Annotated in this window: 114 protein-coding genes and 3 tRNA genes (1 of these 117 running past the window's edge); 47 read left to right on the forward strand and 70 right to left on the reverse strand. The window is 34.8% G+C overall.

Annotation, left to right across the window (positions count from 1 at the left end):
* The coding region (locus tag BKH43_RS08460; RefSeq protein WP_172402292.1) for a hypothetical protein at nt 1-1,259 on the forward strand (1,259 nt) is incomplete at its 5' end.
* A 425-nt stretch (nt 1,260-1,684) separates the two neighbouring features.
* On the opposite strand, the gene BKH43_RS02240 is transcribed toward BKH43_RS08460, so the two are convergent.
* The 4 genes from BKH43_RS02240 to BKH43_RS02255 all read right to left on the reverse strand — a co-directional run bounded on the left by BKH43_RS02240 (nt 1,685) and on the right by BKH43_RS02255 (nt 8,055).
* Entirely contained in the window at nt 1,685-4,153 is a 2,469-nt protein-coding gene (locus BKH43_RS02240) for a molybdopterin guanine dinucleotide-containing S/N-oxide reductase (protein WP_095228111.1), read from the reverse strand.
* A 132-nt stretch (nt 4,154-4,285) separates the two neighbouring features.
* Nucleotides 4,286-4,882: a hypothetical protein gene (locus BKH43_RS02245; protein WP_095228113.1), complete on the reverse strand. Its 597-nt coding sequence runs from the start codon at nt 4,880-4,882 to the stop codon at nt 4,286-4,288.
* Nucleotides 4,883-5,198: 316 nt separating this feature from the next.
* Nucleotides 5,199-6,215 (reverse strand): protein-methionine-sulfoxide reductase catalytic subunit MsrP, encoded by a 1,017-nt coding sequence (gene msrP, locus BKH43_RS02250; protein WP_095228115.1) that lies wholly within the window; start codon nt 6,213-6,215, stop codon nt 5,199-5,201.
* A gap of 208 nt (nt 6,216-6,423) precedes the next feature.
* On the reverse strand, nt 6,424-8,055 hold the full coding sequence (locus BKH43_RS02255) for a hypothetical protein (protein ID WP_172402293.1): 1,632 nt from the start codon (nt 8,053-8,055) through the stop codon (nt 6,424-6,426).
* Between the two features lie 110 nt (nt 8,056-8,165).
* On the opposite strand from BKH43_RS02255, the gene prfB reads away from it, so the two are divergent.
* The 8 genes from prfB to BKH43_RS02295 all read left to right on the forward strand — a co-directional run bounded on the left by prfB (nt 8,166) and on the right by BKH43_RS02295 (nt 16,507).
* Entirely contained in the window at nt 8,166-9,266 is a 1,101-nt protein-coding gene (gene prfB, locus BKH43_RS02260) for a peptide chain release factor 2 (protein ID WP_095228119.1), read from the forward strand.
* Between the two features lie 63 nt (nt 9,267-9,329).
* The gene (purF, locus tag BKH43_RS02265) at nt 9,330-10,763 is read left to right on the forward strand and encodes an amidophosphoribosyltransferase (RefSeq protein WP_253248024.1); all 1,434 of its coding nucleotides are present in this window, start codon (nt 9,330-9,332) and stop codon (nt 10,761-10,763) included.
* Between the two features lie 65 nt (nt 10,764-10,828).
* On the forward strand, nt 10,829-11,902 hold the full coding sequence (pyrD, locus tag BKH43_RS02270) for a dihydroorotate dehydrogenase (quinone) (protein ID WP_095228121.1): 1,074 nt from the start codon (nt 10,829-10,831) through the stop codon (nt 11,900-11,902).
* Nucleotides 11,903-11,928: 26 nt separating this feature from the next.
* Nucleotides 11,929-13,269: a pitrilysin family protein gene (locus BKH43_RS02275; protein ID WP_095228125.1), complete on the forward strand. Its 1,341-nt coding sequence runs from the start codon at nt 11,929-11,931 to the stop codon at nt 13,267-13,269.
* On the forward strand, nt 13,266-14,150 hold the full coding sequence (gene dapA, locus BKH43_RS02280; RefSeq protein WP_095228127.1) for a 4-hydroxy-tetrahydrodipicolinate synthase: 885 nt from the start codon (nt 13,266-13,268) through the stop codon (nt 14,148-14,150). Before BKH43_RS02275 ends, dapA begins: the two co-directional genes overlap by 4 nt.
* The gene (locus tag BKH43_RS02285) at nt 14,147-14,944 is read left to right on the forward strand and encodes an enoyl-ACP reductase (RefSeq protein WP_095228129.1); all 798 of its coding nucleotides are present in this window, start codon (nt 14,147-14,149) and stop codon (nt 14,942-14,944) included. The genes dapA and BKH43_RS02285 overlap by 4 nt, the downstream gene beginning before the upstream one ends.
* Nucleotides 14,922-16,145, forward strand: a complete 1,224-nt coding sequence (locus BKH43_RS02290; RefSeq protein ID WP_095228132.1) for a hypothetical protein — start codon at nt 14,922-14,924, stop codon at nt 16,143-16,145. The genes BKH43_RS02285 and BKH43_RS02290 overlap by 23 nt, the downstream gene beginning before the upstream one ends.
* 83 nt (nt 16,146-16,228) lie before the next feature.
* Nucleotides 16,229-16,507 carry a hypothetical protein gene (locus BKH43_RS02295; protein WP_095228134.1) on the forward strand — a complete coding sequence of 93 codons (279 nt, stop codon included), beginning with the start codon at nt 16,229-16,231 and terminating at the stop codon, nt 16,505-16,507.
* Nucleotides 16,508-16,550: 43 nt separating this feature from the next.
* On the opposite strand, the gene tilS is transcribed toward BKH43_RS02295, so the two are convergent.
* The 10 genes from tilS to BKH43_RS02340 form a co-directional block, all read right to left on the reverse strand.
* Nucleotides 16,551-17,552: a tRNA lysidine(34) synthetase TilS gene (tilS, locus tag BKH43_RS02300; protein ID WP_095228136.1), complete on the reverse strand. Its 1,002-nt coding sequence runs from the start codon at nt 17,550-17,552 to the stop codon at nt 16,551-16,553.
* A complete protein-coding gene (locus BKH43_RS02305) occupies nt 17,546-18,931 on the reverse strand; it encodes an MATE family efflux transporter (protein WP_095228138.1) in 1,386 nt (461 codons plus the stop codon). The genes tilS and BKH43_RS02305 overlap by 7 nt, the downstream gene beginning before the upstream one ends.
* 37 nt (nt 18,932-18,968) lie before the next feature.
* Nucleotides 18,969-19,697 (reverse strand): CDP-diacylglycerol--serine O-phosphatidyltransferase, encoded by a 729-nt coding sequence (gene pssA / locus BKH43_RS02310; RefSeq protein WP_095228140.1) that lies wholly within the window; start codon nt 19,695-19,697, stop codon nt 18,969-18,971.
* Nucleotides 19,666-20,313, reverse strand: a complete 648-nt coding sequence (locus BKH43_RS02315) for a hypothetical protein (RefSeq protein ID WP_095228143.1) — start codon at nt 20,311-20,313, stop codon at nt 19,666-19,668. Before BKH43_RS02315 ends, pssA begins: the two co-directional genes overlap by 32 nt.
* Nucleotides 20,314-20,476: 163 nt before the next feature.
* Nucleotides 20,477-22,378, reverse strand: a complete 1,902-nt coding sequence (ftsH, locus tag BKH43_RS02320; protein WP_095228145.1) for an ATP-dependent zinc metalloprotease FtsH — start codon at nt 22,376-22,378, stop codon at nt 20,477-20,479.
* Between the two features lie 33 nt (nt 22,379-22,411).
* Complete coding sequence (gene prmA / locus BKH43_RS02325; RefSeq protein WP_095228147.1) at nt 22,412-23,224, reverse strand: 50S ribosomal protein L11 methyltransferase; 813 nt, start codon at nt 23,222-23,224, stop codon at nt 22,412-22,414.
* Between the two features lie 15 nt (nt 23,225-23,239).
* Nucleotides 23,240-24,178 carry a hypothetical protein gene (locus tag BKH43_RS02330; RefSeq protein WP_095228149.1) on the reverse strand — a complete coding sequence of 313 codons (939 nt, stop codon included), beginning with the start codon at nt 24,176-24,178 and terminating at the stop codon, nt 23,240-23,242.
* Nucleotides 24,179-24,233: 55 nt separating this feature from the next.
* The gene (locus BKH43_RS08465) at nt 24,234-24,410 is read right to left on the reverse strand and encodes a hypothetical protein (RefSeq protein WP_172402294.1); all 177 of its coding nucleotides are present in this window, start codon (nt 24,408-24,410) and stop codon (nt 24,234-24,236) included.
* A gap of 122 nt (nt 24,411-24,532) precedes the next feature.
* Nucleotides 24,533-24,739 (reverse strand): tautomerase family protein, encoded by a 207-nt coding sequence (locus BKH43_RS02335; protein WP_095228151.1) that lies wholly within the window; start codon nt 24,737-24,739, stop codon nt 24,533-24,535.
* Nucleotides 24,740-24,755: 16 nt separating this feature from the next.
* On the reverse strand, nt 24,756-26,270 hold the full coding sequence (locus BKH43_RS02340) for a hypothetical protein (protein WP_095228153.1): 1,515 nt from the start codon (nt 26,268-26,270) through the stop codon (nt 24,756-24,758).
* A gap of 395 nt (nt 26,271-26,665) precedes the next feature.
* On the opposite strand from BKH43_RS02340, the gene BKH43_RS02345 reads away from it, so the two are divergent.
* Nucleotides 26,666-27,673: an NADPH dehydrogenase gene (locus BKH43_RS02345; RefSeq protein WP_253248025.1), complete on the forward strand. Its 1,008-nt coding sequence runs from the start codon at nt 26,666-26,668 to the stop codon at nt 27,671-27,673.
* 5 nt (nt 27,674-27,678) lie between these two features.
* Entirely contained in the window at nt 27,679-28,305 is a 627-nt protein-coding gene (locus BKH43_RS02350; RefSeq protein ID WP_095228157.1) for an acyltransferase, read from the forward strand.
* A 17-nt stretch (nt 28,306-28,322) separates the two neighbouring features.
* Here BKH43_RS02350 and BKH43_RS02355 read toward each other — a convergent pair whose 3' ends face one another.
* The 3 genes from BKH43_RS02355 to BKH43_RS02365 all read right to left on the reverse strand — a co-directional run bounded on the left by BKH43_RS02355 (nt 28,323) and on the right by BKH43_RS02365 (nt 31,969).
* Nucleotides 28,323-29,192 carry an MqnA/MqnD/SBP family protein gene (locus tag BKH43_RS02355; RefSeq protein ID WP_095228158.1) on the reverse strand — a complete coding sequence of 290 codons (870 nt, stop codon included), beginning with the start codon at nt 29,190-29,192 and terminating at the stop codon, nt 28,323-28,325.
* 935 nt (nt 29,193-30,127) lie between these two features.
* A complete protein-coding gene (locus tag BKH43_RS02360) occupies nt 30,128-31,597 on the reverse strand; it encodes an NAD(P)H-hydrate dehydratase (protein ID WP_095228160.1) in 1,470 nt (489 codons plus the stop codon).
* Complete coding sequence (locus tag BKH43_RS02365) at nt 31,598-31,969, reverse strand: methionine-R-sulfoxide reductase (protein ID WP_095228162.1); 372 nt, start codon at nt 31,967-31,969, stop codon at nt 31,598-31,600. It abuts the gene before it with no gap.
* 70 nt (nt 31,970-32,039) lie between these two features.
* Between BKH43_RS02365 and BKH43_RS02370 the strand changes: the two genes are divergently transcribed.
* Nucleotides 32,040-32,116: transfer RNA gene (locus BKH43_RS02370), tRNA-Ile, on the forward strand.
* A gap of 30 nt (nt 32,117-32,146) precedes the next feature.
* Here BKH43_RS02370 and BKH43_RS02375 read toward each other — a convergent pair.
* From BKH43_RS02375 to BKH43_RS02395, 5 genes are read right to left on the reverse strand one after another with little or no spacing between them, the layout of a single operon-like run.
* Nucleotides 32,147-33,124 carry a YhjD/YihY/BrkB family envelope integrity protein gene (locus BKH43_RS02375; protein ID WP_095228164.1) on the reverse strand — a complete coding sequence of 326 codons (978 nt, stop codon included), beginning with the start codon at nt 33,122-33,124 and terminating at the stop codon, nt 32,147-32,149.
* A gap of 1 nt (nt 33,125) precedes the next feature.
* Nucleotides 33,126-33,647: a phosphatase PAP2 family protein gene (locus BKH43_RS02380; RefSeq protein WP_095228167.1), complete on the reverse strand. Its 522-nt coding sequence runs from the start codon at nt 33,645-33,647 to the stop codon at nt 33,126-33,128.
* The gene (locus BKH43_RS02385; RefSeq protein WP_095228170.1) at nt 33,644-35,734 is read right to left on the reverse strand and encodes a polyribonucleotide nucleotidyltransferase; all 2,091 of its coding nucleotides are present in this window, start codon (nt 35,732-35,734) and stop codon (nt 33,644-33,646) included. The genes BKH43_RS02380 and BKH43_RS02385 overlap by 4 nt, the downstream gene beginning before the upstream one ends.
* Nucleotides 35,735-35,748: 14 nt before the next feature.
* The gene (locus BKH43_RS02390) at nt 35,749-37,194 is read right to left on the reverse strand and encodes a bifunctional indole-3-glycerol phosphate synthase/phosphoribosylanthranilate isomerase (protein WP_095228172.1); all 1,446 of its coding nucleotides are present in this window, start codon (nt 37,192-37,194) and stop codon (nt 35,749-35,751) included.
* The gene (locus BKH43_RS02395) at nt 37,191-38,150 is read right to left on the reverse strand and encodes a hypothetical protein (protein ID WP_095228174.1); all 960 of its coding nucleotides are present in this window, start codon (nt 38,148-38,150) and stop codon (nt 37,191-37,193) included. The genes BKH43_RS02390 and BKH43_RS02395 overlap by 4 nt, the downstream gene beginning before the upstream one ends.
* A 138-nt stretch (nt 38,151-38,288) precedes the next feature.
* On the opposite strand from BKH43_RS02395, the gene BKH43_RS02400 reads away from it, so the two are divergent.
* The gene (locus tag BKH43_RS02400; protein ID WP_095228176.1) at nt 38,289-39,674 is read left to right on the forward strand and encodes an outer membrane family protein; all 1,386 of its coding nucleotides are present in this window, start codon (nt 38,289-38,291) and stop codon (nt 39,672-39,674) included.
* Nucleotides 39,675-40,022: 348 nt separating this feature from the next.
* On the opposite strand, the gene BKH43_RS02405 is transcribed toward BKH43_RS02400, so the two are convergent.
* The 6 genes from BKH43_RS02405 to ruvB form a co-directional block, all read right to left on the reverse strand.
* Nucleotides 40,023-40,352, reverse strand: a complete 330-nt coding sequence (locus tag BKH43_RS02405; RefSeq protein WP_095228479.1) for an AtpZ/AtpI family protein — start codon at nt 40,350-40,352, stop codon at nt 40,023-40,025.
* Nucleotides 40,353-40,408: 56 nt separating this feature from the next.
* A complete protein-coding gene (hemL, locus tag BKH43_RS02410) occupies nt 40,409-41,698 on the reverse strand; it encodes a glutamate-1-semialdehyde 2,1-aminomutase (protein ID WP_095228481.1) in 1,290 nt (429 codons plus the stop codon).
* Nucleotides 41,699-41,724: 26 nt separating this feature from the next.
* The gene (locus BKH43_RS02415; RefSeq protein WP_172402295.1) at nt 41,725-42,672 is read right to left on the reverse strand and encodes a D-2-hydroxyacid dehydrogenase; all 948 of its coding nucleotides are present in this window, start codon (nt 42,670-42,672) and stop codon (nt 41,725-41,727) included.
* 157 nt (nt 42,673-42,829) lie between these two features.
* A complete protein-coding gene (locus BKH43_RS02420; RefSeq protein ID WP_095228178.1) occupies nt 42,830-44,269 on the reverse strand; it encodes an amino acid permease in 1,440 nt (479 codons plus the stop codon).
* Nucleotides 44,270-44,352: 83 nt separating this feature from the next.
* Nucleotides 44,353-45,804 carry an amino acid permease gene (locus tag BKH43_RS02425; protein ID WP_253248026.1) on the reverse strand — a complete coding sequence of 484 codons (1,452 nt, stop codon included), beginning with the start codon at nt 45,802-45,804 and terminating at the stop codon, nt 44,353-44,355.
* Between the two features lie 97 nt (nt 45,805-45,901).
* Nucleotides 45,902-46,957, reverse strand: a complete 1,056-nt coding sequence (ruvB, locus tag BKH43_RS02430; protein WP_095228180.1) for a Holliday junction branch migration DNA helicase RuvB — start codon at nt 46,955-46,957, stop codon at nt 45,902-45,904.
* A 106-nt stretch (nt 46,958-47,063) separates the two neighbouring features.
* Between ruvB and BKH43_RS02435 the strand changes: the two genes are divergently transcribed.
* Both BKH43_RS02435 and BKH43_RS02440 read left to right on the forward strand, forming a co-directional pair.
* Nucleotides 47,064-47,154, forward strand: a tRNA-Ser gene (locus BKH43_RS02435).
* A 179-nt stretch (nt 47,155-47,333) separates the two neighbouring features.
* The gene (locus tag BKH43_RS02440) at nt 47,334-47,921 is read left to right on the forward strand and encodes a phage tail tape measure protein (RefSeq protein ID WP_275542196.1); all 588 of its coding nucleotides are present in this window, start codon (nt 47,334-47,336) and stop codon (nt 47,919-47,921) included.
* Between the two features lie 6 nt (nt 47,922-47,927).
* Here BKH43_RS02440 and BKH43_RS02445 read toward each other — a convergent pair whose 3' ends face one another.
* Nucleotides 47,928-48,245, reverse strand: coding sequence for a hypothetical protein (locus BKH43_RS02445; protein WP_095228184.1), 318 nt, complete (start codon nt 48,243-48,245; stop codon nt 47,928-47,930).
* A 362-nt stretch (nt 48,246-48,607) separates the two neighbouring features.
* On the opposite strand from BKH43_RS02445, the gene BKH43_RS02455 reads away from it, so the two are divergent.
* The 4 genes from BKH43_RS02455 to BKH43_RS02470 all read left to right on the forward strand — a co-directional run bounded on the left by BKH43_RS02455 (nt 48,608) and on the right by BKH43_RS02470 (nt 49,744).
* Nucleotides 48,608-48,838: a hypothetical protein gene (locus BKH43_RS02455; RefSeq protein WP_095228188.1), complete on the forward strand. Its 231-nt coding sequence runs from the start codon at nt 48,608-48,610 to the stop codon at nt 48,836-48,838.
* A complete protein-coding gene (locus BKH43_RS02460; RefSeq protein ID WP_095228190.1) occupies nt 48,810-49,088 on the forward strand; it encodes a type II toxin-antitoxin system RelE/ParE family toxin in 279 nt (92 codons plus the stop codon). Before BKH43_RS02455 ends, BKH43_RS02460 begins: the two co-directional genes overlap by 29 nt.
* Before the next feature lie 172 nt (nt 49,089-49,260).
* The gene (locus BKH43_RS02465) at nt 49,261-49,494 is read left to right on the forward strand and encodes a hypothetical protein (protein WP_095228192.1); all 234 of its coding nucleotides are present in this window, start codon (nt 49,261-49,263) and stop codon (nt 49,492-49,494) included.
* Nucleotides 49,466-49,744, forward strand: coding sequence for a type II toxin-antitoxin system RelE/ParE family toxin (locus BKH43_RS02470; protein WP_172402296.1), 279 nt, complete (start codon nt 49,466-49,468; stop codon nt 49,742-49,744). The genes BKH43_RS02465 and BKH43_RS02470 overlap by 29 nt, the downstream gene beginning before the upstream one ends.
* A gap of 129 nt (nt 49,745-49,873) precedes the next feature.
* Here the strand turns inward: BKH43_RS02470 and BKH43_RS02475 are convergent, their stop codons facing one another.
* A complete protein-coding gene (locus tag BKH43_RS02475; protein WP_095228197.1) occupies nt 49,874-50,209 on the reverse strand; it encodes a hypothetical protein in 336 nt (111 codons plus the stop codon).
* A 12-nt stretch (nt 50,210-50,221) separates the two neighbouring features.
* Nucleotides 50,222-51,535 (reverse strand): sulfite oxidase, encoded by a 1,314-nt coding sequence (locus BKH43_RS02480; protein ID WP_095228199.1) that lies wholly within the window; start codon nt 51,533-51,535, stop codon nt 50,222-50,224.
* A 319-nt stretch (nt 51,536-51,854) separates the two neighbouring features.
* Between BKH43_RS02480 and BKH43_RS02485 the strand changes: the two genes are divergently transcribed.
* From BKH43_RS02485 to BKH43_RS02520, 8 genes are all read left to right on the forward strand, one after another.
* Nucleotides 51,855-52,397, forward strand: a complete 543-nt coding sequence (locus BKH43_RS02485) for a site-specific integrase (RefSeq protein ID WP_095228201.1) — start codon at nt 51,855-51,857, stop codon at nt 52,395-52,397.
* A 325-nt stretch (nt 52,398-52,722) separates the two neighbouring features.
* Complete coding sequence (tagD, locus tag BKH43_RS02490) at nt 52,723-53,142, forward strand: glycerol-3-phosphate cytidylyltransferase (protein ID WP_095228203.1); 420 nt, start codon at nt 52,723-52,725, stop codon at nt 53,140-53,142.
* Complete coding sequence (locus BKH43_RS02495) at nt 53,130-54,638, forward strand: sugar phosphate nucleotidyltransferase (RefSeq protein ID WP_095228205.1); 1,509 nt, start codon at nt 53,130-53,132, stop codon at nt 54,636-54,638. The genes tagD and BKH43_RS02495 overlap by 13 nt, the downstream gene beginning before the upstream one ends.
* A complete protein-coding gene (locus BKH43_RS02500; protein WP_095228207.1) occupies nt 54,635-56,032 on the forward strand; it encodes a KpsF/GutQ family sugar-phosphate isomerase in 1,398 nt (465 codons plus the stop codon). Before BKH43_RS02495 ends, BKH43_RS02500 begins: the two co-directional genes overlap by 4 nt.
* A gap of 13 nt (nt 56,033-56,045) precedes the next feature.
* On the forward strand, nt 56,046-57,263 hold the full coding sequence (locus BKH43_RS02505) for a hypothetical protein (protein WP_095228209.1): 1,218 nt from the start codon (nt 56,046-56,048) through the stop codon (nt 57,261-57,263).
* Nucleotides 57,251-58,369, forward strand: a complete 1,119-nt coding sequence (locus BKH43_RS02510; protein ID WP_095228211.1) for a hypothetical protein — start codon at nt 57,251-57,253, stop codon at nt 58,367-58,369. The genes BKH43_RS02505 and BKH43_RS02510 overlap by 13 nt, the downstream gene beginning before the upstream one ends.
* Complete coding sequence (locus BKH43_RS02515; protein WP_172402297.1) at nt 58,362-59,345, forward strand: LicD family protein; 984 nt, start codon at nt 58,362-58,364, stop codon at nt 59,343-59,345. Before BKH43_RS02510 ends, BKH43_RS02515 begins: the two co-directional genes overlap by 8 nt.
* Nucleotides 59,342-60,451, forward strand: coding sequence for a hypothetical protein (locus BKH43_RS02520; RefSeq protein WP_095228215.1), 1,110 nt, complete (start codon nt 59,342-59,344; stop codon nt 60,449-60,451). The genes BKH43_RS02515 and BKH43_RS02520 overlap by 4 nt, the downstream gene beginning before the upstream one ends.
* Nucleotides 60,452-61,585: 1,134 nt before the next feature.
* On the opposite strand, the gene serA is transcribed toward BKH43_RS02520, so the two are convergent.
* The 3 genes from serA to BKH43_RS02535 are packed head-to-tail and all read right to left on the reverse strand — an operon-like array spanning nt 61,586 to nt 65,415.
* Entirely contained in the window at nt 61,586-63,196 is a 1,611-nt protein-coding gene (gene serA / locus BKH43_RS02525) for a phosphoglycerate dehydrogenase (RefSeq protein WP_095228217.1), read from the reverse strand.
* Between the two features lie 22 nt (nt 63,197-63,218).
* Nucleotides 63,219-63,728: a hypothetical protein gene (locus BKH43_RS02530; protein ID WP_095228219.1), complete on the reverse strand. Its 510-nt coding sequence runs from the start codon at nt 63,726-63,728 to the stop codon at nt 63,219-63,221.
* A gap of 4 nt (nt 63,729-63,732) precedes the next feature.
* Nucleotides 63,733-65,415, reverse strand: a complete 1,683-nt coding sequence (locus tag BKH43_RS02535) for a 30S ribosomal protein S1 (protein WP_095228221.1) — start codon at nt 65,413-65,415, stop codon at nt 63,733-63,735.
* Nucleotides 65,416-65,581: 166 nt separating this feature from the next.
* Between BKH43_RS02535 and plsY the strand changes: the two genes are divergently transcribed.
* Nucleotides 65,582-66,313 (forward strand): glycerol-3-phosphate 1-O-acyltransferase PlsY, encoded by a 732-nt coding sequence (gene plsY, locus BKH43_RS02540; RefSeq protein WP_095228223.1) that lies wholly within the window; start codon nt 65,582-65,584, stop codon nt 66,311-66,313.
* A 144-nt stretch (nt 66,314-66,457) separates the two neighbouring features.
* Here the strand turns inward: plsY and BKH43_RS02545 are convergent, their stop codons facing one another.
* Genes BKH43_RS02545 through BKH43_RS02565 form a run of 5 tightly spaced genes read right to left on the reverse strand, consistent with a single transcriptional unit; the run spans nt 66,458 to nt 70,342 of the window.
* Nucleotides 66,458-66,895, reverse strand: coding sequence for a hypothetical protein (locus BKH43_RS02545; protein WP_095228225.1), 438 nt, complete (start codon nt 66,893-66,895; stop codon nt 66,458-66,460).
* Nucleotides 66,896-67,570 (reverse strand): hypothetical protein, encoded by a 675-nt coding sequence (locus tag BKH43_RS02550; protein ID WP_095228227.1) that lies wholly within the window; start codon nt 67,568-67,570, stop codon nt 66,896-66,898. It lies immediately after the preceding gene.
* A 36-nt stretch (nt 67,571-67,606) separates the two neighbouring features.
* Nucleotides 67,607-68,383, reverse strand: a complete 777-nt coding sequence (locus BKH43_RS02555; protein ID WP_095228229.1) for an MlaD family protein — start codon at nt 68,381-68,383, stop codon at nt 67,607-67,609.
* A 25-nt stretch (nt 68,384-68,408) separates the two neighbouring features.
* Nucleotides 68,409-69,173: an ATP-binding cassette domain-containing protein gene (locus BKH43_RS02560; RefSeq protein ID WP_095228231.1), complete on the reverse strand. Its 765-nt coding sequence runs from the start codon at nt 69,171-69,173 to the stop codon at nt 68,409-68,411.
* 29 nt (nt 69,174-69,202) lie between these two features.
* Nucleotides 69,203-70,342, reverse strand: coding sequence for an ABC transporter permease (locus BKH43_RS02565; protein WP_095228233.1), 1,140 nt, complete (start codon nt 70,340-70,342; stop codon nt 69,203-69,205).
* Between the two features lie 78 nt (nt 70,343-70,420).
* Here BKH43_RS02565 and yejB point away from each other — a divergent pair, with 78 nt between their 5' ends.
* On the forward strand, nt 70,421-71,470 hold the full coding sequence (yejB, locus tag BKH43_RS02570; RefSeq protein ID WP_095228235.1) for a microcin C ABC transporter permease YejB: 1,050 nt from the start codon (nt 70,421-70,423) through the stop codon (nt 71,468-71,470).
* Between the two features lie 95 nt (nt 71,471-71,565).
* Nucleotides 71,566-72,588, forward strand: a complete 1,023-nt coding sequence (locus tag BKH43_RS02575) for an ABC transporter permease (protein ID WP_095228487.1) — start codon at nt 71,566-71,568, stop codon at nt 72,586-72,588.
* Nucleotides 72,589-73,218: 630 nt separating this feature from the next.
* Here the strand turns inward: BKH43_RS02575 and BKH43_RS02580 are convergent.
* Together BKH43_RS02580 and flgH are read right to left on the reverse strand one after the other, a co-directional pair.
* The gene (locus tag BKH43_RS02580; protein ID WP_095228237.1) at nt 73,219-74,757 is read right to left on the reverse strand and encodes a flagellin A; all 1,539 of its coding nucleotides are present in this window, start codon (nt 74,755-74,757) and stop codon (nt 73,219-73,221) included.
* Between the two features lie 120 nt (nt 74,758-74,877).
* A complete protein-coding gene (gene flgH / locus BKH43_RS02585) occupies nt 74,878-75,585 on the reverse strand; it encodes a flagellar basal body L-ring protein FlgH (RefSeq protein WP_095228239.1) in 708 nt (235 codons plus the stop codon).
* Between the two features lie 59 nt (nt 75,586-75,644).
* Between flgH and BKH43_RS02590 the strand changes: the two genes are divergently transcribed.
* A complete protein-coding gene (locus BKH43_RS02590; RefSeq protein WP_095228241.1) occupies nt 75,645-76,085 on the forward strand; it encodes a GatB/YqeY domain-containing protein in 441 nt (146 codons plus the stop codon).
* A 106-nt stretch (nt 76,086-76,191) separates the two neighbouring features.
* Here the strand turns inward: BKH43_RS02590 and BKH43_RS02595 are convergent, their stop codons facing one another.
* The 6 genes from BKH43_RS02595 to BKH43_RS02620 all read right to left on the reverse strand — a co-directional run bounded on the left by BKH43_RS02595 (nt 76,192) and on the right by BKH43_RS02620 (nt 80,362).
* A complete protein-coding gene (locus BKH43_RS02595) occupies nt 76,192-76,440 on the reverse strand; it encodes a hypothetical protein (RefSeq protein WP_095228243.1) in 249 nt (82 codons plus the stop codon).
* A 40-nt stretch (nt 76,441-76,480) separates the two neighbouring features.
* The gene (fliS, locus tag BKH43_RS02600; protein WP_095228245.1) at nt 76,481-76,861 is read right to left on the reverse strand and encodes a flagellar export chaperone FliS; all 381 of its coding nucleotides are present in this window, start codon (nt 76,859-76,861) and stop codon (nt 76,481-76,483) included.
* A gap of 9 nt (nt 76,862-76,870) precedes the next feature.
* Entirely contained in the window at nt 76,871-78,922 is a 2,052-nt protein-coding gene (gene fliD, locus BKH43_RS02605; RefSeq protein ID WP_095228247.1) for a flagellar filament capping protein FliD, read from the reverse strand.
* A 39-nt stretch (nt 78,923-78,961) separates the two neighbouring features.
* Entirely contained in the window at nt 78,962-79,336 is a 375-nt protein-coding gene (locus BKH43_RS02610; protein WP_095228249.1) for a FlaG family protein, read from the reverse strand.
* A gap of 220 nt (nt 79,337-79,556) precedes the next feature.
* On the reverse strand, nt 79,557-80,153 hold the full coding sequence (locus tag BKH43_RS02615) for a toxin-antitoxin system YwqK family antitoxin (protein WP_095228251.1): 597 nt from the start codon (nt 80,151-80,153) through the stop codon (nt 79,557-79,559).
* Nucleotides 80,150-80,362: a hypothetical protein gene (locus BKH43_RS02620; RefSeq protein WP_095228253.1), complete on the reverse strand. Its 213-nt coding sequence runs from the start codon at nt 80,360-80,362 to the stop codon at nt 80,150-80,152. The genes BKH43_RS02615 and BKH43_RS02620 overlap by 4 nt, the downstream gene beginning before the upstream one ends.
* 195 nt (nt 80,363-80,557) lie before the next feature.
* On the opposite strand from BKH43_RS02620, the gene thrC reads away from it, so the two are divergent.
* Together thrC and BKH43_RS02630 are read left to right on the forward strand one after the other, a co-directional pair.
* Nucleotides 80,558-82,015, forward strand: a complete 1,458-nt coding sequence (gene thrC, locus BKH43_RS02625) for a threonine synthase (RefSeq protein ID WP_095228255.1) — start codon at nt 80,558-80,560, stop codon at nt 82,013-82,015.
* A 164-nt stretch (nt 82,016-82,179) separates the two neighbouring features.
* Complete coding sequence (locus BKH43_RS02630; protein WP_095228259.1) at nt 82,180-82,641, forward strand: Fur family transcriptional regulator; 462 nt, start codon at nt 82,180-82,182, stop codon at nt 82,639-82,641.
* A gap of 19 nt (nt 82,642-82,660) precedes the next feature.
* On the opposite strand, the gene BKH43_RS02635 is transcribed toward BKH43_RS02630, so the two are convergent.
* The 9 genes from BKH43_RS02635 to BKH43_RS02675 all read right to left on the reverse strand — a co-directional run bounded on the left by BKH43_RS02635 (nt 82,661) and on the right by BKH43_RS02675 (nt 90,786).
* Nucleotides 82,661-82,737 (reverse strand) — tRNA-Arg (locus BKH43_RS02635).
* A 213-nt stretch (nt 82,738-82,950) separates the two neighbouring features.
* On the reverse strand, nt 82,951-83,925 hold the full coding sequence (hemB, locus tag BKH43_RS02640; protein ID WP_095228262.1) for a porphobilinogen synthase: 975 nt from the start codon (nt 83,923-83,925) through the stop codon (nt 82,951-82,953).
* Between the two features lie 153 nt (nt 83,926-84,078).
* Nucleotides 84,079-85,623 (reverse strand): flagellin B, encoded by a 1,545-nt coding sequence (locus tag BKH43_RS02645; RefSeq protein WP_095228264.1) that lies wholly within the window; start codon nt 85,621-85,623, stop codon nt 84,079-84,081.
* A 247-nt stretch (nt 85,624-85,870) separates the two neighbouring features.
* Nucleotides 85,871-86,170 (reverse strand): hypothetical protein, encoded by a 300-nt coding sequence (locus tag BKH43_RS02650; RefSeq protein WP_095228266.1) that lies wholly within the window; start codon nt 86,168-86,170, stop codon nt 85,871-85,873.
* On the reverse strand, nt 86,161-86,439 hold the full coding sequence (locus BKH43_RS02655; protein ID WP_095228268.1) for a hypothetical protein: 279 nt from the start codon (nt 86,437-86,439) through the stop codon (nt 86,161-86,163). The genes BKH43_RS02650 and BKH43_RS02655 overlap by 10 nt, the downstream gene beginning before the upstream one ends.
* Before the next feature lie 20 nt (nt 86,440-86,459).
* Nucleotides 86,460-87,542 (reverse strand): 3-isopropylmalate dehydrogenase, encoded by a 1,083-nt coding sequence (gene leuB / locus BKH43_RS02660; protein WP_095228270.1) that lies wholly within the window; start codon nt 87,540-87,542, stop codon nt 86,460-86,462.
* Between the two features lie 5 nt (nt 87,543-87,547).
* Entirely contained in the window at nt 87,548-88,048 is a 501-nt protein-coding gene (locus tag BKH43_RS02665; protein ID WP_095228272.1) for a 3-isopropylmalate dehydratase small subunit, read from the reverse strand.
* A gap of 159 nt (nt 88,049-88,207) precedes the next feature.
* Nucleotides 88,208-90,478: an AAA family ATPase gene (locus BKH43_RS02670; protein WP_095228274.1), complete on the reverse strand. Its 2,271-nt coding sequence runs from the start codon at nt 90,476-90,478 to the stop codon at nt 88,208-88,210.
* Nucleotides 90,475-90,786: an ATP-dependent Clp protease adaptor ClpS gene (locus BKH43_RS02675; RefSeq protein ID WP_095228276.1), complete on the reverse strand. Its 312-nt coding sequence runs from the start codon at nt 90,784-90,786 to the stop codon at nt 90,475-90,477. The genes BKH43_RS02670 and BKH43_RS02675 overlap by 4 nt, the downstream gene beginning before the upstream one ends.
* 247 nt (nt 90,787-91,033) lie before the next feature.
* Here BKH43_RS02675 and fliR point away from each other — a divergent pair, with 247 nt between their 5' ends.
* Genes fliR through BKH43_RS02695 form a run of 4 tightly spaced genes read left to right on the forward strand, consistent with a single transcriptional unit; the run spans nt 91,034 to nt 93,988 of the window.
* On the forward strand, nt 91,034-91,804 hold the full coding sequence (gene fliR / locus BKH43_RS02680; RefSeq protein WP_095228280.1) for a flagellar biosynthetic protein FliR: 771 nt from the start codon (nt 91,034-91,036) through the stop codon (nt 91,802-91,804).
* Between the two features lie 10 nt (nt 91,805-91,814).
* Nucleotides 91,815-92,165, forward strand: a complete 351-nt coding sequence (locus BKH43_RS02685; RefSeq protein ID WP_095228282.1) for a hypothetical protein — start codon at nt 91,815-91,817, stop codon at nt 92,163-92,165.
* A 15-nt stretch (nt 92,166-92,180) separates the two neighbouring features.
* Nucleotides 92,181-93,350, forward strand: coding sequence for a pyridoxal phosphate-dependent aminotransferase (locus BKH43_RS02690; RefSeq protein ID WP_095228284.1), 1,170 nt, complete (start codon nt 92,181-92,183; stop codon nt 93,348-93,350).
* A gap of 5 nt (nt 93,351-93,355) precedes the next feature.
* On the forward strand, nt 93,356-93,988 hold the full coding sequence (locus BKH43_RS02695; RefSeq protein ID WP_095228286.1) for an NAD(P)H-dependent oxidoreductase: 633 nt from the start codon (nt 93,356-93,358) through the stop codon (nt 93,986-93,988).
* Nucleotides 93,989-94,139: 151 nt separating this feature from the next.
* On the opposite strand, the gene BKH43_RS02700 is transcribed toward BKH43_RS02695, so the two are convergent.
* From BKH43_RS02700 to BKH43_RS02715, 4 genes are all read right to left on the reverse strand, one after another.
* Complete coding sequence (locus BKH43_RS02700) at nt 94,140-95,342, reverse strand: class I SAM-dependent methyltransferase (RefSeq protein ID WP_095228288.1); 1,203 nt, start codon at nt 95,340-95,342, stop codon at nt 94,140-94,142.
* Between the two features lie 95 nt (nt 95,343-95,437).
* On the reverse strand, nt 95,438-95,977 hold the full coding sequence (locus BKH43_RS02705; protein WP_095228290.1) for a DUF4149 domain-containing protein: 540 nt from the start codon (nt 95,975-95,977) through the stop codon (nt 95,438-95,440).
* A 29-nt stretch (nt 95,978-96,006) separates the two neighbouring features.
* Complete coding sequence (locus tag BKH43_RS02710) at nt 96,007-96,255, reverse strand: DUF493 domain-containing protein (protein WP_095228292.1); 249 nt, start codon at nt 96,253-96,255, stop codon at nt 96,007-96,009.
* Entirely contained in the window at nt 96,248-96,601 is a 354-nt protein-coding gene (locus tag BKH43_RS02715; RefSeq protein ID WP_253248027.1) for a cytochrome c, read from the reverse strand. Before BKH43_RS02715 ends, BKH43_RS02710 begins: the two co-directional genes overlap by 8 nt.
* A 59-nt stretch (nt 96,602-96,660) precedes the next feature.
* Between BKH43_RS02715 and folD the strand changes: the two genes are divergently transcribed.
* From folD to BKH43_RS02730, 3 genes are all read left to right on the forward strand, one after another.
* Nucleotides 96,661-97,533, forward strand: coding sequence for a bifunctional methylenetetrahydrofolate dehydrogenase/methenyltetrahydrofolate cyclohydrolase FolD (gene folD / locus BKH43_RS02720; protein ID WP_095228294.1), 873 nt, complete (start codon nt 96,661-96,663; stop codon nt 97,531-97,533).
* A 219-nt stretch (nt 97,534-97,752) separates the two neighbouring features.
* On the forward strand, nt 97,753-99,375 hold the full coding sequence (locus BKH43_RS02725) for a methyl-accepting chemotaxis protein (RefSeq protein WP_095228297.1): 1,623 nt from the start codon (nt 97,753-97,755) through the stop codon (nt 99,373-99,375).
* Nucleotides 99,376-99,506: 131 nt separating this feature from the next.
* Entirely contained in the window at nt 99,507-100,706 is a 1,200-nt protein-coding gene (locus tag BKH43_RS02730; RefSeq protein ID WP_095228299.1) for an aminotransferase class III-fold pyridoxal phosphate-dependent enzyme, read from the forward strand.
* Between the two features lie 96 nt (nt 100,707-100,802).
* Here the strand turns inward: BKH43_RS02730 and BKH43_RS02735 are convergent, their stop codons facing one another.
* On the reverse strand, nt 100,803-101,228 hold the full coding sequence (locus tag BKH43_RS02735; protein ID WP_095228301.1) for a Sua5 YciO YrdC YwlC family protein: 426 nt from the start codon (nt 101,226-101,228) through the stop codon (nt 100,803-100,805).
* Nucleotides 101,229-101,286: 58 nt separating this feature from the next.
* On the opposite strand from BKH43_RS02735, the gene BKH43_RS02740 reads away from it, so the two are divergent.
* Nucleotides 101,287-102,066, forward strand: coding sequence for a hypothetical protein (locus BKH43_RS02740; RefSeq protein WP_095228303.1), 780 nt, complete (start codon nt 101,287-101,289; stop codon nt 102,064-102,066).
* A complete protein-coding gene (locus BKH43_RS02745; protein ID WP_095228305.1) occupies nt 102,063-103,754 on the forward strand; it encodes an ABC transporter ATP-binding protein in 1,692 nt (563 codons plus the stop codon). The genes BKH43_RS02740 and BKH43_RS02745 overlap by 4 nt, the downstream gene beginning before the upstream one ends.
* Nucleotides 103,755-103,867: 113 nt before the next feature.
* Here the strand turns inward: BKH43_RS02745 and BKH43_RS02750 are convergent, their stop codons facing one another.
* A complete protein-coding gene (locus BKH43_RS02750; RefSeq protein WP_095228307.1) occupies nt 103,868-104,548 on the reverse strand; it encodes a response regulator transcription factor in 681 nt (226 codons plus the stop codon).
* 75 nt (nt 104,549-104,623) lie between these two features.
* Here BKH43_RS02750 and BKH43_RS02755 point away from each other — a divergent pair, with 75 nt between their 5' ends.
* The 3 genes from BKH43_RS02755 to BKH43_RS02765 all read left to right on the forward strand — a co-directional run bounded on the left by BKH43_RS02755 (nt 104,624) and on the right by BKH43_RS02765 (nt 108,709).
* Nucleotides 104,624-105,631, forward strand: a complete 1,008-nt coding sequence (locus BKH43_RS02755; RefSeq protein ID WP_253248028.1) for an ATP-binding cassette domain-containing protein — start codon at nt 104,624-104,626, stop codon at nt 105,629-105,631.
* A gap of 209 nt (nt 105,632-105,840) precedes the next feature.
* Entirely contained in the window at nt 105,841-108,411 is a 2,571-nt protein-coding gene (locus tag BKH43_RS02760) for an AAA family ATPase (RefSeq protein ID WP_095228309.1), read from the forward strand.
* 52 nt (nt 108,412-108,463) lie between these two features.
* The gene (locus BKH43_RS02765) at nt 108,464-108,709 is read left to right on the forward strand and encodes a S4 domain-containing protein (protein ID WP_095228311.1); all 246 of its coding nucleotides are present in this window, start codon (nt 108,464-108,466) and stop codon (nt 108,707-108,709) included.
* Between the two features lie 54 nt (nt 108,710-108,763).
* Here BKH43_RS02765 and BKH43_RS02770 read toward each other — a convergent pair whose 3' ends face one another.
* Entirely contained in the window at nt 108,764-109,051 is a 288-nt protein-coding gene (locus BKH43_RS02770; protein WP_095228313.1) for an ATP-dependent Clp protease adaptor ClpS, read from the reverse strand.
* 68 nt (nt 109,052-109,119) lie between these two features.
* Here BKH43_RS02770 and BKH43_RS02775 point away from each other — a divergent pair, with 68 nt between their 5' ends.
* Nucleotides 109,120-109,767 (forward strand): dethiobiotin synthase, encoded by a 648-nt coding sequence (locus BKH43_RS02775; protein WP_095228315.1) that lies wholly within the window; start codon nt 109,120-109,122, stop codon nt 109,765-109,767.
* Nucleotides 109,768-110,032: 265 nt separating this feature from the next.
* A complete protein-coding gene (gene truD, locus BKH43_RS02780) occupies nt 110,033-111,163 on the forward strand; it encodes a tRNA pseudouridine(13) synthase TruD (RefSeq protein ID WP_095228317.1) in 1,131 nt (376 codons plus the stop codon).
* 184 nt (nt 111,164-111,347) lie between these two features.
* On the opposite strand, the gene infA is transcribed toward truD, so the two are convergent.
* The 7 genes in view from infA to rplF are tightly spaced (at most 25 nt apart) and all read right to left on the reverse strand, a layout consistent with a single transcriptional unit that may run on beyond the window.
* Entirely contained in the window at nt 111,348-111,587 is a 240-nt protein-coding gene (gene infA / locus BKH43_RS02785) for a translation initiation factor IF-1 (protein ID WP_095228319.1), read from the reverse strand.
* Nucleotides 111,588-111,605: 18 nt separating this feature from the next.
* Nucleotides 111,606-112,358 carry a type I methionyl aminopeptidase gene (gene map, locus BKH43_RS02790; RefSeq protein WP_095228321.1) on the reverse strand — a complete coding sequence of 251 codons (753 nt, stop codon included), beginning with the start codon at nt 112,356-112,358 and terminating at the stop codon, nt 111,606-111,608.
* Nucleotides 112,359-112,360: 2 nt separating this feature from the next.
* Nucleotides 112,361-113,620, reverse strand: coding sequence for a preprotein translocase subunit SecY (gene secY / locus BKH43_RS02795; RefSeq protein WP_095228323.1), 1,260 nt, complete (start codon nt 113,618-113,620; stop codon nt 112,361-112,363).
* A complete protein-coding gene (gene rplO, locus BKH43_RS02800; protein ID WP_095228325.1) occupies nt 113,620-114,018 on the reverse strand; it encodes a 50S ribosomal protein L15 in 399 nt (132 codons plus the stop codon). The genes secY and rplO overlap by 1 nt, the downstream gene beginning before the upstream one ends.
* A 10-nt stretch (nt 114,019-114,028) precedes the next feature.
* Entirely contained in the window at nt 114,029-114,469 is a 441-nt protein-coding gene (rpsE, locus tag BKH43_RS02805; protein ID WP_095228327.1) for a 30S ribosomal protein S5, read from the reverse strand.
* Nucleotides 114,470-114,478: 9 nt separating this feature from the next.
* Entirely contained in the window at nt 114,479-114,835 is a 357-nt protein-coding gene (gene rplR / locus BKH43_RS02810) for a 50S ribosomal protein L18 (protein WP_095228329.1), read from the reverse strand.
* A gap of 25 nt (nt 114,836-114,860) precedes the next feature.
* Nucleotides 114,861-115,343 carry the 3' portion of a 50S ribosomal protein L6 gene (gene rplF, locus BKH43_RS02815; RefSeq protein WP_095228331.1) on the reverse strand. Its footprint extends 54 nt past the window's final position, so 483 of the gene's 537 nt are visible here — the last part of the coding sequence; the start codon falls outside the window, past its right edge; it ends in the stop codon at nt 114,861-114,863.

Below are 115,343 nucleotides of genomic sequence, written 5' to 3' on the forward strand. Positions count from 1 at the left end.
CTATAAGTGCTACTACAGTAGGAAGTACAACTAGTACTAATACTACTTTAGATTCTAATAGCAGTTTAGAAGAGTTAAATGCCGCCCTTGTGAAAGCACAGGCTTTAGCAGATAAATATAATGAAGATTTAAAAACAGCAAAAGCTGACTACAATAATGCAGTTAGTGCATTTGGCACTGCAGCTAGCAATCTAAGTACTGCTGGGCAAAATGAAACTAAGGCTATCTTAGATATAAACTCTGCAAATGGTCAAGTAAATAATGCAAACTCAAATATTTCTCAATATAGCTCTCTTGTTGATTTAGATAATAAAGCTATAGCGAGTATAACAAGTCAGATAAACACTACTAATAGTGGAATAACTAGTAATCAAAACACAATTAAAAATACAGATTTAAACTCCTTGCAAAGCACTGCACAAGCAAAACAAGCAGCACTTGCTCAGGCTCAAAGTGCACTAGATGCAGAAACGCCTACTTATAATAGCAAGCTAGCAGCTGCATCTAAGTGGCAACAGCAAGCTGACTTCTATGGTAATAATGGAAGTGTTGGGAATGATCCAAATGATGCAGGCGCAATGATCGCTCAAAACTCAAATACTATAGCTAATAGAGATTTTGGTAATGAACAAACAATACACGCAAACTTACAAAATGCAGTTAAAGCAGCAAATCAAAATGTTCAAAATGCAGAATCTGCCCTCTCTGCAGCACAAGCACAAGTAGCAAAGGCACAAGCTGATATAACTAATCTAACACAAACTCTTAATACTCAACAAAATACTTTAAAAACTCAAAATTCAAATTTACAACAACATAACACTAGCTTAGCAACAGCTAAAAGTAACTTACAAGCAGCTAATGAAGCACTAGCTAAGGCAACTGCTGCTAAAGCTGCAGCCTTACAGCAACAAACAGACGCTACTAATGCTATGAATCAAGCCCAAAAGGATGAGACTGATGCAACCAATAGACAAAAGCTTGCTAATACTAATTTAGCCAATGCTAATAATTTGATCAACTATATACAAAGCTTAATCAATAACCGTAGGATAGTAGCTGCTAAGGAAGCACAAGACAGAGAAACAAGGCTTAAAAACACTCCTATCATCTTGCCTACTGCTAAGGTTGGTTTAATAGCATTTTTTGGAAAACATCAAGCCTTATCACTAGAGTATCAATACTACTTTAGAAATACAGTTCAAGGCATAGCAAGTAGTGATATCACACTTGATTATGCTTACTACTTTGGTAACTAAGAGATAGATATAAAATATTTGGGTTTGGGTGGGTGGGATAAAAGTTTTAAAAGAACTAAAAGTAGCCATTTGTATGTTAAGGCTTACTTTTAAACTCTTAAAACTCTTTGCTTTTTTTAAGATCGCCTGGCTAGTAACTCTTTAAGTCTTTATTAGTGACAAAGACTTTAAGGCTACTAGCCTTTTTTATTTATTAACAACTTATAAATTCTTAATAACACACCATCAAATATATACAAAACATGTAAGTGGTAATGAGATAAATAAGGTTATAGAGTTATGGCAAGATTAATATATAAGTGAGAAGTTATGATGTACAGCAAGGGTAAAAAGTTTAAGCCCTAGTTTCTAAGATAAGGGCTTAGGTAGAAAAAAGATACAGAATCTTTTTAAGATTCTGTATCTAAAGGCTTAAAATAAAGATGTTAGATTTTCATCTTTTTAGGTTGTTTAAACACATCTACTGGGCTAGCTTTGCCTTTGTATTTTTCAATATTTACTAGGGCGGTGTTAGCACAGTTTGCATTAGCTAGTTTTGAAGTTGGTATATCAAGAGTTAGGATGTTTGGACAGCCATTTTTGCAAAGTGAGCCAATTTTCCCCGGTTTTACTGGGTCATACCAAACACCTTCACTTAGTCTAACTACTTTTCTAGAGATATCTTTAGTTACATAAGCACCTGCTAGTACTTCACCTCTTGCGTTAAATACTCTTACTAAGTCACCGTTTTTGATACCTTTTTCTTTAGCATCTTCTTCATTTATCCATATAGGTTCGCGTCCTGCTATAGCATAAACATCTCTTAACTTAGTTTGAGATAGCTGAGAGTGAAGTCTATAGCCACTGTGAGGACTTACCATGTGAAACTCTGCAGGTTTGTTTTTCATACCTAGCCACTCAGCTGGCTCAAACCATGAAGGATAAGGGCGGCAGTCATCGTATTTAAAGCTAGCGATTTTTTCAGAGTAGATTTCTATCTTACCACTTGGTGTTCCTAGTGGATTTAAGATAGGATCTTCTATAAAGTTAGCGTACCTTACAAACTCTTCGCCTTCTTGAGATTCTTCAAACTGTACAGGCTTATTTTTCTCCCAAAACTCTTTAAACTCTGGCATAGGGATGTGTTGAGCCTTAGCTTGTTTTAAAGCGCCATTGTAAAACTCTTCTATCCAACCAAACTCATCTTTGCCATTACCAGTGAACTCATCATAAACGCCAAACTCTTTAGCTAGTGAGCTAAATACATCATAGTCATCTACGCTTTCAAACTGTCTTTTTACAAGGGCTTTCATAGGAGTTATCATGATATTTGAAAAGTCCCCTACCATAGAGATGTCATTTCTTTCATACTCTGTAGTAACTGGCATAACTATATCTGCATATCTTGCAGTTGGGGTCCAGTAGGCTTCATTAACAACTACAGTATGAGGCTTTCTCCAAGCTTTCAAGTTGTTGTTAGTGTTTTGGTGATGAACTATAGGATTCCCCCCTACCCAGTAAATCATATCTATATCTGGATAAGTTACTTTGTGACCATTAGCATCAATAGTCTTGCCCGGGTTTAAAAGAGCATCGGCAATACGCGCTACTGGGAAGGCTACTTTTGCTGAGTGGCCTGCTGTATTCATACCGCCAATAACTGCTGACTTTCTAGTAGGAACACCAGAGTTTGCATAGTGGTAAGCTAGACCAAAGCCTCCACCTGGAAGACCGATTTGCCCTATCATAGAAGCTAGAGTTACCAGCATCCAGTGAGGTTGCTCACCGTGATGTGCTCTCTGCATAGACCAACCACTCATAAGCATAGTTCTATTTTCATAGAAAGTTTTAGCTAGATCTTTTATAACATCTACTTTTATACCTGAGATCTTAGATGCCCAAGCAGCATCTTTTACTACGCCATCAGTTTTACCTAACATGTAAGGTAAAAACTTATCAAAGCCTTCAGTATAGTTAGCTATAAAGTCTTTGTTGTACTTACCTGTTGTATACATAGTGTGCATGATACCAAGCATCAAAGGAACATCTGAGTGAGGAACTGGTGCTATCCACTCTGCATCTAGCAGCTTACAAGTTTCATTTCTAACTGGGTCTATGAAGATTATCTTTTTACCACTATTTTTAAGTTGTGCTAAGAAGTCTGCACCTAAGCCATCACTTACTGCAAAAGAGATTCTAAGAGTTAAAAGCGGGTTAGATCCCCATATAACTACTACTTTAGAATCACTTAAAACTAAAGGCCATACAGTTTGTTGCTCATAAACTTCTATGCTTCCTACAACATAAGGCATGATAACTTGAGATGCTCCAGTTGAGTAGTCTCCTGTTATACCGGAAAAACCACCAGTCATCCCTAGGAATCTTTGAAGTAAAGCCCTGCAACTATGGACGTTACCACTGCTTTTCCAGCCATAACTTCCAGCAAAGATCCCTTCACTTCCTTTTTCTTTTCTAGTGCGTCTTATAGCATCAGCTATTAGCTTGATAGCTTTGTCATAGCTTACTCTAACCCACTCATCTCCGCCTCTAAGCTCAGGCTTTGGTGAGAGAGGATTTTCAAGATAAGATTTTCTTACCATAGGGTATCTAACTCTTGATTCTGTATAAACCATGTCTCCTATGTATTTTTGCATAGGGTTTTCCATCTTTCTTTCAACGCCAGATTCAGACTTAACTATCTTTCCGTCTTTAATGGTAACTTTTAACACGCCCCAGTGAGCACCTGTTATAACTTCACCATTTTGGACTAGCTCGCTAGTGAACTTTTTGCCTGCTACATTTGCCATCTTTTCTTTAGCACTTAAAGTGCCTCCAAAAAGACCTTGAGCCATAGGCACCATGGCAAATAATGCGCTTGCTTTTAAGACCGTACGTCTGCTGATTTTTTCTGTCATTGTTTCTCCTGTTGTTGAATTTAATAGATGTTGTGAATGCTTAAGGCTATCTTTCTTAAAAGATAGAGCCTTAAGATTGAAAACTTGCTTTATGTATGTCTTTTGATTGTAGTTTTGCTTTATGCGCTTAACTTATTTTGTGTTAGTTCCTGGCATATCGCTAGCATTTTTTTGAAGGTATTGAACTAAAAGGTATTTGTCTTCTTTTGGGATACCAGTTCTTGGGAACATAGAATCTACAACACCTGGCCATTGATTAGCATTAAACTCTTTTGTAGCGTGTAAGCCGTGGCAAATTGAGCAGTTTTCACCATAAAGTGCTTTTGCTTTAGAGTATAAAGACTGAACATCTTTAGAGAAGTTGCCACTATCAGTGTAAAGTTGAACTTCTACTTTATACCATTTTTTACCGCTTTCTTTATCATTAATCTCTTTTACTTTTTTAACTTGGATATTTGCACTTTTTGCAAGACCAGCAACTAAGATTCTTCTATTGATTGCATAATAGATAGCATTATCTACACCCTCTTGAGAGTAACCTTCTATCTGTATAAGGTCTTTTTTACCTTCTTGCTTTATCATCTTAACTGCTGAAGTTGGGAGTAATCTACCAACTACTTTGTCGCTTCCTTTTTGATAAAGAGACTTAACTGTTGTAGGATACATAACATTATCCGCCGCAAACATCAGGCCTACTAAAGCTAAAAACACTAGGACTATTTTCTTCATTCCATCATTCCTTAAATTAAAGATATGCGTTAATTATAATGGCTTTTAGCTATAAAAGTATTCTAATAGTTAATTTTTCTACACAATTTTTAATTTTTATTCAAATTCAGTTAAATATTTTTTACCAATAAAAACATTTTTTATCTACATACGTATCGTAATAGGCAAAAACCACTCTTTTGGTAAAAAATTTAGGTAAACATATAACTTACCTAAATTGGCAAAAATGTATATGATTAGCTTTCTAGGGTTTGATAAAAACCCTAGTATCTAGGATAACTTAGTGGGAGAAGAAAAAAAATATTAAAAGAAAAAGCTAAAAGTTTTTAGTTAAATCCATGCCTTTATACATCATGGCAACTTCTTCACCATAACCATTAAACATCTTAGTAGGTATGCGCTCATTAAAGAAGCTATCACCTATATAATTTTCAGTAGCTTGAGACCATCTAGGATGTGGCACATTTGGATTAACATTAGCATAGAATCCATACTCATCACTAGCTAAACTAACCCACATAGTACTAGGAAGTTTATCTACAAAAGAGATTCTAACTATGCTTTTTATAGACTTAAAGCCATACTTCCAAGGCACTATCAATCTTAATGGAGCACCATTTTGAGGCAAGAGAGCTTTACCATAAAGTCCTATAGCCATTAAAGTTAAGTCATTATAAGCTTCATCTAGTCTTAAGCCTTCAGTATAAGGAAACTTTATCCCACCAGCTATACCTGGGGACTTTACAGCTGGCATATCAGGGTCTACTATAGTTTCAAAGTGAACATACTTTGCACTACTTAAAGGCTTAACTACAGCTAGCAAGTCTTTAAGTCTAAAACCCATATAAGGCAGGTTCATACTCCATGCTTCAACACATCTAAAGTGATAGTTTCTTTCAACTAAAGGCATCTTAGCAACTATGGTTTCTAGGCTAAGTTTTACTGGCTTTTCTACTAAGCCATCTATAACAACACTCCAAGGATCAAGTTTAGCTTTACTAAAAACTTCTTTAGCAGCAGCACTTGAAGAAGGATCTTCTTTTTGCACTCCAAACTCATAGTAGTTATTATAAGTTTCAGCCTTTCTTTCAGGGGTTAAGGAAGGTGGAGTTAGTGCTGAGACTGGGAAGTGTGGGTCTTTTGAATATATAAACTTTCTTTTTATAAAGTCGCTTTTTTCAGCAGTAGATGCTGCATATAAGGAGCTAGTTAGTGGTACTAGCAAACCACCAACTGCTAAGGCTTTCATTATGCTTTCTCGTCTCTCATAGTTTTCTATACTTGTTAGATCGCTATCTTTAATATCATAGCTTTTTGGTCTTTTTATCAACATAACTTATCCTTTCCCTATAAATGTGAAATGCAGTCATTCTAAAGCAAAAGTAACTATGATGGTAAATAAAATATAAAAAGTAAAATTAATCTTGTATATACCTAAACTTTAATAGAATCTAGTGTTATAAAATGTAAACATAAATCATAAAAGTTAACTTTTACTTTATTAAATACTTTTTACATAAGCAAAAGCACCTAGCCTATGCTCATATATCTTTAAAACTTATGAAACTTATAGCATAAGGAAGTATAGAGATTCTGCCTGCTTTTAAAGGGCTGCCTTTTAGCTCTAGAAGCTTGTCATCTTTAAGTCCTAAAGGCACACCATTAAGGCTAACTTGACCATTTTGCATAGTTTTATAAGGGTCATTTGAGTGATAAGGACTAGGGGCTAGGACATAAATCTCACCAGCTTTTTTAAAATCAAAAGTATGAATCCTTTCAGTTGGGTTTATAATCATCATCACCCTGCCTTGTGTAGTGCCTTTAAGACTATGAGCATAGATTCTAAGGCTAGGCTCTTTTATATCTACTTCATAAACTTTTTCTCCCATAAGCTTTTGCCAAAGAAGGGCAGCATAGTAGTTTGGACGTGGCTCATAAGTCTCATAGTCAAGCAGTCCATACTCACTAGCACACAAAGTATTATGCATAACTACCTTTACTCCAGCCTTTGCTAGGCTTCCTAGTTGATTTAAGAATCTAAAAGTATCATAAAAAGTACTAGCCCATGGATTCCCACCACAAGCACTATCAGCTGTCTCTGTGACCCAAAGAGGGGCTTTTGGCATAAACTCATCCCTAAGCTTGCTATAAAATCTAGCCACATGCTCACTCTTATCTAGCCAAGTAAAACTTAAGGCGTCTTTTAAAGACGTGCCTCCTTCTTTACCCTCTCCTACACAACGCATCGAAGCTGCACCATAGTAGTGATAAGAAAAAGCATCAAACTTAGGATTTGGCTTAGCACTTAATAAATCTTTGCTACTAAGCTCACTCATATTAGCAGGAAGTGCGCCACCCTCACCCACACAGCCTGGCCCTAAAGTTATCATCCTAGGAAGATTAGCTTTAACAAACTTAGTAAATACTGCTATATCATTAGCAAAAGATTGTGCATTATAGCCCTTAGGAGCGCCACTTACGCTTAATAAATTAGGCTCGTTAAAAAACTCAGCTGCTGCTATCTTACCACCTAGCTTTTTAGTGTAGTTTGCTATCTTGATAGCTTCTTTAGGCGTCCAGATTCCATCTTTATCCCTAGTACCAGAGCTTATAGCAAAAGAAGTAACTAGCTTAGAGTTAGTTGCTTTAATAAAGTCTATAACTCCTTTCCACTCCTTTCTTGTTAGAACGTTTTCAAAACCTTTTGGAGGGCTTTTTAGTTTAGGTTTATCATCATCTTGAAAATAGATTGTATTAGCCCAGGTTCCACTAACTCTTACGTAAGTTTTCCCTAGGCTACTAGCTAGCATGCGCAACTTTTCATTTTGCAAATCTAGGGGCTTTAAGGCCTTATAAAGATTAGAGTTATCATGACTTAAGTTTGTGCTTGTGATCTTAGAATCTAGATCTTTATAAGGTGCCCAAAACTTCCCGCCAACTATCTCTACCATCTCTATGTTATAAGAAAGATATCTTTTATCCACACTTGTTAGATACTTAAAAGTTGCAGGATCTATGCTAAAAGCTTTTTTAGAATCCCAACCCTTAAAACTTTCTTCTAAAGTATTATCACTAGCTAAAAGAGAGCTTCCTAAAAAAGTCTTTGCTAAAGGGGCAAAGGCTAGCAGGGTAGAAGCCTTTAAAACACCTCGTCTATTAATCTTTTCTTTCATGCTTACTCCTTTTAAAAGACATAATTTATAAAGCCCATTGTAAAAACACATTCACTAACTTTAGTAAAATAAGCCAAAACTTACAAGGCAACTTTAAAGGATGTAAAAAAATGGATTCTTATGAATACGGCGAGCTTTTAAAAGGGTTAAGCACTAAATGTGCAAATATAGAAAAGATAGTAAACCCAACAAACCTAAAAAAAAGACTAGAGGAAATAGAATCTAGATCAAGCAAGGAAGACTTTTGGGAAGATGCTACCCTTGCTTCAAAACTTTTAAAAGAAAAACAAAGACTAAGTCTTTTGCTAAATGCTTATAATCTTGCTACTACTAATTTACAAGATGCAAGTGAGCTTTATGAGTTATCCTTAAGCAGTGAAGATAATGATACTTTAGAGCTTTTATATATAGATAGTGAGAATCTTACTAACACCATAAAAGACTTAGAGATAAAAGTTATGCTTAGTGATGAACTAGATTCTATGAATGCCATCTTTACCATACAGCCTGGAGCTGGCGGGACTGAAAGCATGGACTGGTGTTTGATGCTTTATAGGATGTATGTAAGATGGGCGCAGCGTCGTGGATTTAAGCTAGAGCTTTTAGACTATCAAGAAGGCGAAGAAGCCGGTCTTAAAGGAGCAAGTTTTATCATAAGAGGGGAGAACGCTTATGGCTATGCCAAAGTAGAATCTGGCGTGCATAGACTAGTTAGGATATCTCCTTTTGATTCTAATGCTAAGCGTCACACTTCCTTTGCAAGTGTGCAAGTAAGCCCTGAGCTAGATGATAATATAGATATAGAGATCTTAGATAAAGATATAAGGATAGATACTTATAGGGCAAGTGGTGCAGGTGGTCAGCATGTTAATAAAACTGAGTCTGCTATAAGGATAACCCACCTTAAAACTGGCATAGTAGTGCAGTGTCAAAATGACAGATCTCAGCACAAAAACAAAGCCACTGCCTTAAAAATGCTAACTTCAAAACTCTACGCACTAGAAAAGCAAAAAAACGTTGATAGAGCTAATAGTAATGATAAAAGCGAGATGGGCTTTGGCTATCAAATAAGAAGCTATGTCTTAGCACCCTATCAGCAAGTAAAAGATGTAAGAAGCAATCTTGCTTACTCTAACACCCAGGCCATACTTGATGGAGAAATAGATTCTATAATCGAAGGCGTTTTAGTAAGTCTTAATCAAGCCAAATAATAGTAAGTAAAGTAAATCATGTTAGAATTAAGCGCCTAAAACTCCACTTAAAAAGACCTTATAATGAGAGATAATTTAAACGATATGGACACTTTGAAAGAAAAGTGTGCCGTAACTGGGATCTATAACTCAAACCATGCTGCTAACCTTGCTTACTACACACTTTTTGCCATGCAACATAGAGGTCAAGAAGCAAGTGGTATAAGTGTAAGTAACGGTCATGATATAGCAACTTTTAAAGATAGCGGTTTAGTGACTGAAGTTTTTAAAAAAGATACCTTAAAAGCCCTAACTGGTTTTAGTGCCATAGGACATAATCGCTACTCAACAGCAGGAGATAACTCTCTTGCAGATTCCCAACCTCTTTTTGCAAGATATAACTTAGGTGAGTTTTCCATAGCCCATAATGGCAATATAACTAATGCCTTAGAACTTAGAGAGATGCTAACTCGTGAGGGCGCTATCTTTCAAAGTCAGCTAGATACTGAAGTCATACTCCACCTTATAGCAAGAAGCAAGCAAGATAACCTAACAGCTAGAATCATGGAAGCTATAAAGATGCTTAAAGGTGCATTTGCTTTAGTGTTTATAAGTCGCTCTAAAATGTTTGCTTTGCGAGATAGATTTGGTCTTAGGCCACTTTCACTAGCCCAGCTTGATAATGAAGATGGGACAAAAGGCTACGTAGTAGCTAGTGAGACTTGTGCTTTTGATCTAATAAATGCAAAGTTTATAAGAGATGTAAAACCTGGAGAGCTTTTAATCTTTGAAAGAAATAAGATGGAAGCAATACACGAGGCTAGATTTGTAAGTACTATGTTTGATGAAAGCACTCCAAGTAAGCCTTGCATCTTTGAATATGTCTACTTTTCAAGACCTGATAGTTTAGTGTTTGGAAGAAGCGTTTATGAGGTACGAAAGGCTTTAGGAAGAGAGCTTGCAAGAGAGCATAAGATAGAGGCTGATATGGTAGTGCCTGTGCCAGATAGCGGTATAGCAGCTGCCCTAGGCTATAGTATAGAATCTAAGATTCCTTTTGAGTTAGGTTTGATTAGAAACCACTATGTAGGCAGGACTTTTATAGAGCCAACTCAGTCCTTGCGTGAACTTAAAGTAAGACTAAAACTAAACCCTATAAAAGAAATCATAAAAGATAAAAAAGTGATAGTTATAGATGACTCTTTAGTTCGTGGGACTACTTCAAAAGCTATAGTTAGACTTTTAAGAAATGCTGGAGCTAAAGAAGTACATCTTTTAATAGCTGCTCCTCAAACTATAAGTCCATGCTACTACGGCGTAGATACGCCTAATAAAGAAGAACTAATCTGTGCTAATAAAAGCTTAGAAGAAGTAAAAGAATACCTTCACGCTGATAGCCTAGGCTTTTTAAGCTTAGAGGGTATGGAAGAAGCACTTAGCGGTATTAAAGAAGCTAAACCTAGTGAGTGCAAGAGTGAGTTTTGCAAAGCCTGCTTTGATGGAATCTATATAGAGTAAAAGATTACTATAATGATACTTACTATGATAGAATCTAAGGGTAAGAAAATTAAACAAGGCTATATGTGAGTTTTTATAAAAAGATCAGACCATATATATTTAAACTAGACCCAGAACGCGCTCACACATTAGTGGAAAAAACGCTAGCTGGTGTTAGCTACGCTCCCTTGATAGAAAATATGCTCGCTTCAAGTTTTTGTAAGTACCATGCTAATCTTGATAATGAAATACTAGGTATGAGATTTTATAATCCCATAGGACTAGCACCAGGCTTTGATAAAAACGCTACCATGGTTAGAGGTCTAGCAGCGCTAGGATTTTCTCACCTAGAGCTTGGAACCATCACTCATAACCCACAAGATGGAAACCCAAAACCTAGACTTTTTAGACATGTAGAATCTAACTCCTTACAAAATGCCATGGGTTTTAATAACATAGGCACAAGAGCAGTTATAAGAAACTTACAAAAAGTATATCCCTTTTGTATACCACTAGGCATAAACTTAGGAAAGAACAAAAACATAGCCCTTGCAGATGCGCTAACTGCTTATGAGCTAGCACTAAAAGCTACAAAAGACTATGGAGACTACTTTATTTTTAATGTCTCTTCACCTAATACTGTAGGCTTAAGAAACTTACAAGATGTAAATTTTGTAAATGAGCTTTTTGATATGGCAAAAAGTATCACTACTAAGCCAACTTTTTTAAAAATAGCTCCTGATATGGACTTAGATTCCATGCTTGAAGTTTGCAAAAGTGCTTTAAATGCCTCAGCAAGCGGACTAATAGCTACTAATACAACTATAGACTACTCACTAGTTTCTAGTCCAAAACTAAAAGATGGAGAGCCTTTTGGGGGCCTAAGTGGCAAGATTTTAAAAACTAAAAGTAATGAAGTTTTAAAAGAGTTAGGCAAAGCCTTTTTTAAAGAAGGTATCATAGTCTCAGTAGGTGGGATAAGCACTGCTAGTGATATTTTAGAAAGACTTAAAAATGGCGCATCATTAGTTCAGATTCTAACTAGTATAATATATGAAGGTCCTGGAGTGATGAAAAGACTAAATGGTGAGCTTTCTAAGCTTTTAAGCGAAGAAGGCTTTTCTAATATAAAAGATGTTATTGGGATTAATGTAAGATGAGATTTGTAATTATGATAGGAGTTTTAATGAGTGCTCTAAGTGCGGCAGTAAGCCTACCTTACCAGGTAGAAACACTACAATCAAATGGACTAAATATAGTCGTAGTGCCTTTAAGAAATGGCTCTAATGTCATAGAAACTGATGTTATCTATAATGTGGGCTCAGGTGATGAGACTATGGGTAAAAGTGGTATAGCCCACATGATAGAGCATATGAACTTTAAGTCTAGCAAGCATCTAAAAGCTGGTGAGTTTGACTCTATAGTAAAACGTATGGGTGGGGTTGATAACGCCTCTACTGGTTTTGACTACACACGCTACTTTATAAAGTCAACTTCTAGTAACCTAGATACTTCTTTAAAGCTTTTTGCTGAACTAATGGGCAATCTTACTTTAAAAGATTCTGAGTTTCAAACTGAAAGAAAAGTAGTAGAGCAAGAAAGACTTTGGAGAACTGAAGATTCACCTATTGGCTATCTTTACTTTAGATTTTTTAATACAGCCTTTGTTTATAGTCCCTACCACTGGACACCTATAGGATTTCATAGCGATATACTTAACTGGAATATAAAAGATCTAAAACACTTCCATAGCATCTACTATCAACCAAAAAACGCAACTGTTTTAATAGTAGGCGATATAGATCCAAAAGTTGCTTTTGCAAAAACTAAAGAGTATTTTGGGAAAATACCTAATAAAAAAGAGATTCCAGCTTTCTATGAAAACGAACCAGATAGTGATGGAGAAAGGATAGTTAATATCCACAGATACACAGGCGGCTTAGAGTATCTCGCACTTGGTTATAGGACTTCTAAGATAAGTGATAAAAGAAGTGCAGAAGAAAAGTATAAAGATAAGGTTGTCTTAGATGTACTAGGCTATATACTAGGTGGGACTAACTCATCTTTGCTAGATGAAAAGTTAAGCGATGAGTTAAAACTAACTAGTGATATAAGTAGCTTTAATATGAAGTTAAAGCATGGCGGTGTCTTTTTTATAATAGCTACTATGAACAAAGATAAAAAAGCAGATGAAGCAAAAGATGAAATCTTAAAAGTCATACAAAACATAAAAGAAGGTAAGATCACTGAAGCTGACTTAGAAAAAGCTAGGGCTGCTATTAATGCAAACTTTGCATATAGCTTTGAAAGTAGTAGTAAACTAGCTGGTATATTTGCAAGTTTTATAGGTGGTGGCAATAGTAAAGATGTAGATAGCTCTTTAAAACATCTTAAAAACTATATAAAAGACGTAAACTCTGTGAGTTTAAAAGACTTGCAAAGAGTAGCAAACTACTACTTTGTAAGTAATAATCTAACAACACTCACTATGAGTCCAAACTCTACCCAAAACAAGGAAGATGAATGATAACTGGCGCTATGAGTGCTCTTGTCACACCACTGAAAAACGACAAGATAGACACGCAAACTTATGAAAAACTAATCATAAGACAGATGAGATATGGTATGGATGCTTGCGTGCCAGTTGGAACAACTGGAGAAAGTGCTACTTTAAGCCATAAAGAACACATGGAGTGTATAGAGATAGCAGTTGCAACTTGTAAGGCATATAATAAAGCACATGGAACTAACGTAAAAGTGCTAGCTGGTGCTGGGAGTAATAGCACTAAAGAAGCTATAGACCTAGCTAAGTTTGCACAAAAGTGTGGTGCAGATGGAATCTTATGTGTTACTCCCTACTATAATAAACCAACTCAAGAAGGCTTATATCTCCACTATAAAGCTATAGCTGAAAGTATAGAACTCCCTCTACTACTTTATAACGTTCCCGGGAGAACAGGGGTTAATATAGAAGTAGATACTGTAGTAAGACTTTCAAAAGTTAAAAACATCTTTGGTATAAAAGAAGCTGGTGGCTCTATAGAAAAAGTCATGATTATGAGGATAAAGATGCCAGAATTTATAATCATGAGTGGAGATGATATGTTAAATCTTCCCATACTACTTCAAGGTGGTCAAGGTGTTATCTCAGTTACTGGAAACTTGCTTCCTAAAGAGATATCAGACCTAACTAAGCTAGATTTGAAGCAGGCTTCAGCTATAAATAATAAGCTTTATGATATAAATAAAGCTTTATTTTATGAAAGTAATCCAATTCCTATAAAAGCAGCTATGCATTTAAGTGGATTAATGCCTACCCTAGAGTACCGACTTCCACTGTGCAATCCTAGTGTTGAATGCTTAAGGGTACTAGAACAAACTTTAAAAGAATATGAGGTACAACTATGACAGAAGACGGCACTAAGAACTATATGAGAGGGAAAACATTAGTTATCAGTGGGGCTACTCGCGGGATCGGCAAGGCTATACTTTACAAGTTCGCTGAAAATGGCGTTAATGTAGCCTTCACCTACAACAAACATGAAGAAGAGGCAAAAAAGATAGCTAGTGAATTAGAATCTAAATACAAAATAAAAGCGAGATTCTATCCACTAAATGTTTTAGAACCTGAGCAGTACATAAAGCTTTTTGAAGAGATAGATAAAGACTTTGATAGAGTAGACTTTTTTATCTCTAATGCAATCATTTATGGAAAAAGTGTAGCAGGCGGCTTTGCACCTTTTATGCGTTTAAAGCCAAAAGGACTTAACAACATCTATACAGCTACAGTTTTAGCCTTTGTAGTAGGTGCCCAAGAAGCAACAAAACGTATGAAACTTGTAGGTGGTGGCTCTATAGTTACTCTTAGTTCAACTGGGAATTTAGTCTATATGCCAAACTATGCAGGTCATGGTAACTCAAAAAATGCGGTTGAAACTATGGTTAAATACGCTGCAACTGAGTTAGGTGAGCTTGGTATAAGAGTAAATGCAGTTAGTGGTGGACCTATAGATACAGATGCCCTAAGAGCTTTCCCAGACTATGAAGTTATAAAAGAAAAAGTGGAAGAACAAAGCCCGCTAAATCGCATGGGTACACCTGAAGACTTAGCAGGAGCAGCATTTTTCTTATGTGATAAAACTCAGTCTGGCTGGATGACTGGACAAACTATAGTTGTTGATGGCGGCACAACTTTTAAATAAGGTCTACGCCTTACAAAATGCATTTTTAGACTGTTATGCATTTTTATTTCGCTTTAAGTTCTACAACTTTTACAAAGACGTTAAAGAAAGCATTGACGATGAGTTGTTAGTAGAACTACCTATACACCCTCCTTTAAACAAGCAAAAAGACTTAAAAGCACCACTTGATAGTCTTAAGCCCATCCCTACTTATAATGATCTTTTTGTATTTACTAAAGATAAGCAACCCTTTAACAAAACAACTAGAAGTTTTTTAATACTTTGTAATATTCTTGCGAATAAACTTTTTTCTAAATCTTTTACCAAACACATAGCCTTTATAAGAATAAATGACTTAAAGATATTAAAAGCACAAGTAAGCAAAAAAGACTTAAACTGTGAGTATAAAGGTAACTTTAAAAGCTTAGCACTTTATAAGGCTTATGAAGTTGATAAAGACTTTGCTTATGAACACTTAGATATAAAAATATTTGACAAGATAGGTGAAAACTATATCTGCCATCTTAACTACACCTTACCTGGCCACATACAAAATTTACAAGATAGCTATAAAGATAAGATGTATTTTATAAACCCTATCTTTATGTTTTCTCATCTTGGAAGCTTGCATACTGCCTTTAATAACTGCTCTATAATCATACAAGACAGTCTTCAGTTCTTAGTGCTTGGCTACACGCAAGGCTGTCTTAGCTTTGCAGACACTGCTAAAAGAGAAAAGACTATCAAACAAAACGACCTAGCCTACTTGCTAACAAAGATACAAAGACACTACCCCCAAACTTACTACTTTGATCTAATAGATGTCCCTGGAATCTTAAAAGCCTTTAGATCAGTTGAAGAATTACTTAACTTAGAAAAAGAAGACGTCTTAAAACTACTTAGCTTTTATCAAGCAAGAAATGGCTATGGCTACTATAGATTCCAAAAGCCTTTTATCACAAGACATAAAAACTTTAATATAAAAACTGCTTTAAAAAGTCTTATAGCAGCAAGTGTAGTACTTTTTGCCCTCCCCTTTATAGAGTTAGCTACAAGCAAACCTAAAGTAGCAAGTCTTATCTCTCAAGAAGAGATAGATACTAAATATAAAAAGCTTTTAAAAGCTAGCTTTGATAAAAACTATAAGCCAGTATATATGCAAGCTTATGAAAAAATGAAGACAGAAAAAACCCAATCTATAAATATAGATAATAAGTTTTAATCTACACTAGCTTTTAAAAAGCAAAACTTTTATACAATCTGATATTATTCACAAGCTAAAAATATATCCAAAGGAAAAAGACTATGGAACAAGATGACAAACAAACTAAGCTCTATCAAGAGCTACTAAGTCAAAATGACGATTTGCAAGATGAGATAAGAGATCTAGAAGCACAAATCTTTGATCTATTACAAGTTAGCCTTCACTTTGCTGGTGTAAAAAAAGACTACATGCAAGAAGCTTTAGAGGGATATATGGAGCTTTTAGGCGAGGAAAAAGATGATGCAGAGTACTCAGTCCATGAGATAATAGCCCTTATAAAAAAGATGAAAGCAAAAAGCCCTCACTTTTTTAATAAGTAATAACTTAAGCCTAAACATACTTAAAAAAGATTCCAAAAAGTGCTTATGCGCCATAAAGAAAGAAAACTATAGGTCTTATCTTAGCTGGTAGGCCTTCCCTCCTGCACTTATCTTTAAACGCCTTAGGCAAGATAACTTTAGTATCTAAACTCTTAGCAAGATAGATAAAGTGAGTATTTGAAGCTACTATAAAGTGATTAGCCAAGATGATATCTTTTTTAGATTCTAGTGCCTCTTTTAAAAGCCTTCTTTGAGCAGAACTCATCTGATAGCCAAAAGCCTTTAAAAGACTATCAAGCAAAACTACATTTACATGTAAGCTACTAGACTTAAAGTAGCTTAGCCCCCTATCCTTACATACTAAGGGCTTAGGATAAAGTAGTTTAGATTCCATACCCAAAAGATTAAGACTTTGTTTTATCTGATCTTTTGCTAGATTTAAAAAAGGCGTAGCAAAGTTATGTCTATAAAAGTTACGTAAATATTCATCTTTAAGGTTGCTTTCATCTAGAAAATGCTTAATATCTTGAGCGCTTAAAAACTCGCTTATCTCATCTTTACTAGTATCTAATAAAGGTCTTGCTATATAAATTAACTTAGCCTTATCTTTACTTTCTATCTCCCTAGATTCATAAGCACTAAAACCACTTAAGCCCTTCAAACCTAAGGCACGACTTAGTCCCATAAAAAGCCACTCTAATCTGTCATTTAACTGGTGGGCTAAGATTAGATTTAAATAGCCTTGCTTAAACATAAGAGAGTAAAAAAACTCATATCTAATCTTTCTAGCATTAGCTTCAAAGTTAGATTCTATGCTTTTAGCCTTATACACAAAGCATTTTTTTTTATAAGTCTTAGCCAAGCTTTGTGCATAGGCTACTTCAAGTTTAGAAGCTTCCCTAAGACCATAATCAACTATGGCTATATCAAAGTCTATGTCTTCATTTAAAAGCAAAAAAAACAAGGCACTAGAATCTAGCCCGCCAGAAAAAGCTAAAAGATTTTTAGCTCCCCTAAGCTTACTAACAACACTTTGTTCTAGCACTTTTTATCCTCTAGCAAGCTTATTTTTTTAACCTTGCCTTTTAGTAAAACACCTCTTTTAAACTCATAAACCAAAACACCAACTGTCACTATCAAACTTAGAATCTGTGCTATAACATTGCTATACCAGATTCCATAAAGGCCAAAAAACTTAGCAAAAATAGGGATGATGATGGCTGCAAAAACTAGCGTATAAGAAAAAGTGACTACTATAGAGCTATAAACCCTCTGAGTTGCTTGAAGGAAGACTGCTATGAAAAGATTAAAAGCTAGGAATATGTAGCCTATAAAGTAGATATGCATAGCGTGCAAACCTTCACTTCTTAAAGCATCATCTTGCAAGAAAAGCCTTACTAAAAGAGGGCTAAAAAGAAAAACTACTATATAGATAAAGATAGATATACTAATGGCAGCTTTTATACCAAAGATAAGTATCTTTCTTAGTCTTATAAACTCTCTAGCCCCGTAATTAAAGCTAATGATAGGCTGCAAGCCTTGAGAGATAGCAAAAACTAGCGTAAAGTAGATAAAGCCAGTATATAAAGTAGCCCCATAAAGTGCTACGCCTATACTACCTGCAACTATGAGTAAGAAGTAGTTATAAAGCCACATAGTAAAGCTAGCACTAAACTCGCTAATAGCTTGTGGAAAGCCGTATTTCAATGCCCTTAAAACCATACGGAATCTAAAAGCTTTGATAAAGTAAACTTCCCCTCTCCTTAAGATAAAGTGGCTTAATAAAATAGCACTGCCTATAAGATGTCCTATGATAGTAGCGTAAGCTGAGCCTACTATACCTGTGTTTAGGATGTATAAAAAGTAGTAGTTCAAAATGATATTAAAAACTGCACCAGTTATCATGGCAATCATACCAAGCCGTGGCCGCTTGTCATTTATAACGCTAATATCAAGCATAGGATGAAGCATCAAAGCAAAGAGGCCTAAAAAGATGACTTTTAAGTACTCAACACTTAGATGAAAGGTTATAGAATCTAAGTTTGGAGCTAAGACAGCAACTATCTTACCAGTTAAAAGATAGCAAACACCTCCAACTATTAAAGATAAAACAAAAAGAAAATAAAAGTTAGTGTTAAATATCATGCGTGATATCTGAGGCTTTTTCTTGCCTAGAAAAAAGCTAGTTAAGGCTGAAGTCCCAAAGGCAAACATTATAGATATGCCTATGATTAAAGGGAAAAAAGGCCACGCAACACCTATAGCTGCTATGCCTTTATCACCTAGCCTATGGCTTACAAAGTAGCCATCAAAAACTGAGTAGCTAGACATTGCTAGCATGGTAAAGGTTATAGGTACAAAGTAGTGTAAAAAAAGCTTAAATATGGAATCTTTTGTTAAGTTTGGTTGCTTTAAAGAGCGCATATTTAAGTTTTAGTACCTATAGACTTTATTACTAGGGTTAGTGTTTTTTAGTTTTAAAAACTATGTATCTAAAGATGATAAATATCCATCTCACTATGCCATAAAGCACATAAAGGCTCATTAACACTGTTAAGGTAACAACTGGCTGTACAAATATAAGGGCAAGCAAAATAATGACTATGATAAAAGACTTCAAGTCCCACTTAAACTTTTTAAAGCTTGGATAGCGAATATTACTTACCATTAAAATAGCGCATATAAAAGCTAGTATTAAAAGTATGTAGCCATGAGTTTCAAAAAGACTGCCTTTAAAAAAGCCATAGTCTCCATGATTATCAAAAAGTATCCAAAGCACTAAAGTTGCAGCAGCACCAGGTATAGGCAAGCCCACAAAAGAGTTAGGCTCACTACCAGTAGATATGTTAAATCTAGCTAATCTCACAGCACCAAGTACTGTAAAAAGAGCGCTTATTGCTATACCATATCTTCCATAAAAGTCACCCACATAAAAGTATAAAACCATAGCAGGGGCCACACCAAAGGCTACTACATCAGCTAAGGAATCAAACTCAACTCCAAACTTACTAGCTGTATTAGTAAGTCTTGCCACCCTTCCATCAAGTCCATCTAAGACCATGGAAAGTAAGATAAACCAACAAGCATGCACAAAGTTTTGATTATGTGCGAGTATGATTGCAAAAACTGCGAAAAATATACTAGCTGCTGTGAAAAGATTAGGCAGTACGTAAAGTGGATTGATCTTCATTGCTATCCTTTTTATGATCTTGTTTTAATAAAGGACTTACGCCCCCTTTTAAACTATCTCCTATAGCTACTGCTAAAGTTTCTTTACTATCAAGTCTTATAACTAATGAGCCAAGGTTTAAAAACCCTATCTTGTCCAAAAAGTTTGGATTATCCCTAGTTATAGTTAGGTTTGCAGACTTAAAAAATACCGGATATATACTTATCTCCATAGATCTTACACAAGAACTAGCAAAGTAGTTAGCTTTTAGTGTAGTTGTACTATTAAGTATAGGTCTAATATTTTCATCTCCATAAAACAAACTAAACCCGTGAACTTGACTTACCTTAGTATCACTTAAGTCAAAAGGAGCATAGATTCTAGAGCTATTTTTAGTTTTTATATAAATAGTATGAAAACTAGAATCTGTTTTTATATCTTTTATAATGCCATTAATAGGGGCTATAATATTTTCAGGTTGTGAAGGTAGTATAACCCTTGTACTAAAAAGCTTAAGCCAGATTAGCAAACATATAAAGATAATTATTGATATGGTATAAAGGCTTAAAAACAAAAAGACAAAAAGCAAGACTAGTATGACAAGAGCGCCTGCTTTCCCCTCTTTTTCTAAAAACATATCTTCTCCTTGAGAACGACTTTCTAGCTTTTTAAGTAGGTGCTTAAGAAAGGGTAACTTTACATTTTATCTTGTAAAGCTAGCTTTTTTCTTAAAACAACTACTAAATCTTATAACTACTTTATATGAAATCACCTAACTATGTACATCATATCTTAGTTACTCAATCTTCCCTTGCTATAAGTCTACTTTTTTCAACGCCCTTTTCAGTTTCGAAGTTATAAATTATCTCTCTAACTCTAGCGCCATCTATAACTTCTTTATCAAAAAGTTCTTTTACCATGATTTCAACAGCGTCTCTGTAGTCTTCTAAAGTCTGTTTTACAAACTTATAGCGCTCATCCAAAGTGCCTCTTACGAAGTCATCTATAGCCTGGGCAGTTTGCTCGCTAAACTCGCGTGCTTGCCCCATACCGCCACCTAAGAAAGCATTTCTTGGTTTTTCTAACACCATAAGCCCACTTACATCAGTCATACCGTAGTAGCTTATCATTGCCTTTAAGATATCAGTTGCACGCTCTAAATCGTTACTTGCACCAGTTGAGATTTCTTTTAAGAAAACCTCTTCAGCAGCACGCCCACCTAATAAAACATCAACCTTAGCTATAAGTTCATGTTTTTGGAGCAAATATTTGTTTTCATCTGGAGTATTTAGCGTGTAACCAAGGGCTGCCATACCGCGAGGGATGATAGAGACCTTATTAACCCTGTCACTTCCTTCAGTCATTTCTGAGATTACTGCGTGTCCACTTTCATGATAAGCAACTATCTTTTTCTCTTTAGGTGAGATTCTACGAGACTTTTTCTCTAAGCCGGCTATGCTTCTTTCTACTGCTTCTTTAAGCTGGGCTTGATTAACCTCTTTTTGGTTAGAGCGTCCAGCTAAAAGGGCAGCTTCATTAATGATATTTGCTAAGTCAGCTCCTGCAAGCCCTGCTGTAAGCTTAGCTATCTCTTGTAAGTCTACATCACGTCCTAAAGTTACATCTTTAATGTGCACTTTTAAGATCTCTACCCTTCCATTAAAATCAGGCTTATCAACTAGCACTTGCCTATCAAAACGTCCTGGTCTAAGAAGGGCTGGGTCTAGTACTTCAGGGCGGTTAGTTGCAGCTAGCACTATAACAGGGGCAACATCAGAGTTAAACCCATCCATCTCAGCTAAAAGTTGGTTTAGTGTTTGTTCTCTTTCATCATTACCTCCTACCATACTTCCTGCAGCACGACTTTTACCTATAGCATCTATCTCATCTATAAATATAATGCTAGGTGCATCTTTCTTAGCCATCTCAAAAAGATCTCTAACCCTGCTTGCACCAAGCCCTACAAACATCTCTATAAAGCTACTTCCACTCATAGAGAAAAATGGAACGCTTGCCTCACCTGCAACAGCTTTAGCTAAAAGCGTCTTACCAGTTCCTGGAGGGCCTACTAAAAGCACTCCTCGTGGGATCTTTGCTCCAAGGCGTGAGTACCTATCAGGGTATTTTAAAAAGTCCACTACTTCAACAACTTCTTCTTTTGCCTCTTTGTTTCCTGCCATGTCATCAAATCTAACATTAGGCCTCTCACCACTTACTAGCTTTTTAGAGCTTCCCATACCAAAGATTCCGCCACCCATAGACTTTTGCATACGACTTGCCATAAAAAGCCAAAAAGCTATGATGATAAACACAGGAAGCAACCAACCTAAAATCTCAGTGAAGAAATTAGATTCATTGTAACCACTATATTTGATATGCTTAGAATCTAAAAGTGGAACAAGAGTTGAGTCTTGAACTCTTCTAGTGGTATAAAGCATCTTAACGCCTGATTCTTCGCCTTTTGCTCTAATAGTAGTCTGACCGATTTGGACAGAATCTATCTTTCCTGCCTCTACAAGGTTTTTAAACTCAGAATAATCGATATTTCTACTAACAGCATTTCCACCTCCAAAGCCACTAAAAATACCGCCACCTTCGCCTGGTGTAAAAATCTTAAAAAGAATGACTAATACTATAACTAGTACGATAAACACCAATAATGGGTTTTTATTCATAGGTTTCTTTTCATTTGGACCATTCATCTAATACCTTTTATCTAGTTTTTGTTTATTATATTATCTTTTAACAAGTTTTAAACATGCCCATTCATCCTTGCAGACTTGACTTTCAAGCCTGAAGTCTGAAAAACTTTCTACTACATCTTTTTGCCTTCCATCTAAGATTCCAGATAGTATTAAAATGGAATCTTTTTTAGTTATCTCTGAAAAAGCATTTTTCAAAAGCAAAATCACATCTGTGACTATATTTGCTACGACTACATCATATACTCTAAAAGATAATTTTTCTCCTTTAGTGATGCTTCCTTGGAATAAATTGTGTAAATTTTCACCATTTTTATGAAAATTAAGCCTAGTTTGATTAAGTGCTTCACCATCAGTATCGCAAGCTTCTACTTTTGCACCAAGTTTAGTGGCTATAAGACTTAAGATCCCACTCCCACAACCTACATCCATTAAAGTTTTATCCTTTAAGTCAAGTTTTGCTAACTCTTCTATACACATAAAAGTAGTAGCATGATGCCCACTTCCAAAACTTAAAGAAGGATCTAATACTATCTCAGTTAAGTTCTTATCAGCTAAGGGCTTTTTAAAACTAGGTCTTATATAAAAACCACCTACGCTTATAGGCTCTATACTATCTTCATACTCTTTTATCCAGTCTATATTTTTACTTTCATAGATAGCATACTCAAAACTATCTTTCTTTTGAAAGTCAGTTTGTGCTTCTTTTTCATAGTCTTTTAATATAGATTCTATCTCTTTTAGACTTTTTGAAGTCCTCCAGATAATAGTGTGTTTTTTAAGCTCTTTAGGGTTACCTTTTAGTGTACTTGCCTTAAGCTTTCCTTTTATCTCATAAACTAGCATCTTTTTATATCCTTTTTAAAGTGCTTTTGTATAACCCTCACTACCTAGTGCTATAGTAGCTGGCTTTTTTAACGTATGGCTAAAAGATAGACTAACTCCTAGCAAAAAGTTACTGCCTATATCTTTTATATATCGCCCTTTTAGCATATAAACTCTTAAAAACGGCGAAATACTTAGATTCCCAAAAAGTATGGAATCTAAACTCACATCAGCACTTAGTTGATACTTAGGGTTAAAACTAGGTGCGGCTGTATTTAAGATGTAGTCTTTAAAACTTAGATTTGCTAGTAAGTTTACTTTTTCATTTAGTTTATACTTTAAATTAAAGCCAGTCCTCCAACCAAAACCTTCATATGCAAGAGAGGCTGTAAAGTTTTGCTCGCCAAAAAGTGATAAATAAATATTATCTATATACTTTCCTTCAAACAGCTTAACCCCACCACTTAAATTTAAAATCCTTATACGACCAGTTGGAGTACTAGGCGTAAACTCAGTTTGAAACCCTAGCCTTGCAAAAGGACCTATCTCAGCTCTATCAAAAAAAAGATTAGCCTTCCATATCCTTTGAGTATAGTCACTTGATAAGACTATATTATCCCTAGTCTCATTCATGATGCTAGTTTTAGCCTGGCGTAAAAAAGTCACTCCATACTCAGTCTTAAGAGAGTTAAATATCACAAAATACCTAGCATGATAGTCAACATTAAATTTAGAGTACTCTTGAACTACTAGCTGAGAAAAACCTGTAAGATTAGTATCTCTAAAAGAGACATAAGATCTTTGATTATTTAAAGAGGTCTGAGAAAAGTTAAGAGAGACCTTTTCAAGTTTTAACTCCCAGCCTTTTTCATAAGAGGTCTTTTGTGGTTTACTAGCAACATCTGTATTTATAGAATCTGTTTTAGTAGCATCTTTAGCTTCACTAGCATTTAAAAAAACACTACTACATAACATGAAGGTCATGCTAGATATAAAAGATAGCTTTTTCAAGGGATGGATTTACTATATGCTAAGGTAGCTTTAAGATGTTATCTTCTAAAAACTCTATACCTTCAGTCTCAGAAAGCCCCATACCAAAAAACTCTAACACCTCTAAGTCATCACTAGTTATAACTACTTCATAGTAGATATCATCTTTAAGATCTGTGCTTACGCACTCTTGTGTAGTATCTTGTGCTGCTTGCATATATAGTCTTTCTTATTGTTTTTGAATCGTAGGATTATAACAGTTATTATCATTATGAGGTTAGTGTTTAAAGCTAGACTTATTTAAAAAACTCCAAAAAATCTAGCTTTAAAAGATCTTATTTAGGACTTGCCTTCTTTTGCATCCATATCACTTAGTATATTATAGCCCTTAGCCCAGTTAGTTCTATCAAACTCAGTAAAAGTTATATAGATACTATCACGTGGCTTTCCTGCTACTTCATAAATCACATCTGAGATACCTTTAGCTATCTCCCTTCTTTGCTCTATGTTTATCTTACCAGCTAGTTTTACATCAATATAGGGCATCTTTTTCCTTTTTAAATTAGAATGTATACATAACTTGCCATCTTAAGATATTAAAGCTTAAATCACCAACAGCAAACTTCCAGTAGCCAATCAAAGCAAGATTTTTAGTAAAGTTATATCTATAAGTTGGCCCTATTTCAAAGTAGTGAACCTTAAAGCCACTAGTTACAGTTGGGTTTATAGCACTTCCAGAAGCTACCCCTTTTGCAGTAAGTGTTCTATGCATATCACCTGCTGCTCCACTCATACTTCCACTCCTTGAAGCCTTGCTAAGTACTACATAGTTGTTAGTATCTATAAAGGTTACGTTAAAGCCTAGATTTAACTTTCCATACTGACCATTAATAGTTGCATAGCCTAGATTTAGATAGCTTCCTTTTAAAGCTCCTGCTCCTGTTATACCAAAACCGTTTCTTTCAGCACCATCAAAGGTATTCCATATCTGCCCACCTAGTTTTAAGCCACCAGTGTTATCTATAAGTGCTCCATAACCATCTCCAAAGGTTCCAGCACCACCTACATTTACATCAAAGCTAAACTTAGATTCTGGTGGGGCGTACTTATAGGTTGCATTAATGTTATAAACGCCTCTATGTTTAGCTATGTCTTTAGCAGAATATGGGCTATTTATAGCGCCACTTTCTTGAAGGAACTTAGACTTTGAAAGATAGTGAAAGTCATTTTGCATGCCTGTAGCTGCTATCTGACCTAGGATAGTGAAGCTATTAGTATCATTTAGACGATAGGTATAGCTAGTATCAGCAAAGATCATATAGTTAAAAAGCTTTTCTCCATAGGTATACCAAAGTCTATACTTAAAGTCTCCAGTTTCTTTACTTAAGCCTATGCTTACTAAGTCATTACCTATACCTGCACCTATAGAGTTATTAAATGTACCACTAAGTATGCCAGCATTAGCCCCACCTCCTACATATTTATGATTGTTGCCACCTTGATAGCTAAAAGATCTTATATATATATCATCACTCATCCAACTATCTTGCCAAAGAAAGGTTATATTAGCCCAGTCCACACTAGTGTTTTTAGCATAAACTCCTATACCTCTATCTAAGTTTACATCATTCATAGGAGTTAGAGGGTTCATAACCCCTGCCCTAAGAAGAGTTTTCCAAGAAGATATATTTTTAGTTACATAAAAGTTAGATATGTTAAAGACATCAGACCCACCCATATCAGTCCTAAAACCTCTAGAGCCTTGAATCTCATCATTAGTATAATTATTATCTGGTGTAGAGCTACCTATAGAAAAGAATAATCCAGCACTAACGCTCCATCCATCAACCTCACCTGTAGTTACAGTAGGCTTAAGTCTTAGCTGGTATCTTTGGCCATTGCCATCTTTACCATTTACAACAGCCCAACGCATAAATCCAAATCCATCTATAGTAGAGTTTTGCAAAGCATCCATCAAGTTAGTTTTGGCCTGTAATGACCCAAATGAACCTATAGTTCCTAATATCAACATAGAATATACAGAAGTTTTAAGTGCAGTTTTAGTCTTCTTTTTCATCACGTTTCCTTTTTGTTGAGTTTTTAGCTTACGCATTTTAAAAGCTTTTTATATACTACACAAAAGCACAAAAAATTCAATAATAAAAGTTGACAATGTATACATAATGCATACAATATAAGAATACTTGTTACACTTTTTTACAAAAAAAATATTTTTTTACAAAAAGTAGCGTCTTTCTAACTTTAAAACTCTAAAAAATATCCTTCATTAAACTTTTATCATCTAAGTTAAACTTAGTAAAACTTCTTAGTCCATCTAGGCCTTACGTAAACATAAAATCACCACTAACACCCTAGCCTTACTTAAATCACTCACAAAAAGTAAAGAAAAATTATCTTAAAAAGTTATACTTGTAGACACTGTAAAAAATTCCAACAAGCAAAGGATAGATGATGGATATAAATCTCTTCTCGCCATTTAAGATTAAAGACTTAGAAATAAAAAATAGGATAGTACTCCCACCTATGTGTCAGTATAGCGCTGATCACGGCAGAGTTAATAGCTGGCATGAAACCCACTATAAAACCCGTGCTATTGGTCAAACTGGACTTATCATAATGGAAGCAGCTTGCGTATCAAAAGATAGCGGGATAACTGAAAGAGACTTAGGACTTTATGAAGATAGTCAAGTTGAACCTTTAAAAAAGCTAGCATTGCAAGTAAAAGCACTAGGCTCAGTTATAGGTATACAGATAAATCACGCCGGTAGAAAAAGCAACCTAGATGGCATCACCCCAAAAGGACCTTGCAACTCACGCTTTAGTAATGACTACAAAGCACCTATCGCCCTAAACAAAGAAGAAATAGCAAATATAGTTAAAGACTTTGGAAGTGCTGCTAAAAGGGCTGAGCTTGCTGGTCTTGATTTAATAGAAATCCATGGAGCCCATGGCTATCTAATAAGCAGTTTTCTTTCCCCACTTAGCAATACTAGGGAAGATGAGTATGGTAAAGATAGGGCGCTATTTTTAAAAGAAGTTTTAGAAGAAGTTAGATCTCAAGCTAAAAATATAACCATAGGCCTTAGAATCTCAGCCTATGACTACAACGACAAGGGTAACAAACCTGAAGACTTTTTAACTTATCTAAAACCTATAAAAGAAAAACTAGACTTTTTAGATGTAAGCACTGGTGGAGTTAGCGAAGAGCCTATAAAAACTTATGATGGTTATCAGATAGAACCAGCAAGATTCTTAAAAGAAAAACTAGGGCTTATTACCTTTGGAGGTGGACTAGTTACTAATGCTAAGTTTGCAAACAGATTAGTAAAAAATGGCCTAATAGATGCTGTTTATATAGGAAGACATATGCTTTTAGATCCTTACTTCCCTATCAAAGCTGCAAACACACTAGGAGTTAATATAGACATACCAAGTCAATATGATAGAGGGCTTATCTAACTTTAATGGCAAGGTTTGGACAAGATATCATAGACTTACTAAGAGGTAAGAAAAAACTAAAAAGTAACGTAAAAATCTATGGCTTAGGCAATGAAGTAATAGCCCCAAAAGATTCTAAGCTCTACATAGAAGTTTATGGTGATAACAACCAAGTCTTTATCCCAAATCCAAGCACAGAAGAAGGTGGTAGAAGCTTTACTGGTAGAGTGCAAGTTGGAACTCCTGACTGCTTAGTTAAAAACTGCATAGTTAGGGTTGGAAAAAAAACTGGTGCTTTTAGAGTAGAAGTCTTGCTTTTAGAAGATGAAAGCGAAGTGATTATAGGTAGTGACTGCATGCTTTCAAGTGGAGTTAGCCTAACTTGCACTGATACTCACTCCATACTTGATAAAGAAGGAAACTTACTAAATAAAGGCAAGTTTATAAGACTAGGTGATCACGTATGGGTTGGGGCTGATGTAAAAATACTTAAAAATGTAACTATAGCTAGTGGTTGCGTGGTTGGCACTAGAAGTTTAGTAAGTAAAGAGTTTAAGATTCCAAACTGTGTTATAGCTGGAGTGCCTGCAAAGGTAGTAAAAACTGATATAAGATGGGATGTAAAACGTCCTAACTTATATATAAAAAACTAGAATCTAATCTTAAGACTTTAAGACTTTCTTAAAGTCTCATACTCCCTGGGTATCAAAAACTTATTAACATCAACTTGTTCTTTATAAAATCCATGCTTATATCCTATCTCATAAAGCTTATTTATAGCCCTTAGTTGAAGCTCACTTAAAGTACATGAGTTTTCATTAGCATAGAGGTTTAAGTAAGTATCTAAGTCTTTTTCACTAACTCTAACTAGATTTTGTGCTATTAGCATCTTTGAAAGAAGTGGTTTAAAGTGGAGGGCAACTTTTACAGCCTTAGTTAAAGCATCTTCTAAGACTATGGCTTTATTAAGCGGGATACTTCGCCTTAGCGCCATACCACCTAGTGGCAAAGGAAGATCACTACCTGTTAACTCCTGCCATATATCCCAGATAAAGCGTTCAACTTCAAGACGAGTTTCATCAAAAGTTAGTATAGATTCATGGATTAGCACGCCTGCATCTACTTGGCCACTTAAAACTGCTTCTTCTATATCTAAAAAGTTTAGATAAATAATGCGCGCTTTTGGATAGGCTATCTTAAAAAGGAGGGCATTAGTAGTATTAGCCCCAGAAAGAGCCACTTTAAAGTTAGACTTTAAACTACTTCCTTTACGCTTTATCATCTTAGGGCCATAGCCCTCACCAAAACTAACTCCAGTTCTTAAAAGTGCATAATCTTGCTTGATGTGTGGATAAAGACTAAAAGAGATAGCACTTATATCATAAGTAGATTCTAAGGCTGCAACATTTAGACTTTCTATATCAAGGGCCTTGCTTTCTAGTTTATAAGGGCAACTAACCCAGCCAAAGTTCAAAGCATAATACATAAATACATCATCAGCATCAGGGCTATGGGCTACAGAGTAGGCATTATCTTGCATGGAAGTCTCACTTTTATATTTATAAGTGGGGTTTAGTGTAGCATAAAACAAAGTGAAAAGTTTGAAAAGCTAATACTTCAACTTTAATATATCTTCTATGTTAAATAGGCCTTTAGTGATAGTGTTTTTAAGGAAGCTTTAATTCTAAATGTGACAGTTTTTATTTAAGCATTAGAGTTGATGAAAGACTGTCACGTTGTGCGTGTACGCACTCCTAGCATCAAGTTAAGCCAAAGCCTACGAAAGCGTAAGCTTCCTTGAAACAGGTTTAGTTGCGTAAGCAACTAGGGCTTTCTTTTAAGGAATGTCTTTTTTTGGCGTGAGCCAAACACTATTGACCAAATATCTATTCCAACACTTTCTTTTTCTATATTTTCTTATGCATATGTTTTTCTTTAACCAAAAAGGGGTTTAACCCCTCCCCGCTCCCCTTAACCCCGAAAAAGGTACTTTTTCGGCAATCAAGGGGAGAGCCTCGCTAATTCCGTTTCTAGCAAAAAAATGGCGTTCGCACTTCTGCTTACTTGTTTCCATTTTTTTGCACCACGAAACGGGCGAGCTAACGGGCACATTTTATAGAAGTACCTTGTATTTCTATAATTATGTTGTTATTGCGATGGAGTAATTCTCCTATATATAGCCTTTCGTTTTTACGTAGTAAAAACAAGCGTGCGGGGGATTGGGGGTTAGGGAAGGGGGATAAGGGGACCGCCTCGCAATTAGGCCCCCTTGTCCCCCTTGCCAAAAGACAAAGATTTCTTAAAAGTAAATTCTGGAATTAAAAGGCTTAAGTGCTATGCATAAAATTGCCACTGGGCGTTTTACACACCCTTCACAATGACAGATTGCAAAGATTGTAAAAAATAGTAAAACTGCTTATGCCATACAATGCAATATTTATTAAAAACTAAAAAAGCATAGGTTAAATCCTAGGCTTAAGCTCTTAGTTTAGATTCTAACTTGCCTATATTTTTTATAAGTTTTAGTGGATTAAAAGAGTAGGCATTTTTAGTTTTAGACGCTAGGGCGTGGGCTAAACTTGCAGTAAGGCTTGCATCTTTTATACTATAACCTTGAGCTAGCAAGCCTCCAACTAACCCACTTAATACATCCCCACTTCCACCTTTTGCAAGACTTGCATGTCCTAGTGGATTAATATAAAGCATGCCTTCATTAGCGATTATGCTATTAGTCCCTTTTAATATAAATCCAACATGAGGATACTCTTTAGTTAAGCTACTAGCTACTTTGTGCATATTTTCAAGTAGTTTTTCTAAACTACTAAAAGGAGACTTAAGCATAGAAAAAAGCTCTTTTGGATGAGGTGTTAAAACTATACTAGCATCCTTATAAGTATCTAGTATCTTCCATAAACTAGGTAGATAAAGCATATCAGCATCAAGCACTACTTTTAAGCCCTTATCTAGTGCGCCTTTTAATAAGGCTTCATGCTTTAAGGTATTACTCCTGCCTAAACCTGGACCTAGCACAAGTACATTTGCATGAGGTGGAAGAGTTTGAGAGTACATAAGGGTTGGAAAAGAGCCACTTGCATCATAACCAAGTGTACTAACCAAAGCAGCTCCCATAGTAAGTGCAGCCTTAGCACTTAAAAGACTAGCTCCTTTAAACTCACCACTTACAACACAGACGTGACCAAAACTACCTTTATTAACATTTTGTATCTTCCTTGAAGGGAGTTTTAAGTCACTCTTTTCTAAAACAAAGTAAGGTGACTTGCTTTCATACTTTTCTCTTTTAAGGCCTAAAGGCGCTACTTTTATCTTACCTACATAGTCTTTTGACTTGCTTTCATATAAGTTTAAACTAAGAGCTCCCATAGCTATAGTTAGGTTTACTTTTAAAGCTTGTTCACTTCCTAGCATGGAAGGACAGTCACAAGCTATCTTGTAAGCTACTTTTTTATTAAACTCTAGGGCAAAGTTAGAGATAGTTGTTTGGGACTCTTCTAAGGTTAAAGCAGTTTTTATATCTAGTTTAGAATCTTTAGCTTCATTTAGATTCCTTGGCTTAAAGCCTGTGCCAAAGATACAGTCTACTAAGATATCAGCTTCTATAAAACTATCTACATGCTTAAGCCCTAGCTTTTTTGTCCTTTCGTTTTGAAGGATACAAAGCTTAGACTTTGGTGCTAAAAGATTATAGATATAAATATCAAGTGAACTTATAGAATCTAATATCCTAGCACTAGCTAAACCATCAGCGCCATTATCCCCACTGCCTATACAAAAAAGCACACTTTTTAGCCCTCTTTTAAGGGCTTGTTTTTTTATAGCCTTTGCGAGGCTTAAACTAGCATTTTCCATCAAGACTTGATTATCTATACCATAGCTATTAACAGCATTAGCATCTAAGATAGTCTTGCTTTCAAAAAGAGGTTTCATCTACTTATCTCTTTTGACAAACTTAATAGAAACTGAGTTAACACAGTGTCTTTTGTTGGTATCTGTAAAACCTTCGCCCTTAAAGACGTGTCCTAAGTGACCCCCACAGCTTTTGCATAATATCTCAGTCCTTTTACCATCAGCATCCTTTACATACTCTAAAGAATCCACCATCTCATCATCAAAACTTGGCCAACCACAGCCTGAACTAAACTTAGTCTTGCTATCAAAAAGCTTAACCCCACATCTTTTACATACATAGATTCCATCTTCATAAAAGTTGTTATACTCCCCTGAAAAAGGCTTTTCTGTACCCTTATGAAGTATCACTCTTTTTTCTTCTTCGCTTAGTTTATCATCTAGATTTTGCATATTACATCCTTTAAAAATTGAATTTAAAAAAAAATTAAGTTTAAGTTGTTATAATCATCACTTTTAAATCGGACCCTTAGCTCAGCTGGTTAGAGCGCTCGGCTCATAACCGATCGGTCGTAGGTTCAAGTCCTACAGGGTCCACCACCTTTTTATTTCCTTGAAATTTTACTCTTTTCACTTTCGTGTTTTATTTAATCTACTTAATTTTTCTTCTTTACTTAAACTTGATGTATTTTCTAAACTTGTAGCTGCATCTAACTCACGCTCATGAAGCATCTCTACTTTTAACTCTAAGTTTTTCTCTTTTTGTGCTTCTAGTTTTTTATCTAACTCTTTTTGTTTTTCTCTTTCAGCCATAAGTTTTAACTTAACATCTAGCTTTCTACAAAACCTCATCGCTATTAAAAAGATAAGCCATGAGACATAAACCCAAAGCATCAAAAACATCACTACTGATAAGGAGCCATAAATCGTGCTATAAAACTTGTTATAAGACATATAGTAGAAAAATACTAGCTTTGATATAAACCAGATGGTTGCGCCAAGCAAGCTTGAGATAGCAAGAGCTGAGAAAGTTAAATGACTATTAGCTGAGATTCTAAAAAGTATGCCAAATAAAACCCAAGTAGCTATAAAAGGAAAGATCTGCCATAAGTCCTTAAAAAGACTTTCTTTATAAAAGAGGCTTCCAAAGTAAACTGAGAGTGCAAACATTAAAGGGATAAGCGTTAAAAAAAGCCAGTAGGTTATAAATGAATCAAATATACTTCGCTTCTTAGAGTGAAAGATCCTAGCACTTATATCATCATAACTTCTAAAAAAAACAAAAGATGAGATTAGTGCTACTAAAAAGCCTACTATACCTAGCTCTTTTCCATTAGTTAGAAACTTATTGACTATAACTGTTACATCTTCTAAGTTTGAAGGTAAGACATTTTCTAAGAGAGTATGGAGTAAGAGATGAATCTTGTTTTTAAAAAAAGGTACACCTTGTAAAAAAGATATGGTTACTAGTAGTATGGGAACAAGTGAAAAGATACTATAAAAACTAAGACTTGAGGCATAGTGAAAGATCTTTTCATTAGAAGTGAAATCAAGGTACTTAAACTTTACAACCTCTATGAAGTTAGAGATTTTCTGCCTTAACTTCATGTCACGCTTCTAGTCTTATAACTTTTTTACTATAAATCTTACCTATGTAGTATCCAACTAAAAACCCTAGCAAGGCACCAACTAAGACTTGAGTAAGTGTATGTCTATTAACATAAAGTCTACTACAACATACTAGTGCGCAAACTACACTTACTAAAAAACCAGCCTTATAGCCTTGCGTTGCACTAACAAAGCCTGCCCCTATAAAAGAGCCAGTTGAGTGCCCACTTGGGAATCCATCATAATCCCCTGGCACATCTGGCCTTTCTGAAATAGTAGCCATATTTGGGTTATACATACTTACTATGCCAAAGAAATTTTTTATACTTCGCATGATTAAAAAAGCTATAGCTGTCGCAAAAACTAAACCTAGTGCTGGTTTATAAGCCCTAACCCACAAAAGAAAGATGAAAACATAAAGTGGCATATACTGAAAAGTATCTCCATAAAGCCTAAAGCTACCAAAAATTATGATAGCAAAAGTAACTATAAAGCTTAAAACTAAAGCAAAACTTTCTTTCATCCTTTAAGTCCTAGTTCGATTTGAGATTTAGCATTTATATTAACTATGATGCATTCTAGTGTTTGGCCTTGAGTTATAACACTCATATCTTGTATCTTTTTAGAAGGTAGTAAGCCATCAGTCCCACTACCATTAATCTCTAAAAAGATTCCAAAGTCTTTTATATTTTTAACAACACCATTTACAACCTGTCCTACTTTAAAACTAGGCTTTTCTTTATAGATGATGCTTTGTATATACTCTTTTGCTTCACCTAAACTAGTCTTATTGCTAGATGTTATAACTACCATAGAGTTATCTTTATCTATATCTATGCTTATATTAAAGCGAGAGATTATCTCTCTTATAGTCTTACCACCTTGACCTATTATGTCTACTATCTTATTTGGCGGAACGTTGAAGCGTTCAACACTAGGCAAAATATTAAGATTAGGAGTTATAACTACAGATTCCATAAGACCTAAGATGTGATCTAGCCCAAGTCTTGCTTGGCTTAAAGCAGCATCTAAAACTTCTAAGCTTAGGCCAGTAGTTTTTATATCAAGTTGTAAGGCACTAAACCCTAACCTTGTACCAGTTACTTTAAAGTCCATATCACCATAGTGATCTTCTAGCCCTAAGATATCACTTAAAATAACAAAGTTTTTAAACCCATCATCATGAACTAGCCCCATGGCTATGCCAGCTACTTTGTTTTGCATCTTTACATTAGCCCCTAGCAAAGAAAGAGTGGCCCCACACACACTAGCCATAGAGCTTGAGCCATTAGATTCTAAGATCTCACTTACTATCCTTATGATGTAATAGTCTTCTAAGATATTAGATTCTATAGCTTTAAGCGCTAAATTACCATGGCCTAACTCTCTTCTTGAAGTGCCAAATATAGGCATAGCTTCTCCTACACTAAAAGGAGGAAAGTTGTAATGTAACATCACTCTTTTTTTAGCTAGCTGACTTAGACTTTCTTGAGTTTGGGCATCATTTTCAGATCCTAGAGTTACGCTTACTAGGGCTTGGGTTTGACCCCTTGTAAAAAGAGTGCTTCCATGAACGCAAGGCAAGATATTACTCTTAATATCTATGTTTCTTATCTGGGTAAACTCCCTCCCATCTGCTCTAAGTCCATCTTTTAGTACTAACTCGCGAAAGGCTTCATGAAGCAAAGCTTCTATATAAGGCTTGGTATCAAACTCATACTTTTCTGTACTATCTTTTATAAAGCTACTCATAACTGTACTTCTTTCACTTTTTGAAAGCGTTTGAAGCATATCTTTTAAAGTAGTAAAGCAGTTAGTTTTTAAGCTTTCAAGTTTATCTTTATCTAAACCTTTAGATTCTAAGACTAGCTTTTTGTTACCCTTATCTTTAAAGGCTTTTTTATAGATGGCTGAGTTTTTTTCTATCTCTTCTTTTGCAATACTAAGTGCACTTAAAAGCTCTTCTTTTTCTATCTCTTCTATAAGCTTAACTCCATCACTTTTAATAACTTTTGGAGTTTGCATCTCTATCATAAGTAAGTCAGAATCTACTCCACTTACAAAAAGATCTAGGCTTGAGCCGCTTAAAGATTCCATACTTGTTGCTACATTAAGCCTTGCATCAACTGGAAGACTAGGAAGTCTTACTATCCTTATTGCATTAAGAATGCTATCTCTTTTTAAAGGTATAGATGAAAGGTAAAGACAAAGGCTGGCTACATTTAGTGCATCTTTACTTAAATCAGTCTTTCCATCATAAGAAAAAACCATAACTGTCACTTGCACGCCGTATCTAAACTCTGGGGAAAAAAGTGGTCTAAGGCTTCTATCTATAAGCCTTGAAGTTAAAACTTCACCTTCGCTAGGCTTACCCTCTTTTTTATTAAAGCCTTGAGGGATACGCCCTATGGCATAGCTTTTTTCTATATACTGAACACTTAAAGGTAAAAAATCTAAATTTGCATCAGTTTCTAAATCTATACAAATAGTAGCAAGGATAACACTTTCTCCAATCTGTTGCATCAAAGAAAAGTCGCTTGACTTTGCATAAGTGTTAAGAGTGTAGGTTTCTACTACTCCGCTAGCGTTTGTAACTGAAATCATTTCCATTTAGTGCCTTTGTGTTATTTCTTGCAATTGCAAGCATTTAGTTTATTAAAAAAAGATTCTAGTTTTTGAGTATCTTTTATACCTTTTGCTTTTTCTAAGGAAGAGCAAAGATCTATTAGCTTTGGGCTTAGACTTAAAAAAGATTCTAAGTTGTCTTCACTCACCCCACCAGCTATAGCTAAGTTATCAAAACCTTCTATAGAATCTAAATCAGCCTCTAGTCCTTCACCATGGCTACTATCTAGTAGATTTAAAAGACTGTCTTTAGAATCTACATTTTTAACTGCCTTATAGTAGCAAAAAGTAGCCTCTTTTAAATCTAAACCAAAATATAATCCTCCCTCTAAGTCTTCAACCCCATGAAGCTGCAAACAATCAATTAGATTCTTTTTTATTAACTCTAGCCCTAGTTTTAGGCTTTCTTTATCAGCTACTACACCGATTTTAAGTGCATCTTTTACATTTTCATAAGCATTAATCTCTTCTAAAAACTTTGCTTCTACAAAGCGAGGACTACTTTTAACTAGCACAAAGCCTAATAAATGGGCATGTTTTGAAGCACTTAGTGCAAAGCTAACTTCATTTATACCACATACTTTTATAAGTGGAGGCTTTTTGGTTACAAACATATTAACCAGCTTGTAAAAAAAATCCCTCTGAGACCCAGCCTTAAAGCTTGCTATCAAGTTTATAAGCCTAGAAAAAAGCATCTGTCTTCTATTAGGCGCATTTAAGGCTTGCATAAGATAGCTTCCAACCAAAAAGCCTTCAAACCTAACACTTCCTACTATAAAAGCATCATAACTATTATCTATCCCACTTTCAAATATCACTGGAATCTCACTAGGGACTTTTTGGCGAAGTATGAAGGCATTAAGCTTATTAATCTTTAATGTATCTAGGTTTCTAGAGTTTATACCTAAGATTCCATAGTCTATATCAAGCTTTAAGGCAAGCTGTAATTCTTTTTCATCATGAACTTCAACTAAAGGAGTAAGGTTAAATTTAAGACAGGTATTAAATAAAAGCTCTAATTTTTTAAAGTCATCCATAAAAAGATTAACGATTAAAAGCACCATATCAGCACCAGCAAGATAACTAACTTCTACTTCTTCAGGCTCTAGTATAAAGTCTTTTCTTAAAACGCAGATCTCTGGTAAGGCCTTTTTTACTTCCATTAAGTCATTTAAACTTCCACCAAAATAGTCTTCTTCACAAAGCACTGAGATGGCATTTGCCCCACAGTCCTTATAGGCTTCAGCTAAAAGTGCGGGATGTTTTATATCTCTTAAGCTCCCTAAAGATGGGGACTTTCTTTTTACTTCGGCTATAAAAAGGGGAAAGGTTGGTTTTATGATAGGATGGGTGCGACTATAAGGTATGACATGACCTAGTGTAAAGCCTTTTTTGGCTAACCTTTGCCTTTTTGCATTGCATATATCTAATAAAACTTTAGTCATGAAGTTATCCTTATATCCCTTTTAATAACTATTGCATAAAAAGTCATTATAAAATAATAGCTTATAACTAAAGTGGCAAGATATAAAAGGAAGTAGCTAAATGTTGTTAGAAATATATTACTAGGCTGAAAGTGGTGTAGTTTTACAGCACAAATAGCAAGCAAACCTATAGGAAAAGATGTCCTCCATAAAGCAAACTTAAAAGGGCTTATAAGCATTTTTATAATTCGCGGGCTTAAAGCTACAAATATAAAAAAGGCTGAGTAAAATAATCCATAAGATATATAATTAATCTCCATCATAGGCTCTAAGGCTATAAATATTACACAAAATGGTGCAGCTATGATTGCTAGGCTTCCATTATATTTTGCTTCCATGTGCGCCATAGAAACGTTTATATACATGATTCTAATAATTAAAATACTAATAATTGGCACGGCAAAAACTACACCTATACCTATACTTATCAAAGATAGATTGTTAAAAAAAGGAGTCTCAAAAAAAGGTAAGGCAGCAGAGATATTTAACATACCAACAAGTGGTACTACAACCCCTCCTGTAAGGTGCTTAAAAGTATGTCTAGTATTAAACCACATAAGTGCTATATAAGTAGTAAAGATAAAGATAGTAACTATACCTACTATCCATATGTAATAACTTAGCTTTGGAGCTATGCCATGAAGTAAGCTAGGCAATAAAAGACAAGCTATGCAAAAAGTGGAATAAAATGGTTTTTGTGCCTTATCCATGAACTCTACTTGCATAGTCTTAAAGTACTCAACCTTAGTAAACTTTAGTATAAAAACTATACATCCAAAGATAAAAGTTACAACTGCTAAAAAAGCATAAACTTCTGCTACATAAGAGTGGATACTTACAGTCCATGCTATGCTTAAAGCAGCCATGCCCATAACTGAGCCAAATATATCTATTGGTAAATACTGCAATGTCTTCATGAGATTAGCTCCATTTAATAAAAACAAATCTTAAAGCTGATGCAAATAGCGAGTGCAAATTATAATACTTTGTATTAGGCTTACAATTTCTATAAAATAATAGAAACTTTTTACAAACACTAACTAAAAGAGAATCAAGTGAACACATCAAAACTACTAAACACAAGTGCTATCTTACTAACCACCTTAAGTTATGCTTTTGGTATGGATACTAACCCTTCACAAAACACTAATCAAACCCTAGAGAAAAAAACTCCTAAAGAGCTAGAAAGTAAAAAAAGCCTAAAAACTACTTTTTTAAGTAGTGATAACTTTAGTTTTAAAGCTGGCGCTGAAGTCTTTAGTAAAACCAGTTTTAATAATAGCGCCATAGATGAAGCTAAACAAGTATATCCAACTCCTAGCTATGCTTCCATCTTGGCAAATCTTGGAATCTATTATGAAAAAGATGGCTTTAAGCTTGGTCTTGGAGGTGTAGCTGGGGGATTGCTTTATGATTCCACACGTGCTACTTTAGGCTTTATTAATGCAGAAGGCTATAACTATATAGGCTTTTATGCGGGTTACTCTGGCTTAGGTGTACCTAATATTACTAATACTAGAGATTTTATAATTTATGATGCATATCTAGAATATGAAAACAAATATATAGATGCCACTTTAGGACGCTTTTTTAAAGAAAACACATGGTTTGGAGGCTATGCTCAAGGTATCAATCTAGCCTTTAACTTAGGAAAAGGCCAAAAGATAACACTTTTTGGTACAGATTCTATGTCTATATGGGGAAGTGGGTGGCTTTATGACTTTTCACGCCTTTATATCCCAACTGGAGTTTTAAATCTAGAGTATGAACTAAAAAGAGACTTTTATAACTTTAAGCTTTATGCCTACTATGGGATAGAAGACTATGTAGCACCTGGTGCTAGTTTAGATCTACTTTTTGGAGATTCCAAAGTGGCTTATCTAACTAAGATAGTAGCTGCCTTGCCAATTTATGATAGCAGTATTAATAAATGGGGAGTTATGCAGTTTTTTGGAAGCACAAGTGGAGTAACTGGAAGTGTGTTTTTAAGACAAGATGTGATCTTTAATGAAAAATACACCTTAGGTCTTGGGCTTTATAAAAACTTTGGTAATGCAAATGCTAGATTTGGTACTTATGGGAATCCTATGAATATAGATATATGGGATAACTCAGTTTTAGTCTATGGCAGATCTTTAAACGCTGCGGTAAATCCAGATGTATTTAACCTACTGCTTTATACAAACTTTGAAATAGGCAAATACCTTGATATAAAGCTCGATGGGCGTTATAGCACTAGTCCTATGGCAGATGAATACTCTTTAATACTAGGACTTGATATCTTTTTAACTAGTCACATTACTTACTCTTTAAAAGCTAACTACTATACTAATATCACTCATGCTGGCTTTGATGTATTAACTGGCTTAGCAAGAAAGGATGCCCCAGGTGTAATTAGTGATAGAAGCTATGTGATGAATACCATTAAGTTTGAGTACTAAAAAGCTTAATATTGAAAAATTTATAGAATCTAATAAAGATTCTATAAATAGCCTAAAGTATTAATGTAACTTATCAAGACAACGCAATGTCTATTATGTTGCGTTTAGTGGGTGTAGGATATATATAAAAGATGTTTTATCAAATGAGATAAATCTAGTAGTGGGTTTCTTTGAGATGCTAACTTTATAGATGTACTAGAAAAAGAAGCTTTTTAAAGCACAAAAACCTATAAGTCTATAAAGCTTTTAAGTCTTATGAAAAAAGCCTTGCTTAATCCAAAAAATGCTCTTTCAAAGTTAAAAAGACTACTAAGAAAGTAAGTTTACTTATCCCTACTTTTGCCTTAACTACTCTTTATGCTTTTGGGCTTTTCTTGCTTTTTCTCTAGCTTCCCTTTTTTCTAAGGCTTCATTTTGCAATCTTATAGCCTCTTTATACTTAGGCTGTTCTTGTAAGGAATCCATATCTTTTTTTAATCTTTTATAGGCTTTATATACATTTAAGATAGCTGCTGCCACGCCATAGGCTAGGCCTATGACTATAAACCACTTCCAACCAGTTAGCTTATAGATTCCATAGCCTATACCTAGTCCTATAAGCACAGCTACTACCATAGATATGCCTAGGCTTGCATTATAAGCGTTACTTACTAAGGAGTACCACTTAGTATCTTCCATACTGGCATTTTTAGAATCAGGTATCTTAGTATCCTTAGAAGACACGCTTACTTCCTTTATGCATCATGCTTTATCTCTTGTAAGGCTTCAGCTGACTTAAGTATAACTTCATCCATCATAGCCTCATCCATAGGTGCACAAATAAAGCTAGTTTCAAACTGACTAGGTGCAAAGTACACACCCTTATCAAGCATCTTTGCGTGCCATCTTGCATAAAGCTCTGTATCTGACTTGCAAGCTTTAGTAAAGTTAGTTACAGGATGCTCATTAAAGAAAAAGCCTAGCATCGACCCTCTAACTTCAGTCTGCAAACTAAAGCCATGCTTGCTAGCACCTTCTTTTAATCCTTTAGTAAGCCTATGTGCTAAGCTTTCAAGCCTTTTATAAAGGCCTTTATCTTCTTTTATAAGATGCAAGCTCATAAGACCAGCACTCACTGCTAGTGGATTCCCACTTAAAGTACCTGCTTGATAGACCCCACCATTTGGACTAAGCAGCTTCATTATATGATCGCCTCCTCCAAAGGCAGCTAGAGGCAGTCCTCCACCTATAACTTTGCCATAGGTGCATAAGTCGCCTTCTACCCCATAGTACTCATAACTACCAGTTAAGCTTGCCCTAAAGCCACTCATAACTTCATCTAAGATTAAAACTATGTTATTTTTAGTGCAAAGCTCACGCACTTCTAATAAGAACTCTTTGTTTGCCGGCACTAAGCCCATATTCCCCGCTATGGGCTCTATGATAACGCATCCTATATCTTTGCTTAAATCTAGGGCTGCTTTAAAAGATTCTATAGAGTTATATTCAGCTACTAAAGTATGTTTAGCTAAGTCCTCTGGAACTCCTAGTGAGCTAGTAGCACCAAAAGTTGCTAGCCCACTTCCAGCTTTAACTAAGAGGCTATCACTATGTCCATGATAGCAACCGCTAAACTTCACTATGTCATTTTTCCCACTATAAGCACGCGCTAGTCTTATAGCACTCATAGTAGCTTCAGTGCCAGAGTTTACAAAGCGTACTTTTTCTATCCCAGGCAAAAGTGAAACTAACTGCTTTGCTAGTTCAGTTTCCATCTCAGTTGGCGCACCAAAACTAAAGCCATTTTGCATAACTTCACTAACACACCTTATAACTTCATGATTTGCATGCCCTAAGATTAAAGGCCCATAGCTTTGCACAAAGTCTAAATAAACATTATCATCTTCATCCACCAAGTAAGCGCCCTCGCCTTTTTTTATAAACCTAGGAGTACCACCTACTGCACCAAAAGCACGCACTGGAGAGTTAACACCACCGGGGATTACTTGCTTGGCTTCATTGAAGTCATTTATACTATGAGTTATATGCTTTTTAGAAAAGTCTTTATGCACTACTTACCTCCTAAATAAGTTTTGATATTAGCTACAACTGAAGCTATTAAAGTCTTTTTAGAATCTTCATAAGCCCAGGCTACATGAGGGGTTAGTAAAAGCTTGTTTTTATCTTTTGAAGTAAAAAGCTCATTAAACACATGGTTTTTTTCCATAGGCTCTTTTTCTAATACATCAGCACCAAAGAAAATATTCCTTTTTTTAAGCTCGCTTGCAAGATCTTTTTCATTAACTATCCCACCTCGCCCTAGATTTAAAAGGATAGCTCCTTCTTTTAGTAAAGCTAACTCATCTTTAGCTATAAGATTCCTTGTAGTCTCATTTAGTGGGGCGTGTACTGAGATGATATCACTAGTGCTTAGTAAGTCTTTTAAGGTTTTGTTAGGATAGCTAGCATGGGTATTTTTACCACTAGTTGAGTAGTGACTTACCTTAGCTCCAAAAGTAGTGGCAATCTTAGCTACTTCTTGCCCTATACTTCCTAGCCCTATAATCCCCCACTCTTTATTATTAATATCTTGCAAAGGAAAATCTAAGTTACAAAAGATCTCACTTTCTTCCCACTGTTTGCTTGCAACATACTGAGTATAGTACTGAATCTGCCCTAAAAGCCCTAAAGCTAGCATCAAAGTGTGTTGGGCTACTGACTTAGTAGAGTAGCCTTTTACGTTTTTTACCTCTATACCTAGCTCTTTACAAGCTTCTAAGTCTATATTATCTGTTCCAGTGGCTGAAATACAAATTAACTTAAGATTAGGAAGCTTAGTTAAAACATCCTTTCTTAGTGCTACTTTATTAGTTATAACTATCTCTGCATCTTTGCATCTTGAGAGTATCTCATCATTACTACTTACATCATAAAAGATGGTTTCACAACCTGCTATATTAAATAAACTTTTATCAAACTCCCCTAAGGTTAAAGCATCAAGCATTACTAACTTTTTCATTATAGATGTCCTTTTTATAGATTTGATCTTGGAATCTATTTTACCTATATATTCCAATTATCCATATATGTATAAAAAAGATTCTATATTGCTAGCATAAGAGTGCCCTAGCCTTTTTTTATAAAGGCAAAGGCAGCTAAAAAAAGAAGTTTAAGATCTAAGAGGTAGGCTCTCCTTTAGACTTTTTTCTTTTATGCTGTAAGTAGTAGCCAAGATAGCAAATAAGTGTAAAAACTACAGTCCCATAGATCGCATATCTTTGTTCAGCATCATACATAGAGCCTACGATAGAAGCTGCGCATAAAACTAGGGCGATTATTGGCGTGTAAGGCATAAAAGGTGTTTTATAAGGAAGAGAGTTGATATCTCCTCCACTTCTTACAAAGTGACGTCTAAAGTTAAGTTGGGATAAACTTATAGCCATCCAAGTAACTATGGCAGTAAAGCCGCTTATATTAATTAAGAGTTTAAATATAGTCTCAGGTTCATAGACCTTTGATAAAAGCGCTATAACACCACCCACCATAGAAACTATAACTGAGACTACTGGTATACCTCTTTTGTTTACATAAGCAAAGATTGGCGGTATAGTCTTTTTCTCTCCTAAAGCATAAAGCATCCTAGCACTCGCATAAAGCCCAGAGTTACTAACTGAAAATATAGCCATGATAATTACAAAGTTCATGATATCTGCAGAATATGGAATCCCTATATCACTAAGTACTGTTACAAAAGGGCTTTGAGAAGATGAGGCTTCTTTAGTAGGAAGCAAGGTAGCTATTACAAAAATAGAGCCTACAAAAAAGACTACTAGTCTCCATAAAGTAGCATTAATAGCTGCAGGCATAGCTTTTTGGGGATTCTTAGTTTCTCCTACTGCTACACCTATAACTTCAGTCCCAGAAAAAGCAAAGTTAACAGCTAAGATAACTACTAAAACTGCACTTATACCATGGGGAAAAACTCCATCTTTATAAAAGTTTACAAAGGTATAGCTAAAACTAAAATCATGAGTTACAAACCTATGCACTATGGCTACTACGCCTATGATTAAAAAGATGATAACTACAGCTACCTTTATGGATGAAAAGATAAACTCTCCTTCTCCAAAGATTTTAACTGTATAGATATTTAGTGCAAAGATGATTATCCCAAAGATAAGTGCAAACACCCATACATCTATATTAGGAAACCACCTCTGCATCAAAAATCCTACTGCTGTAAACTCGCCCCCTAAGGCTGCAACCCATGTAAGCCAGTAAAGCCATGCTACAACATAACCAGTGCTTGGACTTATGAATCTATGTGCATACTCACCAAAGCTAGAAGTATGGGGGAGATAAGAGCTTAACTCACCAAGAGATAGCATAACTGCATAGATGATAATAGCACCTAAACAGTAGGCTATGATAGTTCCTATTGGTCCTGCTTGATAGAGGTTTTCACCACTTGCTACAAAAAGCCCTGTGCCTATAACACCACCAAAGGCTATCATCATTAAGTGGCGTTTTGTAAGGCTTCTTTTAAAAGTATCATCTGCTTTAAAGTCTTGAATCTTTTGATGTGAGTAAGCTTTCTTCCTCTGGTCCTTCTCCATTACCTGCCTTTAAAAGTTCAAATTGGGTTACATTATATAGAAAAGATTCTAAAAAAGTTAGAAACTTAGCCTAAGCCTTAAATCTAATCCCTTCTTTTTTTGCCTAGTTTATGCTGCAAGAAATAGCCTATAAGACAAACTATACTAAAGACTATAGTTGCATAGATAGCATATCTTTGATCTTTGTCATAAAGTGAGCCAAGTATGGCTGCTAAACATAGCACTATGGCAATTATTGGCGTATAAGGCATAAAAGGTGTCTTATAAGGTAAAGACTTTATATCCCCTCCTTCTTTTACAAACCTACGTCTAAAGTTAAACTGAGAAAAACTTATAGCCATCCACGAGATTAAAGTAGCAAAACCACTAACATTAATCAAAAGTATAAATACACTCTCTGGTTCATACACTTTAGTTAAAAGTGCTAAAAGTCCTCCTATCATAGAAAATATTACTGCATAAATTGGTATGCCACGCTTAGTCATCTTGCCAAAAAAAGCAGGGATAGTCTTTTTCTTACTTAGAGTATAAAGCATCCTTGAGCTTGCATAAAGCCCAGAGTTAGCCACTGAAAAAATAGCCATGATAATAACAAAGTTCATGATATCAGCAGCATAAGGTATGCCACTATCATTTAACACACTTACAAAAGGGCTTTTAGTAACTGCGGCTTCATTAGAAGGAAGCAAGGTTGCTATAATAAAAACTGATCCTATAAAAAACACGCCTAGTCGCCATATAGTTGCATTAATAGCTGAAGGCATAGTCTTTTGAGGATTCTTAGTCTCGCCAATTGCAACACCTACTACTTCAGTTCCTGAAAAAGCAAAAGTTACTGCCAAAATCACCAGTAAAACTGCACTTATGCCATGAGGAAAGATTCCATCTTTATAAAAGTTTGAAAACGTTATAGCAAAGCTAAAGTCAGTAACTATAAGCTTATGCACTATAGCAACTACACCTATGATAAGAAAGCAAATAACAGCTAAAACTTTTATAAAAGAAAATATAAACTCACCTTCTGCAAAAAGTTTTACTGTGAAAATATTTAGCAAAAAGATAACTATCCCAAAGATAAGTGCAAACACCCATACATCTATATGAGGAAACCACCTCTGCATCAAAAAGCCTATAGCTGTAAACTCACTACCAACTGCTACTATCCAGTTAAGCCAGTAAAGCCATACTACAACATAACCAACACTAGGCGAGATATAGTTATGGGCGTACTCACCAAAACTAGCACTATTAGGAAAATAAGAACTAAGTTCACCTAAAGAAAGCATAACCATATAGATGATAAGAGCACCAACAGCATAGGATATAAGCGCGCCTAAAGGGCCTGCTTGAGAGAGATTTTCCCCACTTGCTACAAAAAGCCCTGTGCCTATAACGCCACCAAAGGCTATCATCATTAAGTGGCGTTTTGTAAGCTTTCTTTGTAAGTTAGCATCTCCTAGCTGGCTAGTTTGAGATAGATCTTGAAGGTCTTTTGTGTCTGTGTGTTTTTTATCTGCAGCAGTATTGCTTTTCAACTTCTACCCTTAAATTAAGCTATAAATATCATATGTAACAAAAAACGATTATATAAAAAAGATTCTAAAATGGATAATCTTAAAGCTAGCACAAAGTTTAAAGCAGCCTATTATTAAGACTTGGAATCTTACAAACTTCATAAGTTTTAAAAGTAGCTATACGTCCTTTTGCAGTTCTTTCTAAAAAGCCATTAGCTAGCAAATAAGGCTCTATAACATCTTCTATAGTTCCTTCATCTTCACTCATAAAAGCAGCAATAGCACTTAGGCCTATAGGTCTATTTTGCGCATTAGCCAAAAGTGTTAGATATTTTAAATCTAACTCATCAAACCCTAGCTCATTAACCCCTAGCTCATCTAAGGCATGGCGAGAAAGCTCATAGTCTATGTGATCTTTTTCTGCAACATCAGCATAGTCTCTTATACGCCTAAGTAGCCTTAAGGCAATCCTAGGAGTTCCACGAGATCTTTTTGCTATCTCACTAGCTGCTTTAGAATCTATATTTTTATTAAGCTTAAGGCTTGCTTTTTGGATGATAAGGCTTAGTTCATCTTGGTTATAAAACTGCATCCTAAAATTCATACCAAATCTATCTCTAAGCGGGTTAGAAAGCATACCAGCCCTTGTAGTAGCTCCTATTAAAGTAAAGGGGGCTAGATCTATCTTTATAGTTTGGGCTGCTGGCCCACTACCTATGATGATATCTAATCTATAATCTTCCATAGCTGGATAAAGTATCTCTTCTATAGCCGGGCTTAAGCGGTGAATCTCATCTATAAAAAGTATATCGCCTTCTTGCAAGTTAGTCATGATAGCAGCCAAATCCCCTGACTTTTCTATCATAGGGGCAGCACTTACTTTTATGTTTGCATTCATCTCATTAGCCACTATATAGCTAAGAGTAGTTTTACCAAGACCTGGAGGACCAAAAAAAAGGATGTGATCTAAGCACTCAGTTTTTTTACTTCCTTCTTTTTGTCCTTTTTGATGTCTTTTTTTAGCAGCACTAATTGATATCTGAAGATTTTTTTTAATCTGCTCTTGACCTATGAAGTCATCCCATAGACTAGGACGAAGTGTACTTTCTTGCTCGCTTTCTAGTTTTGTGCTTTCTATTAGCTCATTTCTATCTATGATGGAAAGCTTTTCCATATCTTCTCTCCTTAGGCAGACTATCTTTGCCCCAACATTATAGCAGTCGCTCAATTAAGGTTATTTTAAAAGTTTATCTGATATATTTTTAATCTTTTTTCTAAATGGACAGGTGGGTGAGTTGGCTTAAACCACATCCCTGCTAAGGATGCGTAGTCGCAAGATTACCGAGGGTTCGAATCCCTCCTTGTCCGCCACTATAAAATCCCCTCTAAACTTAATCTAATCTTAAAAATCATACTTAGTCACTCTTAACTATTTTCATATCATCTCTTTTTTTCTTGCTTTTTCTCTTCAAGAGAAAAAACCATAAAGCCACTCTACCTGCAGCTCCAAAAATTGCTCTTATTACTTCTAATGTAGAAACCCTAGTAAGATAGTAAATGACTTAGCTAATGAAGGTAACTACACAGGCTCTATGCAAAAAGAATTTGAAGCAGTTAGTGCTACTACTGCTAACTCATTACAATTAATGCGCAATGCCTTTGCAAGAGTAGGTAATACACTAGGCTCTACCTTACTACCTATAATAAGTGGTGTATCTAAGCTAATAGCTAGCATGGTTAGTGGTTTTGGTGCATTGCTTGAAAGTTCTAGTTTTGTAAGATATGGACTTATAGCTCTAGGTGGGGCATTTGCATTACTTAAGATAAAAGCACTAGCAGCAAGATTAGGAAGTTTTGTTTTAACTAGCGCCTTACATCCTTTAAGATTTACCCTATTAAAGATGCTTCCTGCTTCATATATAGCTAGTATAGGAGATAAACTAGGACTTAGTACTACAGTAGAGCTAAGTAAAACTAAGGCCCCGCCAAAAGCAGCTGAACTACAAAACTTAGCAATCAGTAAACCTGCTACAACTACTTCTACTAACTCTAGTGTTACTAATGCTAATACTATAACTATAGTTACAGGAGCTAATCCTAAAGAAGTAGTAAGAGCTGTAGCTACTTATAGTGATTAATAAAATTTAAGAAAAAACTTTTCCAAGTATGTACACAATAAGGGGAATACTTATAATAAATAGACAAATGCATTGCGCTGACCTAAGTGCCAGCCTTCCTGTCCTTGTGCCAACATCATTAAAGTCTTTCCATTGTAAAGGAGCGTTTTTATCTATAGGCATTTTTCTTTTTAGTTTTTGTTTTTTAGCGTAGTCATCTAAGCTTTTTTCAAAGGAATTATAACCATTAGCTATTTTCTCACCACCACCGTTTACAAAGAAAGCAAGTAGCTTAAAGACACCAGTAATCATAAAAACGCCTATAATAAATGTTAGTATTATCATTAAGCTTACTCCTTTAATCTTTTACATATCTAGTCTAGCAAAAAATTAATTGATTTTCAACGTCTTAGTGTAGTTTCTCTCTTTTTCTTTTAGTTCTAAATAACTATGACTTTTTACTTTTACTAAAACATAAACTGCAGTGTTTGCCTTAAAGTCTTTTAAAGGTTTAAAGGTTGCAACATCTAAACTAGTATATGTTATAGATAACTTCACAAAAGAGCTTAAAGACCCTAAAGAGCATGAGACAAAGGCTGAAGCAGTAAACACTTACCTTATTTAAGGATAAGGAATTAGAAGTCCTTCATGCTAATGCACATTCTCAATTAGTTATAATTTAATATCAAGCCTACAAGGAGCCTAAAATGACAGCTAAAGAAAGATTAGAATTAGAAAATTCGCAAGCTTATAAAGACTATAAAGAAGATTTTTTAAAAAGATATCCCACAAAAGAAAGCTATTACACAGCCTTAAGTGAAGATCTTAAGGCTTATAAAGAAGGCAGGCTTGAAACTTTTCCTATAGAAGGTTTAGCAGAAGAGATAATGAAAGAAGTGGAGGAAGAGTGTGAAAATAAGGCACACAAGACAGTATAAAAAAGAGTTAAAAGAGCTTTATAGATACATCTATCTTTCTAGCCCACAAAATGCAAAAAATATCATCGAAGAAATAGACACAAAAACTAAAAAACTAGCTACAGCTCCCTACATAGGACGCATAGCCAGTTATGATAACAATATACGAGAGCTAATCCATAAAGGCTATATGATTCCTTATAGTGTAGAAAAAGAAACTGTAGTGATACTAGGCATCTATGGGGCTAATAAGTGGAGTGTAGAAGTGTGAGCTCTCCTAGAGATTATCTAATAAAACGTTTTTGTGAAGGTTTTAAGCTTAAGCCTAGATAAAATCTTTTAGAAATGTTCTCCTTACTAGTAATAAAGAGTTAGAAGCCCTTCATGCTAATGCACATTCTCAATTAGTTATAATTTAATATCAAGCCTACAAGGAGCCTAAAATGACAGCTAAAGAAAGATTAGAATTAGAAAATTCGCAAGCTTATAAAGACTATAAAGAAGATTTTTTAAAAAGATATCCCACAAAAGAAAGCTATTACACAGCCTTAAGTGAAGATCTTAAGGCTTATAAAGAAGGCAAACTTGAAACTTATACACTAGAAGAAGTCTTTGATGGTATAGAAAAAATGTTTGAAAGGCTAGATGGTGAGAGTAATATTTCATCAAAGATTTAATAAGGAATTAGAGACTATCTTAATATATATTTATGGCTATAGCCCGCAAAATTCTAAGAATCTAAATTTAGAGATAAAAACTAAGATTAAAACACTAACCACAGCTCCCTACATAGGACGCATAGCCAGTTATGATAACAATATACGAGAGCTAATCCATAAAGGTTACGTTATCCCTTACAATGTAGATAAAGAAACTGTAGTGATACTAGGAATTTATGGGGCTAATAAGTGGAGTGTAGAAGTGTGAGCTCTCTAGAGAATACTTAATAAAACGTTTTTGTGAAGGCTTTAAGCTTAAACCTAGATACAACCTATCAAATAGGACATAAACCTTACTTAAGGCTTACATCCCATAAAGATTTAAGGCTTTAAACAACTACTTAGGAAGTTTACTATGCTCTAAAAGTGGGCGTCTTAAAGAGGTTGCAACTTGCGGATAGTTTTTAGCTAAGTAAGTTAGTATCAAGTCTTCTGTTTTGGGGTCAAGATCCCAAAGGCCCTGTGTTTTTTGCATCCAAACTATAGTTTCTTTCCACTCTTGTCTAGTACCTTTACCCTCTATGATAAAAGCAGCGGAGTGACAAACTGTGCAGTTTTGCTTAACTTCCGTAAGTCCCTTATCGACCTTTAATCCAGTCTCAGGGTCTATCTTTTGTGCTAGTAAAAAAGAAGAGCAAGCCACTATAAGAAGTAAGGGTTTTATCCATTTCATAATCCCTCCCTCCTAAACAACTCTAACTGCTATGCGGTGGCAAGAGTTATTATTATATCCGCCTGGATTCCATGCTCCTAAAACCATAGGTTGAGATTTGCCCTTGCTATCAGTAGCCCTTGCCCATACTTCATAGTAGCCTTTTGTTGGGAACTTCACACTTGCTTCCCACTCTTGCCATGCTAGATGGTTGATAGGTTTTTTAAGCTTTGCTTTATGCCAAGTAGCACCATAGTCAATTGAAACATGCATTTGAGACACGCTTAGATCACCTGCCCACGCCTTACCCCTTAGGGCTAGTGCCTTATCTAGAGGAGCATGCACGCCAGAAAGTGGGAAGGTTATAAGTGACTTAACAGCCATAGATTCTAAGATACACATATCGTTAGGATCTACTTTTTCACCTGGGGCAACAGGTGTGCATGGTATGCGGTAAGATCCTCCCCCCATTTTTGGTCCATCATGGACTTTATTTCTTACAACAACTCTAACTAGCCATTTACCCGCTACAGAAGCCGGCCACCCGCCTATTGCAAGTCTTAAAGGATAGCCATTCATATAAGGTATATCTTGCCCTTCATACTGCCAAGCTATCAAAGTTTCATCTTCTAAGGCTTTGTGCATAGGAACGCCACGAGAGATAGGCACTTCGCCATTTCCTGAAAGGCTAGTATCGGCCCCATAGTAGCCTATATAAACAGCATCTTTTTTAATCCCGCAAGATTCTAAAACATCTTTTAAACGAACACCTGTCCATCTACCACAGCCTACCGCTCCTACATGCCACTGGTTTCCTCTAGTTGCTGGGACTACATCAAAGCGATTATTCCCCCCACACTCAAGAGTTAGGGCGTAAGTGTAGTGTTTAAATCTCTTTTTAAGCTCATCTAGCTTAAAAGTTGTTGGTCTTTCACAAGACTCTCCTTCTATGCGAAGCTCCCACTTGCTTAAGTCTATATCTTTCATCGCTGGTGGGATGCCATTATTACGTATAAAAAAGTGCTCTGGCTTAGTAAAAGGATCATCTAAAAACTGTGGCAAGGTCTCTGCATTAATAGGCTTATCGTTTAGATAAACTAAGCCATCTTTACCCTTAACGCTAAAAGGATGCAGCTCATTTGCCAAAAGGGCTGGCATTAGACCTCCTGGCATCTTATCTGCAAAAGGTATGCTTGCTCCAACCACAGAGGCCATAGCTATAAGTGAACTCTTCTTTAAAAAACCTCTCCTTGTAAGGGGGTCAACCTCTCTTCCAAAAATATCTAAGTCTGCTTTTATAGGATCTTTAGCATAAGCCTCATGTATCCCTTTTGTTTTTTTCTTCATAGCTACTCCTTGTACTTAAAGCTTGTTACACATTCTCATTATTTTGTTAGATTTTGTCAAGCTTTTGTTAAGTTATACAGATAGAATCTTTATAAGTGTGTGTTTACAACACTTTAAACTGTAAAAATAAGAAATTTACCTACTAGCTAAAAATATAAAGCCATTTTTATACCCTGTAAGTTCTTATAAAACTAGAGTGCAAAAACTAAAGTATGCAAAGACTTTTTAGAATTCATATTTTGCTTTTTTGTCTTAAACTTACTACATAAAACTTCCTTAAAACAGCCTCATTGCAAGAGTACATTTTAAGGAGAAAAACATGAATATAGTAGAGCCTATAAAAAATAAGCTTGATTTACAAAGGATAGAAGTAAGGCTTGCAAGAAGGAGTAAGCGAGACTTGCTGATGTTTGAGCTAGGGATAAATAGCGGTCTTAGAATCTCAGACATCTTAAATCTAAACATAAAAGATGTACGCAACCAAACCCACATCCACATAGTAGAAAAAAAGACCAAAAAACTTAAAAGCTTCCCACTAAACAAAAAGCTTAAAGATCTTATAGAGCCTTATGTAGAAGATAAGAGTGATGATGAGCCTCTTTTTAAAACTAGGTTTAATCACAGGCTTGATAGATTCCAAGCTTATAAGATACTTAATGCAGTCTGTCAAAGTATAGGCTTAAGGTATAAAGTAGGGACTCACTCTTTAAGAAAAACCTTTGGTTATCACCACTATAAGCAGTTTAAAGATATAGCTCTTTTACAAAAGATCTTTAATCACTCTTCAACAAAAACCACTCTTAGATACATAGGCATAGAACAAGAAGAGATAGATAAAAGTTATAAAAACTTTGTGCTTTAAGATAAATGGAATCTAAAAAGGCTGAAAGATTAAGCATAAATTTCTAAATGAAACACAACAATACAACATAATGAGCATTGTGTAGTATTGTTGACACTTTTAGCTAAGAAAAATTATAGCACAGATGCATTTTGTGATCGTATTTTTTTACTTTTTTAGCATATATTTTAATAATAACAGGCATTATCGAAGCAATCTTAACATTTTATACATAAAACTTGTATATAAGTAACATTTATCTATCCTAAAAAGCTATGTTTTTACACAAAAAATACCACATAATGCTCATTGTGTGGTGGTCAATATTTGCTATTTTGGAGAAGAAATGAAATTTGTAAGGGTTATCACCTATGGAACCTTTGATGTCCTTCACTATGGACATATACGGTTACTAAAAAGGGCAAGAGCATTGGGTGACTACTTAATAGTTGCGCTTTCAACTGATGAGTTTAATAAAGTAAAGCACAAAGAATCATTTTATACCTTTGAGCAAAGAAAGATGATCTTAGAAGGTTGTAGATATGTAGATTTAGTGGTCCCAGAAAAAAGCTGGAGGCAAAAACAAAACGATATCAAAACTTACAAGGCAGATATTTTTGTAATGGGTGATGACTGGGAAGGAGAATTTGATGCTTTAAAAAATATCTGCAAAGTTATCTACATCAAAAGAACTCCTGAAGTCTCTTCAACTACCACCAAAGACTTTTTAAAGTCCACTAAAAAAGGGAAAAAATGCAAAAAATAATCATCCAAGCTGGTGGTAAAGGCACAAGACTAGAAGGTCTTACTAGAAACAAACCTAAGTGCTTAGTTCCTATTGATAATCTTCCTCTTATCTTTTATACATTTAAAAAGTTCCCTGATGCTTTATTTTTAATAATAGCTGACTACAAGATAGATGTTTTAGAAAGATATTTAAGCGTTTTTGCAAAAGACTATAAACATAAGATTATAAAAGCTAGTGAAAAAGGCACAGCTAGTGGCATAAAAGATGCCCTTACACACTTTGAAGAAGATGAACAAGTAAGCATCATCTGGTGTGATTTAATACTTCCTACTAGCTTTAAACTTCCTTCTACTAAAAATAACTTTATAGGTATAGCTAAAGACTTTGAGTGTAGATGGTCTTTTGAAGATTCTAAGTTTATAAAAAAAGCAAGTAGTGAACATGGTGTGGCTGGTCTTTTTATATTTACTTCTAAAAGCTTACTAAAAGATATACCAGAAAGTGGAGCACTAGTGCCCTACCTTAGTACTACTAACATAAAGTTTAAAGAGTTGCCACTTAATGGCGCTAAAGAGATAGGAACCATGATATCTTATATGGATAACAACAAACAAGCTAGTAGAAGATGGAGGCCATTTAATTCCTTAAAGTTTAAAGGAAACCTAGTTATAAAAGAAGGCATAAATGATCAAGGCAAAAAGATAGCTAAAAATGAAGTAGCTTGGTATAAATTTGTTAAAAAACATAGCTTTGAATATATACCAGAGATTTATAAGTATGAGCCTTTAGAGATGAGATTAATACAAGGGCAAAATATCTATGAGTATGACTGTTTAACTAAAACTCAAAAAAAAGAGATTCTAACTAAGATTATAAAAGCCCTAGATTGCCTACATAACCTAGTACCACCTATAAAAGTTAGCTTAGAAGATGTTAAGACTAACTATATAACTAAGACTTTTGAAAGACTAGAGACTATAAAAGACTTAGTGCCTTTTGCAAGTAAAGAGTTTATAAGGATTAATCATAGATATTACAAAAATATCTTTTATGATAAAGATAAGTTAGAAAAGCTATTAGATTCTATGAGTCCTATGGAGTTTAGGCTAATCCATGGAGACTGCACTTTTTCAAATATGATGTTTGATACTTTTAATATGCAAGTTACTCTATTAGACCCAAGAGGCTACTTTGGGGAAACTCTACTTTATGGAGATGTAGACTATGACTGGGCTAAGCTTTACTACTCTTTAAAAGGTAACTATGATCAGTTTAATCTTAAAAAGTTCACCCTTGATATAAAGCAAAGTGATATAGAACTAAACATCAAACCTAATAACTGGGAGGATATGGAAGAGTTTTTCTTTGATAGTATCCCTCATGTAAATAAGCAAAAGATTAAAACCCTCCATTCCATCATCTGGCTTTCTTTAACTACTTATGCTTGGGAGGACTATGACAGTATCTGTGGTGCTTTTTATAATGGCGTCTTGCAAGCAGGAGAGTTTCTATGAAGGACTTAAAAGCTAGTAATATAGAATCTAAAAACTTAAAATCTACTACCTACTTAACTCTTTCTTCTTTACCTAAAACTTGGATACTAGATATAGATGGAACCTTACTTAAACATAATGGCTATAAGACTAAAGAAGGGGATAGTTTACTACCTGGTGTAAAAGAGTTTTTTTCTAAGCTTAGCCCTAGTGATAAGATAGTTCTTTTAACAGCTAGAGAAGAAAGGTACGCACAAGACTTAAAAGAGTTTTTAAAAGTTAGTGATATAAGGTATGACTACTTACTTCACTCTATGCCCCTTGGAGAAAGAATCTTAGTTAATGACGCTAAGCCTAGTGGTTTAAAGTGTGCTTATGCGATTAATGTGATTAGAGATAAGGGACTAGATATAAAGATAGATGACTTAGAATCTAATACAGATTCTAACCTTGATCTAAACTCAGCTCTAAAAACTATAGACCTAGAGATAGAAGGCTTAAAGCTACTAAAAGAAAGTTTACAAGCTAGCACTAAAGATCTCACCTCACCTTTAACTAAGGCCTTAGATCTACTAGAAAACACTAAAGGTAGGGTAGTTTTTACTGGTATAGGAAAGTCTGGGATCATAGCTAAAAAGATAGTCTCTTCCCTTGCATCAACTGGAACGCCCTCTTTTTTCATACACCCAAGTGAGGCAAGCCATGGTGATCTTGGCATGCTAAAAGATGAAGACATCATAGTGGCTATGTCTAATAGCGGGGAATCTCAAGAGTTAATAGACATACTAGAGTATGCTAAAACCTTTAAACACCACTTAATAGCTATCACCAAAAACAAAGATAGTTCACTAGGAAAAGCAGCTGATGTAGTCTTAAGTCTACCTAGTAGTAAAGAAGCCTGCCCTTTAAACCTAGCGCCTACTTCTTCAACCACTGCTGCTTTAGTCTTAGGGGATATACTAACTGTAAGACTTATGGAAAGAAAGAGAATTGATAGTTTTGAGTTTAACAAAAGACATCCTGGAGGCAAGCTAGGCTTTGCATTTTTAAAAGTCTCTTCCATCATGCACACAAAAGATTCCTTACCCTTGCTTCCACAAAGTGCTATTTTTAAAGACGCCCTTTTAGAGATGACACTAAAGCGTCTTGGTTGTGTAGGATTTATAGATACTAAAGGTTGCTTAGTTGGAATCTTAACTGATGGAGACTTGCGAAGGATACTAAATAGAGATAGTGTAGATAAAGATATAACAGAGCTTATGACTAAAGACCCCATAACTCTAGATAAAGATACTCTAGTTGCTAAGGCGCTAGAACTTATGGAGACCAAACACATAAGCAGTGCTTTTATACTAGAAGATAAAAAGCCTATAGGTGTTGTGCATATCTATGACTGCTTAAAGTTTCAAGCATAAAGTGTAAATAAATATGAGTTTAAAACAAAAACTAAAAAGCTTTATGCTTCAAAATAAAGACTATATAAAACCGCTTTGCCATAACTTTATACTTAACTGGCACATAGATATAGGAGAAGATGACGCTTTGATAAAAACTTTTAAGATTTTTGGTATATCTATCTTTAGGCGTGTGATAAGCAAAAACTACATAAAAGACTATAGGGGAGCTAAACTAGTTAAAACCTTAGCCTTAGGTGAAGACTATAAAAAGAGCATGCTTGAAGAATATGCCAGGCTTATAAAAAATGCTAGTTTAGATATAAAAAACTATAAGGCCATTTTTATCTTTAACTCTAATAGTGGGGAGATAAACCTCTTTTTAACCTATGTCTTAAAGCCTCTTTTAAAGCGTTATAACCTAGATGGCTATAAAGACTTACTTTTTATAGCAACCAAAGACTACCACCTAGACATCATGGAATCTATCTTCCCTCAAGTCCCCCGTCTACTAGCAAAAAACATAAAGCTTTTTTATGAAACGCTAAAGTATATAAACAAACAAGCATTTTTTACCATCTTCACTAGTGTGTATTTCTTAAAGGTTGAAGATAATATAGCCTTTAGTTCTACTTTTAAAACCCACTACTTTAAGCTTATGCTAAAAGAGCTAGACATAGATAAAAAAGACTTGGTATTTCAAGGCTTTCTTCCACCACAAAACATAGAATCTAGCATGCTAGCTAAGATCAAAAAAACTAAGTTAAATCTAAAAAACTTTATCATCCTTGCCCCAGAGGCTATCTCTTGTAAACCTTATAAAAAAAGATTCTGGAAAAAGCTTATAAAAAGCTTGCAGGCTGCAGGCATAGATATCTTTGTAAATGCTGTAGAAAAAAGCACGCACTTTAAAGGAGTAAACTATAAACACTGCAAACTAGGCTTTGATGAAGTCTTTATGCTAGCTAAGCTTAGTTTAGGAGTAGTTTCTTTAAGAAGTGGTCTAGTAGAAAACTTGCTTCAAGCAAACGTGCCACTTTTTGCCCTCTACACTCGCTTTAAACACAAACCACCTTTTGGGATACTAGATTCTAAAAAGATCTTGGCTGGCTTTAGTCTTAGAGTCCTTCCAAACATAAACCAAACCCTACTTTATGAGTTTGATATGGAAGAAGTCGTAGAAAACAAATTAATAGAGCTAATAGTCTACATAGCAAGTCACAAAAAAGAAAAACTACAATGGCAGTCTTAAAAAAAGTAAGTACTAAAACTACTACAAGCATCAAGCTTTTTGGCAAAACATTAGTTAGGAAAGAAAGACTACTCTCATCTACTTCACTTTATGTTTTAAATCTACTTATCTATAAAAAGCGTCTTAAACCTTATATCCATACATCCTATCTGCTAGGTGTAAAGATAGCTAGTAAGCAAATAGATTTAACTTCCTTGCTATCAAAACAAGCAAAAAATAAAGAGTTTATCTACATCTGCTTTCATAGTGGGGATTTTTACTACCTAGCAGTAACTATAAAACAAAACTTTGCTAAGTATAAAGATGTACTTATCTTAAGTAAGTTTGCCTACTTAAAGCAAGTTTTAGAGATGCTTGACTTTGAAGAAGCATGGATAGAATCTAACTTTTTAGTAGTAAAAGAGTTTTACCCCTCCCTTGCTTTGTGGTGCAAAAGTTCTAACACGCTAAAAAGTAAGGCTAGCTTGGATCATGAAAAAGGCTGGATGATTAATGAAAAAGTAGAGATCAAAGATAGAAACTATCCTCCTTTTTCAGATTCTTTAGCTAAGTTTTTAGGTAAAAGTAGTTTTGATATTAGATTTAACTATGCATTTAAACTAACTCCTAGCCTATCAAGTAAAAAAGATATAAAAACTAAGGCTATCTTACTTATCCCCCAAAGTCAGTTTAATGGAGACTTAAGCCTAGCTTTTTGTAGTGTCTTATTAGAAGGTCTTAAAGCACTAGGTTTTCATGTATTTATAAACACAAAAAGCAAACTTTATGACTCCTTACTTGATGCTAGCACTACAAAGATCTTTTTAAACTATAAAGATACTTATGAGCTAGGCTTAACCTGCAAGGCAGTTATAGCTATTAGATGTGGGCTGGTTGATTGCTTACAAAGTCTAGCTTTTAATAAAGTCTTATTTTTTATCATCTATAACCAAAAAAGCTATCCACACTATAAGTTTTTTAAAAACTTTTATGAGTGGTTTAAAGACGCCTATAGTCTTAATCATATCAATCAAACCACTATTTTTAATGAGTACTTTTATGAAAAAGACTACATACACCTTTTAAAAGACATACTAGAAAAACTAAAGGAGGATGGCGATGTATGAACTATATAATTTTTTATTAAAAGTTTTTTCAAAACTATTTATACCTAGCATCAACGCAAGGTTAAGGTTTAGAAAAAGATTCTACAAAGTAACTCCACTTGAACGCTTAAAAAAAGACTTAGACATCAAACTAGCTGCAACTTTTAGTGCCTTTTTTGATATAAGAGATATAAGGCCTGCAACTGGCAACTTACGCAAGGTTCAGCTTGGACTAAGTGCTTTGCTAAGTGAGTTTCACGAAGTATGCATGGATAATGACATCATATACTGGCTAGATTATGGCACCTTGCTTGGGGCTTATAGACATAAGGGCTTTATACCTTGGGATGATGATATAGATGTAGGTATGATGCGAAGTGAGTTTTTAAAACTACAAAAAGCCTTACTTAACCACCCTCACTTTAAACTAACTGAATGGTTGCACATAGGAGGAGAAAGCATACAATGCAGAGTGGCAAAGTTTTGCTTTAAAAGAGATGACATCCACCTTTTTATAGATATCTTCCCCTATGACTTTTGTAACTGTTCTAACTTAGCTAGCTTTTATGAAGGCTACAAACAAGATAAAGAAGCACTTAGGGCTAGTTTAAGAGGACTAAAACTACACTATAACTTTTGTGAGTGTAAGGATGAAAAAGATTTAAAAGTTATTAATGAGACTTTTAAAAAGTATGGCGATAAGTATAGTTCATCTCTAACTTTAAAAGACGGCAGTGCGATAATTTATGGTATAGAAAATCCAGTCAATGAAGCTACTAGAATTTTCACCAAACACACCATCTTCCCCCTCCAAACTTTAAACTTTGAAGGTTTTACTTATCTTGTGCCAAATGATATAGATAAGTATCTAAGCGTAAACTTTGGCAACTACATGGCCTTACCTACTGACATAGGTATAGCTAAACACCCTCCTTATACAGAATCTGAACTAGAGATCATAGAAGAAATACTACACGCCGCCAAGGAGAGTAAATGAAAAAAGCTATAAAGGGTATATTTTGGGTGCTAGTTTATTTAGGCTTAGCCTTAAGAGTTTTTAAAAAAGCCCGTATAAATATAGCAAGGTGTCACGCCTTTCAAGTTAGGTTTAAAACTATCCCACTTGTACAGTATGAAAGATATGATAATGGCGATGTGATAAGGTCTTTTCCTTTTAGAAAAAAGCATGATAAAGATAAAGTAGTGTTTTATCTAAAATTTCATAATGATGTAAAAGGCCATGCTTTTTACTGCCTAGGTCACTGGATAAATATAGTTAATAAATATAAAGGTGACTACTATATAGTCTGTGATAAGCCTAGAGTAGAGCTTGATATCTTAAGAAAAGTAGTGTTTTATGATGGCAATATAAAGTTTATAACTAGTGATAAGTCTATACCAAAATATATTATCGAGAATGTAGCGACATCTAGATGGATAGGAGCTACTTATGGACATCTGACAACTTTTTTACATGCTAAAAAGCATGGTATAAAAAGATTCTGGAATATAGATGCTGATGATACATCTTTTATGGAGTTGCCTTTAGTAGTGGCTAAGTCTTTAAAGAAGGTTGCAGACTATGCTAACAAGCATGATATAAGTTTGTTTTCACTAGATATGCATAGAACTAACCTAAAAGGCAAGCACTGGTCTTATGGGGTAACTTATGTGCGTAAGTATGATAAGTTTTTAAAACTTGTATATGAAAACAAAAGCATAGCATGGAGAAATAAGTACAAGCTTTATGATGACCACTTTAATCTAGACTGGTTTACAACCTACCTAAGAGATAAAAAGGCTTTAAGTATAGAAACCTTCACTATAAATAATCTCTATTTTATGCACTGGGGGATGTCTCATATATTTAGAATCTTTCCCTACTTTATGTACGTAGTAAGAGATGGAATCTTAACCTACCCTATATTGCTAAAAGTATTTAATAATAAAAAATATGGAGAAGTAAAGGTTTATAAAGATTGCATCAACTTAGATACAGGCATAAAAGAAAAAGACAGTCTGTGCTATATAAACAATCTCATAGCTATCATCCCACTTATACTAGAAGAAAGGATGAAGCATAAGACTAAAAGTGCTAAATAAGACAGTTTAAACACATACTATTTACAAAAATATTAAAACAAAGCACAACTTATCTACACGTTCTAGGGGCGTTCTAGTCACCCACCTAGAAATAGATCACTTTTAACTCCAAATAGTTTCAAGATATCATTTTAAAATAGCTCTAACTTTTCTGACATAACTCCAAAAACTATCATTTTATATAGGCAGTATTACTTTTTTTTTATAATCTTTACAATCTGTCATTGAAAAGAATGTGTAAAGTGCTCTGTAGCAATCTTGTGCATAGCACTTAAGTTTTTTTATTGCAGAATCTACTTTTATATAATCTTTGTCCTTTGACAAGAGGGATCAAGCGGCCCTATCTTGAACTAGGCGGTTCTATTATCCCCCTAGTTTTTATTTTATAAATATTGCCCCCTAGTCCCCCGCACGCTTGTTTTTACTAATGCAAAAACAAAAGGCAAAGATTGCCATGAAAGCATTAGCTTCTGTAAAAATAAAAAATTATATATATGTAACTATTCCATTAAAATGTGCCCGTTAGCTCGCTTTGTTTCGTAGTGCAAAAAAGCGGAAGCAAGTAAGCAGTAGTGCTTACGCCGTTTTTTTCGAGGAAACTTCGTTTTGCTAGAAACGGAATAAGCGAGACCCTCCCCTTATTTGCCGAAAAAACACTTTTTTCGTAGGTTTTGCGGGAGTGAGGAGGGGTTAAACCCTTTTTTTATTAAAAAACACAAAGAATAAACAGTAAGAAAAAAGAAAATGTTGGAATTAAAAATTTAGTCAATAGTGTAAAAAATTGGAACTGCCTATGAAAAATGATGATTTAAAGAATACCTTTGCTTAAAGCATTATATATGCACTTAAACGCGGTGTATTATTAGCATTTATCTTTTAGTAGATTCTCCTAGTGGAAATTTCTACTTCTTATATTTCTAATTAGATTCATAACAGCTTCTGCTTTATGCGTGTTTTTAATGGCAATTTTACTTCCCTTCACACGTATGTGATTTTGTGTGTTGCGTTACTTTTTAAAGCAAAAAGTACTCATATATATCTCTAAACATATTCTTTTTACCCACGCAACTAAAAAGCTATTAGCACACCCTAAAGACTACTTTTGTAGACTTTAAAAGTGCGCTAGCTTTTTAACTACATACAAGCGTATCTAACGCTTATACACTCTGGTATATTAGAAAGCTCATTTAAAAGCTCTTTGCTGACTGCGTTATCAACTAAGATTAAAGCTAGGGCTTCTGAAGTAGGCTTACTAGATTCCATACTTCTTCCTAATCTAAAGTCAGCTATGTTAACTTTGTGCTTAGCTATAGTGTTACCTACACTTCCTATAACGCCTGGAACGTCAGTGTTTCTAAAGAGTATGATGTTGCCATTAGGCTCTAAGTCCATGCCAAAGCCATTAACATTGCTAAATCTTACTATGTTGTCTTCATAAACTGTGCCACTTACACTTATGCTTTCTTTTTGAGTATTAAGTGTTAAGACTAGCTTGTTTTTAAACTGATCTGCGCTTTGCTTATAAGTTGAAGCTACATTTATACTCCTACTTTTTGCTACAAAGAGGGCATTCATATGGCTTACTTTTTCTGAAAGACTAGGTTTTAAAGTGCCAACTGTTGCAAAAAGTAGTAAGTTTTCAACATAAGGCTCTAAGTCAGCTCCACTTACTTCTAAGTTTATAGAGCTAAGTGCACCTTCAACTACTTGTGCTGCGAAGAATCCTAACTTTTGTGCTAACTCAAGATAGGCTTTTATAAACACTGGAACATCTTCTGCTAGTGTAGGGAGATTTAGCGCATTTGGATAGCCCGCACCTCTTACTGCACTCATAGCCGCGCTTGCTGCTTCTAGAGCTATCTTTTCTTGAGATTCTAAAGTATTAGCTCCGATGTGGGGAGTTACATAGACGTTAGGAAGGTCTAACAGCTTATTACTAGTTGCTGGCTCCTTATCAAAAACATCTATGCCTGCAAAGGCTATCTTGCCTGACTTTAAGCCTTCATAAAGTGCATCTTCATTATAAAGCCCGCCACGTGCGCAGTTTATAAGTATGACACCATCTTTCATCTTAGCTATCTCTTCACTTGATATCATATTTTTAGTTTGGGCATTTTTAGGAGTGTGTATGGTTATGATGTCACACTTTAATATATCTTCAAAGTTTTGAGTGTACTCTACACCCATATCTAATGCTTTACTAGCTTTAATGTAAGGGTCATAAGCAAGCACATCCATCTCAAAAGCCTTAGCCCTCTTACCAACCCTTGAGCCTATGTTACCAAAGCCTATGATTCCGAGTTTTTTATCTTTTAGCTCTATACCATACCAATCTTCGCGCTTCCATATACGATCATGCTTTAACTGGTGGTTTGCACTAGGAAGTCGTCTAACTGCACAAAGCATATGAGTTAAGGTTAGCTCTACTGCAGCTATAGTGTTAGCTGTAGGAACATTCATAACTACGATTCCATAGTTTGAGCACTCATCTATATCTACGTTATCTACTCCAACACCTGCCCTTACTATAGCTTTAAGCTTAGTATTTTTAGCAGCATCTATAAACTTAGAATCTACATTAGTAGAGCTTCTAGTGATAACGCAGTTTGCATCACCTATGTGCTTTAAAAGCTCATCTTTAGGCATATCTGCTAGATAACTTACTTTAATATCTGGCTGAGACTTTAATAAATCTATACCTTTTTGATGTATGTGATCACAGACTATGATGTGGTACTCTTGCATTGACTATCCTTTACTTTATAGCTTATAGCTTTTGATTAATTTGATATTTAATGTTGTAATAGCGAAAATCTTTTAGCATGCTTTCTCTTAAAGCCGCATTTGGTATAGATACCAACAAGGCAAGCTTATCGCCACTCTTATAATAGGAAAACTTTATGTGCTTAAGTCTTAAAATCTCATTTAAATAGAAAAATTTATACTCATCTAAATTTTCTATCAAGATCTTAGTTGGGTCAACTTGCATCTCATCTGGTTTTTTAACACTTATGTTTATATTGATTACATTAATTGGAAATTGAAAATTAGAAGTTGATAAGTCAGATCTAGCTAACCACCCATGGGCATCACCTACATCTAACTTTGGTTCATTACTACTCTCTTGTACTTCTACACTAGCTTCTTGCTTACCTTGCAAGGCCAAAGTAGAATGTGTGGCTGTAGTAGTTGGGTTTAACTTTTCATAGAAGAGGTATAAAGTATACCCTCCTAGAAAAATGATGATTACAAATAATCCTGTAACGATTTTATACATATCACTACTGTAGTTTACCTTTTAACAAGTCACCTAGTGAGTTCATCCTCTCGTTACCTGAACTGTACTCGCTTAACTCTTGTCTTTCTTTTTGTTTTTGAAGGCGTCTTACTGAAACTCTGATTCTATTAGCTTCTGTGTCAACGTGGGCTAAAACACCAGTTATCTCATCACCAACTTTTATCTCTTCTTTTTTAAGAGGTGCTAAATCATCATTTCTTATAAGAGCATCTACATTTTCGTCTTTAATCTTTATGAATACACCAAAATCTTGTATATTTATAACAGTACCTGTTATAGGATCATCGACGTTATACTTTTTGCTAAACTTTTCAACCGGAGACTCATCAAGAGCTTTTAGACTTAAGCTTACTTTTTCGTTAGTCTTATCTATCTTTATAAGCTTAACTTCTAGTTCATCACCTATCTTATATATCTCTTGAGCTTTCTTGCTTTTATCCCAAAATGCATCTTCATTATGTAAAAGACCATCTATACCACCTAGGTTTAAAAAGATCCCAAAAGGAGTAAAGGTTGCAATCTTGCCTTTGATGATATCGCCAACTTTGTGATTTTCAACAAACTTAGTAAAAGGCTTATCTTGTTGCTTTTTAAGAGAAACTCTTAACCTTCTGTTTGCAGAATCTATCTCTATAACTTCTACATCTATCTCTTCACCAACTTTTAGATAGTCTCCTGGATACTTTATACTCTTATCCCAAGATATCTCAGAAATATGTAAGAAACCTTCTAAGTCATTACCTAAGTCTACAAAAGCACCATAAGTTTCTATGTTACTAACTACAACTTTTATAACATAGCCAACTTTAATCTCATTTTGTATCTCTTGCCATGGATCTTCAAAAAGCGCTTTTATAGAAAGCGAAAGTCTCTTTTTCTCTTCATCATACTTTATAGGCTTAACTTTTATCTTATCACCCTCTTTATAAAGTTTAGAAGGATTAACTGGGCCTTTATGGCTTATCTCAGTATAGTGCACTAGTCCTTCTATACCATCTATATCTACAAACATACCAAAGTTAGTGATGTTTTTAACTACACCTTCATAAGCCTCACCACTTTGCACTAAAGAGATAGAGCCATCATGTTGTCTTTTACTGCTAACTTCAAAGTAACGCTTTCTTGAAACTATTATAGAATCATCTCTAATCTCTATGATGCAAACTTTAAAAGACTTGCCTATATGTGCATCTTTTTTGGTTCCATCATCTTTTAAAGCTGAAGCAAACTTTGGCATAAAGTACTCAACACCATCTTTTTCAAGTATGTAGCCACCTTTGTTTTTACCTATAACTGTAGCTTCTATAATCTTATCTTTATAATTATCAGATTCTTTTAGCTTGTTAATCTCATCTTGGGTGATCTTATGTTTTAACATCTTTTTATAAGAAACTACACCACGATTGTTAGTATAAACTTGTATGCTATCGCCCTTTTTAAATAAAAGCTCGCCATTTTCATCTTTTATCTCGTCTACTGGCAGCTTACCTTCTGACTTACTACCTATATCAACCATTGCATATTCATCGTTTATAGCGACAATGACCCCATCTTTGATGGAACCACTGTTATTTTTTTTCTCGCTTTGCTCAAACATGAGTGCAAAGTTGTCCTCCCCTTCGCTGTTTACTAAATCTCTTAGCTCATCTTTCTTCAGATCTTGCATTCACTACCTTTTCTCAAAACTTTTCAATTATTCTAATATAAATTTCATACAAAACACACACTTTTTTTATAAAATGAACATTTTCGTTTATGCAATTTGTAAACATGTAAAGGGTACAATCAGTAATTAAAAATTCCCAATACCAAAGTTTTAAGGCCTATCACTAATGCACACAGCACAAATCATATTAGACACCATAAGTAATATAAACATACTTTTTTACATAATAGCCTATTTAGTGGGTGGAATCCCCTTTGGCATGATGATAGTAAAAATCAAAACTGGAAAAAACATCCTCACAACTGGCAGTAAAAGCATAGGAGCAACAAACGTTTATAGAACGCTAAATGAAGCAAACGTTTCTCATGCTAAGTTTTGGTCACTAGGCACCTTAATACTAGATGCTATAAAGGGCTTAATCGTTGTCTTAATAGCTAAGTTAATGGGCTTAAGTTATGAAACACAGTGGGCTATAGCCATCCTAGCAGTGATTGGCCACTGCTATAGTCCTTGGATAGGTTTTAATGGAGGTAAGGGAGTATCAACTGCCATAGGTAGTGTTATCTTGCTTATACCTATTGAAGGCATCATAGGTCTTATCATATGGGGAGTGGTAGGTAAGGTCTTTAAGATCTCTTCTCTTTCTTCACTACTAGGAGTGCTTTGTGGTGTGATATTAACCTTCATAATCCCTAACATCATCCCCCTTCCTAACGCTATAAATATAAACGCACAAATCCACTCTCACGTCCCAGCAGTGATAATTGCTCTTATAGTTATTTATACTCACTGGAAAAACATAATAAGACTTTTTACATTTAAAGAAAAAAAGTTTACCACTAAGTCTGAAAACACCTCTAGTGCCCATCAAGCACCTGCTAACCCTTCTGATCACTAAGCAAAAAGCAGCGTTTATAAACGCTGTAAAAAATTTTTAACCAAACCTTTAAAAATACATTTTCTAGCATAAAACTAGCGTTACTTAACTACACACCTACTTTAAGTAAAACTTAAAGATCTAATAAAAGTTCTAAATCTAGCTCTAATCACTTAAGTCATAAACTCCACTAGCATTTGCATGTATATCACCACAGATATCTATAAACTTAGGCATGTTAGATATCTTTACATCTATACCTTTTTTTAACTGCTTGATAACTATGGTCATATCTTTGGCTTTATTAGGTCTTAAAAGAAGGCCACTAGAGCCTTTAGCTGTGCTTTCATTTAGCAGTATACCCTGAGAATAAAGAGTGCAGTTTTGAGTTTTAATAGTATTAATATTACTAAACTGAATCTTATAACTATTATTAAGTGGTGTTACTTGCATCCTCTCCCACTCAGTAATAGAGATAGTCTTTGTATATTTTTGAAAGTATTTATCATAGTCATCATTACCAACTTTAGCTTTACTACAAGCTATAAGTATAAGGGCACTTGCACAAAGCCCAAAGGTGTTTATATAACTTAGTGTTTTCATCTAGACACCTTTTCTTTGAGAAGGCTTAGTGTTATCATCACTAGGATTTTTTATCTCTTTTAAGCCATCATTATAGGCCTTAACCTGCCCTATCACCTTTGAAGCAGCACTTTTTATAGCATCCTGCAGGGCATAGACTGGATTTTTATCTTTACTTGTAGTTAGCACTACTCCACTTTTAAGTCTTACACCATTTGGTGAAAGTAAGTCATAGGATAAAAAGATTCTAGAGCTATACTCTTTTTCCAAACTTGGATTAGTGCTTAGCTCATCTGCGTTAGCAACAACTAAATGCATGTCATTAACATAAAGCCTTAAAGTATCAAGCTTTTCTGAGTAAGAAGCTTGAGTGCTTACGTGTATGCAGTTATTTAAAGCTAGTTTTACTACTAAGTTTCTAACCATATTTTGTGGTAAGTCAACCCACTTTATAGAATCTATACTAGTAACTTCGCCTTCACTATTTACAACTAGTAAATCTTTTGTATCATAAGGGCTTAAGACTGTAGTTTCAAGCTTGATGTTATCAAGCACACCAGTACAACTTGGCGTTATGATCTCTTTATCTAAACTGTAGTAAGTTTGTGGTGGAAGAGTAGTTTTTAGATTTAAATTCACACAAGCCTGCAAGCCAAAGGCCACTACTGGTAATAATAAAAGATGTTTTAGTTTCAAGCTACTACCTCATTTAATATGATTTTTCTTAATATCTTACTTACCAAGCTCACGTTTCCCTAGCAAAGTATCATAAGGGTCTCTTTCTACCCTATCTAAAAAGCCATTAGCCCTTTGGAAAAAAGACTGTATCTGAGAGATGGAATCTTGCATTCTATTAGCAAGTGGAGCTACTATATCTTTATATCTAAAGTCTCCTCTTGTAACTGAAGTGTTTAGGTTTACTACAAGCTTGTTTGTATTAGTTAAGAGTGTATCAAGCTTTTGCTTTGTGTCTTTAAAAGAATCAAGTGTGTCTACTATCTCATCTGTATATTTTGGAGATGTTAGAGTTTTAACATTAGTTACTATATCTTGCATATCTTTTGATATACCTTGAGCGTTATCAAGCAGCTTGCCTAGTGCGTTTTTACTAAGGCTTAAAGTAGCATCTTTAGAGCTAGTGATGATTTCTTTATTTTTGCTTTGGACTAGATTTAAATAGTTAAGCCCTGCTAGTCCTTGAGAATCTATCATAAGCTCTGAGCCCTTATGCACTGGTATATCTTTGTTTATGTCTACATTTATCTCAACTACACCATCTTTTTTATCAGAAAAAGCCATCTTAGTGATATTACCTACTGATATCCCTTTATATCTAACAGGAGTATTAACACCTATACCAGTTACATCACTAGTTGTATAAACCTTATAGCTCTTGTAACCAGAATCTCCTATATCTATGCGCCCTATCCAGATGACAAACACTACCATCAAGATACATAACACACAAAAGATCACCCCTATAGCTACATAATTTACATTTCTTTCCATTAACTTCTCACCCTATAAGCTTTTTTTAATGCTTCCAAAATCGTTCTCCCCTATAGGAATTAAATATGGAATCTTTTATCTTCCCACTATTAGCCAAAACTGCAAACTCTTTCCAAGTACCTTCAAAGATAATCTTTTTCTTTTCTAGTAGTATAAATCTATCTGTGACATCTATAACAGAATCTAAATCATGGGTTACCATAACTATAGTAACTCCAAATCTATCTCTTAAGTCTCTTATAAGCATATCAAACTTGCCTGCACTTGCTGGATCTAGTCCAGAAGTTGGTTCATCTAAAAACAAAACCGTTGGCTCTACACATAAAGCCCTAGCTAAAGCTACTCTTTTTTTCATACCTCCACTTAACTCATCTGGCATCTTTTCACATACATCCATACTAAGACCTACGTTTTCTAACCAAAATACAGCTATATCATGATAAAGATGCTTGGGGTATTTAGAGTACTCATCTAGCATTATAGTTATGTTTTGTAAAACATTTAAAGAGCTAAAAAGCGCACCAAACTGAAACACAACTCCAAACTTTTGTATAACTTCATAACGCCTACTAGGTCTTATCTTCCATATATCTATACCCTCTAACTTTATAGTCCCACTTTTTGGTTTATTAATAAATATCATACTTTGAAGCAAGGTAGTCTTTCCACTTCCACTTCCTCCAAGTATGGCAAAGATCTCTCCTCTTTTAACCTTAAAGCTTATATTATCATGGACTTTAAAGTCTCCATAAGCCGTGCTTAGATTGCTAACTTCTATGATATTTTCCATATGGTTAAAGTCTTCTACCTTGAGCATTATTATAAATCTAGTCTTGAGAATATTAAAGAAAAAATCGCATTAACAACTATGATCCAAAAAAGCGCACTTACTACACTTCTTGTAGTGTACTTGCCAATTGATTGTGTATTACCACTGCATAAAAAGCCATAAAAGCAGCCAACTATAGCTACTACAAAGCCAAAAAATGGTGCTTTTATTATCCCTATCCAAAAGTGATAGAGTGCTACAGATTCATAGAATCTATCAATGTATTGCTCAAAGCCTATATTTAAAGAAGCTTTAATAGCTAGCATGCCACCAAAAAGTGCAAAAGCATCAGCCACAAAAGTCATTAAAGGCATGACTATGATAAGGGCTATAACGCGTGGTAAAACTAAAAAGTGCATCACATTTAAATTCATAGTATTCATAGCTTGCATCTCTTCAGTTAGCTTCATAGAGCCAATCTCTGCCGTATAAGAAGAAGCACTCCTACCAGCTATGACAAGGGCTAGTATAAAAGGCCCCATCTCTCTTAAAGAAAGCTTTGCTGTTGTGTCTATACTCATTAAAGGAACACCTAGTGAGTTAAGCTGTAAAGCCCCTTGCAAACTAATAGCAAAGCCTACTATAAAAGCAGTCACCACTCCTATAAATAAAGCCTTAAACCCGGAGTTAGACATGTTGTAAAAAACTGATCCTATGCGAAAACGCTGAGGTCTTACAAAGTAACTAAGAAAAGAGTAGATAACTAGGCCTAAAAAATTTAAAAAAAGTACTGTGTGATTTAAAGCCTTAACCACCTTTCTACCTATAAAGTCCATTAAGTAAACTATATAGCTTCTTTTTTTAACTATGCATTCAGTTCGCTCATCTAAACAAAAAGGTAAAAATACGCCATTTATGAAAAGATTAAACTTATCTGAGTTTAGTTGATGAAGCATGCTTAGCATTAACTTATCATCAGAGTACACATAGACGTTTTTGATGCGATTACGCACTAAAAGCTCTTTTAAAAAAGAGATAAAAAGCATGCTAATCCTCGCATCTTCAAAATAGATTAAGACATCAGATTCTGCATAGCTTTTTAGCTCTCTTGCCAGGCTTTTTAGATTCTTTCTTGGGACAAAACTTCCCCACTGACCTTCTATATGTAAGGCCTTGCTTACTTGTGACATTATGCAACCCTACTAATACGTTTTAATAACTTAAATTATACATTGCTATAATCATGCTTTGTATGCATGGAGTAAATAATGTTTATATACATCCTAAAGCGTCTAGGACTAGTTATACCTACACTAGTTGGGATAATCGCTATTAACTTTTTTATCATCCAAGTGGCTCCAGGTGGACCCATAGAGCAGATGACTGCTAAGCTAAGCGCTGGTGCTAAGACTGAAAGCACGCTTAATACCAAAGAACACTACAAGGGCGCTGAAGGCGTGCCACCTGAGTTAATAGCAAAACTTAAAAAGATGTATGGCTTTGATAAACCCTTAGACGAGCGCTTTTGGATCATGCTTAAAAACTATGCCACACTTAATTTTGGCAATAGCTTTTATAGTGATCAAAGTGTTATAAGCATCATTAAAGAAAAACTCCCAGTTTCTATAACGCTAGGTGTTTTTAGCACACTTATAATCTATATAATCTCCATCCCTCTTGGAATCTTAAAGTCAGTTAGAAACGGAACTAACTTTGATGGCATCTCTAGTTTTATAGTTATCGTCCTTAACTCTATACCTGCATTTTTATTTGCCGTGCTTTTAATAGTAGTCTTTGCAGGAGGTAGCTACCTTGATATCTTCCCGCTAAAGGGCCTAACTAGTGATAACTTTGAAAGCCTAAGTTTTTTTGGCAAGATAGTAGACTACCTATGGCATATAGCCTTACCTATAATTTGCATCTGCATAGGTGGGTTTGCAACCCTAACCTTGCTAGTTAAAAACTCATTTTTAGATGAACTAGGCAAGCAGTATGTAGTCCTTGCTAAAAGCAAAGGGGCTAGTCAAAAACGCATACTTTACTTTCATGTTTTTAGAAATGCCATGCTTTTAGTAGTCTCGTTATTCCCAACTACTTTAGTTGGTATGTTTTTTAGTTCTAACTTGATGATAGAGATTATTTTCAGCCTTGATGGACTTGGTCTTTTGGGATTTGATTCCATAGTTAAAAGGGACTATCCAGTAGTCTTTGGTACACTTTTTATCTTTACCTTAGTAGGCCTTATAATGGGGATAATAAGCGACATACTTTATACCTTCATAGACCCACGCATAAACTTTGACAAGGCAAAAGGATAGTTATGGAATCTAAATACACTAACCCACCCATAATAGATTCTAACCCTGTCCCAGCAAGCTTACTTTTAGATGAAGCAAATCCAAAAGAAGTAAAGATAGATTCTTTATTTAAGCTGCGTATAAAAAGATTCTATGCTAATAAACGTGCGAGAGTGTTTTTCTTTATCTTTATTTTTCTTTGTGTTATAAGCCTTTTTGCACCATTTCTTGCTAATGAAAAACCTTTACTAATATATAAAGATCATAAGTTTTACTTTCCAGTTTTTATAAACTATCCTGAGACTGCCTTTGGAGGCGAGTTTTATACAAGTCCAGATTACAATGACCCCTATGTTAAAAACTTGCTAAAAGGAGCCTTTATACTAAAAGCTCCTATCCCTTATAGTCCTTCAAGCATAGACTGGCACTTAAAAAATACTCCTCCTACAAGTCCTAGCTTAAAGCACCTCTTAGGCACAGATGATCAAGGAAGGGATGTTTTAACTCGCGTGCTTTATGGTACTTCTATCTCTTTAGCCTTTGGGCTTATACTAAGCTTACTAAGTAGCATCATAGGCATAGGAGTTGGTGCTCTTCAAGGATACTATGGTGGATTAGTTGACTTGCTAGGTCAGCGTTTTATAGAGATATGGAGCTCAGTACCTACACTTTTTTTACTTATCATACTTGCAAGCTTAGTTACACTTAACTTCTGGTTTATACTACTTATAACACTAGCTTTTAGTTGGATGAGTTTAGTTGGAGTTGTGAGGGCAGAGTTTTTGCGTGCAAGGGCACATGACTACGTAAAAGCAAGCATAGCTCTAGGCCTTAGCAATATACGTATAATCTTTATACACATCTTACCTAATGCCCTAGTAGCGACAATCACTTATCTACCTTTTATCATAGCAGGCTCTATAACTACCCTAGTAAGCCTAGACTTTTTAGGCTTTGGTATGCCTATAGGAACTCCAAGCTTAGGAGAGCTTTTAAATCAAGCTAAAAATAATCTCCAATCCCCTCACCTAGCAATAGTTGCTTTTGTAATAGTTTCTTTAATACTAAGCTCGCTAGTTTTTATAGGTGAAGGTATAAGAGATGCCTTTGGACAAAAGGCTAATCAAGGGCCTTTGTAAGAGTATCTTGCTCTAGATAAAAAGGCTTATATGGTTAAGTTCTTAATTTTAGATTCTATAGCTTTTAGTGCTTTTATCTTGTGCGTAAAAGCTTGATATAAATACTTAAAAAATGATGATTTTATATAGGCAACTCCAATCTCTTTACAATATTGACTAGACCTTTATTCCAACACTTTCTTGTTCACATTACTTATTATTTGTATGTTTTTCTAACCAAAGCAAAGCTTCCTTGAAAAAGGGGTTTAACCCCTCCTTACTCCCGCAAAACCTGCGAAAAAGACTCTTTTTTGGCAATGAAGGGGGAGGGCCTTAGCTTTTTCCGTTTCTAGCAAAACGAAGTTTCCTTGAAAAAAAACGGTGTAAGCACTACTGCTTACTTGTTTCCATTTTTTTGCACCACGAAACAAAGCGAGAATGCCACAGGCCTTAAAAAACTATAATTACTGAAAGCTTAATTGTATATAGATAGATGCCAGTTAAAAACGATAATTTAAAAAAGAGAGAAAATTTTAAGTGTAGAAGTTTTTGTTCTTTAAAGTAAGAGTGATTAACCCTTACTTTAAAGTCACAAAAGAAAGTTTTAAAGCTTTAAACTTTAACGCTTATAAACGCACGTTATCTAAAAGCTTACTGACCTAGTAGTCTTAAGATGTTTTGTTGAGTAGCGTTAGCTTGACTCATAGCAAAAGCACCAGACTGTGCAAGGATGTTAAATTTAGAAAAGTTGGCACTTTCTTGCGCAAAGTCTACATCTCTTATCTGACTTTCAGCAGCTTTAACGTTTACTTGAGTAACACTTATGTTGTTAACTGTACTTATCATTTGACCTTGTACAGAACCTAAGTCAGCTCTAATCTTATCAAGCATCTTAGTAGCAGACTCAGCTATATCCATAACAACCATAGCGCCTCTAAGAGTTGTAACACCAGCTCCTAAAGCGTGATTACCACTAGCTACAACAGCGTTATAGTTAGCACCACTTGCAGACTTAACAGAAGAGTTGAAAGTACCCATAGTATCTCTTAAGTTTACAACTGTTTCAGCAACTTTTCCATCACCAAAACCTAGTGCAGCATAACCACCTTTAGCATTAGCACCACTTGCAACTATGATATCTCTTGCATCTAGTCTAGTTAGACTTAATCTTCCATAGTTAGTTGAACCTTTAGTAAGCTCTTGCCCGCCATTAACAGAAGTGATAGACATAGGCTCGCCTTTTTTATCACCTGCAGTAGCTTTTAGATCTATACCTCTTCCATCAGTACTTCTTAGGTTTAGTCTACCTTGAGCATCAGTATAAGCTTCAACACCAGTTTTATCACTTACTTGGTTGAAAGCTTGAACTAATCTACCATCAGCATCAGCAGCCTTAATACCTACTAAATCCCCTATAGTTACACCGTTTAATACAACATTATCAAGTGATCCAGATTTAATAGCAGTATCTGAAGTAGTTATAACATTAGCAGTAGCTCTAACTCCTGTTTTATCAGAAGACTTGTTTATAACCTCAGCTAGTACACCTAAACCTGTACCTACAGAGTGAGAGATTTTAACTGATTCTAGAGTTACATTGTTTGTTCCATCTACGTTTTTAAAAGTGATGTTAGCAACGCTAGCAGCAGTTATTAAAGCACCAGTTTCTACTCTTACTTGACCTATTTTGTCACTAGTTGTAGAACCTATAGAAGCTTTGATACTTTCATTAGAGTAAGCTCCAACTTGGAATTCTTTATTAGTAAAAGAACCAGATAATAACTTTTGACCATTAAAGCTTGTAGTGTTTCCAATTTGATCTAGACCTTGTATAAGCCTAGTGATATCGCTTTGTATAGCCTTTCTAGATTCTGTAGTTTGACCATCTTGTGCAGCTTGAGTAGCTTTAACTTTGATAGTATCTAGAATCTTTAACTGCTCATCCATAGCTTTATCAGCGATTTGTATGATACCCATAGCATCATTAGTGTTGCTTATAGCTTGACCTAACGAGCTAGCTTGACCTCTCAAACTATCTGCTATAGTCATACCAGAAGCATCATCTGCTGCTTTGTTTATCCTAAGACCTGAGCTTAACTTTTCAAGAGAGTCTCTTAAACCTCTTTGAGTTACAACCGCGTTTACGTGTGCGTTTAATGCGTTTACATTTGTATTGACTTCAAAAGCCATCTTTCACTCCTTGTGATTTTATACCCGAGGCATCCTTGCCTGGTTAAAATAGATATCGGCTTTTTTTATAACATTTAAATATTTTTTTCCTTTTTAAAACCTAAAGCTAGTGAGGCTAGCTTAATAAGGCCATGAAGATTCTATAGCGTCCTCTGTAGGTTTCATCTTAGTGGTATCACTAGCCTTTCCTACGGTCACAAAAGAGATCTTAGAATCTGAAATATACTTACTATCTATAGTATTTTGACGCGCTATATCATAAGGTCTTATAACACCACTTATCTGAAATATTTGTTTTTCACCATCTACTAGCATCTCTTTTTTGCCATATATGAAGTAGTTGCCATTTTGCATGACTTTTAAGATTCTCGCTGTGACAGTTAGGCTAAGGTTGCCTGAGTTTGAAGTTGAGCCCCCACCTGTAAAGTTTGAAGTATTATTAGACTTGTTTAAGGTGTAGTTATTTTGATCATTTAGATACTGAGTATTAGCTCTTTGCTGGGCATCTGCACCATTATATACTAACTGAGGTGGAGTTATATTACCCCCACTTGAGCCGTTATACTTTTTAGATGTATCAAACTTTGAACTACTAGTTTCATTAACAAGTACTGTTATTAAGTCATCTGGCTTCATAGCACGTCTATCAGCAAAAAGTGGTCTATCTCCTTGACCAAATAAAGATCCTGGCTTGCTAATCTCAGGCACAAAGTCCTTATCAGGCATCTCTTCTACGTATCTTGGTGGATTTAAATTGATCTCTGGCTCATAGGCTAAAAGACGCACTAGCGTTGTTGAAACTGCCAGCATAAGAAGAATCTTTTTCATAACACATCCTTGTTTTAGATGTATAATAAAAAGCAAATCACATTCCAAAGGAAAAACAGATGAGTTTAAAGGCTAAGATTTTAGAAGATATAAAACAGGCCATGATTTCAAAAGACGCACAAAAAAGAGATGCTTTAAGGATGATAAGTGCAAATATCAAGCAACTTGAAGTAGACCAAAGGATAGAGGCTGATGATGCTATAGTACTAGGTATCTTAAAAACAGCTGCTAAACAAAGACAAGATGCTATAGATAGTTATAAAAAAGCAGATAGATTAGATCTAGCCAGCAAAGAAGAGTATGAGCTAAAACTTATAGAATCTTATATGCCAACCCAACTAAGTGATGATGAGTTAAAGGCTAAGATAAGTGAGATCATAAAAAAAGTGGGTGCAAGTAGTCTAAAAGATCTAGGAAATGTTATGAAAGAAACTAAGGCTTTAAGTGATGTGGCAAGTGGGAAGAGAATCTCAGAGTGTGTTAAAAGTCTGCTTCAATAACTTATTTAGATAAAAATACATCAAATCCTATAGAATCTACCCCAGATTCTATAAAATAAACTCTATAAAATAGATTCCATAAAACTTTCTATAGCACAAGCTAGTCTTACTTAAAAAACTTTTTAGCTTGCTTAATCTTATCTAGATTAGATTTTGTAAGAGCTCTTTCATCTTCTAGTAGATTTATAGCTTCTTTTATAAGATCAAGGACTATGTTTAAATCCTCTATATTAGTGCCTTCTTTAAAAGCGGGGAGATCTTGAGTTAAAAGAAAAGCCTTTTTGGAATCTTTTTCTAAAAGAGCTACTTTCATGTTATCTATCCATGAGCTAACTTTTATAGAATCTTCTTCCATTCTTTAACTCTCCTCTTTATAAGCCTTTGGCCAAATAAGACTATCTTAACTCTTCTTGATGTATCTCACGCCAAGCTTCTAGTAAGCCTCTAGTAACATTTACCACTATATCTATCTTACTTACATCATCTTCCATATTAGCTTGAGTAAGTGTTTTTATCTGATGAGTATAAAGTCCTGTTAGATAAACTGCTACCTCACCACCTCTTTCATAATCAAGCACATTTAAAAGCTCAGTAAAGATATCAACGGTTCTATTTATATAGTAGATCTTTTTTTCTATATCTTCATCTTCTATGTGTCTTCTTGCTTGACCCAAAAAGCGTAATATACCCTCATAAAGCATTTCTATTAGCTTAGAAGGACTTTCTACATTAATAGAGTTTTGTCTATACATGCTATAAGCATTCATTGCACGCATATGTACTCCTTATTTCTTTTTAGCATTAGCAGCTTGATCTATTAACATTTGCACAGAACTAAAAGAGTTATTAGCCTTAGCTATTTGCTCATCATAAGCTGCAAATCTAGATGCCATAGTGTCATAACGCGAGTTTAGTAACTCCATGGCTTGCTTTTTATCTTTATCTAGACTTTTGACTTCTTTTTCAAGGTTTTGTTCAAATATCTTTAGTTTCGCATTACCGCCATCTAATAAATCGGCCAAAGTCTTACTAATTTGCGGAAAAACTCCCTGTGTTAATTTATCTTTACCAAAACTATCTTTTTCTTCCTTGCCATAAAAGAGGTTTTTAGCAGCTTCTGGGTCGCTATTAACCATAGATGTAAACTTAGATTCATCAAGCGACATAACACTTTTATCATTAATAGTTATGCCATAACTTACTAGGCTTTTTACATCTAGTCCAACACCTACTGAGTGAAGTATGGCTTGGTTTAAATCAGGCCTTATCTCTCTTATAGTAGATTCTGTATTAAACACACCACCTTTTCTAGTCTCTGGATCATATCTAGTACTAGAATCAAGCACAGGCACTAGTTCATTATAAGCCTTAACAAAGTCTTTAACATTATCTATGATGCTTTTTGTGTTGTTTTTAACACTCACAGTTACTGGAGAGTCTTTAGGTGTAGTAGAGTTTAAAGTAAGAGTTAGGCCACTTATGATGTCATTTACTTGATTAGTTGGTCTTCTTATCTCAGCCCCATTAAAAGTAAACTCAGCATCACTAGCAGTTTGAATATTTTTAAATCTAAATAGATCTTTTTCTATCTTTGAGTAATCAACCAACTCACCTTCTTTAAGCCCTATAGCTTGGAGGGCTTCTTTGTTTTCTTTACCATCTGCACTAAGTTTTATAGAGCCTTTAGAAGAGTTTAAAACTAACTTAGCATCTACTTCTTTAGCGTGAACTCCTTCTATCTTATTTAAGGCTTCAGCTATGGCTTTAGCATTATCTTCTGAAGTGTTTTCTTTTTTAGTCACTGTAGCTAAATCCAGTGAAGCATCACCTACTTTTATGGTTCCTTCTATCACTCCAGCCTTAACCGCAGTCTTGGCTTCAAGCATATCATCACTTTTAGATTCTAAGTTGTTGTGATAAAAGCCTAGTGTACCAGCCTTAGTGCCACCAACTATGACAGGAAACCCACGCCTATCATTAATAAGCACACTTTTTCCTTCATCAGTTAAGCCAACATTTATATCACCATTATCATAAAGGGCCTTTAACTCTGGGCTATCTTCAAAGGCTTTTTTTATAGCATCCCTTATAGCTTCAGGTTTTTGCTCAGATGCTGAGTTAGCACCTAACTTTAAGTTGATAGTGACTTTTTGTGGAAGACCATTTTTATCTTTTATCTCTACAAAAAAGTCTTGTTCTCCTTGTATGTCTATAGGAGCTTGAGGTATCTTGTCTGATTTTAGTATAGAGCCAAAATACACTCTAGATTCTTCACCACTAGACTTTGAGTTTATCATCAACTGATAAGGGTTTTGGCCTCCAGTTTTCATAACTATGCCTAATACATTTCCATTAGTCTCATCAGTTATAGCCTGAGCTACATCACTTAAAGTCATGCCAGCTTTTATGTTTACTTTATAATTTTTACTATTACTATAAAACTCTAAGATTCCATCTTCTTTACTAAACTCAGCATCTTTAGAAGCATATTTTGTATCGACTTCATTAATGTCGTTTTTTGCTAGGCTTTTTACAGCTATATTAATATCTTGAGTAGGCACGCCAGGAGCAGCACTAGCTTCTATGGCGCTACCTGAGACGTGCACATCACGCGCTATATAAGTTGAAAAGTCACTTAAAGTCTTTACGTTAGAATAAAGGCCATTAAGCTTTTCTTTTATCTCAATTAGCGTTTTTTGCTTTTCTACATTTTGTTCTAACTTCCTATCAGTAGGGCCTATCATAGCCTTTTCATCAGCCTTTTTAAGCTTGTCTATAACATCGTAATTTAATACAGTACTTCCTAAGCCCAGAGAGCTTAACTTACCCATAGCCATTATAAAACTCCTACTTTAAGTAAAGCTAGACTTTTAGATCTAAGCTTTTTTATCAAAAATGCTACCTATAACATCTCTCATCCTCTTCATAAGCTCTATAGCCTCTTTGGATGGAATCTCACGTATTATCTTCTTATCGCCTGCTTCTTCAACTGTAACTACAAGACCTTTTATATCATCATTGTAAGTGAAGTTTATGCTCGTGTTTACTTGCTTCATCTCTTTGTTTAGCTCATGACTTAAACTAGTTAATTGCTCTTTTAACTTATTGTCATCTTCTTCGCTAATGCCAGATTTGCCTAAAGGCATATTAGGCGCTACCCTTGGTGCGTTTGGTTTTATCTCCTCTCCTGCACTAGAGGCCATTTGCATCAGCTTATGTTGTAATGTTATATTACTTCCTTGTACTTGCATTACATCTCCTTATGTCAATATTTCATATATTACTATATCCTGCTATATCGTCTAAAATTTAGATTTTATAAATTTAGTGGGATTTGAAGCCTTATATGCTTGATGTTATTAAGCAAAGTAAATAAGGTAGATTGTTAGGTAAATATAACTGTGATTGAAGATTATGTGAGTATAAAAAATGCTAGCTTTATAACTAAAGGCTAAAGATTAAGATAAAGTCTTAGTAGTTATGCCCTTGCATTAAAACTCCATCTTTATAGTAACCTTTAAAGACTAAACGGCCGTTTTTGCAATAACTACTTACACTGCCATTTAACGAACCATCCCTATAAGTAGAGTAAGTTTCTACATTGCCATTTTTATAAAAAACAAAAGATAGGCCATCTCTTTTGCCACCTTTAAATTCCATCTGTGCACTCATACTACCATCTTTAAAGTACATGGTAAGCTTGCCATCTAATTTGCCATTAGTATAGTTTGCAAGCTTTCTAAGCTCACCAGTTTCATAGTAAGATTTATACACTCCATCTAAGCTGCCATCAACATAGTTTTTTTCTTCTTTTAAAGTGCCATTATCATAAAATACATAAGTTGTGCCATTTAAGACATTATCTACATAGTTTTCTACCCTAACTATCTTGCCTTTATCATCATAGTAAGAGCGCTCTTGTGAAGTAGAGCTTTTTGAAGTACTTACTACTATGGAAGGATTCCTAGTTAGACGATATAAAGAATCTAAAATCGTGTTTGCATAGCTAAAAGAAACTGTTAGTGCTAAAGCTATAAAGATGTTTTTAAAAGAGAGTAGCTTTTTCATGGCCTTGGGAGTCCTAAAACATGAAATCCTTTCTCATCTATAGCTACATCAAACTTCTCACCGGTTTTAAGATCTATAAGATAGCACTGATCTAAAGTCTCATAAGCCGCCCTAGCCACTGGAAGCTGTTTTAGATGTAAGTAAACATCTTCTAAAGAAGTACATAAATCTGGGAAACCAAACATAGTTAGCTTGTATGTAAAGTCCATTTTAACCTTCCTGCCTATTTTTCACCAAAAAAGTAAAAAATATTTTACTAAAAAGCACTTTTTTGTTCTGAATTGATACCAAACAAATGAGTTTTATTATAGCAAGTTAAATTATTTATATCCATGCATTAGATATAATTTCGTAATCAAAACTTGAACAACGATAACTAAATTTGATTAAGGCAGGCTCTAGAAATGCAAACACCAACAAGAATAGCTCAAACAAGAGGTTTAGATCCAAACGATGCAAATAGCAACCGCGATAACATAAGCTTTATTGACGCTTTATTAAATCCAAAGGCTAGTTATAATGGACTTTATACTCTTGAAAACATAACTCCTATACCTAATATAAACTCACTTAGGAACCTAAGCTATCAAGAACTATCTATTGCCATTTTCAAACACTTAAATATAGAATCTTCTTTAATAGACCACGCACTAAAAACTTATGATAAATTTGAAGAAATAGCCCCTCTTAGAAAGATTAGCAACCACTTATATGCACTAGAACTTTATCATGGGCCAACTTCTTCTTTTAAAGATATGGCACTAGCTCCTTTTGGAGACTTATTAGATTCTATGGCTGGTAAGAATAATGAAAAGTATTTAATCCTAGCTGCAACTAGCGGTGATACAGGTCCAGCTGCGCTTAATGCTCTAAGGAATGCTCACAATATAAAAGCTATATGCATGTATCCAAGTGGTGGCACAAGCAAGATTCAAGAACTACAACTTAGCACCATAGATTCTAAAAACCTTAATATTTTTAAGATGGAGGGTGACTTTGATGCAGCACAAAGCACACTTAAAACACTATTAAATGACTTAGAGTTTAGAAAACAAGTAGAAGAAAAAGGCTATAAACTAAGCGTTGCTAACTCTGTTAATATAGTTCGTATAGCCTTCCAGATAGTTTATTACATATGGACATCTTTTAGATTTGAAAACTTTAATGAAAATGGTATGTTTAATGTCTTTATCCCAAGTGGAAATTTTGGTAATGCTTTAGGGGCGTTTTTTGCCAAAAAACTTGGTGCTCATATCTGTACTATAAATGTATCTACTAATCCAAATGATGTCTTAGATCACTTCTTTAAAACTGGAATCTATGACATAAGAAACAAACACTTAGTCCTAACTTGCTCACCTGCTATGGATATCTTAAAGAGTTCTAATATAGAAAGACTAATCTATGCTTACTTTGGTGCTGATAGAACTAGAGAGCTTTATCTTCACTTTGAAAAACATAACTTCTTCAAACTTACTAAAGATGAGTTAAAACAGATTCAAGCAAACTTCAAGTCTAAAAGCATCTCTCAAGCTGAGTGCTTAGAAGGCATAAAAGATGCCTACTCTAAAAACTATATACTAGATCCTCACACAAGTAATGCCTACATGCACGCTATGAAATGTACAGCTCCTATACCTAGTGTAATAGTATCAACCGCACATTGGAGTAAGTTTCCAGAAACTATGCTAAAAGCTTTGCTTGATAAAGAAGCTAGTGATGAAACAGCTCTTTTAGAAGTATCTTTAAAGACAAAAAGCGAGATTCCAAACGCTATAAAGTCACTTTTCAATAAAAAAGTTATACACACTCAAACATATAAGCCAGAAGATATTAAGAACGAAATATTAAAATGGCTATAAAAAATAAACTTTTTTCTAACTTTTTGTCCTTATAAGACACTATAAAGACTTAAAGTTATTAAAAAGCCTCTGAAATAGGAATAAGTTATAACTGTATGATAAAATGATAATCACTATTTAATAGTAAATAAGAAAATAATCATAATTTTCATAAGGAGTTTATCATGACGAAAAGGCTTGAAACCTTAGAATCCATACTAGAAAGACTTAGATTATCTATCAAAAAAAATGGGCTGAAAAACTCAAAGCAAAGAGAAGAAATCATCTCAGTACTTTATAAAAACGGTACTCACTTAAGTCCTGAAGAAATCACAGCTCAGATAAAAACAACAGATAAAAACACAAGCATATCTTCAGTTTATAGAATCTTAAGTTTTCTAGAAAAAGAGAAGTTTATAACAACACTAGAGGCTGATAAAAATGGAAGACGCTATGAAATAGCTGCTAAAGAACACCACGATCACATCATCTGTTTAAACTGTGGCAACATCATAGAGTTTGTAGATTCTGATATAGAAAGACTGCAGATTTCAATCGCAGAAAAATTTGGTGCCCAACTTATCAGTCACGATATGAGATTGTTTGTTATCTGTGCTAAGTGTCAAAAAAATAATGTAACCATATAAGATAAGACAGTTTTTGAAGTGGTGTGCTCAGAGGGATTCAAACCCCCGGCCTACAGGACCGCAACCTGTTGCTCTATTCAGCTGAGCTATGAGCACTTAAGTATGATTTAAGAGGGAGATTATAATAAGTTTTGCTTTTTTAAGCAAGGCTTATGCCTTAAAGGCATATATAAAACTAACTTATCTTCATATAAATTTTTTAGATTCTATCTTTTTCTTACAAAGTGCCATGTTTACTAAAGCAAAGTAACTAATGGTATTTGACATCAAAAGCTTTTTGTAAACTTTGATGCCATATACCTACTAAAACTAGTTAGCCCCTTTAAGTAGCCCTGCAACTTCTTTAGCATGATAGCTAATGATGATATCAGCCCCTGCCCTTTTAAAAGCTATCATATTTTCTAGTACTAGCTTGTCATAGTCTATAATCCCAAGTTTTTTGCCAGCTTGAAGGAGTGCGTACTCGCCACTTACATTATAAACTGCTAGCGGCAAAAGTGAGGCTTGCTTTATAGCGTGCACCACATCAAGATAGGCTAAGGCTGGCTTTACCATCAAGATATCAGCCCCTTCTTTTTCATCACTTAAAGATTCTAAAATCGCATCATTGGTATTAGCAAAGTCTTGTTGATAGCTTTTTCTATCTCCAAAACTAGGCGCACTATCTGCTACGTCTCTAAAAGGGCCATAGTAGCTTGAAGAAAACTTAGTTGAGTAACTCATAATTGGCGTATTTATAAAGCCAGCTTCATCAAGCCCTTTTCTTATGGCATAAACTTGCCCATCCATCATAGAACTAGGCGCTATGACATCACAGCCTGCACTAGCTAGTATTACAGACTGCTTAGCTAGGTTTGCTAGTGTTAAGTCGTTATTAACCGTGTCTTTATCTAAGATTCCACAGTGGCCATGATCTGTATACTCACAAAAGCACACATCAGCTACTACTAGCATCTCTGGCATTTCTTTTTTTATAGCCCTTATGCACTTTGCTACTATAAAGTTTTCACCATCTAGCGCTTCGCTTCCTATGGCGTCTTTTTTTGCTGGCAGGCCAAAAAGTAGTATGTTTTTTATCCCTAGTTTAAGTAAGACTTCACACTCTTTTAGTATCTCATCTATTGACATCTGAAAGACGCCAGGCATAGAAGCTATCTCATTTTTTATACCACTTCCATGCATTACAAAAAGCGGATAGATAAAGTCTTTTATATCTAGCCTTATATCTTGTACTAACTCTCTTAACTGCCCATTAATCCTAAGTCTTCTAGCTCTTCTAAACATATCTTTCCTTTGGCTTTTGCAAGCATAAATTAAATGCTTTTTTAAATAGTGTAATTATAGTTGATAGAAAGTATATTATGAGGGGGTATTTAAGCTAGCTTTAAAGCTAGATTTCTTTAACCTTAGGATCTAGATTCTAAGGTTAAAAGGATGCTACTGTAGTAGTTTTAGTACGTTTTGTTGCACTGCATTTGCTTGTGCCATAGCAAAACTTCCACTTTGAGCTAGGATGTTGTATTTCGAAAAGTTTGCACTCTCTTGCGCAAAGTCTACATCTCTTATCTGACTTTCTGCAGCTTTTACGTTTACTTGAGTGACTGAAACGTTGTTGATAGTTGAAGTAAGCTGGATTTGAACTGAACCTATATCTGCTCTAATCCTATCTAACATAGCCCTAGCAGAATCTGCCATATCCATAACAACCATAGCGCCTCTAAGAGTTGTAACTCCAGCTCCTAAACCTTGCTTGTTAAGGTCAGCTTGTGCTGAGTTTGCATTAGCCCCACTAGCACTGGCTATGTTTTTATCAAGGTTACCTTTTAGTGCCCTTAGGTTAGTTGTATACTCAGCTATACCTTGTGCTGAATGGAATCCTATATGAGAGTAGTTAGTACCACTTATAATGATATCTCTTGCGTCAGTTCTTATTAGAGTGAGTCTTCCAACTGTAGTGTTATTCATACCAGATACACCTACAAAGCTTCCCCCACCAAAGACTTGACCACTTGCACTTTGAGCATGAACTGCTATAGCACGACCATCATTACTTTTTAGGTTGATTCTTCCTGTTATGTCTATATAAGCTTCAACTCCTGTTCTATCTTTGACAGAGTTTATAGCATTAATCAATCTTCCATCAGCGTCATTTTTTTGCACATCATCTATAGTTCCTATAGATACATGATTTATAACTAGACCTTTTATAGTTCCTGACTTAACTGGTACTCCACCAGTAGCCATAACATTATAAGAAGCCCTAACGCCTAATTGATCTGAATGTTTATTAATAATATCACTTAGTGCACCAAGCCCAGTTCCTGCACTAGTAGAAATCTTAGCAGTTTCGATAGTAAAGTCTTTAGAGCCATCTACTTCTTTAAACTTTAGTGCTACTTCAGTTAGGTTAGCAGCACCTGCACTAGCTTTCATGCCTATGCCATTCATCGAAGAAGTCTCCATCCTAACTTGTCCTATCTTATCACTACCAGTTGGCCCTATAGAAGCTTTTACTGTTGTGTTAGAGTAAGCACCGATTTGGAACTCTTTATTAGAAAAAGACCCACTTAGCATTTGTTGACCATTAAAGCTTGTAGTATTAGCGATGTTATCTAACTCTTCTAGTAGCCTTTGTATATCACTTTGCAGGGCTTTTCTAGATTCTGTAGTTTGTCCATCTTGTGCTGCTTGTATGGCTTTAGTTTTTACAGTATCAAGTATTTTTATCTGCTCATCCATAGCCTTATCGGCAATCTGAATCATACCTATGGCATCATTGGCATTTTTCACAGCTTGACCCAAACTATCGCTTTGACTTCTTAAAGCATCAGCTATAGCCATACCTGATGCATCATCTGCCGCCTTATTTATCCTTAAACCAGAGCTAAGCTTCTCTAACGCATCCGAAAGATTTCTATTGTTTTGCATACCTATAGCGTGTGCATTAAGCGCAGCTACGTTTGTATTAATCCTAAAACTCATGTCGCATCCTTTGCAAAATTTGAAATACGATTACTTTTTAAGCAAGTGATGTTCCAAAGTCTTAAGTTTTAAGATAAAAAGTCGATATGGTCTGTCATTTTGGATTTTAAGGGAAGTTAGTTTTTTAAAACTTTTAAGCCTTATACTAGGAGTTTAAGGCTTAAAAAGGCTAGTTTAAAGAATCTGTAAGTAAGTTTTGATAAAAGATATTTGCTAGAAAAGTAGATTCTATAAAAGATATAAGATTTTACTTAGTCTTATTTCCTTCTATTAACTCTAATCTTGCATCTATTAGAGCTAGTTGAAACTGCAAAAAGTTGCATATCATGTTTAGCTTTACTTTGTCATTAGTTTGTATTTCTATTAACTCTTCTTCATCACTATCAGGTTTTATACCTTCAAATAGCACAAAAAGTCTCTCTTTTAAAGCGTGTAAAAACTCAGCCTCACCAGCATTGGCATTTATACCTATATCTTGATAGCCTCTTTCATCTATCGTATTTTCAAGTTCATTTAAAGTTTGAAGCACTACATCTTTTAGTTCCATCTATAAAGCCACCTTATAACACTCTCATCTTGAGTTTTAACACCTTTTATCTTTTCTTTTAACTTTGATACATCAAGCCCGCTAATCATATCTTTACTTTCCATATACTTTAAAGCCTTCTTGCCAAGTCTAGCTTCTAAGAGTTCTAAAGGCGGGATATCTTCTCCTAGATCTTTTAGTTCTAAAATCTTTTCATAAATCAACCTAGACTTATTAGCATCACCTTTTATCTCATACACATAAGCTAGACTTAAAAGTTTTCTATACATGTTTTATACTTCTTTTCTCTTTAAAGCTTTTTAATGTTTTCACACAAAAGGCTTCCTAGCTCTTTAGTGCCTAAAACAACTTTTGCATCAAAGCTAGCAAGGTCAGAACTCCTAACGCCTTCTTTTAAGGCTTGTTTTATAGAATCTTTTATTAACTTACTAGCAAGTGGCACTTTTAAGTGATCTAAAAGCATGCTTAAAGAAAGTATGCATGCGATTGGATTAGCTATATTTTTTCCTGCTATATCTGGAGCACTTCCATGTATAGGCTCAAAAAGGGCTGTTGTGCTGCCTATGCTGCTTGATGGTAAAAGTCCTATTGAACCAGTTAGCTGACTTGCTTCATCACTTAAGATATCACCAAACATGTTATTAGTAACTACTACATCAAAGCTTTTTGGTGCGCGGATTAACTGCATGGAGGCATTATCAACATATAAATGATCTAATTTTACCTCAGGATACTCTTTGCTAACTTCTATAACTACTTCACGCCAAAGCTCGCTTACTTCTAAGACATTAGCCTTATCTACGCTAGTTACGCGCTTGTCTCTAGTCATAGCTAGCTTAAAGGCCACATGGGCTATATTTCTTATCTCGCTTTCTTTATAGCCCATAGTATTAAAACCATATCTATCTCTGCCTAGCTTTTTTATGCCCCTTGGAGTTCCAAAGTAGATTCCAGAGATTAGCTCACGTACTATGACTAAGTCTACACCTTGTACTACTTCTTTTTTAACCGGGCTTGCATTAACTAGCTCATCATACACAAAAGCTGGTCTTATATTTGCAAAAAGTCCAAGCTCTTTACGCAAGGATAAAAGCCCAGCTTCAGGCCTTTTGTCTTTTTCTATACTTTCCCATTTTGGTCCGCCTATAGCACCAAAAAGTACGGCATCACTTGCTTTACACTTATCTAAAGTGTCCTTTGGCAAAGGAGTACCCGTTGCATCATAAGCTGCCCCACCGATTAGTGCTTCTTCAAGTTTATAATCAAACCCTAGCTTTTCACTTAGTGCCTTTAGCACTTTTAAGGCTTCATCAACTACCTCAACACCTATACCATCACCCTTTAATACTGCTATGTTTAAAACTTTACTCATCCTAACTAACCTCTAGAAGCATCAAGTTGTTTTTTAGCATAAGACATAAGACCACCACTATCAAGTAAAGACTGCATGAAGTCTGGGATGTCATTAAACTTATAAGTCTTATCTTGAGTGAGATTTTTAACAACGCCTGCTTTTAAGTCTATATCTAAGTTGTCGCCTTCATTTATAGAATCTATATCTTTTTTATCTAGTTCTAGTATGAGTAAGCCTGTGTTAAAGGAGTTTCTATAAAAGATGCGCGCAAAGTAAGGGGCAAGAACTGCTTTTATGCCAGCAGCTTTTAAAGCAATAGGTGCGTGCTCTCTACTTGAACCACAACCAAAATTATCCCCTGCTACTACTATATCACCTTCTTTTACGCCTTTAGCAAAGCCAACTCTTGCGTCTTCAAAGATCTTTTTTGCTAACTCGTTTGCATCGCTTGTATTTAAATATCTAGCAGCGATAATTACATCTGTGTCTATGTTATCTCCAAATTTCCATACTTTTGAACTCATATTTTTACCTTAGTTAAGATGTGTGTAATAAGGCTTATTATAGCTTTTATTTATGAGACAAAGCCACTTACATAGGCGTGGATCTACACTCATATATTTTAAAATGCCCATCTAGCTAGTACTTTATTTAAGCATCCTAGCTAGGTAGTTTAAGAAGTTTTAAGCGTTTTCTTTCTTAGCTTTTGTGGTTTCTTTTTTCTTTGTGTGAGGAGTTATTTTAAGACCATTTTTATCACAAGTTATCTTTGCTTCACCACCATGTTTTAACTCACCAAAGAGTATAAGCATACTAAGTTTAGGCTTGATTTCAGAATCTATTATGCGTCTTATCTCCCTAGCACCAAGAGCATTATCAATTGACTTTTGGGCTATGAAAGCACTAGCTTTAGAATCTATTTTTACAGTGATGTTTTTACTTTTTAGGCTAACTGAAAGATCGTGTATATACTTGCCAACTATCTTTTCATAGTCTTTTTCACCTAAACTATTAAAGTTTACCACCGCATCAAGTCTACCTCTAAACTCTGGTGTAAAGATATCTTTTATAGCCTTATCTTCTCTACTTTTAGCATCTAAAAAGCCCATGCTAGCGCTTTCTTTGCTTCCTGCATTACTAGTCATTATTAAGATAACGTTTTTAAAATCAGCCTTATTACCCATATTATCAGTTAAAGTCGCGCTATCCATAACTTGAAGCAAGATATTATAGACATCAGGATGAGCTTTTTCTATCTCATCTAGCAATAAAACACAGTGTGGATTAGTTCTTATTTTAGTTACTAGCAAACCTCCACTATCATAGCCTACATAACCTGGAGCTGCTCCTATAAGCTTACTAACTGAGATAGATTCCATATACTCACTCATATCTATGCGTTCAAACTTTATACCTAAGATATTAGCTAGCTCACGGCTTAACTCAGTCTTACCAACCCCACTAGGCCCAGCAAATAAAAATGTCGCTATAGGTCTATCTAACTCTCCAAGGCCGGCTTTATTAACTCTTATCTTTGCTACTACCTCATCTATAGCAGCATCTTGAGAAAAGATTCTATGTTTTAGCTTAGTATCCAAATCTAAAAGCAAGCTATCTTCACTTTTTGAAAGAGTGCTTTTTGGTATGTTGATATTTGCAGAAACTAAGTCTTCTATCTGATACTTTGTTATAAGTGTTACTTCATTTTTACCCTTAGACTTAAGCTGAGTTTTAGCACCTACTTCATCTATTAAATCTATAGCCTTATCTGGGAGGTGCCTATCAAATATATACTTTGAAGATAGCTCAACACTAGCTTGTAAGGCTTCATGATCGTATTTCACATTGTGAAATTTTTCATAAATAGGCGCTATCTTTTCTAAGATCTTAAGACTATCTTCAGGACTTAATTCATCTATCTTTACTTGTAAAAAGCGACGACTTAGTGCCTTATCTTTTTCAAAAGTAGCCTTGTACTCTGCAAAAGTTGTAGCACCTATAACTTTTATAGCCCCACTTGCAAGGCTTGGCTTTAAGATATTACTTACATCTATAGTGCTTCCAGTAGTAGACCCAGCACCTACCATCATATGAATCTCATCTAAGAATATAATGACATTCTTCCTAGCAGTTAGCTCTTTTAAGATGTTTTGCATCTTAGTTTCAAACTCACCCCTATATTTAGTACCAGCTACAACTGAGCTTATATCAAGTGAGTAGATGATGGAATCTTTTAGTTTAGGAGGTACTTTTTTATTAACTATAGCTAGGGCTAAGCCTTCTATGATCGCACTTTTACCAACTCCTGCCTCACCTAAAAGCACAGGGTTGTTTTTCTTTCTTCGGCAAAGGATTTGTATGATCTTTTCTAACTCTTTGGCCCTTCCTACTAGTGGATCTATCTTACCTTTTTTAGCCTGCTCATTTAGATTGGTTGCAAACTCATCTAAAATAGATTTTTTGGCGTTACGCTTACTTTCTTGATGAAGCTGATTAGACATCTGTTTTTCAAGCTGGAACTTAATGACAGCTTTTTTAAGATTAGTTATAGTGATACCTTCCATATTTAAAAGCTTTACAGAATAAGATATCTTCTCACTCATCATAGCCACTAAAAAGTCTTCTATACCTGCGTTTTCTTGTCCGGCACTTTCTAAGTGATCCATCATATTTGCATACACCCTCATTAAAGCTGGTGTATTTTGAAGCTCATGATCATAGTTAAGATTAATAGTGCTTGGAACATACCTTTGAAGATAGCTCTCTATAGCACTACTAAGCTTATCTATATCTATATCATCTTTTACAGAAGTAAGTATCTCTACTCCTATATCATGCTTTAAGATAGCGTGAAATACATGCTCTATAGTCAAAACACTATGTCTTAAAACCCCAGCATACTCTATGGCTGCGTTAAATACGTATGATAAAAACTCATCTAATTTATTATTCATGATACTTCCCTTATCTCTAACACTAAAGGCTCTTTTGCCTCCCTAGCTAGATCTCTTGCAGCTTGCAACTTATACTCAGCTATATCATAAGGATATATGCCACCTATGCCTTCACCCTTTGTATGAATGTGCATCATGATGAAGTTTGCCTCAGTCTTATCTTTATCAAATATCATCATAAGCATATTTACCACAAACTCCATAGTAGTATAGTTGTCATTAAAAATAATAACTGCATAAAGACTTGGCTTTAGAGTTTGTATCTCATTTTCTGTTAAAAGTCCTTCATCTTTTTCATTCTGATTCATTCTTACTCCATTTATATAATTGTTGCAAGGTTTTTTTACTTCATCAAGGTCAACTTTGATTATACTAAATATGCTTGCATAACTTAGAATCTATTTTGCATAATCTTTGAGCGGCAATATTTTTACTTAGACAATAATTTAGTTTTTAAAGATATATCAAAAGCTATTTTAGAGATAATAGTATTTAAAAGTTACTGGTAAGAAAGTTACTAGTTTTAGTACTACAAGATATCAAAAAGGTTTAAAGTTGCTAGAGTTTTTGGGCTTTTTAACGCAAGATAATATAGTCGCCTTCTTATTACTATTATTAAGATTTGGCGCCATACTTGCCTTCTTTCCTTTTTTTGACAATCAACTAGTGCCTATAAGTGTTAGAGCTGCCCTGGCCTTTGTGCTAACTGTTACTTTTTTTCCTTTAGTCCATGTAGTTGTAAGAGTAGATTCTATGAGTGAGTTAATCATGGCTGGCTTTTTTGAGATAGTGCTAGGTTTTATCTGTGGTCTTGCCTTACAGATAGTGTTTTCAGCAGTTATCTTTGCTGGAGATATGATTAGCTTTTCTATGGGGTTAACTTTAGCATCTAGCTATGATCCTATGAGTGGAGGCAGCAAACCAGTTATAGCTCAAGTTATAATCTTACTTATGACACTTATGGCCTTGCACTTTAATTTTCACTACTTGTTTTTAGATATGATAGCTAGGACTTTAAATAGCACGCCACTTGGGGGCTTTGTGCTAAGTAATGACATATTAAACTACTTTGTGAAAGCCTTTGGGCATATGTTTGTTTTAGGGTTTATGCTGGCTTTCCCAGTTTTAGCCATCATCCTTTTTTCAGACATCATATTTGGTATGATAATGAAAACCCACCCGCAATTTAACTTGCTTGTGATTGGCTTTCCAGTAAAGATAGCCATAGGTTTAGTAGCACTAATAGTTATCATACCTTCTATGGTGGCTATGTTTAAAGATAACTTAGGAGAGGTCTTTAAGGCCTTATGGAAGATACTAACTTAAGAAGTAGATAATGAGTGACTTTGAAATAACTGGCAGTTTAGATTCTAAGACTTTAAATATAGAGTGCCATGGAGTGATAGAAAGCTATGAGGACTTTAAAGACTTTAAAGCAAGCCTTTTTAGTATAGCTAAATCTGACCCCATCTCCCATATGAGCAACCCAACCTTTAATATTCTAAACATTATGTTTATAGAAAGCTACCCAATATCCGATAATGTCTTTGGTTTCTTACTAAAACTAAGGATTAGAGATAAAATAGAGGTGAATTTTATGACTGATGATAATCGAGTTTTGAATTCAAGTGTACATATACATTTAGACGAAAAGTTAAATATGAAACTTTTTTACACAAACAAATAAACATGGAGTTAAATAATGCAATATTCTAAAAAGATACTAGGACTACACGAATCTGCAACCATAGCTGTTGCAACCTTAGCTAAAAAGCTAAAAGCAGAAGGTAGAGATATCTTAAGCTTTTCTGCTGGTGAGCCTGACTTTGATACACCTCAAGCTATAAAAGATGAGGCAGTTAGAGCTTTAAATCTAGGCTTTACTAAATATACACCAGTAGCTGGAATCCCTGAGCTACTAGATGCCATAAAAGACAAACTTAAAAGAGATAATAATCTAGAATATGAAAGAGATGAGATAATAGTAAGTAATGGTGCTAAACAAAGTCTTTTTAACACCTTTCAAGCACTGATTAATGATGGTGATGAAGTCTTAATCCCCACTCCTTACTGGGTGACTTACCCTGAGCTTGTAAGCTATAGTGGTGGAAAACCAGTTTTTGTGCCAACCAAGCAAGAATACAACTTCAAAGCAAGTGCACTAGACTTTGAAAAATACATCACTCCAAAAACTAAAGCCATAGTACTAACTAGTCCTAATAATCCAACTGGCATGGTCTATGATAAAGAAGAACTACTAGATATAGCAAAGATGGCTGTAAAGCACAAACTTTGGGTTATAAGTGATGAGATGTATGAAAAGCTAGTTTATGGGGATGTTAAGTTTTGTAGTATAGGCTCACTAGGCGAAGATATACTAAAACAAACTGTAACTATTAATGGCCTTAGTAAGTCTGTAGCTATGACTGGCTGGCGCATGGGCTATGCTGCTTCTAAGGATAAAACACTAATTAAACTAATGACTAATCTTCAATCTCAGTGCACTTCAAATATAAACTCTATAACACAAAAAGCTTCTATAGTAGCTTTAAGTTTGAAATCTGAAGTAGAACAAATGAGAGAAGCCTTTGAAGCTAGGAGAGATGAGGCCTGTGCTATCATAAAAAGAATCTCAGGTATAAGCGTTTTAAAACCAGATGGCGCTTTTTATCTTTTCATAGATATATCAAAAGTTAAAGGTTTTAATGGCGATAGTATGGAGTTTTGCAAAGAGCTACTAAACAAGCAAGGTGTAGCACTAGTACCAGGTGTAGCCTTTGGTATGGATGGATTTGTAAGGATGAGCTTTGCTTGTAGTATAGAAGATATAAGAGAAGGTATAGCCAGGATAGAAGCTTTTATAAAATCTTAAAGGATATGAAAGATATGACTTATCAAGAGATAATGGATAAAAGATACTCATGCCGAAGCTTTGATCCTGCAAGAGAGATAAGTGACCTTGATTTAAAAGAGATTCTAGAAGCTGGACGTAAAAGTCCAAGCTCTAGAGGAGTAGAACCATGGATGTTTTATGTTATAGAATCTAAAAAGCTTCAAGATGAGCTTTCATTTATCTGTAATAATCAAGCACAAGTTAGGGAGTGTTCTAAGCTAGTAGTAGTGCTAGCTAAGATTGATGGCTTACGTCCAGGACGCCCTTACTCAGACATGTTGGCAAACAGAAGACATGATAAGAGTAAAGAGCAAAAAGATGAGTATAAAAAGTGGTATCAAGCTAGGTTTTCTAACCTAATCGATAAGGAGCTTTATGAGTACTCTTCGTTGCAATGCTATATAGCAAGTACTAATATGATAAACATGGCAACTAGCCTAAATATACAAAGCTGCATCATCGCAGGATTTGATAAAAAAGGCTTAGAATCTAAACTTTTTCTAGATACTTTAAATCTCCAAATAAGCCTAGTTTTATGTTTTGGCTATGAACTAGTGCCTAGTGAAAAACAAAAGCTTAGAAGAAGTTTTGAAGACGTAGTGAAGTTTATCTACTAGAGGTAGTAGACTTTTAAGAAAGATTAGGGGATAAAAGTAGACTTTTAAGATTCTACTTTTCCCTATATCGCCTAAGCCCCAAGCTTTAATATAAAACTTAAAAAGCAAGTTTTAACTAAGACTGCTTAAGCAAACAATCTTAGAAAATGTTTTAATGCTTATAGATATACTCTTTAGTTAAAGGCGCGTTATTATTGAAGTGTTTGGTATAGAAAAGCTGATAGATATTAACTGAGTTTACTCTAAATGCAGACGCACAAGAATCTAAATAAAGCCTCCACATCCTTATAAAGCGCTCATCATACATCTTTCTCACTTCATCAATATGTGCTTCAAAGTTCTCACTCCATTTATCAAGTGTCATAGCATAGTGTATACGTAAACTTTCAGCCATACCTAATTCAAACTCTAAATCAGTGCTTGCATAAATAACCTCTCTTAAAGTAGGTATATAACCACCTGGGAAGATATACTTATCTATAAAGGCGTTAGTATTGCCTTCAAACTCACAAAGTATGGAGTGAAGTAAAAAGTTTCCGCCCTCTTTTAAGATAGATTTAACTTTAGAAAGATAGTAGCTAATATTAGCCTTGCCAACGTGTTCAAACATACCTACACTAACTATCTTATCAAGTGGTTTATCTAGTCCTAAAGCTTCTAAAGAAAGGTCTTGATAGTTTAAAAGTTTAATAGTTACTAAGTCTTCTAACCCTTCTTCTTTTACTCTATTAGTTGCAAACTTAAACTGCTCTTCGCTAATAGTATTACCAAAAACTCTAACCCCATACTTTTTAGCAGCACTTATAGCCAGATAGCCCCAACCACAGCCTATATCAAGTAAAGTTTCACCCTTTTGAAGATTTAGCTTTGCTAAAGTATGTTCTATCTTTTGAAGCTGGGCTTGTTCTAAAGAATCTTCTTTAGTTTTAAAGTAAGCACATGAATAACTCATAGTACTATCAAGCCAAAGTTTATAAAAGTCATTACCTATATCATAGTGACTTTTAATGTTCTTTTTTTCTATGTCAGTAGTTTTTGGAGGCTTGATATCTTTTACTTTATTAGTATATTTTTTAATAGAGTTTTTATGAAGTAGTAAGATAGCACTATCAAAGTCTCCTTCTATCTCTATAAAGCCATCCATATAAAGCTCACCAAAGATAAGTGAAGCATCCATAGTCCCGCCGGTTAAGACTTTAGAAGTAGGAGTTTTTGTAAAAACTATCTTAAATTTTGGTTCACCCTCTCCTTTTTTTATAACACCCTTATCCCAAAGGACTAGTTCAAAACTGATGCTTGGATCTACCTCATGTAATTTAGAAGCAACTTTTTTTAATACGACTTGTGCTAGCATTAACTAACCTCCTTAAAGTTATGAAATATTTTATAGGTTCTACTAGGAAACAAAAACAAGCATTATAGACTAATAAAGTCTTTGTAATGCAAAGCTTAAACACACCCTAGCTTCCTTTTCTTAGGTCTTTTTTCAGCAACTTTATTAGACGCTAGTACAAAAACCCTAGCTATAAAAGCCACTATTAAAGTAACTAGCAAGACTTTGAAAACCACCTCACTTTGCTTATGTATTAGATTAAAATCAACCCCTGCTGTAACGCTTGCTCCTTCATTTTGCATGGTCACTATTTTATTTATATAGTAGAAGGTAAAAAGAAACATTAATATGGCATTTAAGATTCCTAAAAGCCAAAGCAAAAAACCACTTTTTTGTAGTTTAAATGAGAGACTTTCATAAACTAAGATGATGATGGCTGAGATATTTAGTATATAACCAAAACGTTCAAAAATCTTAGTCATGATGATACCCTCATCAAAGCGAGTAAGTATGCTGTTTGAAAGATCATTAATCCGCAAAATCGCATTACTATCAAAGATGGTAGCTGCACTTATAGCACATAAGACTATCCCCCCTATGCAAAGTCCTAGCACTATTAGATATATGCTACCTGTTATCTTTTCTACTAAACGCATAGCCTTCCTTAAATCTTATTTATCATCCATTATATGACTAAATGGACCTCTTTTAAACTTCTTAATTTAGTAAACATAGAGTTTCTTTCTTCTTCATTTTCTACATGCAAGCTTGTGTCTATGACTGTATACTTGCCATTTTTTGACTGCCTATCACTACTTAGAATCTTTATCTCACTACTTAGATTTGCTATCTCTTTTAATACATAGTCTTTATCACTAGTAAATATTTTATATTCCCAAACGCAAGGATACTCTATCTTTTTTTCGTCATTCATTATCTTGCCCCTTGTTTATATATACATAAATGGCATGGATTTCTTCATCGGTTAGATAGTACTTTGGCATAACACCTTTACCATTCATAACACCTTCTTTAAAGCCTTCATAGTCAAGATTTGTTATATCTGGCGCTGTTATCTCTTTAACTTTGCCAGACCTAGTTGTATACTTTGCGATAAATGAGCCCTTGCCATCATCTCCATGGCACTTTATGCAAGCTATGCCACGGGGGTCTAGATAAAGTTGCCTTCCATACTCTTTATCTGTTAAAAAGTCCTGTCCAAAAGCTACGCTAGAAGCTAGCAAACAAGACATAAAAAATACAAAAACAACCTTATACAACTTTATAGCCTTTGTAAAAAAAGTATATTATACGGAATCTATTTGCAAAAGGATTTAATATGATCTTATTAGATGGTAAAAAACTTTCACTTAAGCTTCAAGATGACATAACAAAAGATGTAGCCCTCTTAGCTAAAGAGCATATCTTCCCAAGTTTAGCCGTCATCTTAGTTGGTGAAGACCCAGCTAGTCAAACCTATGTCAACATGAAGTCACGCGCTTGTCAAAAAGTAGGTATAACTTCTATAACTTACAAAATGCCCGCAAAAACTACTCAAGCTGACTTATTATGCATGGTTGAAAACCTAAACTTAAACCCTCTAATAGATGGAATCTTAATCCAACTTCCCCTCCCTAGTCACATCAATGCAGATTCTGTGCTTAATGCTATCACTCCTTCAAAAGACGTAGATGGCTTCCATCCTATTAACAGCGGGAAACTTACTTCTAAGCTAGATGGCTTTGTGCCAGCTACTCCACTAGGAGTTATGGAGCTACTAAAGTACTATAACATTGATATAAAAAGTAAGGATGTGACCATAGTTGGTGAAAGCACTATAGTAGGTCGCCCACTAGCCATGCTTATGTTAAATGCTGGTGCAACAGTTAGCATAGCCCATAAGTTCACTAAAGACTTAAGCTTTTTCACACGCAAGGCTGATATCTTGTGCGTTGCTACTGGCAAAGTAGGCTTAATCACTAAAGACATGGTAAAAGAAGGTGCTGTAGTTATAGATATAGGCATAACTAGACTAGAAGATGGAAGTCTTAAAGGCGATGTAGACTTTGAAAGTGTCGCACCAAAGTGTAGTTATATAACTCCTGTTCCTGGTGGTGTAGGTCCTATGACCATATCATCTTTACTTTTAAACACAGTAAAAAGCGCTAAAAAACGAGCAAGCAACCTAGCTAAAGCCTTAAAAGAAAAGTAGATATTTCTAAAGATAAGCAAGGATAAAAGAATCTTAAAGTTTAAGATTCTTTTATCTTTATAAACTCCTCCTTTAAACCTCTAACCACCTATAAACCCCTTTTAAGAACTATAAATAAGAAATAATTAGTAAATATAAAGTTAATTCTTTATAAACTACCCCCGCGCAATGTTATTATTAAACATAAAGAAAACTTAACACAATCCAAAAGGGAGTATTTTGAAGAACAAATTTTTATTAATAGGCTTTGGCATCATCTACATACTAATAGCAATAGTTATCATAGTGTCTATAATAGAGCTTAACTTTATAGAAACAAGCCTTTCAAAGATTAACACAGTTAACTCTGTAAAACAAAGATATGCCATAAACTTTAGAGGAAGTGTGCATGATAGAGCTATAGCCCTAAGGGATGTAATAATAGATAATGATAAATCTGATATAGCCTCTCATATAAAAGATATAAAACGCCTTGAAGACTTCTATGCTGAAGCTAAGGCTAATATGCAAACTAACTTTGTAGATAAAAACTCCCTTGATGCAAAAGAGTTAGAGATACTTTCTAGGATTAATAAAACTGAAGACTTAGCCCAACCTCTAATCCACAACACCATAAAGCTAAAACTAGCAGGCGATAATGAAGGTGCTTTGATAGATCTTAATAAAAGCCGTCCTCTTTTTACTAACTGGCTAAAGTTTATAAATGAGTTCATAGACCTTCAAGAAACAAGGAATCAAAGCCTATCTCCTATAGTTGATAACTCAGTCACAGTTACTTATAAGATTCTAATAGCCCTTGCCATAGCCTTAGTTATAGTTGGTATCATAGTTATGATACTAACTGATAGATTCCTAACTAACACCATAGGAGAAAATCCAGGCAAAGCGCTTTTAAGTCTTTCTCACCTAAGTGAAGGCGACTTAAGAGAAGAGCTACATACAACTAAGAAAAACTCCATAATGGAAAAAATAGCTCTTTTAAGTAAAAGACTAAGAGATAATCTAGCCTCTGTACTAAAAACTGCTAATGAAGTCCATACAAGCGCACAAAATATAACATCAAGCATAGATACAACAACACAAATCATCTCTAAGCAGTCTAATCTTACTAATGAGAACAAAGACTTTATTTACAAGCTTGCAGCTTCTATGGACACTATGAAAGTTAGTGCAAAAAGAACTTTAGAAAACTCTCATATAACCCAATCTTTAAGTCAACAAGGAAAAGATAGAGTAAGTGAAGCAGTAAGTAAGATCTCCCTTGTAACTGATAATATACAAGAGAGTGCTAGCTTAGTAAAAAACTTACAAGAAAACTCTAAGCACATTAACGAAAGTGCAAATCTAATAGCTGATGTAGCTGATCAAACAAACCTTCTAGCACTAAATGCCGCCATAGAAGCAGCACGTGCAGGAGAACATGGAAGAGGCTTTGCAGTTGTTGCTGATGAAGTTAGAAAGCTAGCTGAAAGAAGTGCAGAAAGCAGTATAGCCATACAGCAAATCATCAAAGAAGTAGAATCTAACATCACAGACTGTGTAAAAAGCATAGAAAAAAGTGTAAGCAACGCCAAGCTTTCTCAAGATCTAGTCTTACACACTAACAAAATGCTAGATGAAATATATAACAGCGCTAATAACTCTCTTGAAGATGCAAGCACTGCAAGCTCCATACTAGATGAAAAAGTAAGCGAGATTCTTATCTTGCAAAAAAATATAGAAGAAAGTGCAGAAATGGCAGAAAGCACTAATAAACTAATGTTACAAAACGTAAAAGAAGCTGAGAAATTAAAACAGTCCAGCCAAGATATAAAAGACAACATGCAGTTTTTTAAAGTATAAAAATAAGCAATAGTATATTAAAGTAACATATATATAAATAAATGCTACTAAAATACAACTTATATATTAAAGCAGTATTTTTTATGTTAGTCTTTATGAACACAACCCAAGTAAATGCATGAGGAGTAAAAATGCAAGATCAAACCTTAGAACAAACTGAAAAAACCTTCCAAGACTACGTACTTCAGACTTATGAAAGGATACCGCTTTCATTTAAAAGAGGAGTTGGCGCTAAGCTTTATGATGATAAAGATGTAGATTATCTAGACTTTTGTTCAGGCATAGGCGTTATAAGCCTTGGGCACTCTCATCCAAAGTTTGTAAAAGACTTACAAGATCAAGTAGCTAAAATCTTACACGTTTCAAACTACTACTATATAGAATCTCAAGGCCTAGCAGCTAAAAAAATCTTAGAGCTAGCTGGTATAAAAAACGGAAAAGTTAGCTTTTATAACTCAGGAGCTGAGGCTAATGAGTGTGGATTTAAGATAGTTAGAAAGTGGGGTAATAAAAGAGGCAAATATAAGATTCTAACCTTAGAGCAAAGCTTTCATGGTAGAACTTATGGAGCTATAACTGCTACTGCACAACCTAGCCTTCAAAAAGGATTCTATCCACTAGTACCGGGCTTTGAGTATGCAAAAGATCTTGATGATATGATAAGAAAAGTTAAAAGAGACCCTGAAGTGGCCTGTGTTTTAATAGAGCTTATACAAGGTGAAGGTGGAGTAAACGCCCTTGATAAAGCCAAAGTAAAAGAGCTAGAAAAAACTTGCAAAGAACATGAAGTGCTTTTCATGGTAGATGAAGTACAAAGTGGAATCTATAGAAGTGGAGAGTTCTTAGCAACTCAGATTTATGATGTAAAACCAGATATTATAAGTCTAGCTAAAGGGCTTGCAGGTGGGCTAGTTATAGGAGCAAGCGTTACAACTATAAAAGACGCACTAACTCCAGGAGAACACGGTACAACTTTTGGAGGCAATGCCCTTTCAACTACAGCTTGTCTAAGTGCTTTAGGCATACTTGAAGAGTACTATAACAGCGGTGCTGTTGCAAAGACTGTTAAAAAGATGGATGAATTTATGGATGAGATTCTTAAAGAGTTTCCAAACATCTTTGTAAGTAAAGAAGGTTTAGGGCTTATGAGAGGACTTAGGGCAAAAGATCTAGATACTCAGAAAAAAGTCATAAAACTAGCCCAAAGCGAAAGACTACTTTTACTAAAAAGTGGGCGTAATGTAGTAAGGCTGCTTCCTCCAGTTATCATTAGCGATGCTGAGCTAGAAGAAGGCTTTAAGCGTATGAAAAATGCCCTTAAAAAAATGTAGATTAAACACTATAGAATCTAAAAAATCCCAAGCTAGATTTATCAAAATCTAGCCTAAACTAGATAAAAGCTTTAGTCCTTTTATCTAAATCCTTTTTTATCTAACCCTCTTAATTTTACTTGCACTTAACTTATATATCTTACTGGCCCTACACTCACTTAAACCTCTCTCATCTATCACATAAACATCAGCAACACTTTTAGCAAACTCTAAAGAAAACTCTTTTTTATGCAAGTTAGCTGAGCTTGAGTAAAGCCCACTTTCAAAAAACTTTAAAAAACGATTAAACTTCTTATCCTTACTTATCCTAAAAGAACTTCCTTTAACTATAAAGCTACTCTTACTTGCGCGCCTTACATAAAACTTAAAGGCCTTAGGTATCCTAGCTTTATCAAAGTCTGAAAACTGTTTTAGTAAGTTCTTGGTTAAGGGAGCATCTTTGGCTTTATTTAAAAGCACTTCACTTTGGCTTAAAAGCCCTAAAGTGGTATCAGTTTGAGCTAAGTAGACTAAGTCTTTCATGTTAAGAGACTTCCTTTTTTGGTAATATGCACATTTAGAATCCATAAGGAGCATTGTAGTGTTATATCTTTTAAGCTTTGGTGACACTCGCTATAAGAAGTCTCAAGCTAAGCTAGTAAAAAGTGCTTTAAAGTTTGGCGTGGATGAAGTCATGCTTATAAATCAATTTGATCTATTTAAAGACACAGACTTTATAGTAAAAAATCGCTATACATTACGCCAAAAAAGAGGTTATGGCTACTGGCTTTGGAAGCCTTATTTAGTAGATAAGACTTTGAAGACTTTAAAAGATGATGATATTTTATTTTACTGTGATTCTGCAGTAGAGATATTACAACCTTTAAAGCTACTACTTGATAAGATGGATACCACGCATCCTTTAATGTTTCATGTAGACCACACAAATCTTAGCTATGTAAAAAGAGTCATATATGAAGCTATGAAGATAGAGCCAAAAGACTATGAAAGCTATCAAAAAGCAAGCCAAATAGCTGCAGGTTATGCCTTTTTTAGGAAGAATGACTTCACTTTAAATCTAGTAAAAGAGTGGTTAGAGCTTTGTGAAACTCCTTTTTTAATAGACGATACGCCAACTCCTCGTTTAGATGAGTTTCCTGGCTTTATAGATAACAGACACGATCAAGCTTTGCTTTCTATGTTAAAACATAAGTATGATATAAAAACTTATAGAGACCCTAGTCAGTATGGGATGAAATATAAAGACTTTGACACACAAGTTTTTAATCTTCATAGACTTAGAATCCATAAGTGGTTTCACAGAGAAAAGTTTCCTTTCTACTATCAGTGGAAAGAGCTAAATAGTAAAGATTGCAAATGAAAAGTTTTTTTAAACGCTACTACCCGTATATGAAAGGCCATAAACTACTTTTTATAGTAGCTATAGTTGGTATGCTACTAGCTAGTGCTGGGACTGCTGGAGTAACTTATATAATGAAGCCTTTAATAGATAATGTCTTCATAGGTAAAGATATGAAACTCCTTTATATCATACCCCCTGTTTTAATACTTATCTTTTTAGTTAAAGGCATGGGATCTTATATACAAACCTATGCTATGAGCTATATAGGCTTAAACATCATAAGGCAAGTAAGAAATAAGATGTTAACTCATCTTTTAAGTCTAGAGATGGAGTTTTTTAATAAAAAAAGAAGTGGCGAGCTAATCTCAAGGATAACTAATGATATAAATCAAATCCGCGCTGGAGTTAGCAACTATGTCACAGACTTTGTAAGAGAGCTTTTAACTATCATAGGACTAGTTGCAGTTATCATATATCAAAGCCCCATACTTGCCCTAGTAGGCCTTATCATCATGCCTCTTGCTGCTATACCTATAAATATCATGGTTAAAAAGCTAAAAAAGATAGCTAGATCCTCGCAAGAAACTAATCAAGATATAACATCAAGGCTAAGTGAGATCTTTAATAACGTAGAGATCATAAAAGCAAGTAATGGCGAAAACATAGAATCTAAAAACTTTGAAGAAGGCAATATGCGCTTTTTTAAGCTAAGCATGAAGTCTACTAAGATAGCCCAACTAGTCTCACCTTTAATGGAAACCTTAGGAGCAGTTGCCATAGCTATAGTTGTTATAGTGGGGGCTTTTGAAGTAGAACATGGAAAGCTTACAACTGGAGGATTTTTTTCCTTTCTAACAGCCATGCTTTTAATCTACACACCTATAAAACGCCTCCTTTCAAGCTATACAGGCTTACAAGATACTTTAGTAGCAGGTGAGCGTATAGGACAGCTTTTAGACATACAAAGTAAGATAGTAGATGGACAAAAGACTTTAAAGCCACCTATAAAAAATATAACTTTAGAAGATATCACTCTTCACTATGATGACTTTGCTGCATTAAATGGTGTAAATCTTACTTTTAAGAAAAATGAGATAACTGCCATCATAGGTAAAAGTGGGGCTGGAAAAAGCTCACTGGTTAATTTACTTTTAAGGCTTTATGATGCAAGTAGTGGAAGTGTAAAGATAAATGACACAGATTTAAAAGACTTCACACAAGCAAGCATAAGAGACAACATAGCTATAGTCACTCAAAGAATCTTTATCTTTAATGACACCATAGCCCACAATGTCGCTTATGGCAGTGTTATAGATAAAGAAAAAGTAAGAAAGGCTTTAAAGAGTGCTTGTGCGTGGGAGTTTGTAAGCTCTTTGGAAAATGGTATGGATACTATTTTAGATGAGTTTGGAGTAAATCTTAGTGGCGGGCAAAGACAGCGTATAGCAATAGCAAGGGCTATATATAAAAATCCTGATGTTTTAATCTTAGATGAAGCAACCTCAGCCCTTGATAATAAAACAGAGCTTGCTATAAAAGAAGCCTTAGAAAGCATCAAACAAGATAAGATAATAATCCTTATAGCACATAGACCAAGTACTATCTCACTTGCACATAAAATAGTTTATATGAGCGAAGGAGCTATAAAAGATATCTATGATGCTAAAGAGTATGAAAAGATAAGTGCTAGTTTAACTTATGACTAAGGTTGTATTTTAAGTAAGTAGCGATACTTAAAGATAGCACTTAATGCTAAAAGTACTATCTTTAAATCATATAAAAGCTAGTTAAAAACTATAAGTTTCTTTAGTAAAAAGCTCTAGCCTTCTAGTTTATAGCCCACACCTCTAACTGAGATGATGTGTTTTGGACTTTTTGGATTCTCTTCGATTTTAGAGCGTAAACGGCCAATTATCACATCTATGCTTTTATTAGAACTTTCTGGATTAATAGATTCAGATTCTATAGCTATGGCTTCACGGCTAAATACATGACCTTTTTTACTTATAAGTAAGGTTAGTATCTCATACTCTGCCCTTGTAAGATCAAGCTTTTTATCTTGAAAGTAAACTTCATGACTGTTTTTATCTATCCTAAAGATAGAGGCTTTTTCACTAGTTTTTACATCAGGAGCTTTTTGAGAATAGCGCCTTAAAAGGGAGTGTATCCTTGCTGCTAACTCTTTTGGGTCATAAGGCTTAGGAATGTAGTCATCAGCACCATTATCAAGAGCGTTAATCTTATCGTTTATATCACCTCTTGCACTAGAGATGATTATAGGGATATTTTTTTGTTTAGCTACTCTTTTACAAACTTCCATACCGTCTAGATTTGGAAGATTTAAGTCCAATAAAAGCAAATCGTAGTTTTTAACATTTAGCGCACTCATCCCAGTATAGGGCTCATCAAAGTTGGTCACATTAATATCATGCTGTCTTAAACACTCAGTTAAAACTTCTGCTATGTCTAAATCATCTTCTATCATCAAAACTTCTATCATGTTTTTACCTTATGTTAAGCTTTAATATTCTTTTTATACTTTATTATAGTATTAAAGTTATTATAACTTCACTATGTGAAATTTACAAAAGAGGAGCAAGTCATTATTTTAATCGAACATGTTTATAAAACCTATGAAAATGGCTTCAAGGCACTAGATGATGTAAACTTGAAAGTAGATAGAGGAGATATCTTTGGGATTATAGGCTACTCAGGAGCTGGAAAGTCAACTCTTATAAGGCTAATAAACGCCCTTGAGCTTCCAACAGGTGGTAAAGTCTTATTAGATGGCATAAATATTGCCACTTTAGATTCTAAGCACTTACAGCTTACGCGTCAAAAAGTTGGCATGATATTTCAACACTTTAACCTCTTAAGCTCAAGGAATGTTTTTTATAACATAGCCTATGCGCTAGAGATCGCTGGGTGGAAAAAAAGTGATATCAAAAAAAGAGTAGAAGAGCTTTTAGGCCTAGTTGGTCTAGCTAGCAAAAAAGATTCTTATATAAAAGAGCTTAGTGGTGGACAAAAACAGCGCGTTGCTATAGCACGTGCTTTAGCTAATAACCCTAAAATCTTGCTTTGTGATGAAGCCACTTCAGCCCTAGATTCTAAAACCACTAAAGACATACTAGAGCTACTAAGAGACTTACAGTCTAAACTTAGCCTAACTATAGTTTTAATAACCCATCAAATCGAAGTTATAAAAGAGATCTGCAATAAGATGTGTGTGATAAGTGAAGGAAAGATAGTAGAAAAAGGCGCTGTAGAAGAAATCTTTGCCAGGCCTACCCATAAAGTTACAAGAGAGCTTTTAGGCTATGAAGAAGAGCTAGATTCTATAAAGATAGAACGCGAGTTTATCTATAGAGTAGTTTTTACTGGTAGCAACTACTCAAAACCTCTAATCTCTCAGGCCATAAAACGCTTTGACATAGAAGTAAACATTATAAGCGGACATATAGATGAGTTAAGAAGTAAAGAGATAGGACATCTAGTCTTAGAGATAAAAGGAAAAGAGGCAAATATAGCCCTTATCTGGCTAAAAGACCAGGGCTTGGAGATAGAAAAAAGCTATGCCTAGAATCTAAAAAAGCTACTTTAATGCCAGGTGGTTTAAGGTAGGTTGTTTAAGACTTGATAATAAGGCTCTTATAAAATTTGATATTTACTAGCTTAGTAAAGTTTATAGTACTAAACTAAAGTTTTTTAATATAAATTACTAAATCTATTAACTTTTAGCAGTTATAATGCACAACTGCTAAATTATAGAATCTAAATAGGAGCCACACCATGCAAGATAACAACTTACTAAACAACCTAACTAACCAACTTACAACTGCCCTAGATAAAGCAGCTAATCTTGCCTTACACTATAAACACTCTCAAATCTTAGATGAGCACATGCTACTTGCCCTTAGTAGCAACTCAGATTCCATGCTTTATAGATGTCTAGATGATAAAGATAGAGCTCTCTTAGATGAAAAGCTTAAAACAAGCCTAGATTCTAAACCTACTGCAAGTAATGTTACTTTGCAAAATATAAATATTGCCCAAAGCTTTTTAAAGTCCTTACAAAACGCTAGTGCTTTTGCTGCTAGCCTAGGAGATAGCTACATAGGTGTAGATAGCTACATAAGGGCTAACTTAAAAGAGTTTGAAGTGCTTTTTAAAGGCATAGATATCTTAGAGCTGCAAAAAAAGTTTGAAACCTTAAGGGGAGGCAAAAAGCTAGATTCTAAAAATGCTGAAGATACTTTAGAAGCCCTAGAAAAGTACGGTATCAATCTTAGTGCTATGGCTGCAAACATGAAGTTAAGTCCAGTCATAGGGCGTGATGAAGAGATAGAAAGAGTAATGCAAATCTTAATGCGTAAGTCTAAAAACAACCCTATCTTACTAGGTGAGCCAGGTGTTGGGAAAACTGCAGTTGTCGAAGGACTAGCCTTAAAGATAGAATCTAAAGAAGTGCCAACTTCTTTGCAAAACAAGATTCTTATCTCACTTGATATGACAGCACTAATTGCCGGGGCAAAGTATCAAGGTGAGTTTGAAGAAAGATTAAAAAGCGTTATAGATGAAGCCAGTGGTAATGACAACATCATACTTTTCATAGATGAAATCCACACTCTTTCAAACACAGGCGGTAGTGAAGGTAGCTTAAATGCTGCTAATATCTTAAAGCCAGCCTTAGCGCGCGGTGAGTTAAAAACTATAGGTGCTACTACTTTAAAAGAGTATAGAAAGTACTTTGAAAAAGATGCAGCCCTAGCACGTCGTTTCCAACCAGTGAGCATAAAAGAGCCTAGTGTTAATGAAAGCATACAAATATTACGCGGTATAAAAAATACACTTGAAAACCATCACAACGTAAGCATACATGATAGTGCACTAGTTGCTGCAAGCAAACTTTCTGCTAGATATATCACAGATAGATTTTTACCTGATAAGGCAATCGACCTTATAGATGAAGCAGCAAGTGAGTTAAAGATGACGCTTGAAACTGAGCCTAAAGAGCTTTCCAAGCTAAAAAGAGAGATAAGCTCTCTTGAAGTAGAAAAGCAAGCCCTAATCTTTGAATCTAAAGAAGAAAACAAAGATAGGCTTGCTGAGATAGAAAAAGATCTAGCTAACTTAAAAGAAAATATGCAGTCTTTGCAAGCTCAGTTTGAAAACGAAAAAAAGATATTTAATGATGTAGCTGACACTAAAGCAAAAATAGATTCTTTAAAAAGAGATAATGCCAAGGCTAAAAGAGAGGCAAATTTTGAACTAGCAGCAAAGATTGAGTACTCTGAGATTCCAGCTCTTGAAAAGACCTTAAAAGAGTGTGAAAGCAAGTGGGATGATGTTACCAAAAACTCTAATCTTTTTAGAAATGCAGTTGATAAAGAAAGTGTTGCTGAAGTACTTTCCAAGTGGACTAACATACCAGTTAACAAGATGCTTCAAAGTGATAAAGAAAGAATCTTGCACATTAAAGAATCCTTGCAAAGTGAAGTCATAGGGCAAGATAAAGCAGTAGATGCCATAAGCCGCGCCATCATCCGCAACAAAGCAGGTTTAAGTGATACAAACAGGCCAATAGGTAGCTTTCTTTTCTTAGGCCCTACTGGAGTTGGTAAGACTGAGAGTGCTAAGGCTTTAGCAAGATTCCTTTTTGATTCCCAAAAAGAGCTTATAAGGATAGATATGAGTGAGTACATGGCTAAGCATGATGTAAGCCGTTTAATAGGTGCAAGTGCTGGCTATGTAGGCTATGAAGAAGGTGGAATCTTAACTGAAGCAGTAAGACGCAAGCCCTACTCTGTAGTACTTTTTGATGAAGTAGAAAAAGCCCATCCTGATATCTTTAATATCCTGCTTCAAGTCCTAGATGATGGACGCTTAACTGATAATAAAGGCGTAACGGTTGATTTTAAAAACACTATCATCATCCTAACTTCTAACATAGGCTCTAGCCTCATACTAGATACTAAAGATAGTGAAGAAAGATCTAAACTTATACAAGGTGAGTTAAAACATCACTTTAAACCAGAGTTTTTAAATAGGCTTGATGAGATAGTCATCTATGAAGCCTTGAAAAAAGATAGCGTATTAAAGATAGTGGACTTATTAGTTAAAGAGCTAAATTTACGCATAAAAGATAGGAATATAAAAGTAGAGTTAAGTGACCTTGTTAAATCTTATCTTATAGATTCTTCTTTTGATAGTGCTTATGGCGCTAGGGTTTTAAAAAGGAGTTTGCAAAAAGAAGTTGAGGATAAGCTTGCTATGTTTATACTAAGCAGTGAGGCTAACTTAGAAGGCAAAGTTATAAGCTTTGATTTAGAAAATGGCGAGATAAAACTAAGCGTAAAATAGCTAGTTAACCTAGTCTTTAAAAGGCTAGGACTTATAAAAAAAGAGGTAAGATTTGAGACTAGATAAATTCATAAACACAGTTAATCTAACTAAGAGGCGAAGTCTAGCAAAAGATATGTGTGATAATCAAAGTGTGCTAGTTAATGGCGTAGTTGCCAAAGGCGCAAAGGATATAAAAGTAGGCGATGTTATAACTTTAGTTTTTTTAGATTCTAAAGCAAGCTATAAAGTCTTGCTTCTTCCTACTACAAAAAGCACTAAAAAAGATGAAAGAGATAAGTATGTAGAAAGCCTTTAGTGCACTAAGCTACTCTTGTGTAGCCTAACTAAAAGCTTTAAGCTCTATCTTTTTTTAAGCAACTCGCCTAAGCTCTAGCCTTAGACTTTCTCCAAGACTCCTAGCTAGACCTAAGGCAAGCTGTGTTTTATACTCAGCTATATCATAAGTATAAATCCCAACTACACTTTCATCATTATGATAAACATCCATGATGATGTCATTAGCCTCCATCTCATTTTTTCTAAAAAGACTAGTTAAAAGACTTAATAAAAACTCTAAAGTTAAGTCATCATCTTTTAAGATGACCACAGCGTTAAAAATGGGTAGAACAGAATCTTTTTGCAAACTGTTATCATTCATATCTACTCCTTTGTGTCTAGCTTATAATGCATATCCTAATAATTATACATATTTAAAAGGAAACCTAAATGACTTCTATCTTCTTTGGTGCTACAAACACAGATATTGGTAAAACTTACTCCATGCTTCAAACATTTAAGATTCTAAACTCTAAAGGCATAAAGGCCTTCATGCTAAAGCCACTTGAAAGTGGTTATAACCTAAATGACAAAGAGGCGTTAAAGCAAAGCGACTGCTATAAGATACTTGATGCAAGTGGTCTAAAAGACTTAAATGAGGTTAACTATATGATGTTTAAGCTTGGTGCTAGCATATATACTTGTGATGCAAACTTTAATTTAGAGGCTTTCAAAGACTGGATGAGCTCTAAACTTATAGGCTTAGAGCAAAATGGCTATGAAGTAGTGTTGTGTGAGGGGGCTGGAGGGCTTTTAAGCCCACTAACTCTAAGCTACTTTTGGAGTGACTTTGCTAAAGAGTTTTGTGCTAAGCTAGTTTTAGTAGCAAGCGATAAGTTAGGCGAGATAAATAATATACTATTAAATGAAAAATTATTAAATAACTTAGATATGGATTATAAGATCTACTTAAACTTGCGCGATGAAGTTAGGTTTGATATGTTAAATGCTAGGTTTTTAAAAGACTACTTTGAAGCTAAAGATACCTTATCTAGGAACTTAGAAGATGTGTCAAGGTGGATGTTAAATAAAAATTAGGAGGAGTTTAAGGGGCTTTGCAGGCCCCTTAAAAAAGGAAGATAATGTGAAAGAATTTTAACCCAAAACTAAAGGAGTAACCCTAAAGCTAAACAAGTTTGATGCAATCGCCCTTGAGTGATAGAACTATACAGTAATGAAACTTAAATTAAAATTAAGAATGATTATTATTTTAATATTTATAGAAAAATCTCTACGCAGTCTAAATTCTAGTAGAATCTAAACCTATTGAAAGCTTTAAAATACCCCATACAAAAGGAAACTAATGTTTTATGGTAAAAACCATACGCCTTTAAACTTTGTCTTTACGCACAACGCAAAAGACTTTATAGTAGAAGAAGTCCCACTTTATGAAAGTAGCCTTGAAGGAGAACACCTTGTGCTTTTTATCCGCAAGAAAAATATCAGTACTTTTGACTTACTAGATAAGCTTGCAAACTTTGCTCCTAAAAAAGATATAGGATATGCTGGACTAAAAGATAAAAATGCCCTAGCCTATCAATACATTAGTGTGCCTTTCAAAACAGATCTAAGTTTGATTGAAGATGAGAATATTAAGATTTTAGATTCTAAAAGACATAACAATAAACTAAAGATTGGCCACTTAAAGGGTAATAAATTTTTTATAAGACTTAAAAAAGTAGATAGCTTAAATGCAAAAAGGCTTATGACTGAGCTAGACCTAGCACAAAAGTCTGGCTTTCCAAACTACTTTGGCTATCAGAGATTTGGCAACTTTAATGATAACTATAAGCTTGCTAGCTCTATAAAAAAGCCTATAAAAAAACAAAGTAAAAAAGAGAAGTTTTTAATCTCAGCCTTACAAAGCTTTTACTTTAATAAATGGCTAGATACAAGACTTAAGCTTTCAAACTTGATGGATACACTAGATATAGCTTCAGTGCTAAAACTTAAGTTTCAAGACTTTGTAGATTCTGAGCTTATAAATCCTAATCTATTAGATAAGCTAGCCTTTAACAAAGAAGATGCGGTGTGCCTAGAGCTAGCACAGGAGTTTAAAATCCCCTATAAGCTTTTAAAGCATGATATCTGCAAGCATTTTCCTTATGGCAAGTACTTTGAGATAGAAGATTTAAAGGTTGAATACGAAAGATTTATAACTCAAAATATAGCCCCTACTGGTCTTTTAAGTGGAGAGAGTTCTAAAAATACTAAAGATGCTTTAGATCCTAAGATATGCTTAAGTAATGCCATAGAATCTAGTTTTGCTAAACCTATACTTGCCCTTGGAACTAGGCGCTATGCATGGAGTTTTGTTAGTGAGCTAAAGTATGAGTATAAAGAGCAGCTTGCTCACTTTGAACTAAGCTTTTTCTTGCCTAGTGGGTCTTATGCGACTAGTTTTTTAGAGTATGTTAAAAATGGCCAGTTATAAAAGTGGTAAGTTATAAAAAGTAGTCTATAAAAAGAAAACTATCACAAAGTAAAAGTAGCATCTTGCAAAAGTTTAAAGTCTATGTTACTTTATGTTTATGAGGGATTAAAACTAGATTCTATGAAATATAGAATCTATGTAAGATAAGAAGCTATAAAAAGCAACTTGTAAAGATAGCTAAAGCCTAGCTTTGAGAAGCTTCATTACGTGGGTAGCGATACACTATCCTACCTTTATCAAGGCTATAGGGTGTTAGTTCTATTTTTACTTTATCACCTTGCAAGATATTAATCTTATTCATCCTCATTTTCCCAGCTATATGACATAAAACTACGTGTCCATTAGCAAGTTCCACTCTAAAAGTAGTGCTAGGTAAGGCTTCTATAACCCTTCCATCTGTTTCTATAACATCATCTTTTGCCAAATGTAATCCTTTTATAACTTATATTTGCGTTAGTATCTTAGCTCTACCATCAACTATGGCTACTGTGTGTTCATGATGAGAAGCATTTAACCCATCCATACTCACAACAGACCACTTATCTGCTAAAACTTTAGGCCTGCCATCTTTTTGGCACACCATAGGCTCTAAGCAAAAAACCATACCTTCTTTAACTTTTGGACCGCTATTTAAAGCCCCAGTAGCATAGTTTGGAATCTCAGGTGCATCATGAGGTTTTCTTCCTATACCATGGCCACAGTAGCCTTCAAGTGGTACAAAACCAGATGACTTGATATTTTGTTCAAGCATGTGACTAATCTCTTTAAAACGCATGCCAACTTTTATATTATCTATTACATTATTTAAAGTGTTGAAAGAAGAAGCAAGTAGTTTTTTATCAGTATCTGTTATATTTCCAACGCCTACAGTAACAGCGCCATCACCATACCATCCATCAATATTACTGCCTATATCAAAACCTACTATATCGCCCTCTTTTAGCTTATAGTCAGTTGGTATGCCATGTATTACTACTTCATTTAAAGAGATACAAACTGCATTAGGAAAGCCATAAAGCCCTTTAAAGGCTGGTATAACCTTCCTTTGTTTCATATAGTCTTCTACAGCCTTATCGATTTCAAGCAAACTCACACCAGGCTTTGCCATAGAACTAGCAAGCTCTAAAGCTAGGGCTACTTCAAGAGAGGCTAGTCTTAGAGATTCTATTTCTTTTTTATTTCTTACTGGTATCATTGTTAAATACCAACAGCACTCAAGGTCTGATATTTACTCATATAGATCTGAGCTTCAATCTTACGCATAGTATCTATAGCAACTTGCACAACGATAAGCACTGAAGTGCCTCCAAAGAGAAAAGGTACACCCATAAACTTAAGTAAAAGCCAAGGAACCGTAGAGATGATAGCTAGGTATAGAGCACCCCAAAATGTTAAGTGTCCAGCCACCTTATTAAGATAGTGTGCTGTACTCTCTCCAGGTCTAAGTCCAGGTATGTATCCATTTTGTCTTTTTAAGTTATCTGCTATATCTTTTGAGTTAAAGACTATAGAAGAGTAAAAGAAGGCAAAAAAGATTATAAAGATAAACATTAAGATGTTATATCCATAACCAGCTGGATTTAAAAAGTCAGCTATAGCAAGCAATATCTTATTAGAACTTGCATGCAGTATAGTAGAAGGAAAAACTAATATGGCTGAAGCAAAGATAGGCGGTATAACCCCGCTTAGGTTTAGCTTGACTGGTATATAGTTCATTATGCGCTTGTTTTGATTTTGCATTATCACTTTTCTCGCATAAGAAACTGGAATCCTTCTTTCACCTAACTCTATGTAAATGATAATAAAGACTGTTACAAGTATCACAACTATAATGCCTATTAGAGATAGTATGCTTTTATCATTCACACTTACCGCATTAAACTCTGCACCTATAGCACTAGGGATTCCAGAAACAATCCCAGCAAAGATTATAAGAGATATACCATTCCCTATACCTTTTTGAGTTATCTGTTCTCCTATCCAAACAAGTAGCATAGTCCCTGCTAACATGGAGAATATAGAAACAACTACGAATAATGACATATTAATCAAGATAGCATTACCACCGTGACCACCTATGCTATTTAGTCCATAGCTAACGCTTCCAGCTTGTATGATAGTTATGAAGATAGTAAGGTAACGTATGATTTGCATGTATTTTTGCATACCATCTCGCTCTTTTTTCATCTTACCTATATTAGTAAATGTGGCAGATAGTAGTTCCATAACAATGGATGCTGTGATGTAGGGCATTATGCCTAAGGAGATAATACTTAGTCTTTCAACTGCGTGACCACTAAATGTGTTAAACAAGCCTAAGGCACCACCACTATTAGCATCAAAAAACTGTTTTAGTGCGCTAGGATCAACTCCAGGGATTGGAACATAAGATAATAATCTATAGGCAAATAAAAAGCCTAAAGTAATTAATATCTTATTTAAGATCGCTCTATTCATTATAAACTTCCGCTAGTAGCGATTCTTTCATCTTTGATTTTAGACACTAAGGACTTAGCCTTTGTTCCGATTAACTTAACCTTCATAACATAAAGTGGAATCTTATAAACTGTTTTTATAGATTCTAAAGTTATCTCACTTAAGTTTTCTAATCCCACTTGTTTGTCAACATTAATAACATAAGGCTTTACTACTCTAGAGGTAAACCCTACTTTTGGTAGTCTTCTTTGAAGTGGTTGTTGTCCACCTTCAAAACCTCTTTTTGCCTTATAACCAGTTCTAGCTGTCTGACCCTTACCACCACGAGTAGAAGTCTTACCCATACCAGAGCCTTGGCCTCTTCCTACTCTTTTTATATCTTTTGTACTACCTTTTGCAGGTTGTATTTTTTCTAACATAGAGTCTCCCTTAAGCTTTTATTCTTGCTAATGCACCAATAGTAGCACGTACAACATTGTAAGGATTACTAGAACCAAGTGACTTTGTAAGGATGTCTCTAATACCGGCTAGTTCAACAACCGGTCTAGCAGATCCACCTGCTATAACACCTGTACCTTCACTTGCTGGTTTTAATAAGATTCTACTTGCATTGTACTTGTGTTCTATATCATGAGCTATAGTTGTCCCCTTGATGTTTACATAAATGATATTTTTAAATGCATCATCAACTGCTTTTTTAATAGCATCTGGAACTTCTTTTGCCTTTCCAAGTCCAAAGCCTACAAGACCATTCTTATTTCCAACAACCACTAAAGCATTAAATCTAAATCTACGTCCGCCTTTTACAACTTTAGTAACGCGACCTATATTTACAACTACTTCGCTAAATTCCTCTTTGTTGATTTCCATTTCTTCTCCTTAAAGAACTATGCCATTATCTCTTAGTGTTTGTGCAAAAGTCGCAACTACACCGTGATACAAATATCCGTTTCTATCAAACACTACTTCAGCTATGCCTTTTTCTTTAAGGACATTGGCAAACTCTGTTGCTAACTTTGCAACATCTTCTTTGTTGTTACCAACTCTTAACTTACATCCATCAATTGAGGCAATAGTTGTACCTAGTGCATCATTTATAGCCTGTGCATAAAAGTGTTTGTTAGATCTAAAAACACTAACTCTAGGCTTTGTTTCACAACCCACACATTTAGCCCTACCGCGCAATTTCCTTTTTAGTCGTAATTGCTTTTTTCTTTCTAAAATCTTAGCTATCATTTTTCGCCTTACTTATAAATTATGGTTATTTTTTAGATGTTTTACCAGCTTTTCTGATAATGATTTCATCACTGTATTTAACACCCTTACCTTTATATGGCTCTGGTGGTCTGAAGTCTCTTATCTCAGCAGCTATCTGTCCAACTTGTTGCTTATCTATACCTTTTATAGTAACTACGTTTTTTTCAACGCTAATTTCTATATTTTCAGGGATTGGATACTTGATAGGATGAGAAAAACCTAAAAGTAGCTCTAAAGTTTTGCCATTTACACTAGCCCTATAACCTACTCCGTTAATCTCTAATGTTTTTACAAACCCGCTGCTTAAACCTATAACTATATTGTTTGCTAGTGCTCTATAAGTACCCCAAAATGCACGTGATTGAGGAGTTTGATCTATAGCGCTAAAGACTAATTCATTATTGCTATAATCAATCTTAACACGATTAAATGTTTCTAAGTTTCTAACTAGTTTTGAATTTTTAAAAGCAATGTTGCTCCCATTAAT

Origin of the sequence: Helicobacter sp. 13S00401-1 (assembly GCF_002272925.1) — a bacterium.
GTDB lineage: Bacteria > Campylobacterota > Campylobacteria > Campylobacterales > Helicobacteraceae > Helicobacter_I.

What these genes read in the sequence shown, in the direction of transcription:
- purF (WP_253248024.1), top strand. Translation starts at nt 9,330, where the DNA reads ATGAGAGATAATTTAAACGATATGGACACTTTGAAAGAAAAGTGTGCC.
- rpsE (WP_095228327.1), bottom strand. Translation starts at nt 114,469, where the DNA reads ATGGAAATCAACAAAGAGGAATTTAGCGAAGTAGTTGTAAATATAGGT.
- BKH43_RS02445 (WP_095228184.1), bottom strand. Translation starts at nt 48,245, where the DNA reads ATGATAATACTAACATTTATTATAGGCGTTTTTATGATTACTGGTGTC.
- rplR (WP_095228329.1), bottom strand. Translation starts at nt 114,835, where the DNA reads ATGATAGCTAAGATTTTAGAAAGAAAAAAGCAATTACGACTAAAAAGG.
- BKH43_RS02505 (WP_095228209.1), top strand. Translation starts at nt 56,046, where the DNA reads ATGAGTTTAAAACAAAAACTAAAAAGCTTTATGCTTCAAAATAAAGAC.
- BKH43_RS02565 (WP_095228233.1), bottom strand. Translation starts at nt 70,342, where the DNA reads ATGTCACAAGTAAGCAAGGCCTTACATATAGAAGGTCAGTGGGGAAGT.
- BKH43_RS02645 (WP_095228264.1), bottom strand. Translation starts at nt 85,623, where the DNA reads ATGAGTTTTAGGATTAATACAAACGTAGCTGCGCTTAATGCACACGCT.
- BKH43_RS02615 (WP_095228251.1), bottom strand. Translation starts at nt 80,153, where the DNA reads ATGAAAAAGCTACTCTCTTTTAAAAACATCTTTATAGCTTTAGCACTA.
- BKH43_RS02745 (WP_095228305.1), top strand. Translation starts at nt 102,063, where the DNA reads ATGAAAAGTTTTTTTAAACGCTACTACCCGTATATGAAAGGCCATAAA.
- BKH43_RS02665 (WP_095228272.1), bottom strand. Translation starts at nt 88,048, where the DNA reads ATGAGTTCAAAAGTATGGAAATTTGGAGATAACATAGACACAGATGTA.
- BKH43_RS02255 (WP_172402293.1), bottom strand. Translation starts at nt 8,055, where the DNA reads ATGAAAGAAAAGATTAATAGACGAGGTGTTTTAAAGGCTTCTACCCTG.
- BKH43_RS02330 (WP_095228149.1), bottom strand. Translation starts at nt 24,178, where the DNA reads ATGTTATGTAGTAGTGTTTTTTTAAATGCTAGTGAAGCTAAAGATGCT.
- BKH43_RS02355 (WP_095228158.1), bottom strand. Translation starts at nt 29,192, where the DNA reads ATGCAAGATAATGCCTACTCTGTAGCCCATAGCCCTGATGCTGATGAT.
- BKH43_RS02760 (WP_095228309.1), top strand. Translation starts at nt 105,841, where the DNA reads ATGCAAGATAACAACTTACTAAACAACCTAACTAACCAACTTACAACT.
- BKH43_RS02340 (WP_095228153.1), bottom strand. Translation starts at nt 26,270, where the DNA reads ATGAAAAAGAAGACTAAAACTGCACTTAAAACTTCTGTATATTCTATG.
- BKH43_RS02485 (WP_095228201.1), top strand. Translation starts at nt 51,855, where the DNA reads ATGAATATAGTAGAGCCTATAAAAAATAAGCTTGATTTACAAAGGATA.
- BKH43_RS02580 (WP_095228237.1), bottom strand. Translation starts at nt 74,757, where the DNA reads ATGGCTTTTGAAGTCAATACAAATGTAAACGCATTAAACGCACACGTA.
- BKH43_RS02595 (WP_095228243.1), bottom strand. Translation starts at nt 76,440, where the DNA reads ATGGAAGAAGATTCTATAAAAGTTAGCTCATGGATAGATAACATGAAA.
- BKH43_RS02735 (WP_095228301.1), bottom strand. Translation starts at nt 101,228, where the DNA reads ATGAAAGACTTAGTCTACTTAGCTCAAACTGATACCACTTTAGGGCTT.
- BKH43_RS02390 (WP_095228172.1), bottom strand. Translation starts at nt 37,194, where the DNA reads ATGACTAAAGTTTTATTAGATATATGCAATGCAAAAAGGCAAAGGTTA.
- ftsH (WP_095228145.1), bottom strand. Translation starts at nt 22,378, where the DNA reads ATGAATGGTCCAAATGAAAAGAAACCTATGAATAAAAACCCATTATTG.
- thrC (WP_095228255.1), top strand. Translation starts at nt 80,558, where the DNA reads ATGCAAACACCAACAAGAATAGCTCAAACAAGAGGTTTAGATCCAAAC.
- secY (WP_095228323.1), bottom strand. Translation starts at nt 113,620, where the DNA reads ATGAATAGAGCGATCTTAAATAAGATATTAATTACTTTAGGCTTTTTA.
- BKH43_RS02510 (WP_095228211.1), top strand. Translation starts at nt 57,251, where the DNA reads ATGGCAGTCTTAAAAAAAGTAAGTACTAAAACTACTACAAGCATCAAG.
- rplO (WP_095228325.1), bottom strand. Translation starts at nt 114,018, where the DNA reads ATGTTAGAAAAAATACAACCTGCAAAAGGTAGTACAAAAGATATAAAA.
- tagD (WP_095228203.1), top strand. Translation starts at nt 52,723, where the DNA reads ATGAAATTTGTAAGGGTTATCACCTATGGAACCTTTGATGTCCTTCAC.
- BKH43_RS02465 (WP_095228192.1), top strand. Translation starts at nt 49,261, where the DNA reads ATGACAGCTAAAGAAAGATTAGAATTAGAAAATTCGCAAGCTTATAAA.
- BKH43_RS02775 (WP_095228315.1), top strand. Translation starts at nt 109,120, where the DNA reads ATGACTTCTATCTTCTTTGGTGCTACAAACACAGATATTGGTAAAACT.
- BKH43_RS02690 (WP_095228284.1), top strand. Translation starts at nt 92,181, where the DNA reads ATGCAATATTCTAAAAAGATACTAGGACTACACGAATCTGCAACCATA.
- BKH43_RS02555 (WP_095228229.1), bottom strand. Translation starts at nt 68,383, where the DNA reads ATGGAAAGAAATGTAAATTATGTAGCTATAGGGGTGATCTTTTGTGTG.
- BKH43_RS02520 (WP_095228215.1), top strand. Translation starts at nt 59,342, where the DNA reads ATGAAAAAAGCTATAAAGGGTATATTTTGGGTGCTAGTTTATTTAGGC.
- BKH43_RS02315 (WP_095228143.1), bottom strand. Translation starts at nt 20,313, where the DNA reads ATGTTTTTAGAAAAAGAGGGGAAAGCAGGCGCTCTTGTCATACTAGTC.
- BKH43_RS02475 (WP_095228197.1), bottom strand. Translation starts at nt 50,209, where the DNA reads ATGAAATGGATAAAACCCTTACTTCTTATAGTGGCTTGCTCTTCTTTT.
- BKH43_RS02480 (WP_095228199.1), bottom strand. Translation starts at nt 51,535, where the DNA reads ATGAAGAAAAAAACAAAAGGGATACATGAGGCTTATGCTAAAGATCCT.
- dapA (WP_095228127.1), top strand. Translation starts at nt 13,266, where the DNA reads ATGATAACTGGCGCTATGAGTGCTCTTGTCACACCACTGAAAAACGAC.
- BKH43_RS02290 (WP_095228132.1), top strand. Translation starts at nt 14,922, where the DNA reads ATGGCGGCACAACTTTTAAATAAGGTCTACGCCTTACAAAATGCATTT.
- BKH43_RS02240 (WP_095228111.1), bottom strand. Translation starts at nt 4,153, where the DNA reads ATGACAGAAAAAATCAGCAGACGTACGGTCTTAAAAGCAAGCGCATTA.
- BKH43_RS02380 (WP_095228167.1), bottom strand. Translation starts at nt 33,647, where the DNA reads ATGAAAGAAAGTTTTGCTTTAGTTTTAAGCTTTATAGTTACTTTTGCT.
- BKH43_RS02305 (WP_095228138.1), bottom strand. Translation starts at nt 18,931, where the DNA reads ATGCGCTCTTTAAAGCAACCAAACTTAACAAAAGATTCCATATTTAAG.
- BKH43_RS02695 (WP_095228286.1), top strand. Translation starts at nt 93,356, where the DNA reads ATGAAAGATATGACTTATCAAGAGATAATGGATAAAAGATACTCATGC.
- folD (WP_095228294.1), top strand. Translation starts at nt 96,661, where the DNA reads ATGATCTTATTAGATGGTAAAAAACTTTCACTTAAGCTTCAAGATGAC.
- BKH43_RS02590 (WP_095228241.1), top strand. Translation starts at nt 75,645, where the DNA reads ATGAGTTTAAAGGCTAAGATTTTAGAAGATATAAAACAGGCCATGATT.
- hemB (WP_095228262.1), bottom strand. Translation starts at nt 83,925, where the DNA reads ATGTTTAGAAGAGCTAGAAGACTTAGGATTAATGGGCAGTTAAGAGAG.
- BKH43_RS02530 (WP_095228219.1), bottom strand. Translation starts at nt 63,728, where the DNA reads ATGTATAAAATCGTTACAGGATTATTTGTAATCATCATTTTTCTAGGA.
- BKH43_RS02360 (WP_095228160.1), bottom strand. Translation starts at nt 31,597, where the DNA reads ATGAAACCTCTTTTTGAAAGCAAGACTATCTTAGATGCTAATGCTGTT.
- BKH43_RS02630 (WP_095228259.1), top strand. Translation starts at nt 82,180, where the DNA reads ATGACGAAAAGGCTTGAAACCTTAGAATCCATACTAGAAAGACTTAGA.
- map (WP_095228321.1), bottom strand. Translation starts at nt 112,358, where the DNA reads ATGATACCAGTAAGAAATAAAAAAGAAATAGAATCTCTAAGACTAGCC.
- BKH43_RS02365 (WP_095228162.1), bottom strand. Translation starts at nt 31,969, where the DNA reads ATGCAAAATCTAGATGATAAACTAAGCGAAGAAGAAAAAAGAGTGATA.
- BKH43_RS02455 (WP_095228188.1), top strand. Translation starts at nt 48,608, where the DNA reads ATGACAGCTAAAGAAAGATTAGAATTAGAAAATTCGCAAGCTTATAAA.
- BKH43_RS02500 (WP_095228207.1), top strand. Translation starts at nt 54,635, where the DNA reads ATGAAGGACTTAAAAGCTAGTAATATAGAATCTAAAAACTTAAAATCT.
- BKH43_RS02710 (WP_095228292.1), bottom strand. Translation starts at nt 96,255, where the DNA reads ATGAATGACGAAAAAAAGATAGAGTATCCTTGCGTTTGGGAATATAAA.
- BKH43_RS02515 (WP_172402297.1), top strand. Translation starts at nt 58,362, where the DNA reads ATGTATGAACTATATAATTTTTTATTAAAAGTTTTTTCAAAACTATTT.
- msrP (WP_095228115.1), bottom strand. Translation starts at nt 6,215, where the DNA reads ATGTTGATAAAAAGACCAAAAAGCTATGATATTAAAGATAGCGATCTA.
- flgH (WP_095228239.1), bottom strand. Translation starts at nt 75,585, where the DNA reads ATGAAAAAGATTCTTCTTATGCTGGCAGTTTCAACAACGCTAGTGCGT.
- BKH43_RS02770 (WP_095228313.1), bottom strand. Translation starts at nt 109,051, where the DNA reads ATGAATGATAACAGTTTGCAAAAAGATTCTGTTCTACCCATTTTTAAC.
- BKH43_RS02345 (WP_253248025.1), top strand. Translation starts at nt 26,666, where the DNA reads ATGGATATAAATCTCTTCTCGCCATTTAAGATTAAAGACTTAGAAATA.
- BKH43_RS02730 (WP_095228299.1), top strand. Translation starts at nt 99,507, where the DNA reads ATGCAAGATCAAACCTTAGAACAAACTGAAAAAACCTTCCAAGACTAC.
- BKH43_RS02415 (WP_172402295.1), bottom strand. Translation starts at nt 42,672, where the DNA reads ATGAAAAAGTTAGTAATGCTTGATGCTTTAACCTTAGGGGAGTTTGAT.
- pssA (WP_095228140.1), bottom strand. Translation starts at nt 19,697, where the DNA reads ATGAAGATCAATCCACTTTACGTACTGCCTAATCTTTTCACAGCAGCT.
- ruvB (WP_095228180.1), bottom strand. Translation starts at nt 46,957, where the DNA reads ATGGAAAAGCTTTCCATCATAGATAGAAATGAGCTAATAGAAAGCACA.
- BKH43_RS02535 (WP_095228221.1), bottom strand. Translation starts at nt 65,415, where the DNA reads ATGCAAGATCTGAAGAAAGATGAGCTAAGAGATTTAGTAAACAGCGAA.
- BKH43_RS02295 (WP_095228134.1), top strand. Translation starts at nt 16,229, where the DNA reads ATGGAACAAGATGACAAACAAACTAAGCTCTATCAAGAGCTACTAAGT.
- plsY (WP_095228223.1), top strand. Translation starts at nt 65,582, where the DNA reads ATGCACACAGCACAAATCATATTAGACACCATAAGTAATATAAACATA.
- BKH43_RS02705 (WP_095228290.1), bottom strand. Translation starts at nt 95,977, where the DNA reads ATGCGTTTAGTAGAAAAGATAACAGGTAGCATATATCTAATAGTGCTA.
- BKH43_RS02700 (WP_095228288.1), bottom strand. Translation starts at nt 95,342, where the DNA reads ATGCTAGCACAAGTCGTATTAAAAAAAGTTGCTTCTAAATTACATGAG.
- fliD (WP_095228247.1), bottom strand. Translation starts at nt 78,922, where the DNA reads ATGGCTATGGGTAAGTTAAGCTCTCTGGGCTTAGGAAGTACTGTATTA.
- BKH43_RS02620 (WP_095228253.1), bottom strand. Translation starts at nt 80,362, where the DNA reads ATGGACTTTACATACAAGCTAACTATGTTTGGTTTCCCAGATTTATGT.
- BKH43_RS02375 (WP_095228164.1), bottom strand. Translation starts at nt 33,124, where the DNA reads ATGAAGTTAAGGCAGAAAATCTCTAACTTCATAGAGGTTGTAAAGTTT.
- BKH43_RS02335 (WP_095228151.1), bottom strand. Translation starts at nt 24,739, where the DNA reads ATGCCCTATATTGATGTAAAACTAGCTGGTAAGATAAACATAGAGCAA.
- BKH43_RS02420 (WP_095228178.1), bottom strand. Translation starts at nt 44,269, where the DNA reads ATGGAGAAGGACCAGAGGAAGAAAGCTTACTCACATCAAAAGATTCAA.
- BKH43_RS02385 (WP_095228170.1), bottom strand. Translation starts at nt 35,734, where the DNA reads ATGGAAATGATTTCAGTTACAAACGCTAGCGGAGTAGTAGAAACCTAC.
- BKH43_RS02610 (WP_095228249.1), bottom strand. Translation starts at nt 79,336, where the DNA reads ATGCAAGTACAAGGAAGTAATATAACATTACAACATAAGCTGATGCAA.
- BKH43_RS02560 (WP_095228231.1), bottom strand. Translation starts at nt 69,173, where the DNA reads ATGGAAAATATCATAGAAGTTAGCAATCTAAGCACGGCTTATGGAGAC.
- prfB (WP_095228119.1), top strand. Translation starts at nt 8,166, where the DNA reads ATGGATTCTTATGAATACGGCGAGCTTTTAAAAGGGTTAAGCACTAAA.
- BKH43_RS02285 (WP_095228129.1), top strand. Translation starts at nt 14,147, where the DNA reads ATGACAGAAGACGGCACTAAGAACTATATGAGAGGGAAAACATTAGTT.
- BKH43_RS02545 (WP_095228225.1), bottom strand. Translation starts at nt 66,895, where the DNA reads ATGAAAACACTAAGTTATATAAACACCTTTGGGCTTTGTGCAAGTGCC.
- BKH43_RS02405 (WP_095228479.1), bottom strand. Translation starts at nt 40,352, where the DNA reads ATGGAAGATACTAAGTGGTACTCCTTAGTAAGTAACGCTTATAATGCA.
- truD (WP_095228317.1), top strand. Translation starts at nt 110,033, where the DNA reads ATGTTTTATGGTAAAAACCATACGCCTTTAAACTTTGTCTTTACGCAC.
- BKH43_RS02655 (WP_095228268.1), bottom strand. Translation starts at nt 86,439, where the DNA reads ATGTATAGAAAACTTTTAAGTCTAGCTTATGTGTATGAGATAAAAGGT.
- fliS (WP_095228245.1), bottom strand. Translation starts at nt 76,861, where the DNA reads ATGCGTGCAATGAATGCTTATAGCATGTATAGACAAAACTCTATTAAT.
- BKH43_RS02750 (WP_095228307.1), bottom strand. Translation starts at nt 104,548, where the DNA reads ATGATAGAAGTTTTGATGATAGAAGATGATTTAGACATAGCAGAAGTT.
- serA (WP_095228217.1), bottom strand. Translation starts at nt 63,196, where the DNA reads ATGCAAGAGTACCACATCATAGTCTGTGATCACATACATCAAAAAGGT.
- BKH43_RS08465 (WP_172402294.1), bottom strand. Translation starts at nt 24,410, where the DNA reads ATGCAAGCAGCACAAGATACTACACAAGAGTGCGTAAGCACAGATCTT.
- yejB (WP_095228235.1), top strand. Translation starts at nt 70,421, where the DNA reads ATGTTTATATACATCCTAAAGCGTCTAGGACTAGTTATACCTACACTA.
- BKH43_RS02675 (WP_095228276.1), bottom strand. Translation starts at nt 90,786, where the DNA reads ATGAATCAGAATGAAAAAGATGAAGGACTTTTAACAGAAAATGAGATA.
- leuB (WP_095228270.1), bottom strand. Translation starts at nt 87,542, where the DNA reads ATGAGTAAAGTTTTAAACATAGCAGTATTAAAGGGTGATGGTATAGGT.
- BKH43_RS02495 (WP_095228205.1), top strand. Translation starts at nt 53,130, where the DNA reads ATGCAAAAAATAATCATCCAAGCTGGTGGTAAAGGCACAAGACTAGAA.
- BKH43_RS02245 (WP_095228113.1), bottom strand. Translation starts at nt 4,882, where the DNA reads ATGAAGAAAATAGTCCTAGTGTTTTTAGCTTTAGTAGGCCTGATGTTT.
- BKH43_RS02685 (WP_095228282.1), top strand. Translation starts at nt 91,815, where the DNA reads ATGAGTGACTTTGAAATAACTGGCAGTTTAGATTCTAAGACTTTAAAT.
- prmA (WP_095228147.1), bottom strand. Translation starts at nt 23,224, where the DNA reads ATGCTAGTTTATGAGATAAAAGGAAAGCTTAAGGCAAGTACACTAAAA.
- BKH43_RS02395 (WP_095228174.1), bottom strand. Translation starts at nt 38,150, where the DNA reads ATGAAGACATTGCAGTATTTACCAATAGATATATTTGGCTCAGTTATG.
- BKH43_RS02650 (WP_095228266.1), bottom strand. Translation starts at nt 86,170, where the DNA reads ATGGAACTAAAAGATGTAGTGCTTCAAACTTTAAATGAACTTGAAAAT.
- BKH43_RS02350 (WP_095228157.1), top strand. Translation starts at nt 27,679, where the DNA reads ATGGCAAGGTTTGGACAAGATATCATAGACTTACTAAGAGGTAAGAAA.
- BKH43_RS02670 (WP_095228274.1), bottom strand. Translation starts at nt 90,478, where the DNA reads ATGAATAATAAATTAGATGAGTTTTTATCATACGTATTTAACGCAGCC.
- BKH43_RS02275 (WP_095228125.1), top strand. Translation starts at nt 11,929, where the DNA reads ATGAGTGCTCTAAGTGCGGCAGTAAGCCTACCTTACCAGGTAGAAACA.